We start from the raw sequence: 115,343 nt of genomic DNA, 5'->3' as shown, positions 1-115,343 counted from the left end.
TGCATCAAGATTCTTTACAGGATTCTTATCAAACACTGCAATATCTCCGTCTTTGCCCGGTTCAATGGATCCTATTCTGTCCTCCAGGCCAATAGCCTGTGCTGCGTGAAGGGTAACTGCTCTTAAAGCCCCTTCCTCACTCATGCCTTTTCTGTGGCAGATTCCTGCACATACGATCAGATTCTCCTCATGCATTCCCGGAAGATCTGTCATAATAGCAACCTTTACTCCTGCCCGCTCCAGGATTCCTGCTGAAGCTTCATCCTGATGGATCGTTTCGTTTTTGTGCGGAAATCCGGTAAATGGTCCAAGAATAGCAATTCTGTTTTTGGCTGCAAACTCTTCTGGGATCAAATGCCCCTCTGAACAGTGCTCAATGGTCATCTTAAGGTCAAACTCTTCTGCAATACGAATAGCAGTCATGATATCATCTGCCCTGTGTGCATGAGCCTTTACCAGAAGTTCTCCCTTTATCACAGGAACAAGGGCTTCCAGCTTCATATTGAAAGCTGGCATCTTATCCGGATCCCCTGCTGCCCGTTCCTTTTTGTCTGCATATTCCTTTGCCTTAAAAAGTGCTTCCCGGATCAGTGCGGCCACACCCATTCTTGTGGATGGAGTACGTTTACTGCCATATATATTTTTTGGATTTTCCCCAAAAGCCATTTTCATGGCAAGAGGCTCTTTGATCACCATCTGCTCCATAGTACGTCCCTTGGTTTTCATTGCAAGGAACTGTCCACCAATTGGATTGGCACTGCCAGGGCCTGTAGCTACACAGGTAACTCCTGCTTCATAAGCTTTTTTAAACTCCGGATCCAGCGGATAAATCCCATCCAATCCTCGCATTTCAGGAGTGATTGGATCATTCTCCTCATTTCCATCCACACCTGCATTACCGATCCCGGATCCAAAAACACCGATGTGGCAATGTGCATCAATGATACCAGGCATAACAAAGCCGCCATGTGCATCAATCACTCTGCAGTTTTCTGGCTGGTCAACCGTATGTCCTACCTTTAGGATCTTTCCATTTTCCAGCAGTATACAGCCATTTTCAATGGTTCCTTCTGCAGACATGGTAACAATGGTACCGTTCTTTATAAGAACTGTTTCACTCACCGCTTCCACCTCCCTGTATTCTTGCAGATAACTGCTCCATCTGGGCAATCGCTTTCTCTGAAAGCGTTCGGATCACCCCGTCCTCAAACGGAACCTGCAGACCTGCTTTATGAAGAGTATCTGTAAAACCATACTTTCCACTGTATCTAAGGATATCCATGTAACAGTTCCAGCCCTTTTCCCTGTTTTCTTCACAGAGGAAATGCACCTGCATTGCACAGGTCTGTGCCAGTACATAATCAATATAGTAAAATGGCCATTTATAAATATGAGTCTGTCTCTGCCAGAACCTGCCTTCTGAAAGAAAACTCTGGTTATCGTAATGTCTGAAAGGCATATACTCATGTTCCAGCTTTTTCCATAAATCAAGTCTCTGATTTGGTGTCATCTCCGGATGGTCATATACAGTTTCCTGGAATTCATCAACTGCACAGCCATAAGGTATAAAGGAAAGAGCCCCTTTCAGATGCTGATATTTATATCTGTCGATCTGTGCTTCCGGCATGGTTTCATTCAGGTAAGGCCACACAAGAAATTCCATACTCATGGAATGGATCTCTGCAAGATCACTGCTGCAGTTCTCTGTAAACCTAAATGGCTCTCCACGCTTTAGATAAGAATGGAAACCATGTCCTGTTTCATGGGCAAAGGTTTTTAATGCACCAAACGTGCTGTTATAGGTTTCAAAAATAAATGGCATATTATACCGGCCTACCAAATTAGAATAAGCACCATTGATCTTCCCTGGACGGACTGCAAGATCATAAAACTCCCCTCTTGTCAGATCGTCATAAAATACAGCTGTTTCTTTGGACATAGAACCATAAATCTTCTTAAATGCCCCTACCACATTGTCTGTTATATCGTACTTTTCACCTGGGAAACTGAAATCCTCATCATAATGATAAAGCGTTTCCACACCCAGTCGTTTCCTTTGTTCTTCAAAAAGCTGTGTCACTACCGGAACAAGCTGCTCTTTTACTGCATTTCTAAAGGCCGCAACTTCCTTCTTTCCATAGCTGGTTCTTCCCATGGAACAATAGCCAATTTGAGTATAACTGTCTTTTCCAAGCTTTCCGGCAATCTTTGCACGAATCTTGACAAGACCGTCATAAACCTGATCCAGTTCCTGTGCAATTCCCATCCAGCTTTCTTCCCATATTTTATAAAACCTAGATCTTTCTTCCCTGTTTTCACTTGATCCCATTTTGGCAAGACTTACAAGCGGCACTTCACCTTCTGCTGTTTTTGCCTTAAGTGTAGCTGTAAGCTCTGAATATCTGGCAGACAGTCTGTTTTCTTCTCTTAGATCCTCCAGAATCTCTTCTGAAAAACACTGCTCCTTCAGTCCTGCTTTTTTGAATGCTTCTTCGCCTGTAAAATAAGAAAGCTGTTCTTTAAAAGGAGTCTTTTCCATAGCACTGCTAAGGCGGCTTTCCAATGCTTCATATTCTGGACGGATCTTATCACACCAGGCAGCTTCTTCTTTATAAAAAGCATCTGTTACATCCATAGTATTACGAATCTCAACGATGGTTGCCATTGTCTGGTATTTCACCATCAGTGTATCAAGATCCAGCATTGCATCATAAGCTTCTTCCATAGTTTTTGCATTGGAAAAGCGTTCCAGTTCTTCTTCAAAGTGTCGTTTATAGGACACCATATCCAATCTGTAAAATGGAATATCTTTAAATTTAATCATAATTTTTCTCCATAGCTTTCAGTCATGATCTGAAGGAGTGTTTCCTTCGGTGCAAATGGAAGAACATTAAATACAAAATTTCCTTTCATTTCCTCAAACTGCTCTTTGGTCACTCCCAAATTGGAAAGTGTATTGTAAAGTCCGATTTCTTTCAAAAAGCCTTCAATCTGTGCCGGAAGGTGGGATGCAGCCTCCTCATCAGAAACCTGTGCAAGAGCAGGATCAAAAAGCCTTGCCACATCTGCACATTTTTCCGGTGTTTTTGTGATCTGGAATCTGATAAATGCAGGATACAGACATGCCAGACACTGTCCATGTGCGATTCTTGGTGTTACCCCTCCGATCACCTCACTTAATGGATGCGGAATGGTTGCAGAAGCATTGCTCAGGGAAATCCCGGAAAATGCAGCTGCTCTTGACATAGACTCCCTGTATTCCATATTGGAAGTATCCTTTACCAGCTTGGGCAGCACCTGTATAATAGTTCGCATAGCTTCCTTCCCAAGAAGCATGGTATAAGGAGATGCCAGTTCTCTTACATAGCTTTCAAAAGAATGAGTAAATGCGTCAAATCCTGTAATCGCAGTTGGATAAGGCGGCAATGTACGACAAAGCTCCGGGTCAATGATGGCAACCCGTGGGAAAACTGCCTGATGGTACACACATTCTTTATCATTGTTTTCCTGGTCAGAAATGATCATTGCCTGGGTAAGTTCGCTTCCGGTTCCTGCAGTTGTTGGTACGGCGATCACCGGCAGTACACTTTTTCCCGGAAGTTCATATACAGCAGAAGGGCTGGAATATTTTGAAAATACTTCTTTCCAGTGGATTTCTCCTGCATCATGGAACAATGCCACAGATTTAGCTGTATCCATGGAACTGCCTCCTCCTACAGCCAGTATTACCTGCAATTTTTCTTTATTTACAATCTCAATTGCCTTTGCAATTCCCCGAATATCCGGATTTGGAACAACTTCATCAAAATGTACGTAACGGATTCCTGCTTTCTCCAGGATCTTTTTTACCCTGTCATATAAAGGTCTCAATACATCTTCCTTATTTGTGGTAGTGACAAGCAGACAACTGTCGCCGTAGGATGCAACGATCTCTCCTGCCTTTTCAAGCTTTCCTGCACCAAAATCAATTCTGGTGGGCTGGTAAAACATAAAATCTGCCATTTAAGTGTTCCTCCTTTAATATGATTTTCAATACCATTACAGTTATGATTTAATCCAGATTCACTTTCTTTCCATCCATATAAAGAGCTGTCAATTCATCTACATAATCGATCTTTTCCAGTGGATTACCTTTCAGGCACACAAAGCTTACTTTTTTTCCTGCTTCCAGAGATCCAAGTTCTGGAAGATCCAGAAGCTCTGCCCCGCCTCTGGTTGCAGCATCCAAAGCAGCCTTCGGAGTAAGGCCTGCCATAACCATCAGCACCATTTCATGGGCTGCTGCTTCATATGGATTAAAGGGACAGCCTGCATCTGTTCCCATTGCGATCTTAACTCCTTTTTCCCAGCATCTTTTCAGAACATCTCTGTGACGCTGCAGAACTTCTTTGCTCTTCTTGTGGTCAGGATTATCCGGTTCAAGGCGGATTCCCTCATTTACTGCATAATATGGAGCGCATAAGGTGGGGACAAGGAAGGTTCCCTGTGCACTCATCTTATCCATAATATCCTCAGTCATAAATACGCCATGCTCAATAGAGTCTACGCCTGCGTCTACGCATCTGCGAATAGCTGTATTTCCATGGGCATGTACTCCCACTTTTCTACCCCAGTTATGAGCAGTTTCAATTCCTGTTTGAATCTCTTCCCAGGTAAGCTCACATGGTCCCGGCTCAGGTCCTGGTGAATTAACGCCTCCAGATACCATCAGTTTCACCACATCAGCACCATCCTTGACCACCTGCCGGACTGCTCCACGCATCTGATCCGGATCATCTACTTCATAACTGATCTCATAACCGTGTCCGCCTCTTGCACACACTGCATAACCACAGGCAAGTATCTTAGGCCCAACGATCAGTCCACGATTGATAGCATCACGAATGCCCAACGCATAACCTTTATATGAACCCAGATCTCTGCAGGCAACCACACCTGCTTTCAGCAGCTGTTTCGCATGGGCTGCTCCCTCACATACTACATTGGCGATCTCACGGTTTTCATTTGCATAATCTCCGCCTCCGTGGCTGGTGCTTCCAAGAAAATGCACATGACAGTCAATAAATCCTGGAACAACATATGCATCCTTCAGATCGATCACCTGATCTGCCTCTGTCTGGTCTGTTTCCTCTCTTTTTTTCACCCAGAGGATCTGCTCCCCTTCGGTCAGCATTGCAAAATCTTCAATCACTGTTCCTGCTGCATCTGCTGTGTACAGCCATTTTCCTAAGTATAATGTTCTCATTTTTCACCGCCTCCAAATCCGGTATTTAATCCATCTGTTCCAGGCAGTACAAATCTGCCTTTTTCAATAAAAGCAACTTTGCTGCCGTCCTTTTTTATGCCTCTTAAATACTCCACCTGATGATAGGGAAGTGTTATATCTACATGGTTTTCAAAATACACATCTTCTTTTTTCTCCCGGTCCTTTGTCACTTCATTTTCCCTGCACACCATTTCTTTATGGTCATACATATTGTAAATCGGTGCATCCTCAGATCTTGCAAAGCACGGATCTCCGATTGCAATGTGAGGTCCCATTTTCTCGTAGATCAGGATCGGCATTCTGCCTCCCAGCTGATATCTATGGGCAATAGAATACGCCTTTGTGTTGCTTCCGATTGCAAATTCACCCATAGTTACCTGCTGATAAGGATACAAAAGCCGGTTCATCACATACTCTTTTCCTTCTTTACAGGTAGCATCCACAACCCATCCATCCTTAAAGGTAAGCCGAAGATCATGATAAAAGATACCTTTCAGACAGATTTCTTCCACATGATAAAGTCCCGTTGTCCCAGTCAGCCTAGGAGTTGTAAAAACCTCTCCATAAGGAATATTCAGATCTCCGCCGCAATTCAGAAATTTTGTCTCTTTTTCCGGATCCTTCACAGGCCAAAGGCTGATCTTAATGTCTGTTTCATTTCCATTACAGCCTTTGATCTCCACAGTCTCACAGGTATCAAGCCCATCGATCAGTACCTGCTGAAGAAGTTCAAAAGGCTCAGATACTTCTGCATTCATCCGGAAAAAGTCATCAAAAATCTGTTCAAACCGTTCTCCCACCAGCATATTTGGAAAAGCCACCTTGCAGAAAGAAATCTCAGAGGGGCGGATCCACTGTGCTTCAAAATCACGTTTTTTCTGTGAAAGTTTTGTAAGCCACTCTTTATTTTCTTCTGAAAGAAAAGCATTTTCATTACCTGTATCTACTACTGGCTCCATACCAAACTGATCAATGCCGATCATTCCGCAGGTATCCTTAAGTTCTTTCTCATATAAATACATAGCAGCTTTATAAGCTTCCCACTCAGCATGAAATAGTTCTTCGTCCATTACATCCCCATGCTCAAGCAAAAGATCTTTCTGCCCCTGGCTTGCATACAATATATGAGGTTCTGTGATCACAGGAGTAAGGCCTTTTTCCTTTAATGCTTTTACCACTTCCTTTGCCAGAGCTTCCTGACCGATCTGATAAAAGAACCTTACTCTTTTTCTGTCTTTTCGATCCCTGCTCTGACTGATAAAGCCATGAAGGAATGCATTTGCAACGGTATTTCCCATTGCCTGCAGTTTTTCTTTTTCAAGGCCAAACCAGAACTTCATCATTTGCCGGTCAGTATCTGTAACCGGCAGTCCGTATTCTTCCATCCAGTCTGTACTTTCAGGCGTTGCTTTTTCCAGAATCATTTCGTAAGGATTTTCTTCTCCGATACGTATCAGGCTTTTTACAAAATCCTGTGCACGGCTTACAGCAGTTTCCAGAAGTTTACGTTTCCACTGCTCTTTTTCTGCAACCTGTGCTTTACCTTGTTCCTTCATCATGCCCTCCTTGGTTACATTCCCTGTTTTTTCAATTTCTCTTTGTAATATTTACTGTGAAGAAACAGCCATGTAAGGATCACAGAAGCCACCCATCCGCTGGGCACTGCCAGCCATACGCCCATTTCTCCCCAGAAGCTTTTCAGAATATATGCAAGAGGAAGCCTTGCTCCCCAATTTCCAACAAGAGTGATAGCCATTGGTACTGCCGTATTTCCTGTTCCCTGGATAAAACCATGAAGAACTACCCAATAGGAAGCCATGAAATATGCAATACTTAAAACCCGGATATAGCTTTCTGACATTTTTGCCACTGCAAGATCACTACAGAAAAGTGATGGTATTGCTTTTCCTGTTCCCCAGAATAAAAGCACCAGGAACAGACTGTAACCATAAGCCCACATCAAACTGAAGCGTTTGCCCTTTCTCACACGATCCGGTTTATCTGCTCCCAGATTCTGACTTGTAAAAATACATAAGGACTGTCCGATGCCTGAGATAGGTATATTTGCAAATGAATCAATCTTTGACCCTACCGTATAAGCTGTAACCACCTGCGTTCCCAGTGAATTTACTGCTATCTGCAGCACGATCATACCGATGCTGTTGGCGCATTGCTGCACAGAGCAGGGAATTCCGTATATAAAGCCCTGCTTGATAGCAGTAAGGCTTATTTTCAAATGAAATGGATTATACCTGATCATTCCTTTTTTCGTATTTGTATAAATAAGACAGCAGATAAAGGCTATGGTCTGAGACAAAACTGTGGCAATCGCTGCGCCTTTCACGCCCATACCCAGTCCCCCTACAAAAGTCAGATCCAGTCCAATATTCAGTACTGCTGAAATCAGTAAAAGAACCAGTGGAACAATTGCATTTCCACTACTGCGGATCAGTCCGCTTAATGTATTGTAGCCTGCAACACCCACAAGCCCAAGAAAATAATATTTCAGATAGAGAACTGCTTCATCCAATATCTCTGCCGGTGTACCGATCAAAGAAAGTAAAAATCTGGAACCCCAAAAACCGATCAACATTGTTATAACTGCAATCACCAAAATCGTTGTAAGCATGGAATCCAGAGTGATCTTCTGTCCCTTTGCATCCTTCTCACCAATCTTTCTGGCCAGGATGATCTCGGTTCCTGCCCCAAGGCCGATCATCAGTGCAACTAAAAGGGTAATGATTGGTGTACTGGCACCTACTGCTGCCAAAGAGTTCCCGCCTGCTACACGCCCTACGATCACTGCATCTGCAGCACTATACAGCTGCTGCAGAATGTTACTTACAAGAATGGGAAGGGTAAATAATGCCAGTCTTCTTTTAACCGGCCCTTCCGTCAGCAAACCAGTCATTCTTTTTCATCCTTTCCCTTATAAAAACTTACGGGAGGGATTGCAAAATCAGCAATCCCTCCCGCGGGACTAACTTACTTTATGGAATCCTCCATATATGCAGACCCTGCAATCTTTATTTTGTGATTGAAACATATTTGAAATCAAATTCATAACCATAAGTAAAGATTTCAAGACCCTGTACATTGCCTTTAATTGCCCAGTGGTTCAGAGCGTATACCTGAGGAATGTAGATAAAGTTATCAAGTACCATTTTCTCAATATCCATCCAAGTCTGGATTCTTTCATCACCAACCTGTGTATGAGCCTTCTCAACTAATGCCTTGAACTCATCATTGTCCCACTTACCTTCATCATAGATAAACTGCATGAAGCCCTGAGGATCACGATAGTCAGAATCCTGGCCGCCGCCGATTACACAGTCAAATGTTCCCTCTGTAAGCATTGGAAGGATTACGTTGAAATCAAGAACGCTTACAGGCATCTCGATACCAAGGTTTGTTTTCCACATATTCTGGATAGCCTGAGCCTGAACTTTGCCGCTTTCCAGACACTGAATGGAGAATCCATCCTGCATATCTTCTTTGGTCTTGCCGATTTCTTCAAGACCCTGATCCAGAAGCTGCTGTGCTCTTTCGATCTCGGACTGATCAGATGCATCTTTTACGATTGGGCCGGCCTGCTCACGGAAATCTCCGCCATCAAGTCCCTTTACTCCATAAGGAACAAGACCATAAGCTGCCAGATCTGCATTGTGCATTACCTGCTGTGCAAATACTTTACGATTGAAGGCGATGGATAATGCTTCACGGATATTCTTATTTGCAAGATATTCATTTGTGTTCGGATTGAACTCAATGAATGTATTTCTCAGAAGCTTGTTGTCAACGATATTCTCGTCTGCATACTGATCAAGAAGCTCGTCACTGACTTTCAGAACACTCAGCTCATCATTCTGATACATACCCTGAAGAGTATTGGCATCAGAAGTAATTGTGATCTCGATCTTATCAAGCTTCACATTGTCTGCATCCCAGTAATTCTCGTTCTTTTCCAGTGTCATGGAATTCTCATGTGTCCAGTCTGTTACAACAAACGGTCCGTCTGCAACGATCTTGTCCACATCTGTTCCATAGGTATCTTTATACTCTTCTGCTGCTGCCTTCTGAACAGGCGCAAAGCTTGCAGATGTTAAAAGGTCGATAAAGTAATCACATGGTTCACCTGTTGTGATCTCCAGTGTGCTGTCATCTACCGCTTTTACTCCAAGATCATCTTCTGTTGCTTCCCCATTGTAATACTTCTCAGCATCTTTGATGATGAAGTATTTGTAAGCAATAGCTGATTTCAGTTCTGGATCAAGCTCACGCAGGAAGCTGGCAACAACATCGTCCATTGTTACATCTGTACCGTCAGCCCATTTTACACCATCACGAAGTGTAAGGGTATGTACGGTATAGTCATCATTGTGCTGATAATCCGTCATCAGGGCTGGTTCCCATCCCTGCTCATCATTTGTCTTTCTCAGCATTGGCTCATGAACAGCTGCCACTAAATTACCAGCTGCACCAGAGTTATTTACCCACGGATCAAGTGTTGCAGGCTCATTGTTAAGGGAAAAATAAAACACCTGCTCATCTGCCAGTTCAGCATCTTCTGCATACACTGCTGTAGATGCTCCGATCGTTCCTACACCAAGCATTGCAGCCAACATAAGACTCATACCTTTTGATACACGTTTGTTCATTTCTTTACCTCCTTTTATTAAAACTTACCCGTTTATTAAGTGACAGGCCACTTTATGACCTGGACCACACTCTTTAAGTACCGGTGGCTGCTCAAAGCATACCGGTTTTGCATATGCACATCTTGTACAGAATTTACATCCCTTAGGTGAATTGATGGGGCTTGGAATCTCCCCTTCCAGCTTGATCCTGCTTCTCCCTTTTTCAATCTTGGGATTGGCCACCGGGATTGCGGAAAACAGTGCCTTTGTATAAGGATGCTGCGGATTCTCATACAGTTCCTTATTGGTTGCATACTCCATAATGCTTCCCAGATACATAACTGCTACAGTATCAGAAATATAACGTACCATAGACAGGTCATGGGCAATAAAAATATAGGATAATCCTTTATCCTGCTGCAGCTTCAGAAGAAGATTCATAACCTGGGCCTGAATGGAAACATCTAAAGCACTGATAGGCTCATCACAAATGATCAGTTCCGGTGACATAGACAAGGCCCTGGCAATTCCGATACGCTGTCTCTGCCCTCCTGAGAATTCATGAGGAAAACGGTTTGCATGTTCTTCATTTAGTCCTACCGTTTCCAGAAGCTCGATCACTCGGTCTCTTTTCTCCTCTGCACTCATATGAATGGCATGATTCAGACCCCAGCCCTCAGAAATCAGCTGAGAAACTGTCATACGTGGACTTAAGCAGGCATATGGGTCCTGGAAGATCATCTGAATGCTTCTTGCCAGATCCTGCCGGAACCTTTTAGTGCTTTTTCCACTGATATCCTTTCCATTCAAAGTGATTTTTCCTTCTGTAGGCTCATAAATACGGATCAATGTCCGTCCAAGAGTGGATTTACCACATCCGGACTCCCCTACAAGTCCTAATGTTTTTCCCCTCTCAACTTCAATGCTGACGCCATCTACGGCCTTTACCACTTTACGTCCTTTTATTTTGAAATATTTTTTCAGATCTTCTGCTTTTAAGATTACATCACTCATGCTTCGCTACCTCCCGTTCTGTAATGGGATTGACTGTCCTAACTGCTTTCTTATGGTACAGCCAGCAGGAAGCATAATGATTTTCACCCTGCTGTGAATATGCCGGAGGATACATGGTTGAACATACCTTCATAGCATACGGACATCTGGCTGCAAAAGGACATCCAGCCGGAGGATTAAACAGATCCGGCGGTGTACCAAGGATCGGATGCAGCGGTTCCCTGTTGCTGGTATCTTCCGGAGGAATAGACTGAAGGACACCCCAGGTATACGGATGTGCAGGATGCTCGAAAATATCTTCTGCATGTCCGTATTCCACGATCTTTCCTGCATACATAACTGCAATATCGTCTGCAATATTAGCAACAACTCCCAGGTCATGAGTGATCATGATCACGGAAGTATCGTACTGTTTCTGGATATCCTTGATCAGATCCAAAATCTGCGCCTGTATGGTAACATCCAATGCAGTGGTAGGCTCATCCGCAATCAGAAGCTTAGGATTCACTGCCATTGCCAATGCGATCATAGCACGCTGTCTCATACCACCTGAAAACTCATGGGGATACTGCTTGAATCTCTGCTCCGGACTTGGGATCCCGGCCATTGCCAGAGTATCCAGTGCGATCTTCTTTGCTTCTTCTTTTGTTTTATTTCCGTATTTCAGAATACCTTCCACGATCTGTTTTCCAATAGTCATGGTAGGATTCAGACTTGTCATAGGATCCTGAAAAATCATGCGGATCTCCTGAGCTCTGATTTTCTGCATTTCTTTTTCTTTTAATTTTGCCAGATCTTTACCATCAAACCAAATCTCTCCCTTTTTCAGAAGTCCCTTTGGCTTTGACGGATTCAGACCGATAATGGATTTAGCAGTTACAGATTTACCGCAACCGGACTCTCCCACTATACCAAGACTTTTGCCTTTCTCCAGTGAAAAGCTAACGCCTCTTACAGCCTGTACTTCTCCTGCATAAGTTTTGAAAGAGAAAGTAAGGTCTGTTACATCCAACAAGGTTTTTTCATTTCGGTTCCCCATGTTTGTTTCCTCCTTACTGTCTCATTCTCGGGTCAAGGGCATCTCGTAAGCCGTCACCCATCAGGTTAAAGCAAAGCATTGTAATACAGATCAAAAGTGACGGGAATAAAAGCTGGTATGGATAGCTAAGCAGCTTATTGGCTCCGTCGCTTGCAAGTACACCCCAGCTGGCTGTTGGAAGCGGAACTCCCAGTCCGATATAGCTGAGGAATGCCTCTGAAAAGATAGCACTTGGAATAACATTGGCCATACTGATAATGATTGGACTCATAGCATTAGGAAGAAGATGCTTCAAAATAATATGAAGGCTTCCTGCACCCATAGTCCTGCTGGCCATAACAAACTCTGATTCTTTTAATGAAAAAACCTGACCTCTGAAAAGCCTGGCCATGCCGATCCATCCGGTAACTGCAATAGCCAGAATAATAGGAAATACCCCTGGCTTCATGATCAGGATCAGAAGAACTACCCACAACATCTGCGGAATCGATGCGATCAATTCACAGAAACGCATCATAAGATTATCTGCCACACCGCCAAAATACCCTGCAATACCTCCGTAAAGGATACCAATGGTTCCATTAAGAACCGCAACGATAAAGGCGATCATAAGGCTGACTCTTGCGCCTTCCCAGCAACGTACAAAAATATCTCTGCCCAGCTCATCTGTGCCGAACCAATGCTCTGCTGACGGCCCCTGATTGATAGCAAACCAATCCTGCTGGTCATAGGTATATTTGCTGACCATAGGCTGAACAATCGCCATTCCAATGATCAGTATCAGAACCACAGCAGATACCATAGCAACTTTATTTCCTTTGAATCTTCTCCATGCATCACTCCAGTATGTAAGGGAAGGTCTGGACATTTTATCCGCATTCACATGAGCGGAGTCATCTTTTTCAAAAAGGCTGTCTTCCAGATTCTGCAGCTCCATTTCTTTTGTTTCCATGTACTCCCCTCCTATCCTGCGATTCTGATACGCGGGTCAACAAGACCATACACAATATCTACTATGAAATAACAGACAACAGATATAAAAGAAAAGATGATCGTCAGACCCATGATCATCGTGTAATCTGAGTTCTGGATCGCAGTGATCATTGACTGTCCAATACCTGGTACGTTGAAAATCTTCTCAATTACAAAGTTACCTGTAAGCACACCTGCACACATTGGTCCAAGAGATGTTACAAGCGGCAAGAATGAGTTACGAAGCATATGCTTTCTTACGATCTCATTCTGATTTAAGCCCTTGCTCTTAGCTGTGTAGATGTAATCCTGTCCCATAGTATCCAGCATACTGGTTCTCAGCATTCTGGCATAATAAGCAATGTTGGTAAAAGCTGCTGCCCCAATGGGAAGGACTGCGTATTGCCATCCTTTCCACCCCTGTATAGGGAACATCTTCCATTCTACTGCAAAATATCTCTGGATCAGGGATCCAAAAACAAAGTTGGGAATGGAAACTCCCAGGATTGCAAGTATGATAACAAAATAATCAACAAAACCTTTATTCTTTAATGCAGCCACAGCACCAAGCACGGAACCGATCAGACATCCGATCAGTACACCGCCAAATCCGATGATGGCAGAAACCGGCATACCGGATGTAACATTACCCACAACAGTCTGGCTCTTATATTTCATGGATACACCGAAATCTCCGTGAAGAAGATTCTTCATATAGATCAGATACTGTTCAAACAACGGTTTATTCAATCCATACTGTTCATAAAGAGCTTCCTTTACACTGTCTGGTGTCTCCCTGGTAATCTCAAAGGGCTGTCCAGGTACTGCATGCATCAGAAAGAATGTTACTGTTGCTACCAGAAACAGCGTAATGAGCATTGACACAAAACGCTTTGCCACATATTTTGCCATTTGCATCCCCTCCATTGATAAATGATATGTAATAATATATTCTCAACCGCTCAGGTAGAGTTGAACAATTTGTATACTCTTTTTAGACAATTTAAAATATATTTTGTAGATTATGCATAGAGTATAACCAACTTCTATTCTCTTGTCAATAAAAATTGTTCAAAAATATATTCTTTTATTGTGTTGACATTATTTTCTCATTATGATAATATTTTTTTATCAAATATTTGCAAGATTCTTATTTCTATTGCAAATACCAATGTTTTCCATTATAATTTTACAAGGAGGGTCCTATTTTATGAAGTACATGACCGCAGAACCATTTCGTATTAAAATGGTAGAGCCAATTACCAGATCTACAAAAGCCCAGCGCCAGCAATGGCTTCAGGAAGCCGGATACAATGCATTCCGCCTGAAATCTGAACAGGTTTATATCGACTGTATCACTGACAGCGGTACAAGTGCAATGAGCCAGGCGCAGTGGTCAGCTATGATGATGGGTGACGAAGCCTATGCAGGATGCCGCAGCTTTTACCGTCTGGAAGCTTCCGTACAGGATATCTTTGGCATGCCTTACGTACAGCCTACCCATCAGGGACGTGCAGCCGACTACATCATGACTCAGATCTACTGTCGTCCAGGTGCTTATGCCATTGGCAATATGCACTTTGACACATTCAGAGGCAACGCTGAAATGATGGGATGCCTGCCTGTAGATTATGCTATTGCTGAAGGTATGGACACTGCTTCTGCTCCTCATCCTTTCAAAGGAAATATCGACCTTAACAAGATGCAGAGCCTGATCGATGAGAAGGGTGCAGAGAATATCTGCGTATGTATCATTACTATTACCTGCAATAATAACGGCGGACAACCTGTATCCATGCAGAATATCCGTGAAGTCAGCGCTCTCTGCAAGAAATACAATATCCCGGTTGTTCTCGACAGTGCACGTTTGGCTGAGAATGCTTACTTTATCAAAACAAGAGAGCCAGGCTATGAGAACAAGAGCATCAAAGAGATCACCAATGAAATGTTCAGTTACTGTGAGACAGCCACCATGTCCAGTAAAAAGGATGGTCTTGTAAATATCGGCGGTCTTTTTGTTACAAGAAATAAGAGTGTTTATGAGCAGGCAAACCAGCTTGCAATTGTACACGAAGGTTTCATTACATACGGCGGTATGTCCGGCCGTGATATGGAAGCACTTGCTGTAGGCCTTCAGGAAGCATGCGACTTTGATTACCTTGACTACCGCATCAAACAGGTGGCTTATCTTGGCGAAAAGTTAAAAGAAAGAGGAGTTCCGATCATCGAGCCTACCGGCGGTCACGGTGTATATGTGGATGGTCGCCGCTTCTTCCCACAGATCCCTCAGAGCGAATTCCCAAGCCAGCGTCTTGTATGTGCACTTTACGAAGAAGCAGGTGTACGTGCTGTTGAGATTGGTGCATGTGCTTTCGGTTCCATTGACAAGATCACAGGCGAGCCTGTTTATCCGGCTATCGAGGCTATGCGTATTGCCATCAACCGCCGTGTTTATACCAACAATCATATGGATGTGATTGCCAATGCACTTGGTGACATCTATGAAAACAGAGATCAGTATCGAGGCATGAAGATCGTTCATCAAGGTTCTATCCAGTCCCTGCGCCACTTCACAGCCGGATTTGAACTTTTATAAATACCACTAATAGTAACTGTTCAGCTCCATGACAATTAACTGAATAGTTACCAATAATCTTCCTCAAAGGAGAACCTACTATGCTGAATGTTGATTTTTACAGACCTATTGTTGAATTCCTTGCCCTTTATATGGGTTCCAATACGGAAGTGATTCTTTGTGACACTGAGAATATTCTTCTGATTGAGAATTCCATGGACGAAGAGCGCTTCGAAGGTGCTCCTATCGGAGAAATGCAACAGGCTCTGATTCAAAATCCAGAGTGCAGGAATATTCCCTACAATATCAATTACCGGACTCTGTCCAAAACAGGGGAAAAGGTCCGTTCAGCAACGCTATTCATCCGTGATGCCAATGGTACTCTTGAGGGGTTGCTTACGGTCAACCAGTGTGTTGGTGAGCTTGTACGCCTGCGCAATATGATGGATATGCTGATCAGCGGAGAACAGGATCATAATGTTCTCCGCAAATCCAAGCATGGCAGTTCACCAAAACAATCTTTTGAAGCACTTACCCTGTCTGTGACAGAGATCATAGACAGGGTTCTGGAGGAAGCTACCATCCGTTTCGGAGCTCCTCCTAACAGACTGACTGCCAACGAAAAGATTTCTACTATCCGCGAAATGGACAGCAGAGGTGTTTTCCTGGCAAAAGGCTCCGTCAACGAAGTGGCTGATAAACTTGGCAGTTCCAAAGCCACGATTTATCGATATCTTCATCAGCTGGAGGCAAACAATAAATAAAAAGGACAGATATTTAATATGGCACAGAGTATTGATGTGGAAAAAGCCAGAAAAGCCCTTACAGAATGCGGATATACTGTGGATGCTATCAGCCAGATCAACGAGGGAAGCAACCACTATGTATTTGATGTAACTCTGGCAGGTGGCAAACCAGCTATCTGTAAATTCGCCAGAGTCAGAGAAACAGAAGAAGGGCTTTCACAGGAAAATAAAGACACTTTGTTTGGAGGTACACTTTCCCTTGGAAGGGAAGCATATCTTTTCCGTATGATCCGTCAGCAAGCAAATGTTCCTACACCGGAAGTGTACGGAGTACATGACTCTCCTTACGGGAAGTTTATTCTTCTTGAAAGAATGAGTGGTATCTCCCAGAAAGAGTGTATGGTACAAAGCGGTTACTCCAAAAAGGTATTTCTTGACAGTATGAAATATCTTGGCCGTGATTTTGCACGCATTCAGAATATTACCTTTCCCTCTTTTGGGAATATTATGGAAGACTCTGTGATCGAGCCTTCTGATATGACTAATTTTTCAGACCGTTTTCTTCAGGTTGTGGACATGCGGCTTCTCCGCTGTCATCAAAAAGAAGTCTTTACCCCTTCAGAACAGACAGTTGTAACCAGATTTTTCCATGAAAAGCTGGAAGCCTTACGTCCTTATTTTGATAAAGACAAAATGCCTCCTGTATTAGTTTTTACAGACATGCATGCTGAGAATTTCTTTACAGATACACAGGGCGTTCCTACCGGATATTTTGACCTGGAATCTGCACAGGCAGCACCTGCTGCCCTTGAGTTCTATGGTTTCCGGTTCTTCCTTTACAACTTTTATGACCATACCTGCTTTGAAGAAGCTGAGAAAGCTTTTTTTGATGGTTATCAGGAGGCCGGCGGTAAAAATACTCCGTCTTCTGTTTCTGATTTTGAAGCCATTGATTTTCTTGCAGGATGCCGTCTCCTGGAGCTTGCCCAGTCTTACTGGGGATACATTGATGGGATTCGTGATACCTGGGGTCAGGATATGAAGGATTTGCTGTTCCATTATATGGATACTGGTGTGATTGATTACGATGCGATAGGACGTATCTGGCGTCAGAGAGATAAGCAGCCAGTTATCCCTGCCCGTCCATAGTCACACGCCCTATTGTGTTTTTTATAGAGATATGATACAATCATTCTCGGTTAACGGAATGCAGCGGAAGGGGGAGCGCCCTGCCGCTGCGATCAATATAATCTCCGGCATCTTAACAAGATTGCCGGTGCATTCTTAAAATATGATGACGAAAACCAGATTGCGAGGGAGCCTGTATTTCCAGGCTGAGAGGATCCCGTAAGGATCGACCGAAACCTGTCCGCCTTATATAGGTGGATTGTCAGCATCTGCCTGAAAGTCATTTCTTCAGTACATGCTGCGGTATGTACTTTTTTATTTGGCAGATAATCAAATTTATGGAGGACTTTGTAATGAAGAAAAGAAACACATCAGCACTCTCTCTGGCTCTCTGCCTGGGACTTACCTTAGGAAACACCAGCTTGGCATTTGCTTCTGATGCCAAAACCATTGACTCATTAAAAATCGCATTCTCCCCATATGCAGACTCTGATACTATTACAACTGCTACCGAGCCGCTGGAAAACCTTTTAAAAGAAACCCTTCTGGAAAAAGGCTATGATGTAGAAAATGTAGACATGACTGTGGGCACCAGCTACACAGCAGTAGGACAGGCATTAAGCGCAGGAAGTGCAGATATCGGCTTTATTTCCGGAGGCAATTACGTACTTTTCTCTGATGACTGCGATGTGCTTCTCACTGCACTCCGCTACGGAATCAACAAGGACTCTGATGACCCGAAAGACTGGAATGATGGCACGGTTGAAGAAAATACGGATGACATGTCCACCTATTACCGTTCCATCTTTCTTGCAGGTCCAAGTGAAAAAGGACAGGCACTTCTTGAAAAGGTGAATAATGGTGAAGAGCTTACCTGGGATGATTTAAACGATGCTACCTGGGCTGTTATGGGGCCAACCTCTGCTTCAGGATATATTTACCCCAGCCTGTGGCTCCTTCAACGTTATGGCAAAGGAATCAGCGATCTGGATCATGCTGTAGAATCTGATTCTTATACCACGTCTCTTGCCAGACTTGCATCCGGACAGGCAGATATAATGGTATCCTATGCGCACATCCGCACCAAATATGCACCGGAATGGAAAGAAACCTTTGGCGGTACTGACGATATGATAAACCAGACAGGTGTGATCGGAGTAACAGACAAGATCTACAATGATATGATCGCTTACAGTAAAACTTCTGAGACAATGGCTGACCAGGATTTCCGACAGGCTCTTGGAGATTCTTTCATCGAAATCGCTCAGACGGAAGAAGGAAAGGATATCATCAGCGTCTTCAGCCAGGTTGGCTATGAATGGGGCGACGACTCCAATTATGACGGTGAACGTGAGGCACAGAAACTTCTGAAATCCGAAGAATAAGGAAGGTGATTCCCATAAAGCTCCAGATCCAGCATATTCATAAAGCATTTAAAAATCATGTTACTGCACTGGAAGACATTAGCTTTTCCATTTCCCAGGGAGAATTCGTCTCTGTGATCGGTCCTTCCGGTGCAGGAAAAACAACCCTATTCCGCCTGTTAAATGGAACGGAAGACTGCACAAAAGGCCAGATCCTTATAGATGATCATCCTATGGAGAACATTCGCAGACAACAAAAACGGCAGTTTAAGAAGAACATGTCTACTATTTATCAGGATTTCTGCCTTGTGGAAAACAGTTCCTGTCTAGAGAATGTGCTTACCGCTGCACTTCCTGACATGAGCTTTTTCCCTGCTGTTCTGGGGCTTTATGGTACTGCACGTACAGAAAAGGCCCTTCAGCTGCTTACCCGGGTCGGTCTGGCCGAAAAAGAACAAGAGCCGGTAAAGAACCTGTCCGGCGGACAGAAGCAGCGGACAGCCATTGCCCGGGCCTTAATGCGGCAGCCTTCTCTGCTTCTGGCAGATGAACCTATCGCTTCTCTTGATCCTGTTACAGGCCGTCAAATACTGTCTCTTTTAAAAGATATTCAACAAAAAGATGGAGTAACAGTTCTTATGAACAGCCACAATCTGGAACTTTCCATGGAATTTTCCCACCGTCTCATCGGACTTAACAATGGCAGAATTGTGTTCGATGGTTCTCCTGATGAAATAAATGATTCTGTGATCCGTACCATTTACGGAAATTCCAGTGTCTGTTCTCTGAATAAAAACCGAAAGGATGTGGGACTATGACCAGAAGCAGTAAAAACAGATGGAAAGGACTAGCCTGCTTCCTTCTTTTTTTATGTCTGTTTCTTTTTACAGTAGTCTATACACAATGTGATCCTGTCCTGTTCTGGAAGCGCCGGAGTCATCTTACTGATCTTCTATCCGGCATGTTTCCTATGGATTTTGCTTATATTCCACATATTCTTACCCCACTGTTTTACACCATACAGATGTCTGTTACAGGTACTGTGATCGGCTCAGTACTGGCTTGTATCCTGGCACCTGCATGTGCAGGTTCCATGGATTTTCCAAAATGGATCCGTTATGTTCTCCGTTTTCTCATACAAATCCTGCGGTCTTTCCCAGCACTGATCCTTGCTCTTTGTGCCACCTTTCTCTTCGGTCTTGGAACCTTTGCCGGCACCTTTGCCATCACCTTGTATACCTTTGCCATTATGACCCGGCTTACCTATCAGGATATGGAAGCTGCCTCTCCATTGGCTTATCAGGCACTTCGAACCATGGGAGTGTCTCGTTTCCCAGCATACATCCACGGGCTTTTCCCGGAAATAGCCTCCTCTTTTTTCACCAACGCACTATATATGTTGGAAACCAATGTGCGTCACAGTTCTATTCTTGGTTATGTAGGCGCAGGAGGAATTGGTCTTCTTCTGAACGAAAAAATATCCTGGCTGGAGTATGAAAAAGTAGGAGCCATTTTACTGGTACTTTTCCTGGCTGTTTTCACTATTGAAAACCTTAGCCGCTATCTGGCCGCCCTGATCCGAAAAGAATGCACATTGAAAAAAAAGTACATAAAGCTGCTGCTATTTTTTCTGACAGCCCTGTTTATTGTTTGCACCATCACTCTGTCTCCTCCGGATTTTGGCAGAACAAGCCTTCAGACCATGAAAAATATGTTTTCCGGTTTTCTGTCACCAGACTGGGGCTTCTTCTTTTCCACTAAGAAAGACGGACTTTTTACCCTTATCCTGGAAACTCTTTGCATCGCTTTTGCAGGCACTGTAATTGGTACGGTTTTCTCGATTCCTTTGTCCTTTGTGAATACCAGACGTTTTGTATCTGGATCTGTTGCCTTTATTTTCAATCTGTTGATTATTGCCATCCGATCCATTCCTTTTCTCATCTATGGACTGATTTTTATCCGTGTATCTGGCCCTGGACCCTTTACAGGAGTTCTTACTCTTTCCATGTGCAGTATCGGCCTTCTTACAAAACGCTTTACAGAAGCCTTGGATGCCATAGATTTGAAAGCTTATCGCGCCCTGCTGGCTATGGGAGCTCATCCGGTACCTGCTATATGCCATGGTATTTTGCCACAGCTAAAACCAATCTTCATCTCCATCTTCCTGTATCGGTTTGATGTAAATATCCGTGAAGCCTCTGTGCTTGGTCTTGTAGGTGCTGGCGGCATTGGTGCACCCTTGATCTTTTCCATGAATCAGTATGCCTGGGAAAAGGCCGGTGCTATCCTTTTGGGCCTGATCCTGCTGGTTTGGCTCATTGACATGATTTCAGTCAAGATTAATCATATTTTATAAAGCCCAATATAGTTTACATCAATTATAAATTATGATAAAATTAATCACGAATCATTGATGGGCATTTGTCATCAACTGCAAAGTCTTATGCACTATCATAATAGAAAAGCAAGACTTCAGCTGTGACAGGGAGGAGAAAAGTATGAGAAAGCCAGACAAAGGATTAACGCCCATGGAACAGGAAGTTATGAAGGTTCTGTGGGAAAGTCAGCATGAACTGACAAATAGCGAAATTGCAGAAAGTATGAAGGATCAGAAAGTCAGCGTGGCATCTGTTGCACAGACCATGAAGAGACTCCTTGAAAAAGGGGCTGTCTGTGTAGGAGATCATGGCCTTGTGTCAAATGTATATGCAAGAACATTTCATCCATGCATAACCCGCAAGGAGTTTGTCCGGCAGGAGCTTATCCGGCTATGTGACACTGCATACCGTGACCAGATTGTTGGTATGCAGGAGATTCTGGATATCCTTGAAAAACAGATCAAAGCATAACTACAAAGATACTAATGCCAGGCATTTATGCCTGCTCAAATGAAAAAGAAGCCCTTGGATCAGGCGCACATCTGTAATGTGCCGCCTTTCTAAGGGCTTCTTATACTATCTGATACTTTTGTATGATCTGACACTTTTGTACGTTCTGATACTTTTGTATGATTTGATATCTCTTATATGGTCTGGTATCTCTTGTACGATCAGTGGCTTTATTCCCTGAATGTAAGGGATGTATCGCTCATGGACTCAATGATGGCAAGGGATTCCAGACGAACACCCATATCACGGATCTGCTGTCCACCAGACTGGAAGCCTTTCTCAATCACAATACCGGCTCCCTCAAGGGTAGCTCCGGATTTCTTTACAATATCGATCAGTCCCAAAAGGGCACATCCATTTGCAAGGAAATCATCGATCAGAAGAACATGATCCTGCTCTGTGAGGAACCGTTTTGCAAGGATCACATCATAAACTTTCTTGTGGGTAAAGGATTCTACCTTTGTAGTATACATCTCCCCATCCAGATTAACGCTCTGTGCTTTCTTGGCAAATACTACTGGTACATGGAAATACTGTGCTGCAATACAGGCGATCCCGATGCCTGAAGCCTCAATAGTAAGGATCTTTGTAATCGGGCAGTCAGCAAACCGCGCCTTAAACTCCTTTCCGATCTCATTGATCAGATCAATATCCATTTGATGGTTCAGGAAACTGTCTACCTTAAGAATATTTCCAGGCTTCACAACTCCATCCTTAAGAATACGGTCTTTTAAAAGCTTCATGTTTTTTCTCCTTTTTTCTGGGCGTATTGTAAATTAATATCATGATACGCTATTCTTCAAAGAAGTTCAATCCTTTCCTGAACTTTCTTCCTTTGTTGCTGCAGGTGTTTTGGTTGAGGTCAGTGTTTTGGTTGGCGTGGGATTTTCGGTTGGCGCCGGGCTTTCGGTTGGCGCCGGGCTTTCGGTTGGTGCCGGGCTTTCGGTTGGTGCCGGCGTTGCAGTTGGATCTGGAACGATCTGAGATTTTATATAAAAACCATTATCTACAAGGATCTGATAATTATCCTTGTCAATCACCTGTGCCTCACAAGTATAAGTACCTATGATCTTCTTTCCATTATCATACTGCTCATAGTCATTCACCTCCGGCTTATCTCCCTTAAGATAAGTATCCACCATATCTGCGCAGGCCTTTGCCAGTTCCCTTCCATCCAGGAACAAAGTAAAATCCTGCTGATCCAAGGCAATTTCCTTTACAGAATCAGCTTCCGCACCTACACCGGTGATCATTGGCCAGGCTTCCTGGGAAATTCCTTCTTCCTTCAGTACCTGTATTACCTGACTGGCAAATCCATCATAAGCTGTACAGATGATATCCGGGGTTCCCTCTTCCTGGTAATTCTCTTTTATAATCTCTTCAAATCTGGATCTGGCGCTGTCCTCGCTCCATCTCATTATAGCAGAATCATCAAACGAAGATTTCTGGGAACTGCATACCAGTGTACCATCATCCAGATACTCCTGCAGGCTTTCCATCAGACCATTATAGAAAAACAGTGCTCCTCCATCATCTGGAGAGCCCATAAGAAATTCGATGGTTTTTGATTCCTTATTTTCTCTTGCCTTTTCCAGCTCTGCATTTTTTATAATGGTATCCCCAGCTTCATTCCCTGCTTTTCTTGTATCAAAGGTAACATAATAATTGACTGCATCAGTATCACGGATCAGCTTATCATAGGCAAATACTGGTATCGGATCTGAATCCTGCTTTATCTCTTCCAACACCTCTGTAAGAGAATATTCGTCTACAGGGGAAATCACCAAAGCGGCTGCTTCTTCTTTTGCCTGGCGGATCTGGTTGATCTGGGTATCCGTATCATTCTCTGCATAATAAGCTTTTGGCTCATACCCTGCATTTTCAAGCTGCTGAAGAAGCTCTTCTTCTTCTAATGTATGCCTTTCATCCTTCCGGTCTGTAGAAAAAAGAACCCCTACTATCGTTGCCGGCTCTTCTTCCTCTGACTCTTTTGCATCCGCTTCCTCTTTCTTAGGTACTTCAGTAACCGCCGCCTCGCTGTCACCTTTTCCTTCCTTTTCAGTTTCCACACTTTCATTGGCAGCCTCTGTGGCCTTATTAGAACCGCATCCTGTCATCATAACCGAAAATGCTGCCACACTTAATAACAATGCTTTTCCTGCAGTTTTATTAATCATAACACATTCCTCTTTCTTATATGCCTTTATACTCTCTTGCCAGACTTTTCAAATAGTCCCTGTATGCCTGCCCTGCCTTTTTAGGCTTTGCGATATGTACGCTTTTCCCCATACGTGTCAGCCATCCGTAAAACTCCGGATCCTCTGCAGTCTGTACCACTGCAGTAAAATAACCGAGCTCTTTTTCTTTATACTGAACCTGAGGGCCAAACCAGCGCTGAACTTGAGGACGCGCCGCTTCCTCACATAAAAGCTTGATCTGCTTTTCCTCTTTCTGAGATTGCTTTCTTTCAATAACCCAAACAGGTTCAGCTTCTCTTTGCTCTTTTACTGCGCACTGCCCGTCCACGGTTTCCTGTTCGTTTGCTGATGTCTGCCCGTTTGCTTTTCCTGCCAAATAATAACCGCCTGATTTTCCTCGTTTGTACCGGATATCCATTCCAAACAAACGGAGCACTTCCATATCATCATAAATGCTTTTTCTCTCTGCAGATATACCCTGTTCTGTTAATTCGTCCAAAATCTCCTGCATAGACACTGTATGATTTTCCCCTGTACCTTGCAGGATCCTTTCAAGATATAAGATCTTTCCCTTTTGATTATATGACTTTGCCATGTCTTTTACTCCTCTGCCTGGCCGCTTTTAACAAACCTGTGGTACACATATGCATTTGCCTCTGCCTCCTGACTGTCATCAAGAAGGGACAGTTCTACTGGCTTATGATACTTCTGTTCAAGGGCACGGGCAATCAGCCAGTCTGCAAGCTGGGGATTCTTGGGAAGAAGCGGTCCATGAAGATAAGTACCGATCACGTTCTTGTATACTACTCCTTCATAGCCTGTTTTCCCATCATTTCCAGAGCCGTATAGCACCTTTCCAAGAGGCCTATTTTCCCCTATAAAAGTCCTTCCGCCATGATTCTCAAATCCGACTACAGGCATATCAAATAAATCGCTTTTAAGCACGATATTGCTGATCAGACGGCCCTCTTCCTGCTCTGTATAAAGGTCTACCAGGTCAAGTCCTGTAATGGTTCCCTGGTCTGTTTTGTAATATTTTCCAAGAAGCTGGTATCCACCGCAGATAGCGATCACCACACCGCCCTTTTCCACATACGCTTTAAAATCCGCCTGAATCTCCTTTAATTTTTCACATACAAGCATCTGTTCCCTGTCAGATCCGCCGCCCAGGAGCACAATATCCAGCCTGGAGAAATCAATCTGATCCCCAAGTTCAAAAGGGATGGTCTCTGCCTCAATCCCACGCCACTGACATCGTTTCATCAGGCACTGAATATTCCCTCTGTCACCATACAGATTCAGAAGATCCGGGTATAAATGTCCAATGGTGATTTTCATTCCTTCTCTCCCTCCATCCTTTTCAGAATATTTCTTGTGCCGAATAAGGCTGTGTAATTCACAAGCACATAAAGATTGGATACTCCATCCTCCACCCTTGCACGAATTGCCTTTTCCACATCAGCCTCCAGCATAGAGGGGATATCCACATACTTCAGACGCAGGCGCATATCCTGACACCGGATACCGCTGACTGTGATTGACTTAACCGAAGGATCCATCAGCCGGTCAAAATCCACATCCCACAGCCAGGAAATATCCCTGCCATCCTGTGCATTGTCATTGATGGTAATAATAATATCCTTAGGAGCTGTATCCTGCATCACTGCCGAAATATTCTGATTAAAGCCGGCCGGATTCTTGGCAAGGTTCAATGTAACACTGCAGCCCCTGATCCTGAACTGCTCCATTCTGCCGTTTTCCGGATTAAACTTATTCAGCATATCCTGAAAATGATCGGCACTGTAACCGGCAGTCCGTACTCCCGCATATGCAGCAAGTATATTATATACATTGTAAAATCCACGATAATTAGCCACCAGCCTACGTCCTTCCACTTGGAAAGACAGCTGGTCTGCCACCTTTACATCTGTAGCATCATAGTCCAGGGCAGGTCTGGTAAAACCACATCCGGGACATTTGTAATCACCCAACTGGCTGTAATGATAAAAACTGTACTGAAGACGTTCCCCACATCTTTTGCAGAATCTTCCTTCGCGGATCTCATTGGTATCATTTTTAAGAACCTGTTTGCTGATACCATAGGTAATATATGGATTTCCACAATCCATGGCCAGATATGCAGACAGCGCATCATCACCGTTTACGATCACCTTCATCTTAGGAACCTTACGGATCATCTCCTCCAGAATATTCATGGTAATATCAATCTCTCCATACCGGTCCAGCTGATCCCTGAAAAGATTCGTCATCACCATATAATCAGGCTGAAGATGCGGGAAAACATGTCTGGTAGAAGCTTCATCCACCTCTATACATGCATAGTCTGCATCCAAACGCCCATTTAACCCTGCTGACAGTACAAATGCTGCCACAACACCGTTGAGCATATTGGAACCTGTATGATTACATACAACCTTTTGTCCTTCTGCTTCCAGTGCTGCACAAAGCATATTGTTAGTGGTTGTTTTGCCGTTGGTTCCGCATGTTACAAAAATCTCTTTCCTCACCTGGGAAGAAAGCTCTTTCAGGATATGGGGTGAGATCCGAAGAGCTATTTTTCCAGCCCATGTCACACCCTGTCTGCCAAGTTTTTTACATGCAAATCCGGCAAATTTTGCCGCCCAGATGGCTGCAAGTGTTCTTATATTCATTGGTTTCTCTTGTTTACCCTTTCTCTTTCTATATTCCGTTATAGTATACCCTTTTCCATTTAAAAAGTACAGACCGCAATTTCTTTTTGTGTAATACAACATTACAGTTTTTTTTGAACAACATGAACAATAAATCATTACAGAGTAATATTCTGTTACAAAAAAAAACTGCTGCAGGAACAACAGGCTAAATACCTGCAGTCTTGCAGCAGTTCACAATTCAATATGGTAAATTAAACAAGCTCGAGCAGAACTTCCATAGCGCCATCACCTTTACGCTGGCCGATCTTTACGATTCTTGTGTAACCGCCGTTACGGTTAGCATACTTAGGAGCGATCTCTTCAAACATTTTCTTAACAAGATCAATATCCTTTGTGTTTTTCTTTCTTCCAGCAGCTTTTACCGGAACCTCTTTTACAGGATAGAATACTTTCAGCATCTGGCGACGAGCATGCAGTCTGGAAGGAGAATCTTTCTTGATCTCTTTCTGAACTTCATCGTATACGGTTTTCTTCTTGCCGTCTACAACTTCTTTGACTCTTTTGCCTTCAGCATCTTTTCTTGCAACTTTAGCAGTTACAGTAACTGTCTCGAAATTATCTCTCTCGCGAACAGCCATAGCGATCATGCTCTCAGCGATCTTACGAACCTCTTTAGCTTTTGCTTCAGTGGTAACGATCTTTCCATGGTATAAAAGACTTGTTACCTGGCTTCTGAGGAGTGCTTTTCTCTGATCAGATGTTCTGCTTAATTTTCTATATTTTGCCATGTTATTTTCCTCCATCTGTGGGACAGCGGTACATGCTTGTTCGGTCTTACTGTACCGCTGCTTTGGCATCCCACTGTAATTATCATTGCATGTGTCCTGGCTGCTTATTCCTCAGTAGGCTGAAGCTGCAGACCAAGTTCTTTCAGTTTTGCAAGTACCTCTTCCAGTGACTTACGACCCAGATTACGAACCTTCATCATATCATCGGAAGTTTTGTTGCAAAGTTCTTCAACAGTATTAATACCGGCTCTCTTCAAGCAATTGTAGGAGCGGACAGAAAGTTCAAGCTCATCAATGCTCATCTCAAGAACTTTTTCTTTCTCATTATCTTCTTTCTCGATCATGACTTCTGCGGTTCTTGCATTATCGGAAAGGTCAATGAAAAGGCTTAAATGCTCACTTAACACCTTAGCAGCAAGGCTGACAGCCTCATCCGGATCCAGTGTTCCATTTGTGTATACATCTAATGTAAGTTTATCGAAATCTGTAACCTGACCAACTCGGGTATTCTGAACAGTCATGTTGACTCTGTCTACAGGAGTGTAGATAGCATCTACAGCGATCACACCGATAGGCATGTCATCTGTCTTGCCTTTGTCAGCACTTACATAACCGCGGCCTTTGGTAATGGTAAGCTCCATTGCCAGTCTGCAGTCTTTTCCACCGTTCAGTGTAGCGATAACCTGATCTGGATTCATGATCTCAATGTCCTGATCAGCCTGAATATCAGCAGCAGTTACTACACCCTTGCCCTCACACTCAATGTATGCGGTCTTTGGCTCGTTATCAGTACTGTTATTCTTGATGGCAAGGCTTTTCAGATTCATGATGATCTCAGTAACGTCTTCTTTAACTCCAGGAATGGAGCTGAACTCATGAAGCACGCCTTCGATCTTAACCTGGCTTACTGCGGCTCCCGGCAGGGAGGACAGCATGATTCTCCGAAGTGAATTGCCAAGTGTAGTACCATATCCTCTTTCAAGAGGCTCTACCACGAATCTTCCAAATTTCTCGGATTTTTCGGTGATTTCGATTTTAGGTTTATTGAAATCAAACACTTTAATGTTCCCTCCTTCTGGGTTTAATCAACATTTGAGGGTATTTATGATTCAAAGGGCTTATCTGGAATACAACTCGACGATAAGCATCTCTTCTACAGGAACGTCGATCTCTTCTCTTGTAGGAAGCTCTTTAACAACGCCTTTTAAGTTCTCCTGGTCAACATCCAGCCAGTTCGGAACAAGTCTTCCGCCTGTGATCTCCAGAATACCTTTGTATCTCTCTGAGCCTTTGCAGCTTTCTTTGATTTCAACTGTATCACCAGCTTTGATCAGGTAAGACGGAATGTTTACACATTTGCCATTTACCAGTACATGCTTGTGATCTACGATCTGACGAGCTTCTCTTCTTGTTCTGGCAAAGCCCATACGGAAGATTACATTGTCAAGTCTTGTCTCAAGCATGATCATCAGGTTCTCACCTGTCTGACCTTTCATTCTGTCGGCTTTCTTGTAGTAGTTACGGAAAGGTTTCTCAAGTACGCCGTAAATGAATTTTGCTTTCTGTTTTTCTCTTAACTGCATACCGTACTCAGATAATTTACGGTTAGCACGTTTTAACTGTCTTGTGGATTTCTTATCAATTCCTAAATAAATCGGGTCAAGGCCAAGAGATCTGCATCTCTTCAGGACCGGTGTTCTATCTACTGCCATTGTGGCTTACCTCCTAAATTAAACTCTTCTGCGTTTTGGTGGACGACATCCATTGTGAGGAACCGGTGTTACGTCACGGATGCTTGTTACTTCAAGACCGCATGCCTGAAGGGCACGGATAGCTGCCTCACGGCCTGAACCAGGTCCTTTTACCATAACGTCTACAGTTTTTAATCCATGAATCAAAGCAGCTTTTGTAGCTGTCTCAGCAGCCATCTGTGCTGCATAAGGGGTAGATTTCCTTGAACCTCTAAATCCAAGACCACCAGCACTTGCCCAGGAAAGAGCATTTCCTTCGCTGTCAGTCAGTGTAACGATTGTGTTATTGAAGGATGACTGAATATGTGCCTGTCCATGTTCAACGTTTTTCTTGACACGACGTTTTGTTACCGTTCTTTTCGTTGTTTTTGCCATTTTAAAACTAACCTACGCTTTCCTTTTTCGATTAATTATTTATAAGGTATTATTTCTTCTTATTTGCTACTGTTCTCTTCGGACCTTTACGTGTTCTGGCATTTGTCTTAGTCTTCTGTCCACGAACCGGAAGTCCTTTACGATGACGGATACCTCTGTAGCATCCGATTTCCTGCAGTCTCTTAATGTTGAGGGCGATTTCTCTACGAAGATCTCCTTCTACCATCATTGTTTCATCAATGACAGCACTGATTTTCTTAACATCCTCGTCTGTCAGGTCTCTGACACGTGTGTCAGGATTAACACCTGCCTGTGCAAGGATCTTGTCTGCACTTGCTCTGCCGATACCATAAATATAGGTAAGGCCGATCTCAATTCTTTTCTCTCTTGGTAAGTCTACACCAGCTATACGAGCCATGTACTGTTTCCTCCATTTTCTTTTACTGAAAGCCTTTCGTCCTGTACACCACTTGTATTTCTACAAGGTGAAATGGGGTGCATCTGTACGCTGCCTTCTCCTTCATTCCTAATTGGGGTGCCTCGGTAATACACCCAGCCGCTTTGGCGTGTTGCGGCCTTTCCGATTTGTTGCGGCCAACGGGCCAACGTCGCCTCTCGGTATTAGGCAATACATGAATAGTTCATTATTTCATCAGTCCTGACAACCTGTCCGGGTGTCTCAACTGCAGCCGCATACCACACAATCCAGGCATCAACCCTGACGCTGTTTGTGTTTTGGATTCTCACAGATAATTCTGATAGATCCTTTTCTTTTAATGACCTTGCATTTTTCGCAGATCGGTTTTACAGATGATCTTACTTTCACTTGGAAATCCTCCTTCCGTAAAATATAGCATTAAAATCTGCAGTATGGGCGCACGTATACAAAGACTATACATGCGTACAAAGTGTATTCTAACATTATTATTTCCAAAAAGCAAGTATATTTTTGTTTTTTTTCTTAATAATAATCAGAAATAAATGATGGCCATTCATGTATCTAAAAAACTATTTCCGGAGGAAATCCTGATGAAAGATAAAATATTCGGTGTACTGCAAAGGATTGGGCGAAGCTTCATGCTTCCCATCGCTATGGTTCCTCCTATGTGGCAGGACAGCTGGTTTCCGGTGGACAGAATATTTTCTTTGCCCAGCTGGCGGATGCTGCTAATATCACCCATTTCAGTGCAGATGCTACACGGTATTTTTCAGGTGAATTTATATTCATGATCTTTGGTCTTCCAGGAGCTGCCCTGGCTATGTACCGCTGCGCTAAACCCGGGCGTAAAAAAACTGCTGTAGCACTCCTGTGATAGGAATAAATACAGCAGCCTTTGTTTGCAAGCTTAAAACGGATCTTATTTATCTCTCCAGATGATCCTGCCCTTGGACAAATCATATGGTGAAAGTTCAATCGTTACTTTATCTCCCGGAAGAATACGGATGAAGTTCATGCGCAGCTTTCCGCTGATATGTGCAAGAACCACATGTTTATTCTCCAGTTCAACCTTAAACATTGCATTTGGAAGTTTTTCCAGAACAGTTCCTTCCACTTCAATAACATCTGCTTTTGACATTGATTAACCTCCTGTGTCTGTCATCTGAAAACGAGTATTTGTACCTGTAGAATACCCTCACAGTTACGAATATTTCAATTATTTAGTAAGCGTCAGAATCTCCGGTTCACCATCTGTGATCAGGATCGTATTCTCATAATGAGCTGAAAGAGAACCATCCATTGTTACAACAGTCCACTCATCATCCAGCCATACTACATCCGGACGCCCCAGATTGATCATTGGCTCAATAGCAAGTGTCATCCCCGGTATAAGCTTAACGCCTCTGCGTTTCTGCGGGAAATTAGGGATTTGCGGATCTTCGTGAAGATGTGTGCCAATCCCATGGCCAACCAGGTCACGGACAATACCATAATGGTATTTTGCCGCATATGCCCCAATTGCCTTTGATATGTCATTAAGATGATTTCCTGCTTTCGCATACTTAATTCCCTCGAAGAAGGACTGCCTGGTCACATCCATCAGCTGCCTTGCCTCCTGGGATACTTCGCCCACTGCATAGGTACGCGCTGCATCTGAATGGTATCCTTTGTAAATCAATCCGGCATCGATCTTCACCAGATCACCATCCCTTATAACCTTCTCCTCCGAAGGAATCCCATGAACAACCTCGTCATTCAGGCTGATACAGAAAGATCCTGGAAAACCTCCATAATTTAAAAAGTTTGGAATACATCCCAGTGAACGAATCATTTCTTCGCCGATATGATCCAGTTCCTTTGTTGTAATTCCAGGTTTAATATAAGGGATCAGTCCATCATGCACCTTTTCAAGAAGATGTCCGGATTCCCTCATAAGTTGGATTTCATGCTCTGTTTTTATAGTAACTGACATTTGTTTTCCCCGTTTTATTCACCAAGAATAGTCACGATATCCCCAAATACCTCTTCAAGGTCCCTGGTTCCATCTACTGTCTTTAAAACACCCTGGTTTGTATAATAATCAATCAGTGGCTGTGTCTGTTCATGGTACACATTCAGACGCTTCTGCACAGTCTCTGGCTTGTCGTCATCACGAAGAACCAGATCTTCTCCACATGCATCGCATACACCTTCTGTCTTTGGTGATGCATAAACAACATGATAAGTTGCACCGCATTTCAGGCAGGCACGTCTTCCACCCATACGTCTTACAATGTTTTCATCCGGAACATCTACATCAATTGCATAATCGATCTTGCTTCCCAGTTTCTCAAGTGCTTTTGTCAGACACTCTGCCTGTGGAATTGTTCTTGGAAATCCATCAAGAACATAACCATTTTCTGCATCTGACTGCTGGATCCTGTCTACAACAAGGTCGCATGTAAGCTCGTCCGGTACTAAAAGCCCCTGATCCATATATGTTTTTGCTTTTTTGCCAAGTTCCGTCCCGTTTTTGATGTTTGCACGGAAAATATCGCCTGTAGAAATATGGGGAATACCATATTTTGCAGCAATCTTCTTGGCCTGTGTACCCTTGCCGGCTCCCGGCGCTCCTAACATAACGATTCTCATAAAATACCTCCTGCATGGAATTACTATGGGATTATTATAGGTTTCCTTATTTTAAGCAAGGCTGCGATGCAAAATAGCACCGCAACCTTATCATGGCTTTATTCGTTCAGGAAGCCCTTGTAATTGCGGACAAGCATCTGGGACTCGATCTGTTTCACAGTTTCAAGGATAACTCCTACGATAATGATGATAGATGTACCACCAAAAGAAACATTTGCTCCAAATACACCGTTAAAGAAGAACGGAATAACTGCCACAATAATAAGGCCAACTACACCAATAAAGATTATATAATTCAGGATTTTGGTCAGATAATCAGACGTAGGCTTACCAGGTCTGATACCTGGGATAAAACCACCCTGTTTCTTGATATTGTCTGCTACTTCCAGTGGATTAAAGGTAATGGAAGTATAGAAATATGCAAAGAATACACAAAGTAAGATGTACACTACCAGTCCCCAGGTATACTGAAGCTGGCTTGGATTACACCAGTTGTTGGAAGAAAGACCACGAAGGATCTCACCGCCAATACCTGTACTATTTGCCTTTCCTGCCATCTGGGCGATCACACCCGGGAAGGACATAATAGAAGAAGCAAAAATAACAGGGATTACACCTGCTGTATTAACCTTCAAAGGAATATTGGTCGTCTGTCCGCCCATAAGCTTTCTTCCAACCATCTTCCTGGAATACTGTACAGGAATTCTTCTCTCTGCACCGTTCAGGATCAGAACGAAAACAACCATTGCGATAATGATCGCTGCAATGATCAATCCGGCAAGCATTCCTTTTGCGATAGTCTTACCTTTGATAAAGTTCTCATACAGAACTGTCAGATCACTTGGGACACGGGATACGATATTAACAGTAAGCACGATAGAAATACCATTTCCAACGCCCTTCTCAGTAATACGCTCGCCAATCCACATAAGCATTGCTGAACCAGCTGTCAGACACACAACAACTGTAAATCCTTTGAAGAAGGTCATGTTCGGAATAAGACCCTGACGTCCGAATCCGATTGCCATGGCAATTGACTCAAACAGAGCAAGACCAACCGTTACATAACGGGTGATCGCTGTGATCTTTTTCCTTCCTTCTTCACCATCTCTCTGCATCTCTTCCAATGCCGGAATGGCAATGGTAAGCAGCTGCATGATAATGGAAGAAGTAATGTACGGTGTAATGTTCAATGCAAAGATCGACATCTGAGTAAAGGAACCACCGGTAAATGCATCAAAGAAATTGAATGCATCGCCGGTATTCTGTTTAAACCAGTCCTTAAAGAAATCACTGTCAACTCCAGGTACTGGGAGCTGTGATCCAATACGGATCACAAGAATCATCCACAGTACATAGAGAAGTTTACGCCGCATTTCTTTAACTCTGAAAATATTTTTCAGATTTTCTAACATTAGATCACCTCGACGGTACCACCAGCAGCTTCGATTTTTGCTTTTGCAGTCTCGCTGACAGCATTTACTTTGACATTAAGTTTCTTTGTCAACTCGCCATTTCCAAGGATCTTAACTCCATCTCCTGCTTTGGAAATTGCTCTGCTTTCAAGTAAACTCTCAACAGTTACTTCTGCACCATCCTCAAAACGGTTCAGAATGTCAACATTGATTGCAATAATCTCTTTAGAATTTCTGTTTGTGAATCCTCTCTTTGGCAGACGTCTGTATAAAGGCATCTGTCCACCTTCAAATCCCGGTTTCTTATGTCCGGAACGTGCTAACTGTCCTTTATGGCCTTTTCCGGCTGTTTTGCCGTTTCCTGAACCATGTCCACGGCCTCTTCTGAAGTTATCGCTATGCTTAGAACCATCAGCTGGTCTTAAGTTTGATAATTCCATATTGGCACCTCCTTTTAGTATTCAACTCTTTTAACTATTATGCTTCTTCTACTTTAACCAGGTGCTGTACCTGCTGAATCATTCCTCTGGTTGCAGCATTATCCGGCATCTCAACTGTTTTATGCATCTTTGTAAGACCCATAGCCTTAACAGTCAGCTTGTGCTTCGGAACTGCGCCAATAGGAGATTTTACTAATGTAACTTTTAATGTGTTTGCCATTTTCGTATTCCTCCTTAAGCCAGAATCTCATCAACAGATTTACCGCGAAGTTTAGCAACTTCTTCCGGAGTCTTTAACTGTCTTAAGCCTTCGATGGTAGCAAGAACAACATTCTGTTTATTTCTGGATCCCATACATTTTGTACGGATATTTTTAATACCTGCTAACTCGATTACCGCACGTGCAGGACCACCAGCGATAACTCCAGTACCTTCCGGAGCTCTCTTCAGAAGCATCTGTGCGCTTCCGTAGTTTCCTACAAAATCATGGGTAATAGAACCATTCTCATCTCTGGCAACTGTAACTAATTTCTTCATTGCATCCTCTTTTCCTTTGCGGATTGCTTCAGGAATCTCGGCTGCTTTTCCTAAACCTGCGCCAACGTGTCCATTGCCGTCACCGACAACAACTAAAGCTGTGAAACGGAAGTTACGACCACCTTTAACAACCTTTGTAACACGCTTGATTGACACTACTTTATCTTCTAATTCTAACTGACTAGCATCAATAAGATTACGTTTCATGTGTTTTCGCTCCTCCTTTTAGAATTTCAGTCCAGCTTCTCTTGCTGCCTCTGCCAATGCTTTTACTTTACCATGGTAAATGTAACCGCCTCTGTCAAAAACTACGCTTTCGATGCCAGCTTCCAAAGCCTTTTTACCGATCACGGTACCAAGAGCTGCTGCAGCTGCTACATCGTCTGTGTTCTCAAGCTGTGCTTTTACATCTTTCTGAAGAGTAGAAGCAGATACTAAAGTCTTGCCAACAGTGTCATCGATAATCTGTGCATACATATGCTTGTTTGAACGAAATACTGCAAGACGAGGAGTCGTAGCAGTGCCGTTTAAATGATGACGTAATCTTCTATGCTTATTCTGACGAATTTCCGCCCTAGATGCTTTATTAATCATTTTCTCACTCTCCTTAATTATTTCTTACCAGTCTTACCAACTTTACGTCTGATAACTTCATCAGAATACTTAATACCTTTGCCCTTATATGGCTCAGGTCTTCTCTTATCTCTGATTTCAGCCGCAAACTGTCCAACCTTCTCTTTGCTGATACCGGATACGACGATCTTGTTGTCTTCAACTTTTGTCTCAATACCATCCGGATCTTCCATTTCAACCGGGTGAGAATATCCAAGGCTTAATACAAGCTTTTTACCCTGTTTTGCTGCTTTATAACCAACACCGTTTACTTCAAGTGTTTTGGAATAGCCTTCGCTTACTCCGACTACCATGTTGTGGATAAGGCTTCTGGTCAATCCATGAAGGGATTTCATCTTCTTAAGATCATTTGGTCTTGCTACTACTACATGACCATCTTCAACTTTGATTTCCATTTCTGTAGGAAGCGCTCTTTCAAGTGTTCCTTTTGGTCCCTTTACAGTTACTACATTACCCTCAGCAATAGATACCTCAACTCCTGCCGGGATAGCAACTGGAAGTCTACCGATTCGTGACATACTGTGTGTCCTCCTTACTTAGATTATCGGAGGGGAAACTGTATCCCCTCTGTTTTCAGTGCTGCGTCTTTGGTGTGCATCAGTGTAAGCTTACCTGCTTACCAAACGAATGCCAGTACCTCGCCGCCTACCTGCTGTTTACGAGCTTCTTTATCTGTGATAACGCCCTTGTTTGTAGAGATGATCGCTACACCCAGTCCACCAAGAACCTTTGGAAGCTCATCTTTACCAGCATACACGCGAAGACCTGGTTTGGAGATTCTCTTTAAACCAGTAATGATCTTCTCGTTTTTGTCTTCACCGTATTTCAGTGTGATATGGATTGTCTTGCTTGCTCCATCCTCAACTAAATCATACTTTGTGATATATCCCTCATCTAAAAGAATATTTGCGATTGCAATTTTCATTTTAGATGCCGGAACGTCTACTGTGTCATGTTTTGCAGTATTAGCATTACGAATTCTTGTAAGCATATCTGCGATTGGATCGCTCATTGTCATGTAAGTTTCCTCCTCATTCAGACTTTACATGTCTAAGATATATTTTAATAATTTACGTGTTACCTTGTTCAGCAACGGATCTTGCTCATTAAGTGCTTCGATTTACCAGCTAGCTTTCTTAACTCCCGGGATCTGACCCTTGTAAGCTAACTCACGGAAGCAGATTCTGCAGATTCCGTATTTTCTTAAATATGCATGTGGACGTCCACAAATTTTGCAACGGTTGTACTCTCTAGTAGAGAATTTGGATCCACGCTGCTGTTTGATTTTCATTGCTGTTTTAGCCATGAATCTTTCCTCCTATCAATTACTTTGCAAACGGCATATTGAATAATGTCAGTAATTCGCGGGCTTCTTCATCTGTCTTAGCTGTGGTAACGAAGATAATGTCCATACCTCTTACTTTATCAACCTTATCATACTCTACCTCAGGGAAGATCAGCTGCTCTTTAATACCCAGTGCATAGTTTCCTCTGCCGTCGAAAGCATGAGGATTAACACCACGGAAGTCACGTACACGCGGAAGAGCAAGATTGATAAGACGATCAGCGAACTCATACATCTTTTCTCCTCTTAATGTAACCTTACATCCGATAGGCATTCCTTCTCTGATCTTGAAGTTAGCAACGGATTTCTTAGCTTTTGTTGCAATTGCTTTCTGACCTGTGATCAGTTCCATATCAGCGATTGCAGCGTCAAGAAGTTTTGCGTTTTCTTTTGCTTCACCAACACCCATGTTAATGACGATTTTCTCGAGTTTTGGCACTTCCATAACATTTTTGTATCCGAATTTTTTGGTCATGGCATCCATGATCTCATTTTTGTAAAGCTCTTTTAATCTACTCACTTATGTCTGCCTCCTCTCTCAATTAATCATCAATTACTTTACCGGTTGCTTTAGCAACACGAACTTTTTTGTCTCCGTTCATCTGGAAACCTACTCTGGTAGCTTTTCCATCAACAAGTAACATAACATTGGAGATGTGAAGAGGAGCTTCCTTTGTAACGATTCCACCCTGCTGGTTTGCAGCAGACGGTTTGGTATGCTTTGTAACAACATTTACGTTCTCAACAAGAACTGTGCTGTTCTTTGCATTTACTGCAAGAACTTTTCCTTCTTTACCTTTATCTTTTCCAGCGATTACTGTAACAGTATCGCCTTTTTTAATTTTCATAGCTGACATTAGGCACCCTCCTATAATACTTCCGGAGCTAAGGAAACGATCTTCATGAATTTCTTCTCACGAAGTTCTCTGGCAACTGGTCCAAAGATACGTGTTCCTCTCGGAGTTAAGTCGTCTTTAATGATTACGGCAGCATTTTCATCGAAACGGATATAGGATCCATCTTTACGACGAGCGCCCTTCTTTGTTCTAACTACAACTGCCTTTACTACATCACCTTTCTTAACAACGCCGCCTGGTGTTGCATCTTTGACAGTAGCAACGATAGTATCGCCAATATTTGCATATCTTCTTGTAGAGCCACCCATAACACGAATACAAAGGATTTCTTTTGCACCAGTGTTGTCGGCAACTTTCAGTCTTGTTTCCTGCTGAATCATACTGGTCTTCCTCCTTATTTCACTTTCTCTACAATCTCAACCAGTCTCCATCTTTTGTCCTTGGACAACGGTCTGGTCTCCATTACTTTAACGGTATCACCAATATTGCACTCATTATTTTCATCATGAGCCTTTAATTTATATGTTCTCTTCACGATTTTTTTGTAAAGAGGATGTTTTACATGGTCTTCAATAGCAACTACAATGGTCTTGTCCATCTTATTGCTGACAACCTTACCCACACGGGTTTTTCTCAGATTTCTTTCCACGATTGTTTCCTCCTATATTCACTATTTGGAAGCGTTAGCCTGCTCAGTGATTACTGTCTGGATTCTGGCAATATTTCTGCGAACCTCTTTGATTCGTCCGGTATTGTCTAATTGATTTGTTGCATTCTGAAATCTCAGATTGAAAAGTTCTTTCTTAGCAGCTACTAATTCTTCATTTAATTCAGAAGCTGATTTTGTTCTTAAATCTTCTACGAATTTATCAATTTTCACTGTTATCACCGCCTTCTAACTCTGCACGAGAAACTATTTTACATTTGCATGGTAACTTGTGCATTGCAAGACGCAACGCCTCACGAGCGATATCCTCGGATACACCTGCGATCTCGAACATTACACGACCTGGCTTAACAACTGCAACCCAGTACTCCAGAGCACCTTTTCCGGAACCCATACGAGTTTCTGCCGGTTTTGCTGTTACCGGTTTGTCTGGGAAAATCTTGATCCAAACTTTACCACCACGTTTGATATAACGAGTCATAGCAACACGGGCTGCCTCGATCTGATTTGATCTGATCCAGCAAGGCTCTGTAGCAACAAGGCCGAAATCACCGTAATTGATCTGGTTGCCTCTAAGTGCTTTGCCTCTCATGGAGCCACGGAATTGTTTACGACGTTTTACTCTTTTTGGCATTAACATTATTTATCGCTCCCTTCCTTAGTTCCTTTAGTCGGAAGTACCTCACCGTTGTAAACCCAAGCCTTTACGCCCACTTTTCCGTAGGTGGTGTCAGCTTCCGCAAAACCATAATCAATATCTGCACGAAGTGTCTGAAGCGGAATAGTACCTTCGCTGTAGAACTCTGTACGAGCCATATCAGCACCGCCAAGACGTCCGGATACGGATGTTTTGATACCTTTTGCTCCGGCCTTCATAGTTCTCTGCATTGTAGATTTCATTGCACGTCTGAAGGAGATACGGTTCTCAAGCTGTAATGCAATGTTCTCTGCTACTAACTGAGCATCTCTGTCAGGTCTCTTAACCTCTTTGATGTCAACGATTAATTTCTTTGTTGTGTATTTAGCAAGCTCTGCTTTAACTTTCTCGATCTCAGCTCCGCCTTTACCGATAACGATACCAGGTTTTGCTGTATAGATGATGATCTTTACTCTGTCAGATGCTCTCTCGATCTCAATCTTGGAAACACCTGCGCTGTATAATTTCTTTTTCAGGAAAGATCTGATATTGTAATCTTCTACCAGATAGTCTGCGAATTCGCCTTCAGCATACCATCTTGAATCCCAATCTTTGATAACACCGACTCTAAGGCCATGTGGGTTAACTTTCTGTCCCATGTTTTTCCTCCTTATCTTTCATCCAGCACGATGGTGATATGGCTTGTTCTCTTCTCGATTCTGTAAGCCCTACCCTGTGCTCTCGGCTGAATTCTCTTCATTGTAGGTCCTTTGTTTGCAAAGCACGCTGCAACATAGAGGTTGTCTGCGTTCATTCCGTTGTTATTCTCAGCATTTGCAACAGCTGACTCAAGCAGCTTCTTTACAACGCTGGAAGCGTATCTCGGATTATATGTCAGGATTCCAAGTGCTGTCTGCACATCTTTGCCACGGATTGCATCTAATACGTAGCAGGCTTTCTGAACAGAAATTCTTGCATAAGATAATTTTGCAGACGGCCTTGTCTCTCTATTACTCTCATTTCTGGCTCTCTTAATCTGGCTTCTATGTCCCTTTGCCATTTTTAAGTGCCTCCTTTCGTCTTATTCAATATAACATCTTATATCAGAACACCTTGGTCACTTAAATCGCCTTACGGTTCATTAAGTGTCCAGGTGAATAACACATTGTATGTGCTAACTAGCGAACGCCGGATTTCTTTTCGTCTTTACCGTGTCCTCTGTAAGTTCTTGTAACCACGAACTCGCCAAGCTTGTGTCCTACCATGTCCTCTGTAACGTATACCGGAACATGCTTTCTTCCGTCATGGACAGCAATTGTATGTCCAACGAAGGACGGGAAGATTGTGGAACGACGAGACCATGTTTTAATAACGGATTTATCATTTGCAGCATTTAAAGCATCGATCTTTTTCAGTAAGCTCTCATCTGCAAAAGGTCCTTTTTTCAGTGAACGAGACATTCTTAATCCTCCTTATTATTTTGATAAAGCTTTGCCATCGCGTCTTCTTACGATGAGCTTGTTGGACTGTTTGTTTTTCTTTCTGGTCTTCAGGCCGAGAGCCGGTTTACCCCAAGGAGTACACGGACCTGGACGTCCGATACCGGTCTTTCCTTCACCACCACCATGTGGATGGTCGTTAGGGTTCATGACAGAACCACGAACGGTAGGTCTGATACCCATGTTACGTTTACGTCCTGCTTTACCAATATTAATCAGATTGTGGTCTCCGTTTCCGATAACACCTACAGTAGCACGGCATACGATCGGAACCATTCTCATCTCGCCAGATGGAAGACGAAGAGTAGCATATTTTCCTTCTTTTGCCATTAACTGAGCACCGTTACCAGCAGAACGAACCATCTGTCCGCCCTTTCCAGGATGAAGCTCAATGTTATGAATCATAGTACCAACCGGGATCAGCTCTAATGGAAGGCAGTTACCAACACGAACCTCAGCTTCCGGACCATTCATGATCTTCTGACCAACCTTCAGTCCTTCCGGAGCAAGGATGTAAGCTTTCTCACCATCTGCATAGCAGATCAGTGCGATATTTGCTGTTCTGTTCGGATCATACTCGATAGTCTTAACAATTGCCGGAACACCATCTTTTCTTCTCTTGAAATCGATGATTCTATATTTTCTTCTGCTTCTGCCTCCGCGGTGTCTTACAGTAATTTTACCCTGATTGTTACGGCCGGCGCTTTTCTTTAAGGAAACAACCAATGATTTCTCTGGCTTTGCAGCAGTAATCTCAGAGAAGTCAGAACCGGTCATATGTCTTCTGGACGGTGTATATGGGTTATAACTCTTGATTCCCATTTCAGTTCTCCTTTCAAATTTGTTCTCACGCTTTTGAATGCGTATATCCGCGATGAACAGAGCGCCAAGGATTCATAAGAGGGAAGCCGTCATGCTTGCATGCAAGGCTGAGCTCTTATGAAGACTTGCAAGCGTGTAACGCGACTGAGGAAGCATAGCTTCCGAAGTGCGCCCGCACATCGCAACCTGTTAATTAAAGGCCTTCAAAAATCTCGATATCCTTGCTGTCCTCTGTAAGGGCAACGATAGCCTTTTTAGTCTTAGCTGTTTTTCCAACAACCATACCACGACGTCTTTTCTTACCGTCAAGGTTCATTGTATTTACAGCTTTAACCTTTGTTCCTTCAAACATTTTCTCCACAGCTTCTTTAATCTGTGTTTTATTTGCTTCCGGGTGTACTAAGAATGTGTACTTCTTTTCTCCCATAGCATTCATGGACTTTTCAGTAATCACAGGTTTCAGGATTACATCGTAATACTTAATGTCTGCCATTATGCGTACACCTCCTCGATTGTTGCTACAGCGTCTTTGGTAACAACTAATGCGCCGTGTTTCATAACATCGTATACATTGATTGTTCCCGGTGTAGCAGTCTGTACATCAGTGATGTTTCTTGCAGAAAGGATCACATTTTTGTCATCCTGTGCAGTAACAACAAGAGCTTTCTCTGCTTTCAGGTTTGTAAGAACCTTCTGCATTTCTTTTGTCTTGATCTGGTCAAGCTTCAGCTCGTCTACAACGATCAGCTTGTTATCCTGAACTTTGGAAGTAAGAGCGGATTTTAATGCAGCTCTTCTTTCCTTCTTATTGATCTTTACTTCATAATCTCTTGGAGTAGGAGCAAAAATAATTCCGCCGCCTGTCCACTGTGCTGCACGGATGGAACCCTGTCTTGCATGACCAGTTCCTTTCTGTCTCCATGGTTTTCTTCCACCGCCGCTTACTTCAGAACGTGTTTTAGCCTTCTGAGTACCCTGGCGTTTATTTGCAAGCTGGCGAACAACTGCAAGATGAACAAGATGCTCGTTGATCTCAACACCAAACACTGCATCATTCAGCTCCATTGTTCCAACTTCTTTGCCTTCCATATTATAAACAGTTACGTTTGCCATCTGTGTGCTCCTCCTTTCTCATTATAAGGACTTTACTGTCTCTTTGATTGTTACCAAAGATTTCTTAGGTCCTGGAACAGCACCCTTAACTAACAGTAAGTTATTCTCAGCATCTACACGTACGATCTCAAGGTTCTGAACTGTCACCTGCTCATGTCCCATATGTCCGGCCATGTGTTTTCCTTTGAAAACCTTGCTCGGATCAGAACAAGCACCATTTGAACCTGCATGGCGATGATACTTAGAACCATGAGCCATAGGTCCTCTGGACTGTCCGTGTCTCTTGATCGCGCCCTGGAAACCTTTACCTTTAGAAACAGCTGTTGCATCAATATGCTCACCTGCTGTAAAGATATCAGCTTTAATTTCCTGTCCTACTTCATATTCAGCTGCGTTGTCAAAATGGAACTCTTTCAGGAATCTCTTTACGTCAACGCCAGCTTTTGTAAAGTGGCCTTTCTCCGGCTTGTTAACCAGTTTCTCTCTGATCTCGCCAAAGCCAACCTGAACTGCTGCATATCCGTCGTTCTCCTCTGTCTTAACCTGAGTAACGACACATGGACCTGCCTGTAATACGGTTACAGGAATCAGCATTCCTTCATCGTTGAAGATCTGCGTCATTCCAACTTTTGTAGCTAAAATAGCTTTCTTCATTCTTTCTTCCTCCTATAGCGGATTACCCGGATAGGTAATCATATAATAAATAGCTAAATGCTCATGCATTTACATTAGGAAAGCAATGCGTTCAATTATTTTGTTTTCATCTTGATGTCGATGTGAACGCCTGCCGGCATCTCCAGTCTGGACAGTGCGTCTACTGTCTTCTGGGTAGGTGCTACGATATCGATCAGTCTCTTATGTGTTCTCTGCTCAAACTGTTCTCTGGAGTCTTTATATTTGTGAACAGCACGCAGGATTGTAACAACTTCCTTCTTAGTAGGAAGCGGTACCGGTCCGCTTACTGTTGCTCCATTCTTCTTTACAGTGTCGATAATTTTAGCTGCAGATGCATCTACTAACTGATGATCATAAGCTTTTAATGTGATTCTCATTACCTGATTTGCCATAAAAAAAGTCTCCTCCTATTCGTACTCACAATCAGTACGACAAGCGGCGACTGTACACATCTCCGTGTGTGTCCTAAGACATCTTTCCACACGCCCATCCCTAGATGGTCTTCTGAACTTGTACAGTGACTTGTCGTCAGTTTCCTAACTTGACATTCGCTCCACGGAAAACCTACCATGTGGTAGCAACCTCTCGCTTCATAGCTATCATGTCACAGCAAGTAACAGTATACACAATCTTATTTCTAATTGCAAGGCTTTTTCAAAAAAAATTGTATTTTTTCAAAAACAAGCAGTTGGAACATTATGGGATAATTTCCCATTATGTAATAAACGCCTGTGGAAATACTTTTGTACTTCCCAGGCGTTTTACTGTCCTCTTATACCAGGTAAAGGATCATTCTTCTTCGTCTTCATCCTCTTCTTCTGCAAAGATATCAGAATAATCAAGAAGTGTCACCTTTGTAATATCATCTCTTACGATCTCCGGCGAATCTCCTTCAGCCTTTGCTTTGTCAGCAAGCTGTGCAGCTGTCATTCTCGGAATTGCCATTCTTTTTAGCTTGACCGGTTTTTCAGGAATCTCTTCTTTCACCGACTCCTCCAAGGTATCGGGGATTTGGACTTTTTTTTTGTGTGTTACCACTTTCCTTGTCTCGTCCAGCTGCTGTTTTTTTTTGCGTACTGGCTGCTGATAATCATCTTCTGCAGTAGCGGCTGCAATCTCCTTTTTCAGGACTTCATGAGCTTCGCTGGTAGCTGTCTGAACCGCTTTCTCCGGACGTTCATCCTCTTCCTCGTCTGGATCGTCCTCTTCGATCTCATCAACAAAACCACCGGTACGTACTGTACGCTTCGGTTTCTTCTTGTTCTTTTTGCTTTCCGCTTTGATCTCACGCTCTTCTTCTCTCAAGAGGCGTTCTTTTTTCTTTTCTTCCAGCTTCAGTTCCTTTTTGGATTTCACATATCCCGGTTCTGTATCCTCTGGAAGATCTTCTTCCTTTGGATCCTTTTTCCAGAGCTCTGCGATCACGTACAAGATAATCAGGAAAAATACTGCAAGTGCCAGAATGATCAGCCCTTCAATACTCTGTGTGGCTACCATAAGATAACCAATCAGCGGAATTGTCACTACAACTTTCGGCATATATTCGCCAATAGAAAGATTCACAGGGGACTCTTCCAGGGCATCCGGATTCACTGCTGTGCCTGTGCCACTGGCAAGGTCAACGCTGGCAATATCATAACGCCATGCATTATCATCTTTCTGTGCAAGGATTCTGTCTCCCACTGTCATCTCAGATGACTTCACAGGGATCGCATATGTAACTGAACCCATAGGAAGATTGGATTCCTGGTCTGCATGATCGCGAATCTCTGTAGTTACTCCGAAAAACGGAGGTAATGCCAGTGCAAGTATACTTAATATGGTGCAGATCACCACAAAATGTACAATAAACTTCAGTACCTTTGACATTTTAAACATTCCTCTCTTTCATATGGCTTTAACATGCAAAGCACTGTATCTTACTGATTGCTCAGATATTTCTCAATGCTGTCCATCGCAGCTTCTTCATCCTCTCCATTTACATAAAGAGTGATCTCCTCACCTGTGTCCAACCCCAGTGTCATCATACCCATAATACTTTTGGCATTTACTTTTTTCTTGCCAATCTCTACATGAATCTCACTGTTGAACTGACTTGCCACCTGTACAAGCTGAGCAACAGGACGCGCCTCCAGACCAGTAGACAGATTAATGGTGATTGGTTTTTTGATCATAATAATTCCTCCTCGTCCCCCCTCAGTTCCTCCGCAATCATTGAAAGCTTTCTCAATCTGTGGTTTACACCTGACTTTCCCACCTGAGGGTTCAACATCATTCCTAATTCTTTTAATGTAGCCTCCGGATATTGCAGCCGCAGTCTGGCGATCTCCCCCAGGCCTTCACTCAGGCTTTCAAACCCGGCCTTTCTTTCGATCAGTCGTATATCCTCCACCTGCTTCACTGCTGCATTTACCGTTTTGTTAATATTCGCAGTCTCACAATTCACCTTACGGTTGACTGAATTACGCATTTCTTTCAGGATACGGATATTCTCCAGATCCATCAGTGCCACATTCGCCTCCATAACGGCCAGTATATCAACGATCTGCGCACCTTCTTTCACATAGACCACGTATGATTTCTTACGTAAAACGATCTTCGCATCAATATGAAAACTGCGGATGATCTCCTGCAACTGTTGTGCTTTTTCTTCATCAGGACAGACAATCTCGAAATGGTATCCTTTCTGTGGATCGCTGATGGAACCTGATGTAAGAAAAGCTCCCCGTATAAATGCACGCTTACAGCAGTTCCTCTGAAGGATCATTGTATTGCCAAGCTTAAGCGTACCATCGCTGCTTCCCTTCACAACAAGCTTCACAGCCTCAAGGATTTCCAGAGCCTGTTCCGTCTCCCGTGTGGTCACATGATAAACTCTACATCTCTTAAGATGTGCGCTCTCATGAACGGTAATATCTGTTTCTATATTAAATGTTTTTTGCAAAATTGTAAAGCACTTTCTTGCAACCCACTGATTTTCCGTCTGCACCCATAAAACCAGTTCCTGACCCTGGGTACACTTCAGTTTGCCGCATAACAGATACATCGCAGCCAGCTCTGCGATCTGGCAGTGCCTGGATGCTCCTGTACGCTTGGAAAGTTCTTCTTTCACCATCCCTGAAAAAGACATCTTCCCACTCCTTTTTATTTTTTAAGAAGCCGGTCCTTCTCTACATCCCTGTGTTCCAGGCGAAAACCGTACTCATTATTCTTGATCAGCCTGCTGTATAGTTCCCTTGCAATGGTAACAGAACGATGCTTGCCGCCTGTACATCCTATGGCGATTACCAGGCTTGTTTTTCCCTCCTGAACATAATTGGGAATCAGAAAGTTCACCATATCCTCCAGCTTTCCCATAAACCTTTTGGCAGTCTCATTGTCCATTACATAATTGAATACACTGTCATCAAGCCCTGTCATAGGCCGAAGTTCATCCACATAATAAGGGTTTGGAAGGAAGCGGACATCAAATACCAAATCAGCATCTGCCGGGATCCCGTATTTGAATCCAAAGGATAGGACAGAGATCATCATATTCTTGAATTCTTCATTGTCCACAAATATCTTGTCTATTTCCTGACGCAATTCCCTAGTAAGCAGGTGGCTGGTATCGATAATATAATCAGCTTTTCTGCGCAGGAACTCCATTTTCTTCCTTTCCAGACGGATCCCTTCATCGATCCGTCCGGACATTGCCAATGGATGACTCCTTCTTGTTTCTTTATATCGTTTCACAAGAACAGAATCCTCTGCATCCATAAAAAGTATTTCAAACTGATAACCTGCTTCCTGCATCTTATCCAGGATCAGTTCCAATTCTCCCATGGATCCGCTTCTTGCATCAATACCAAGCGCTACATTCTGTACATCCTCTCCGTGGATTTCCGGCATCAGTGATACAAACTTCTCAAGAAGCGGAATGGGCAGATTATCCACGCAGAAATATCTTGCATCCTCCAGCATTTTTAAGGCTGCTGTTTTCCCTGCGCCTGATACTCCTGTCACAATCACAAATCGCATTTTTTATCTCCTGTTAAAAAACTCCCAGAAATTTTACTTCCGGTTCAAGCTTTACATTGTATTTCTCGTAAACTGTTTTCTGCACATGTTCCATCAGCTCACATACATCCCTGGCTGTAGCACCCCCTGTATTGATCACAAAGCCACAGTGCTTTTCTGAAACCTGCGCTCCTCCATGGGTGTACCCCCGAAGGCCGCTGTCCATGATCAGCTTGCCTGCAAAATATCCTTCCGGACGCTTAAAAGTGCTGCCTGCACTTGGATATTCCAGCGGCTGTTTGCTGATCCTTCTCTGTGTCAGATCCTTCATTGTTTCCCGGATCTGATCCGGATCCCCTTTTTTCAGGGAAATCACTGCTTCGAGCACCATATATCCGGCTTCTTTGATCACACTGGTTCTATATCCCATTGCCAGCTTCCCGGCAGGGATACGACGGATCTGCCCTTCACTATCCAGTACAGTAGCTTCTTTTAGCACATCTTTCATTTCGCCTCCATAGGCCCCTGCATTCATCACCACAGCCCCGCCTAATGTACCAGGAATGCCTGCAGCAAATTCAAAGCCTGTAAGAGAAGCTGCTTTGGCTGCCTGGGCGATCCCTGAAAGGAGTGCTCCTGCCTGTGCACGGATGCAATCTTCCTCCACCTGGATCTGCGCCAGATTTCTGTATGTCTGAATGATCACGCCACGAAAACCACTGTCGCTTACCAGCAGATTACTTCCATTGCCCAGGATAAAATATGATTCTTGCTCCTGGATGCATATCTCACGGATCTTCTTTATTTCTTCTACTGTATTAGGAAGGAGAAAAAGATCTGCCGGCCCTCCGATCCGGAATGTTGTATGGCGGCTCATAGGCTCGTTTGTAAGCACCCTGTCATTTCCCAGCAGTTCTGTTAATTCTTCTATTAATCTCTGTTTCACAAAAAAATCCTCTATCTTTCTATTCAAGTACGCTGTCTATTTTACCATCTGATGAAAAAAAAGTACAGGATAACACATATTTTTTTCTTTTTTCCAAATACTATGATTACAGTGTTAAAAGGTCCGATCCACTTATGCTTATGCGAAAGCAGGTAAATGACCTTAAAACATGCTCAAGGAAGGAGCTTATATGTGGAATCAGTTATTGCTTATTATGATTGGTTTTTCCGCAGGCATTATAATTGCAGGCGGAGAAGTCGGCCTTCTCATCGGCCTTTCCATTATTCCCAGATATGCAGGGATCACCCATACCGGAAAACATATCTTATTATATGAAGATTCCATTCTTCTTGGAACTGTTCTGGGAAATCTTTTTTTCCTTTGGAAATGGCAGATTCCTGGCGGATTGCTCTTTCTCATTCTCTATGGTCTTTTCTCAGGACTTTTCCTCGGCGGCTGGATCATGGCATTAGCAGAAGTAGCAGACATTTTCCCTATCTTTGCAAGACGAGCCAGATTTTCAGAAGGTCTGCCCAAAGTGATCCTGTCCATTGCCCTGGGAAAAACCTTAGGATCTTTATTCTACTATTATAAAGAATGGTTCCCCTAATCTTAAGATCTGTAGGTCCTTACATTATAAATCATCTGCAGCAGGAGGTTGTTATGGATAATATGAACAAGCAGACTGAGCAAAAAGAATATGAGAAGTACGTAAAAGAAATCACTCCATCCCATAATCTTGGTATAAACATGGCAAAAGCCTTTCTTACCGGAGGGCTGATCTGTACGGCCGGGCAGGGGATTACAAATCTGTTCCTCTGGATGGGCAGTGATCTGGATGAGGCCCGGATCTGGTGTTCTGTTACCCTGGTTTTCATCAGTGTATTGCTTACCGGGTTAAATATTTACCCTAAGATTGGGAAATTTGGAGGCGCAGGAAGCCTGGTTCCTATCACCGGATTTGCAAATTCCGTGGCAGCACCTGCTATTGAATATAAAGCAGAAGGCCAGGTTTTTGGTATTGGCTGCAAAATCTTCACCATTGCAGGACCTGTGATCCTTTATGGCATTTTAAGTTCCTGGTGTCTTGGCATTATCTATTACATTTTAAAAATGATAGGAGTAGCATCATGAATATAACAGAAAATCAACAGACAGGCAAAGCAAGCATATCCTTCCACAGGCCTGTATTTATCCAGAGCTGTGCATCTGTTGCAGGAAAAAAAGAAGGAGAAGGTCCACTTGGTTCCTGCTTTGATCAGGTATGGGAAGACCCAATGTTTGGAATGGATACCTGGGAAGCCGCAGAAAGTACCATGCAGAAACAGGCCGCCTTTCTTGCTATCCAAAAGGCTGGTCTTAGTCCGCAAGATCTGCGGATGGTTTTTGCAGGTGATCTTCTTGCCCAGACTACTGCCTCCTCCTTCGGAATTGCCGATATGGGCATTCCCTTTTACGGACTTTTCGGTGCCTGTTCTACCATGGGTGAATCACTTTCCCTTGGCTCCATGGCTGTAGCAGCCGGTTATGGAGATCATGTTCTCTGTGCCACCTCCAGCCATTTTGCCAGTGCAGAAAAGGAATTTCGTTTTCCTTTAGGCTATGGCAATCAAAGACCTTTATCTGCCACCTGGACAGTTACAGGAAGCGGTGCCTGCATTCTTTCTTCTGCTCCACCAGCTGAAAAAAGCACTGTCATGCCTTCTCCTCTTCGTACCGGAAAAAGCTGTATACAAATCACCGGAATCACCACAGGAACCCTGGTGGATTATGGTTTTAAAGATTCCATGAATATGGGGGCCTGTATGGCACCTGCCGCCTGTCACACCATCTGCCAGAATTTGCTGGACTTTCATAGAAAGCCATCCGATTATGACCAGATCATCACCGGGGATCTGGGAGATGTAGGACAACATATTTTGCTGGATCTTCTCTTAAAAGAAAACATTGATATCCAAAGCCGTCATCAGGACTGCGGCCTTCTGATCTTTGATAATCCGTCCCAGGATACACATTCCGGTGGCAGCGGCTGTGGCTGTGCTGCAACTGTTCTTGCTGCCTATATCCTGCCAAAGCTTCTTTCCGGCGCATGGAAAAAAGTTCTTTTTGTTCCTACCGGAGCTCTTCTTTCCAAAACCACTTTTAATGAAGGCGATTCCATTCCAGGTATTGCCCATGGAGTTGTATTGGAGCATGTTTTTTTATAAAGCAAAAATCCCAAAGGAAAAAATAGATGGAGGTTATTATGGATTACCTGAATGCATTCTGGGTGGGTGGCCTAATCTGTGCCCTGGTCCAGATCCTACTGGATAAAACAAAACTGATGCCAGGAAGAGTAATGGTGCTTCTTGTATGTACTGGTACACTTCTGGGTGCACTTGGGCTTTATCAGCCCCTGCTGGATTATGCCGGGGCCGGAGCCGGAGTCCCCCTTCTTGGATTTGGAAACACATTATGGATAGGAATGAAAGAAGCTATTAATGAAAACGGCGTGCTTGGACTTTTCACGGGAGGCTTTACAGCCTGTGCTGCCGGCATTTCAGCAGCCCTGATTTTTTCCTATATTGCCAGTCTGATCTTTAAACCTAAAATGAAAGAGTAATTCAAGTCGAGCAACCAAAACAATGGAGGAAGAAATATGAGCGACACCCTTTATATCCAGACAGACGAAAACATGGAGGTGCATCACCCCCATGTTTATCTGCAAGATATCGTTAAGCTGTCTTGCAGCAATTCTAAAATTTTAAACAGACTTCGCGTACTGCCTGTGGCCAGCCTGGATCCCAAACGCCCTGGGCGATATGTTCTGTCAGCCATGGATCTGATCCGCGAAATCCAGAAAAAGGAACCAGATCTGGAGATTACTCTCATTGGAGAACCTTCCTTTATCATTACTTACCAAACGAAGTCCAACACCTCTCCTGCATGGTGCTGGTGTAAAGTGATCTTTGTCTGCCTGGCTTCCTTTTTCGGTGCCGCCTTCTCCATTATGACCTTTAACAATGATGTGGATGTACCTGCCCTTTTCCAGCAGATCACTGCACAGGTCACAGGCCAGGATGGCAGTTCCTTTCCTGCACTTGCTATCTCTTATTCCGTAGGCATAGGTCTTGGTGTATTATTTTTCTTCAATCACTTCGGTCATATCAAGCTGACAGATGATCCTACTCCCATGCAGGTGCAGATGCGGCTTTATGAAAATGATGTAAATACAACAATTATAGAGGATCAGGAACGGTGCTTTGACGCCTTTACAGCAGAAAATAAATGAAAATGCTGGCAGAACAGTGCTCCGGATTGAAGCTGCCCCATACTCATCCATTCTCCATTGATAGAAGTAGGCCTTCTGCCTCCTACTGCGGAATCTAAAATCAGATACTTCCCATCAGAGCTTCTGTACTTTGCAATTGCCAGATAATGCCCCGGTACAAGTGCAACAGCTGTACCGCCTTTTCTTAAATGTTTCTGTAATTCTGCAAAGGATCCTGTCAGGCCATCATACTTAAAGCGATATTTCTTTCCCCATTTCTCAGCCACATCTGGATACAGGGTATCAGCTGTGCCCGCATTGTAAAAATAGTGTCCTCTGGCAGCAGAAAAACGTGCCAGCCTCTCAGGAGGAATATAAGAACCATTTAATGCATAAATAGCATTCACAAGAGCCATCACACCGCATCCGGAAGTAGATATGGTTCTTGGGCCTATATTCCCATCTTTATAAACGGTTTTTCCATATTCCGGATCATATTGGGAATATACGACCGTAACTGTGCGAGTGGATTTTTTCTGAAAATTCCATGCCTGAGTCTGATCCAGTGCAGCCTCTGTAGTTTCTCCCTTCGCATTCAATGCCAGCTTACGGCTGTCAGTCAGCAGATAATAGAAATCGCCTTTTTTCTGGATGCACACTTGTCTGCTGTTATCCACCTGAAGGTATCCTTTTTTCACATTCTTAAGGGTATAAAGACCAGTTCCAATATACTTCACATCATAGGTGGTTTTCTTCAGTGTATCTGTGCCTACCAAAGCAGGACATAACGTATATCTGCCGTCTGCCAGAATCTGCCCTGTCCGCACTGCAAAATGGAACATGCTGCTTTTAAATCTGGATGTAGGGATCCATCCCAGATAATACTGTCTTTTTTTCTGGATCATTACCTGGGTCCATTGCCCCTTTTCCCCAACCTTAAGGCCACAGTCAGCCTGAGCTGCATGAATAAACCGCTGGGAGCTGCTGTTCTTTGGAACCTTATAAATATCTATACCGCCGGAAGGCCCTACGTACATGCCTTCTCTTTTACCGGATGGCTGCTGCAGAAAACAGCTGGCAGATGCATATCCCTTTTTTCTGGTTCCATCTTCTGCCTTATAAACCAGCTGCATGGTATTTCCAAAAAACTTGACAATCTTGTATTCTTTATAAGTACCCTTTCCTGCCACGCTTGTCATTTCATGGTCACTGTAAATGGGAAAAGCTTTCTTTGACAGCGGATAGGCATGAAGACAGGCGGAATCTGTAATCTCCGTAAAAGAAGCAGCCCTGACCTTCGCTGTTCCTAAAAGCATTAGAATCGTCAGGCCAATAATAAAAGCTGCCTGATACAGGGTGCTGATCTTTCTTTTCTTATTCATTACTCTTTCCCCTCTTAACCGGCTCAGAAGCCAATGATTCTTTTGCAAAGAACCATATAGCGTTGTCCATACTGTACTCTCTTAATACATACACCGCCTGTAGGATATACATATCCATAATGGCCGGAAGCATTCAGCATCATACCCTTTCCAATGTAGATTCCCACATGGCCAATGGCACCGCTTGTATCCTTATCCAGATAAAAAAGAAGATCGCCTACTTTCATCTTATTTAATTCTTCCTTAGTAAGAGGTGTATTCGTATTATGCCAGAAAATCTGTCTGGATACCCCCTCCAGCGTAATGGTATGATACCAGCTTGCAAGATTCCTTCCTGCCATCTGGAAGCATTTTCCCACAAAGCCAGAGCAGTCAATACCATCTGTCATGGACAGTCCTCCAAGTATAAAAGGTGTACCGAGATATTTCATACCTGTTTTGATAGCTTTATCAATAATACGGTTATTTGAGTACTTCTTTGCATTCAGGGACAGAAGCTTAAGCTGTCCCATTCGCACATATGCTGTTGCCTTCCTGCCTTTAGCATCCTTAAGATTATCCATATATACAGGAAGCCATGCATATTTCTTGTTCATTTTCAGTTTTTTTGTATTTACAACTACAGCATCTCCGAATCCCAGTACCCCATACTGCTGGGACTTTGGAGATGTACGTGCATATACCGGAACTCCTGTCTGTGACGGATTATATGCCAGTACGATCCTGCCCTTCTTTCCCTTTACAATGTAGGAATTCATGGTTCTTGAATAGGTTGTGGCTGCTGATACCTTTACTGGAACAAAGGTTCCTGCCAACATCGCCAGGATACAGATCAGAATGAAATTCCTGATCCCCCGCTTTGTTACTCTTTCTGTCATGTTGCAATATCCTCTCTTTCCTTTTCTATTTCTATGGTAAGTGAAATCCATTGTGTAAATTTCAGCTTATACCCCTTTTCTGTATTTCAGATGCCGTACAGATACGTTTATTATATCGAATCCCACGTTTAAACACAAGAATGATCCTACAAAATACACCCTTATTTTCCAAAAGGTTGCTATGCACTCCGTTCACAACAGCATTGCTGTCATAAGTGCTAGTGGCAGATGAAAAAAAATATGGCATAATGAAAGCGGAATAACCGTACAGACTCATAACTGGTCTGGATATCAAAGGAAGGAAGGTTGATCAAATGTTAAAAAAAATATTAGGGATCGTTCTCATCATTGCAGGATTGTTTTTTTTCGTAACAGCTATCAAAACAATTTTTGTGGATATTCCAAAGGCAAAATCCGCTCTGAAAGAAGTTGTTTATGTAGGAGACGAAGCTCTTCATGCCGAGAACGAAGGAAAAACGGTAATCGTATGTGGTGCGCTTGAATTGACGGAGCCCTCCTATGACGATGAACTGGGACTTGCGTTTGACAGCATTCGTATTTCACGTTCAAAACAGACTATGCGGCGAGACAAAAGCACCTCCAATTCAAAACAAACCTTAAAAAATTTAACTGACGAGGAAAAACGATATGGCGTTCTGAAATGGGGCACAACAACTTCGGAAAAGACTTATTCCGGTGAAGGTAAGATTGGCGATTATACACTTTCACAGGATTTTATTGATGCAATAAGATTGAATACAACCTGGGACCATTATGATGAAGCAGAGCTGAAAGCCGCCGGTTATGCTTATGTGCCAGACAGCAGCTTTACACAAAAAGATTTCATAGAGCCTCTGGCTCAGACACAGCGGGATGATGTCGAAAATGATGTTCGTTATTTTTATAGTGCTTCCGATTTCAAAACAGGAGACACTGTGACAGCACTTGGTATACAGGACGGTCAAACACTCAGAAGAGCGCCGGAGGTTACAGATAATCTGCAAAAAGGTGCACTGGATCGAGAAACAGCCATTAAACAGGGAGGTGCACCTGGGATTGGAGCATCTATTTTTTCAATTGTTTTTTCGCTTCTGCTTCTGGCAGGCGGTGCAATTATGTTTACAAAAAGCAAATAGTTTTCCCTTGCATTCCTCTCCTAAATATGCTATACTCATGCCCGTTGAAAAGCCCATAAAAATAAGGTCTTAAGCGGCTTTTCCGCCGATTCCCGGCGCTAAATGAATCGAGTGTTCGTGACCTTCCACTCGTAAAACAAAACTAAAGGAGACAAAAGAATATGAAAAACAAAAGTACCCTGTTTCTGGTACAGGCGGCACTGATCGGTGCCATCTATGTAGTACTTACCCTTGTGTTTGCACCCTTCAGCTATGGAGAAGTCCAGGTACGTATCTCAGAAGCACTGACCATCCTTCCTTATTTTACACCGGCGGCAATCCCCGGATTATTTGTAGGATGTATCATTGCCAATATCCTGGGCGGCTGTATCCCGGTAGACATCATCTTCGGAAGCATTGCCACACTGCTGGGCGCAGTTTTTACTTACAAGCTGCGTAATTCCAGTCGGTTCCTTGCCCCGCTTCCACCTATCATCTCCAATACAGTGATCGTGCCTTTCGTACTTCACTATGGATACGGCATTAATCTTCCTATCCCATTGATGATGCTGACTGTAGGTGCTGGCGAGATCGTTTCCTGCGGTATCTTTGGGCTGATCCTTCATAGTGCTCTTTCCAAATTCCGCGGTTCCATCTTCTCAGGTTCCAAAACAGCAGCCAGATAAGCAAGTTTACGCTTATGTTATATTAGACGGACTTACCTCTTGTTCAGAGATAAGCCCGTCTTTTTCAAATTAACTCCTTAAGCCGGTTCAGAATCCGCTTTTCCAGTCTGGAGACCTGCACCTGGGAAATCCCCAGTTCTGCTGCCACTTCCATCTGTGTCATATCCCTAAAATACCGCATACAGATCAGCTGCCTTTCTCTCTTATCCAGATGTGCCAGAAGTTCTTCCAGTAAAATCCGATTCAACAGCTTTTCCTGCGGGTTTTCCTTATGCGCCAGCTTTTCTGACAGTGAAATTTCACTGTTTTCTCCCTGATAAACAGACTTTTGAAGGGACTCCACCTCTGCCGCAGCCTCCATAGTCATCACAAGATCTTCCACAGGCATTTCCAAAGCCTTCGACAGTTCCGTGATCATAGGCTCCCTGCCCAGGGAATATTCCAATTCTTCTCTCTTTTTATATATACGATAATAATTTTCTTTCAAAGAACGGCTCACCTTCAAAAGACCATCATCCCTCAGATATCGTTTGATTTCACCTGCGATCATAGGTACTGCGTAAGTGGAAAACCGCACATCAAAAGAAAGATCAAATTTGTCCACTGCCTTTATAAGCCCGATACTGCCAATCTGGATCAGATCCTCCATGTCCACGCCCCGCCCCACAAAACGCTTTGCCACACTATAAACAAGTCCTGCATTTTCCTCAACTAATGTATCTCTTGCCGCTTTATCACCCTGGTGCGCACGCCCGATCAGGGCAAGAGTATGGTCCATGTTACCTCCCTATGATTTTTTTCATGTGCACGATTGTGCCTTTTCCAACCTCTGATTCCACAGTCACCTGATCCATAAAGGCTTCCATGAATGTAAATCCCATACCGGATCTGTCCTTGTCCGGCCGTGTAGTGTACAAAGGCTCCATGGCCTTTTCAATATTTTCGATCCCTGCTCCTTCATCTGCAATATCAATCTGGATCTCCTGTCCCTGCCTTCTACAGGTCATATGGATCTTATGTATTTCTCCTTCATAACCATGTATGATACAGTTAGTAACAGCTTCTGAAACTGCAGTTTTCAGATCTGACACCTCTTCCAGCGTAGGATTCAACTGTGTGCAAAATGCTGCTGCAGCTATCCTTGCCAACCCTTCATTTACAGGACGGCTTTCAAAGATCATTGTCATTTCATTGGTATCCTCCATAATATGCTCCCTTCCCTTAACAGATAAATTTATGGACTCCAGACAGATGAAGCAGTTTTTCCACATAACTGCTTACATTCACTGCCTTTATACACCCTTTTCCCATTCCAAGCGCCCGATATCGTCCCATGATCAGTCCGATTCCGGAACTATCCATAAATGTGGTCTCTTCAAAATCAAAGATAATGGTCTTAATATATGTCTGTCCCATAATCCGGTCTGTTTCTTTCCGGATCAGATCCGATGCAGGATGATCCAGTTCTTCTGGCAGTCTCACTGTCAGACTGGTACCCTGAATATAAATTGCAGCTCCCATCACCACTCCCCCTTATATTCAATATTCCCCCTCAATGTTACAAAAAAAGAGGGGCTGCTGTCATAGACAACAACTCCCCCTGCTTCGAGGTTTCTCTGTTAAAAAGTCCCATCTTCACTACTGCCGGATCCGTTTTCGTCACTGCTTGCAGATCCGCTTTCGCTATTGCCATCCTCTTGACTTTCGGAAGTAACTCCGGTCACACCAAGGCTTCCACACATAGCACTGTAAACATTCTTCATGTCATCTGTCAGATACTCCTCATTCACATTCTGAAGATCCTCTGCAGCTACATCATAGCTCTCCTGCACATATGCAGTATATGCTTTGAAAAGAGCTTCATAGGTCTGGCTCTTTTTCTTTTCTTCCTCCATCTGCTGAGTGATCTGCAGAGCTGTGTCGTCAGATTCCTTTGCTTCACCCTGGGCTTTAGAAAGCTCGGCCCCTTGACTGGATAAAGATTCGCTGTAATTGATCAGCTGCTGGTTGGCTTCCCGATATATTCCCTGTTTGATAGCAGGTACGGCCAAAAGCCAGAATGCCAGTGCACCGGCCCCAATACCAAGCATCAAAGTAAAAAACAGGGAAATCCTTGAGTTTTCACGATATGCAGGCGGCTGTACCACCATGCCTTCTATACCGTTATCTTCACCCTGTTCAGATTTAGTTCTGCCAAACAGTCCCTTTTTCTGCTTTTCCAGCCTGGTAGTAACGCCAGTCTGCTCATCCACTTCCCTCAGAAAACGGAGTGTGGTAGTATTGGTTTTATCGATCCTGGCTGCCTTTCGCAAGATCCGTCTTGCCTTTCCCCATTCATGATTCTTCATCTGGATCAGTGCAAGCAAATGATACCCCTTGATCAGCTTGGAATTCTGTGCAAGGATCTTTCGAAGCTGTATTGCAGCCATATCTTCATGCCCTTCCCTGCAAAGTGCTAGGGCATTGTTGTATTTACGGATCGTTTCATTAATGGCATCCAGCTTATTGGAATTGGCCTGAAGACGGTTAATGTACTCATTAGCCAGATTCTTGGTAGGCTTCAGATTCTTGCTGATCACCCATTCACTTAATGCAGCAACAACCTCGCCGGTTTCAAAATAAACAAGTCCAAGAAGATTTCTTGCCTGAATATTTCTTTTGTCATAAGTAAGACTTTGTTTCAAACAATTAATGGCTCCTGACAGATCCCGGATACTGGCTTTTTCAAGTCCCTGATTATAGTAGAATTTTGACAGATAGTCCACCTTCTTCTGTATCAGAACATTGCATCCACAATTAGGACAGTAATCCAGATCCTTGTCTGCCAGAAATGCGCCGCAATTCATGCAGTTCATCAGTATCTCCTTACGGTTATTTCATGCGGCGGCCGCTTTTTGCTTCCCGCAGCATCTCCTGTAAAATGTCCAGGATATCAGTGAGTTCTCTGTCATATATGGCACTTTCTGCATCTGTTACATCCAGACACGGTTCAAACTTCTTCAGTTCTTCTTCGTAATCGATCATGCTTTTCTCCTTGCGATTGCTGCTTTAATCTTTCCTACAAGATATAAAGATCCTACACAGAACAGCATTCCGTCTTCTCCCTTTGCCTTTAAGGCAAGTTCCAGAGCCTTTGCCACTTCTGGATCAGCCTCTACAGAGGCACAGCCCTCCCGTGTGAAGATCTCTTTTAATTCCTCTTCCGGAACTTCCCGATAACCACCTACCTGGGTAACAACCACATGTCTGAAACGGATCTGACTGCAAATGGTATGGATCATATCTTTGTAATCTTTATCATTTACTGCTGAAAACAGAAGTGTAAGCGGATATTCCTGCTGAAAATGCGCTGCAGTCTCCACAAACTTGGCTACTCCGTCTTCATTATGTGCTCCATCAACGATCACTCCTGGCAAGATCGTCTCCATCCTGCCCTGCCATCTGGTGGCGCTCATTCCTTTTCGCACATGCTCAATAGCTACCGGAATCTGATCCTGTAAAACCTCCATAGTTTTTAATGCCAGCATGGCATTCATAACCTGATACTTTGCAATAAAAGGAATATGAAATTCCTGATGATCCTTACCATAATACTGATTTTTCAAAGAAAAATCAATCCCTGAAGCTGTATTGGAAAGAATCTGCGCATCCTCCTTTTTTACTTCGTAAAAGGGACTGTGAAGCTCTCTGGCATGTGCACGGATCACCTCTGCAGCTGATGGGTCATTGCCATCAAAGATCACCGGCACTCCCGGGACAATGATCCCAGCCTTTTCCCCTGCGATCTTAGCTACTGTATCCCCAAGGTACTGCATATGATCCAGACTGATGGATGTGATCACACATGCTGCCGGATCTTCAATGGCTGTGGTAGCATCCAGCCTGCCTCCAAGGCCAGTCTCCAAAGTCACATAATCTACTCCAGCCTGTGCAAAGATCACCATGCCCATAAGGAATAGCATCTCAAAGTAAGTAGGATGATAGCTGCCCTCTGCCACCAGTTCATCTGCCAGTGCTTTCACCTTCTGGAAAGCAGCCAGAAACGTATCGTTATCAATATTTACTTCATTAATCTGAAACCGTTCATTAATCTCTACCAAATGAGGAGAAGTAAATAATCCACAGGAATATCCGGATTCCCGGAGAATGGATGTAAGAAATGCACAGGTACTGCCCTTTCCATTGGTACCTGCAACATGAATCACTTTAAAATGATTCTGTGGATTTCCCAGCCTTGCAAGGCATTCCTTGGTATGATCCAGACTGTTCTTTTTTGTAAACTTAGGTGTTTCTTCAATATAGGCCACTGCTTGTTCGTAATTCATAAAAAAATTCACCACTTTTATCTAATGTATTCGCAACCCTTTTGGTTACTCTACCATTATATAATAGTGGTGAAAGATGTCCATACCCAATCGTAACAATTTATCCGACAAGATGTTACGATTGGATAAAACACTATTCGTAGCTGTTCAGTACCCTTGCGAGATATTGCCTTCTGAACAGTTAACATTATTCCTCTTTTTCAAGTTTCCACGGATTCTTGTCATACAATGCATAAACCGCACGGTCATAACTCTTGCTTAATGCCTTTCTTGTGGAACTGTTGCTTCGCTGTACAACAGAAAGCCGGTCAAAGTCCTTCAGCTCCGTACCTGTGATCACCAGAGTAGTAGGACTTACATAAACCGTATCATACCATTCTCCATTTAGTTTTACCTGGCTGGAAGGTGTGAAATTGGTTCCCTGGATATAATAGGTATAATCCGAATCTGATACAAGACGGATGGAATCCAGTGTTGCATCATAGAGTCCCATACGCATCTTTGTTCTCTGGAAAGGATTCTCTCCCTGGTATGCGTAACGATCTCCATAAAGCAGATCATATTGTAGGGTTTCCAAATCTACCTGATAATTCTTTGTATTTCTTCTTGCCTGATGATAACGGAAAATCGTTCCATCATGGATACCTACCCGATCCATCACCTCTGCTGCGATCTGATAAGATGCCAGGTTTTCATTCTTTTTCTGAAGCCCCATATTATCCCAGATCACATATTCTGTCTGAAACAGATATTTGTTTTTCAAATCTTCCACTGTCAGTCCCATGGTTGGAAGATGATCCCCATACATTACAAGTACCACATCCTCCGGATAGTCAGCCAGTGTGTCCACCAGATTTTTTACAAAATTATCCATCTCATGGATCTCGTTTACATAGTATTCCCACTTATAATTCAATTCTTCTGTAGGTGCACCGGAAACTGTAATCTGTGGATCCTCCAATATCGGTTCATCTGGATAATCTCCATGTCCCTGCACCGAAATGGTATATACATAATCCGGTTCTTCTGTAGAATCCAGACATTTCACGATTTCATCGGTCAGAACACTGTCCTTTACCCATCCCAGAGGATTTTTCAGATTCTCACCAGCCATATATTCTTCTGAGGTAAACGTATCGAACCCAAGGTTGGGGAAAATAGTCCTTCTTCCATAAAAATTGGATTCATTGTTATGGACAGCATGGGTGGAATATCCAAGATTTTTCAGCACATAGGGCGCACTCTCGCAAGTGGTTTCCTTCAGGATACTTTTATATGGATACTCCCCTGGACCGAAATAATGAAGGCTCATCCCTGTAATTGTCTCAAACTCTGTATTGGCAGTACCTGCCCCAACAGACGGAACCTTGTAATACCCGGAAGAATAGTTTTTCATCAGCTTTCGGAACGTAGGAATAGGATCCTCAGAAATATCCAGATAATTTACAAGTGTAGGATCAAAAAATGATTCCAGTTGCAAAAAAAGGATATTCGGTTTTTTATCTTCCTTAGTTACCGGAAGGTTCTCCTCTGTCTTTTCGATCCTTTCGATCTCAGACTCAGAATAATCTCGCGGACTTTTAATACCTGTATTAAAGATTGTAGTCGCAAGACAATATGGATATCCATAATCCTCATATGCAAATGCTATATTTCCAAAATAATTGGAAAGTATCCTTTTCTCAAGGGCAAGCTGTGTAATACCTCCAAAAGCAGCAATTCCTGCCAGGATCAGCGGGATCACGTATCTGTACCGGATCTTCTTTTTGTATTTCGGTCCCTTGATAAGCAATATCAGAAGCCCGATCAGCACAAGTCCGATCAGGATGCAGCCCAGAACCACCCCATAAGCAGGCAGATACTTCTGCATAATGGATAATCCATCGGTAAGCATATGCAGATCCGGCCCTGTAAATGGCGTAACCCTGTTCATCAGCAGAATCCCATTTACAAGTCCAAGAAACAGCCAGAATGCCGATACCAATACACGCCAGAAAAATCTTCTGTGAAACAGATAAACGATAAGCATTGTTGTGAAAATAAAAGCTGTATTGTATACAAAAACCAGTGGCTTGCCTGTCATATACTGCCATGCTTCTGCAATAGAATGACGGCTGATGGCTTCAATAATAAAATAAAGCACCGCACACCACAATGCCTGTAAAACAGGCGATATCTTATTACACACATCACTTATTTTCATCTTTGTGCAAAATTTGCCCGTTTTCATGAAAACGCTCCTTTTTATTTCTTTAACTGTTCAAGCTGTGTGATTACTTTTTCTTTCATTTCTTTATATTTTGCCAGTTTTGCTTTTTCAGCATCAACCTTGTCAGCTGGTGCTTTATTTACAAAATTAGGATTGCTGAGCATTCCATCACAGCGGGCGATCTCTTTGGTAAGACGATCCTGCTCTTTTGTAAGGCGTTCAATTTCTTTTTCCCTGTCGATCAGATCTTCCAGTGGCAGATATACAACTGCATTGGATACGACTACCGAAACTGCATCCTCACCAATACCATCTTTATTGTCCTGTACATGGATCTGACTTGCATAGGCAAGATTAATAAAGGATCTGTTGCTCTTTTCATACATCTGGCAGATCTTCTCATCCTTACCCACGATGTACAAATGCGTCTTACGGTTCTGAGGAACATTCATGCTGTTTCTGGTATTACGGATACCTTTCACTACTTCTTTGAAGCTTTCCACAGCGAGCTCTGCTTCCGGGAAATTCCATTCGTCTTTATATACCGGCCAGTCTGAGATCATGATGGATTCTTCTTCTGGAAGAAGTGTACAGTAAATCTCTTCAGTAATAAATGGCATAAACGGATGAAGCAGCTTCAAGCCCTGGGTCAATGCGGTACGCAGGGTCCACAATGCTTCACCTGCTGCCTTGGGATCTTCCTGGGCTTTCCAGAGGCGTACCTTTGCAATTTCAATATACCAGTCACAAAGTTCATCCCACAGGAAATCATAAACTTTCTGTACTGCAATTCCCAGTTCATACTTATCCATATTCTCTGTTACATCTTTGATCACTGTATTCAGCTTGGAGAGGATCCACTTGTCTTCTGCACAAAGACCATTCAAATCTTCTGGCTCAGTAACAGTCTTGCCTTCCAGGTTCATCATAATGAAACGGGAAGCATTCCAAATCTTATTGGCAAAATTACGGCTGGATTCTACACGTTCCCAGTAGAAACGCATATCATTTCCAGGTGCATTTCCTGTGATCAGAGTAAGACGCAGGGCGTCTGCACCGTATTTGTCGATCACTTCCAGAGGATCGATACCATTGCCAAGAGATTTACTCATCTTACGTCCCTGGGAATCCCTTACCAGCCCATGGATCAGCACATGATGGAAAGGTGCCTTTCCTGTCTGCTCAAGAGCAGAAAATACCATACGGATCACCCAGAAGAAAATAATATCATAACCTGTTACAAGTACATCTGTAGGATAGAAATATTCCAGTTCCGGTGTTTTTTCCGGCCATCCAAGTGTAGAGAAAGGCCACAGTGCAGAACTGAACCATGTATCCAGTGTATCCTCATCCTGATGGAAATGAGTACCGCCACATTTAGGGCAGATTTTTGGCATTTCCCTTGCTACAACCGTTTCCTTACAGTCATCACAGTAATAAGCAGGAATCCTGTGTCCCCACCAGAGCTGTCTGGAAATACACCAGTCTCGGATATTCTCCAGCCAATGGAGGTAAGTTTTGTCAAAACGTGCAGGTACAAATTCCAGATCTCCGTCATCCAGGGCTTTGATCGCAGCCTTTGCCATCTCATCCATCTTAACAAACCACTGGGGTTTGATCATAGGCTCTACAGTAGTGCCGCACCGGTCATGGGTACCAACACTGTGATTATGAGGAACCACCTTCACCAGAAGACCCAGCTTATCCAGATCTTCAACCATAGCCTTTCTCGCCTCATAACGATCCATGCCGGCATATTTGCCTCCAAGCTCATTGATGGTAGCGTCATCATTCAGGATATTGATCTCCTGAAGATTGTGGCGGCGCCCCACCTCAAAATCGTTAGGGTCATGAGCCGGTGTGATCTTCACACATCCTGTACCAAATTCTTTATCTACGTATTCATCTGCGATCACCGGGATCTGTCTGCCTGTAAGGGGAAGCTCCAGCATTTTCCCAACCAGGTCCTTATATCTTTCGTCTTCCGGATTCACTGCCACTGCTGTATCTCCCAGAAGTGTTTCCGGACGGGTAGTTGCGATCTCTACAAATCTTCCTTCTTCTCCAACGATAGGATAATTGATATGCCAGAAAAATCCATCCTGATCCTCATGCTCTACCTCTGCGTCTGAAATAGAAGTCTGGCAGACAGGACACCAGTTGATGATCCTGGAGCCTTTGTAAATATACCCTTTCTCATACAGTTTGATAAAGACTTCCTGTACTGCTCTGGAGCAGCCTTCATCCATGGTAAAGCGCTCACGCTCCCAATCAGCTGAAGCGCCAAGCTTCTTTAACTGATTAATGATCTTTCCACCGTACTCTTCTTTCCATTCCCATGCATATTTCAGGAATTCTTCACGGCCGATAGCATTTTTGTCAATGCCTTCTTTTTTCAGCTTTTCTGTTACCTTAACCTCTGTAGCAATAGCCGCATGATCAGTACCTGGCTGCCATAATGCTTCGTAACCTTCCATCCTCTTGAAACGGATCAGGATATCCTGCATGGTTTCATCCAGGGCATGTCCCATGTGCAGCTGTCCGGTTACATTTGGCGGCGGCATCACAATAGTAAACGGCTTCTTGTCCGGATTTACTTTTGCGTGGAAATATCCGTTATCCATCCATTTCTTATACAGACGATCCTCAATACCTTTTGGATCATATGTTTTTGCAAGCTCTTTGCTCATTTCATTTTCCTCCAAAATTTACGCCCCCCACACAGATGTGTGAAGGGCGATGTCATGCAGTACCACCTTTTATCAGTTGATACGGCCCTTTTCTTTGCCTTTACTATGAAAACTACTATAATTGTAAATCCATTTCTTGTCAAGATTTTTATGGGATATTACCTGTTACGATTCACAGGCAGCTGCAAGCAGGGTAAACAGTGATCTGCGTCCTTTTAAGCAGCAACCCACCTTTATATTCCTTTTTATTCCACACTTTTCAAAGATTCCACCATATTGATCTTCTTCAGCTTGAAATGCATGGTAAAGTTTACAAACAGGGAAAATCCACAGGTGATAAGCCCGCTGTAAAGGAAGCTTATCGGATTGATATTCCTGCCAAACATAACTGCGTCTACTTCCACAGTAGTAATCACATACCTGTGCAGGAAAATCCCGAAAAGCACTCCCGCCAGCACTCCTGCCACTGTCAGCAGGATATTCTCTCTGAATACATATTGAGACACCTCCTGATCATAAAAGCCCAACACCTTTAAGGTAGCAAGTTCCCTTTGCCGCTCCGTAATATTAATATTATTCAGATTGTAAAGAACAACAAAGGCAAGCATACCGGCTGAAATGATCAACACAAGGATCACTGCATCCAGGGACGTAAGCATTCTTTCCAGCTGTCCTGCCAGACTGCTTGTATAACTGATACTTAAAACACCAGGCAGTGTAAGCAGCTGCTGGCCTATAGCTTCCAGATCATCCTTATATTCTTCTTTCATAGTAAAAAACAAATTTTTGTAATCCGGTTTCTGTTGAAATACTGACTCATATAAAGAGGGGGAAATATATACATAATGAGCCATATAATTCTCTGTGATGATTTCCACCGGAACCTGATACTCCTGCCCGGACATTTTCAAAGTGATGGCATCTCCTGCCTTCAGGCCTAGCAGATCCGCTGTTTTCTCACAGATCGCTGCACCTTTATCAGAAAGCAGATACTTCTCCTTTGTGATCCGGTTCTGCAAGGTCACATCCTTCTTAAAGCTCTCCATATCCTCAGGTACAACAACGTAAACACTCAGATTAGAAGAGCCTCTTGGTGCATTCATTTTGGTAAACTGAACAGACGTACAATGATCCACCTTTTGATTATCCTTAAGGAACTGTACCACTTCTTTTCTCTGTTCCTCGTCTGCATCCTCATCCTCAATCACATTACCCTCATAGTGCTGCAGATCCCGGTACTGGATCACTGCAATATTCATAATGGAATCCCGTAATCCAAATCCTACCAGCATCAGCCCCATACTTCCTGCAATTCCAAAAACCGTCATAAAAAGGCGTTTCTTATATCGGAATAGATTCCGGAGTGTGGATTTCCAGGTAAAGTTTAAATGCTTCCACAAAAATGTGATCCGCTCTGCCAGAATGCGTTTGCCTTCCTTTGGTGCAGGAGGACGCATCAATGAGGCCGGTGTTTCCCGCAGTTCCCGCACACAGGCAAACATTGTGGCTCCTACTGTACATATAATAGAAGCCCCTGATGCGATCAAGGTATATTTCATTTCATAATTAATACACAGAGTATCAGAAACATTGTGATACATAATCCCATAAGAGGTGATCACAACATATGGAATGATTTTTTCTCCTACCAGAAATCCCAGGATACTTCCTCCGATCGTGGCCAAAAGTGCATAACAGATGTATTTGGCTGCAACGGCTGCTTTTCCGTATCCTAAAGCCTTCATGGTCCCGATCTGGGTCCTTTGCTCCTCTACCATCCTGGTCATAGTAGTAAGGCTGATCAAAGCTGCTACCAGGAAAAAGATCACAGGGAACACCTTGCCGATATTCCGGATACGATCTGCATTATCTCCGTAATCTGAATACTCTGGCAAATCATTTCTGTCTGTAACCGTCCATGTAGGAACCTTCAGATCTGCCAACTCTTTTTTGGCATCTTCCAGCTTCTGCTGGTTGTCGGCCAGTTCCTTTCTTACTTTTTCCTCAGACTCCTGATACTCCTTTTCACCGTCTGCCAGGTCTTTTTCTCCATCCTCCAGCTCCTGTTTGGAATCTTTCAGCTTCTGCTCATTTTCCTGGAGTTCTTTTTGTCCATCTATCAGCTTCTGACGATTTTCTTCTAATTCCTGTTCTCCACTTTGCAGCTTTTCTGTATTTTGGGAAATCTGGCTCCTGGCCTGGGCAAGCTTTCCTGCATTTGCATCTATCTCCTGCTGCCCCTTTTGCGCCTGCTCCTGTCCTTTTTGAATCTGTTCTTTTCCTTTATCCAGTTCTTTCTGGGCTTTATCCAGTTGTTTTTTTGCATCTGCCAGCTTTTTTTCCTGCTGCTTTAGTTCTTCTCTGCCCTGATCGATCTGCTCCTGTCCTTTTTGGATCTGTTCCTGGGCATCATTTAACTGGCCTTCTTTTTCGTCCAGCTGCGCAAGACCTCCGTTTATCTGTCCCACAGAGCTTTCCAGCTGTGTCCTGGTTGCAGCCAGCTGCTGTCCTTGTCCTGTCAATTCTGTTTCTGACTGTTGGATCTGTGCAGTAAGGCCCTGGATCTGTGCAGTAAAACCTGCGATCTGTGCCTGCAGCCCAGCCAGTTCCTCCTGGGATACCTCTCCTGAAGCAGTGCCTGCATCATAGCTTGCTTGAAGGGAATCTCTTTCCGTGATCAGTGCTGTCAGCTGCCCCTTTGCCAGATCCAGTGCAGCCTTTCCCTGGGCAAGCTGCTGCTCTCCTGTTTCTACTTGAGAAAGCCCTTCCTGGCACTGCAAAAGTTGTTCCTGCAGCTGCTGTCTTTGCTGTTGGATCTGTTCTTTTCCCTGGCTTACCTGTCCTGCCCTTGCGTCCAGATCACTTTGGCTTTGTTCCAATTTCTGTCTGGCTTCTGTAAGTTTTAACACACCGGCTTCATATTCCTGTCTGGAAGCCTGTAGTTTTTCCAGTCCATCCTCCAGTTTCTGCTGGTTCTTTTCAATCTCTTTATTGCCATTATCCAGCTGCTGCTGTGCCTGGGAAAGCTGCTGCTCGCCCTGTTGTACCTGCTGGGTTGCCTGGGAAAGCTGTTGTCTGGCATCTTCCAGCTTTTCTGTTCCTTCTTCCAGCTGCTTCTGTCCATCCTTTAACTGTCCCTTTGCATCTTCAATAGCTTTTACACCATCTTCATATTCTTTCTGTCCATCTGTTAGCTTTTTCCTGCCATCGATCAGCTGCTGCCTGGCATCTGCCAGTTTTTCTTCTGCTTCTCGCCTGCCATCTGCCAGTTCCTGCTCGCCGTCAGTGATTTCTTTTTGTGCATCTGCAGTTACCTGCTGATAACGTGCTTCACATCTTACATCCTGTATCCCTTCCACCTTGCTTTTGATCTTACGGATCAGGATATCATAAGCATCTGTATAGCTGACCACATCTTTGGCACCGTGTACCAGAAGATAGATCTGCGTATATACTTCCTGGTCAAAATCCTCAGGCAATATAAATGCAAATCCGTTCACCTCTCCTGTACCAAGAGTTGTATTACCACGGTTAAAAGAAATATAAAGGGGACTTTTCCCTATAGCTGTCACAGTATAGCTGTGCCTTCCAAGAAACGAACTGTCTTCCTGCTCCCGAAGAACGATCTGATCTCCTGGCTTATACCCATGAGCATTGGCATAAGTATCATCAAGAAACAGTTCTCCAGATTTCTGCGGCAATCTTCCCTCTGTAACTGTCAGCTGGTTCACCCGTTTGGTCAATGACTCAATATGTAATACCGTCTGTTTTTCATTCTCGCCACAGGTAACATCTGTAAAATAAGCACCTTCCGCATCCTCAATGCCATCGATCTCCCTTAATGCATCTTCATCCTCACTGGTAAGCCCAAGTGTGCTTACTACCTTCAGGTCCATCAGGCTGTTTCCATCATAATATGCATCTCCTGAATATCGCATGTCCGGTGAGGAAGCCTGTATCCCGGAAAAGAAAGCCACCCCAAGGGCTACAATGAAAAAGATGGAAAGAAACCTGGCTTTGCTTCTGCGGATCTCCATCCAGAACTCTTTATGTATTGCTTTCATCTTTTTCACCTACCACTCAATTTCTTCCACTGGCGTGGGGTGTGCATTCTGTGTCATTTTGGATACTTTTCCATTCTTAATCCTGATCACCCGGTCTGCCATGGGAGTAAGTGCAGAGTTATGCGTGATCACGATCACCGTCATATTTTTTTCCCTGCACATGTCCTGAAGCAGTTTCAGGATCGCCTTACCGGTCTGATAATCCAAAGCACCGGTGGGCTCATCACACAGCATCATCTTTGGATTCTTTGCCATGGCTCTTGCAATGGAAACACGTTGCTGCTCTCCTCCTGAAAGCTGGGCCGGAAAATTGCCAAGCCTGTCCCCAAGTCCTACTTCTTCCAATACCTGAGCCGCATCCAGCGGATCCTTACAAATCTGCGCTGCCAGCTCCACATTCTCCAGCGCTGTAAGGTTCGGCACCAGATTGTAAAACTGAAATACAAAGCCAATATCATCCCTTCTGTAGGCGGTCAGCTGGCGGCTGTTATATCCTGCAATATTCCTGCCATCCACCCATACTTCCCCATCTGTTGCATGATCCATGCCCCCAAGTATGTTCAGCACTGTAGTTTTCCCCGCACCGCTAGGGCCAACGATCACTACAAATTCTCCTTTTTCAATCTGAAAGCTGATCTCGTCTACAGCCTTTATTGGTACCTCTTTTGTTCCGTAAATCCTGGATACCTTATCTAACTTAATATAGTTTTCTGTGTTTTTCTGCAATCCATCACTCCCAAGCTGTCTTATTTAACATTTCCATTTTCGCAACAATTCAGTATACCTGCAGAATACTGCCTGTGGAAGTGTTACCTCTTCTCTATATCCGCAGATGTAAAACCAAGGGGCAAAAGCTGTCCCAGCGTATAGCTTTTGTAATCCTCCTCTGACCTTGGCAGAATCACAAGAAATGTATCAGGATCACAAAATTCACTCATTACCTGCCGGCAGATCCCACAGGGTGCACAGTATTCCAGGCTTTGTGACTCCCTTCTCCCACCTGCAATGGCAATGGCTGTAAATTCCCGGTATCCTTCAGAAACAGCTTTGAAAAAAGCAGTCCGTTCTGCACAATTGGTAGCACCATAGGAAGCATTTTCAATGTTGCAGCCAGTAAATATCCTGCCGTCTTTGCACAAAAGTGCTGCCCCCACCATAAAACCTGAATAAGGTGCATAGGCCTTCTGCCTTGCTTCCAACGCCTTACAAATCAGTTCCTGGAACTCCATAGGCTCCTCCTGTATCCCATCAGTCTACATAATATATCCAGTTTTCTTTTCTTGGATGGGTTCCCTGTACTTCTTCCTTTGGATAACCCAGGATACAATGGCCGATGCCTTCATAATCCCCCTGGATCCCAAGCGATTTCAGAAGTTCCTTTCCTTCCTGGCTTTCAAATTCCTCTTTTGCCCTGTGGATCCAGCAACTGCCAATTCCCAGTGCATGAGCTGCGTTCATAAGATTTCCCATAACAAGACTTCCGTCATATACGTATGTACCTACGGATTTGTCTGCAAGGACCACCAGCACTACAGGTGCTCCATAAAATGGATCTCCCTTTGCGCCCATGATCTGTGCATTCATCCTGGACAGCTGATCTCTTACTTTCTTATCTGTGATGGCAAGAATAATGGGAGACTGTCTGTTCATACCAGTTGGCACCCATGTACCAGCCTCCACGATTTCCTGGATCACTTCTTTAGGAAGCATATCCGGCTTATAGCTTTTCACACTTCTTCTTGACTTTAAGCATTCAATCGTACTGTTTGTTCCACTCATGGTTAATTGCCTCCTTTTATCTTTTATCTTTTATCTTTCATCTTTCATCTTTCATCTTTCATCTTTCATTTGTTTTTATTTTCAGATATGTTTATGATACCATCCTGTTTTTACAAAAACAAGTGGCTGTCCCCTCATAATAAAAGCGAAGATACAGAAAAATAATCATTGGCAAATTTGTAATAATTTTCGTTGCGTTGTAGAAAAGATTTTGGTTATATATCATGCGAGGCTTTCGTAGATTTCGACTGCGCTAGCTTCTCTGTTATTTGCCGTGTCTGAACGCCGTAGGCGTGAGTTTGGCAAATGACAGAGATAATAAGCGCGCGGAAGAAATCCGAAAACGAAGCCCTGATATATAAACATATCTTTTCTACAACGCAACATGAACAAAATAATTATAAATTTTGCCAAATGATATTTTACTGTAACTAAAAGCAAAACAGCCAATATCTATTTTCATTTCTTTTTCCTGGCCATCAGCCCTCCGATCCTGCCAGTTTCTTTTGCAGTCAGTGTTTTCCAGCCGCCCCCCAGAACCTTGTCAAGCAGTCCCAGTTCTTGGGCGATCTCATACTTTGCCTTTTCCTCTTCTGGCAGTTCTCCTTTTAAATAGGCTTCTATTTCTTTTTCTCTATTCAAGACCCTATACTCCTTTTTCGTAAAAGTATGGACCCAAAATCTGGAATTTATACACCTTCCGCCAAACCTTTCGCCTGTTTATTTCTCCATCCTATTCCCAAAATTAAACAGATTGGTTATAATAGTGCACATAATTGTATCTCAGTCGAGAAGACTCCCACCTCTTTCAGGTGGTGAGTAACAACAAGTTCGTCTCAGTGGGAGTCCAATCTCCGACTGAGATAAACGCTCCGCGAGGATGCGCAGTGATTCTGTAAAGAATATGTCAGCTTACGCTGACCAGAATCACGCGCCAAGTCTCGCAGCTGCTCGACTTGAATTTTGATATCTGGAGGATATGTGTTTTATGAATGATGATCCAAAATATCTGCCTGAAGAGTTTTTAGACCGCATGAAAACCATGCTTGGAGATGATTTCCAGGCTTTTCTTAATAGCTATCAGCAGCCTCGCACATTTGGCCTTCGAGTCAATACTGCCAAGATTTCCTGTGAAGAATTTGAAAAAATCGTCCCATTTCCCATAAGTCCCATCCCCTGGATCCCAGACGGATATTTTTATCCTGAAGATGTCCGTCCTTCCAAATGTGCTTTCTATCAGGCCGGGCTTTATTATCTTCAGGAGCCGAGTGCCATGACTCCTGTTTCCAGACTTCTGCCAAAGCCTGGCGAATACATACTGGATATGTGTGCTGCCCCTGGCGGAAAGGCTACAGCACTTGGTGCTGCCCTTAAAGGACATGGGCTTCTTGTAGCCAATGACATCAGTACTTCCAGAGCACGGGCACTGCTCCGTAATATTGAACTTTTCGGCATCCCAAACAGCTTTGTTACCAGCACAGCGCCTAAAGATCTGGTTCCCTGCTTTCCTGAATTTTTCCATAAGATCATTCTGGATGCCCCATGCTCCGGGGAAGGTATGTTCCGAAAGGATGAAGCTCTTGCCAAAGACTGGAGTCCTGCCAAATCCCAAGAGCTTTCCCTCATCCAGCGTGAACTGATCCTTCAGGCGGCAGATATGCTTCGTCCAGGAGGATATCTGCTTTACTCCACCTGCACCTTTGCACCTCAAGAGGATGAGGGCACAGTTTCTTATCTTCTTGAAAACCGCCCGGATATGGAACTGGTGGAAATGCCCGGATATGAAGGCTTTTCAGATGGTGTTCCTGCCTGGGGAAAGGGACAGCCCCAGCTTACACGCTGTGTCCGTATTTTTCCTCATAAAATGAACGGGGAAGGCCATTTTATGGCTCTGCTTCATAAGCCTGGCCAGACCATTTCAGAGATCTCCCCTGTATTTACAAAGCCAAACCGTACTGCCTTTGAATATATCGACGCTTTTTTCCGTGAAATCGGACTGAAATCCTTAGGTGGACAGCCCTTTGACTGGAACAGAGTAGAGATAAAAGGAGATAAGGTTTATTATCTTCCTCCTGTTTCCTGCAGTATCCGTAGGATCAATTTTTTAAGGAATGGCCTTTACATGGGTGATCTGAAAAAGAACCGTTTTGAGCCTTCACAACCACTGGCTCTTGCCCTTCACAAAGGCGAGGTTTCTTCAGTGATCACCTTGCCTGTTCAGGATCAGAGGCTGGAACGCTACCTAAAAGGAGAAACTCTTCTCATAAACCCAGAAGAAGCCGCCTCGCCCAAAGGCTGGCAGCTTCTCTGTGTAGAAGGTTATCCTCTTGGTTTTGGAAAACTGGTGGGACAGACCCTGAAAAACAAATATCCTTCCGGCTGGCGGCTTTGACCGCCGGCCTTTTTACATGTCTTCTATCTGTTCATTAACATCTTTCAGACCAGGATTTCTTTATGGACAGCAAAAGAATAAATGATCTTTTCTTTTACTTTTTTCCCTGTCATCCGTTCCAGGGCATCTGCATAATCTTCCAGCTGTACCTTATACAGATCTACAAGACGTGATTCTTCTCCAAAACGTATATGGTCTGTTTTATAATCTACAAGCACCAGGTCCTTTTCCTCTTCAAAATATGCATCAATGATTCCCTGGATCAAAACAGGTTCCCTTTTCCCTGCCCATGTCTTATCCAGTTCTTCTGCAGACCTTGCGATCACAAATGGCTGCTCTCTGTAAAGCCTTTTCTCCAACCAGGCTGCCTTCATCCTCACACCTAATGGTGAGTTTAAGAAAGCAAGCACCTCCTGTATTTTGATACAATCAGCCTCTTCCTGGCTCATTTTCTCCTGCTGCACTAGCATCTGAAGCTGTTTTAGCAACTCTTCTTTACTGTCCGTTTTATCATACATTATGCATTCCATAAACCGATGATAAGCAGTACCTCTGGCTGCTCCTGTGTATTCTTCCTCTGTCACCATGCAAAACTTTGGAATCAAGGGAACAATATCCGGTTCAAAAAAGACTGCCTCTTCTTTTTCATATTCATCAGGATAATTTCTTTTTTTCAGTTCTGACACGCTGACTTTCACCGGCAGTTCCTTCAGATATTCAAAAGGATACCGATAATCAAATCTTTCCTTCAGTTCTTCCCGGAGTTTCTCATCAAAAACCCGATTCTTATCCCAGCTGCGAAGAATCTCTTCCTCCATCTGTCCCTGTGCCTGATGGATCACTTCCTCCCCGGTAAGATCCTTTACCGTTATCTTTTTTATAAGGAAGGGCGTCTTAGTACGGTAAAGTAAAGTATTACACCCGGCAGGCATTCCATATTCTTCAAATAAAGGATCCATCGCAGGATGTTGGGCCAATGCAGGCAGTATATAAGACCAACAGGTTTTCCCCTTCATTCTTACATCCACTGGAAGAAATGGAGTCCCACTGTCCCGAAACCTGTACAGTACATGCATCAGCTTTTCCATTTTCCCTACACAGCCTGTAATAAACAGCTTTTCCTTAGCTCTTGTAAGAGCAACATACAGAATACGTAATTCTTCTCCCAGGCTTTCCTTCTGAAGCTCTCTGCGGATAATCTGCTTATGCAGTGTGGAAGCAATGATCCTTTTTTCCGGAATAATTGCATCTGCCCCAAGTCCAAGCTCCGGATGGATCAAAAGTCTTGCATTCAGATCCTGAAAATTAAATGCTTTTCCCATACCTGATGCAAATACTATCGGAAACTCCAGACCCTTGCTTTTATGGATGGTCATGATTTGTACAGCACCCTCTCCTGCATCTGCCAGGTTCACCTCTCCATAGTCTACCTCATATTTCTGAAGATGCTCAATATAACGAATAAAATTAAACAAACCTCTGTAGCTTGTCTTTTCGTAATCCATAGCCTTTTCAACCAACATTGCAAGATTGGCATTTCTCTGTGCCCCATCCGGCAGCGCCCTGGCATAATCCCCATACCCGGTTTTCTTTAGTGCAGCACTGATCAGTTTATGAACCGGTGTATAAACTGCCATATCACGAAGATCTTCCAACAGCTTATAGAAATCCTGAAGTTTTTCCTGAAACTGTTTGTCTATTTTCTTTTCTTCCAAACTTTTTTCACTATCCATTATACAGGACAGTACGCTTTCAAAAAGTTTTCCTTTTGGATAACCACATCGAAGAGATGCCAGTTCCTGTGAGGAGCATCCTATGATAGGTGAATGAAGAACCCCACATAAAGGTATATCCTGATAAGGATTATCGCACACCTTCAGTAAATTCAATACAGTAACAACTTCTGTAGCTGAAAAATAACCGGTTTTGGATGCAGCATACGAAGGGATCCCCTGTGCAGAAAACACCTGGGAAAAGGATTCTGCCCAGCCGGATGCAGATCTTAAAAGCACTACAATGTCATTATATCCAGCAGGCCTGTACTCTTCCTTTTTCCGGTCATATATCTGTTCTTTTCCCACGATCTGCCGGATCCTATGTGCCACTGCCAGTGCTTCCAGTTCTCTTACCTTCTGGGAGCTGCCTTCCATCAAGTCCTCTACTTCTTCTCCGTCCTTTTCAACAAGCAATACCTCTGTGGTATAAAACTCTTTGTTCCCGCCTTTCGGAAACTCTGCTCCTGGATAAAGGGCGGCACGATCATCATACCCTACGCCTCCCAGATCCGGCTTCATGATCTGATGGAACAGATAATTCACACTGTCCAGTACCTGATGCCTGCTTCGGAAATTCTTATGAAGATCGATCCTTTGCTCTTTACTCTCTTCCAGCGTATAGGTTTCCATCTTATCCATAAAAAGATCCGGTCTTGCAAGACGGAACCTGTAAATACTCTGTTTTACATCCCCTACCATAAAGATATTTTTCCGTCCTGACACTTCGCCGGAAACACAATAGGTGATCATCTCCTGTACAAGGTTGCTGTCCTGATACTCATCTACCAGCACCTCCTCATACTTCTCACTTAATTCTCTTGCCACGTCAGAAGGCTTCCCGTCCTTTACAAGGATAGCCAGCGCCAGATGCTCCATATCTGTAAAATCCAGAATATTTTTTTCTCTTTTTTTCACAGTAAACTGCTTCTTAAATTCCAGGGTCAACTTTACAAGTGTTTCCATAGGTTCTTTTCCGTATTGAAGGGCTTCCAGGATTTCAGCTGTGCTGTTCTGAAAATATCTGCTTCCCAGATCCTTCAGACTTGTCTTCATATCATCCCGCAGACTTTTTACCTGTTCTTTTTTTTCTTCATCAACAGGTACTTCCGGCTTTTTCCCGGACAGACGCTGATATGAAAAATCCATAAGAAGACTGCGAACCTGCTCATAATCCTGCTTACCCAGGGCTTTTCGCACAGCTTCTATACCAGCCTGGTCTGAGATCAGCGCCTCCTCATAAAGATAAGGTCCTCCCGGAATCCTGCTGATCTGTCTTGCCTGACGGATCAGTTCTTCTGCCCCTGTCAATTCCTCATCTGCTGTCTGCCACAATTTCTGCAGCCATCTGGAGTCATACAGTTCTTCTTCTGTTGTAATATGGTAGATCTTAAGACAATGCTCCAGCCATTCCTCCGGATCCGGATGGCTCATAGCCGCCTGATAAAGTCCAATAATCAAATCTTTCAGATTGTCATCTGTTTTCCCTGGAGCATAACATTCCACAAATTTTACAAAGGCAGGGTCCTTTTCCCTGTAGCACTCCTCTGTAAGCTCTTTCAACACATCTTCCCTGAGAAGCTTTAACTCACCTTCATCAGCTACCCTGTATCCTGGATCCAAATTGATCGTATGGAAATAATTTCGGATCACATAGGCACAAAAGCCATCAATGGTGGTGATCTGCGCAGTATGGATCCGTGTCATCTGTTTCTGCAGATGCTCATTTTCCGGATTCTCACACAGTGCATTCTCCAAAGCTCTGGAAATCCTTTCCTTCATTTCTCCGGCTGCTGCCCTTGTAAATGTCATGATCAGGAGTCTGTCAATATCAATCGGATGATCCGGATCCATGATCTTATTCAAGATCCTCTCCACAAGTACTGCTGTTTTTCCGGATCCTGCCGCTGCACTGACCAGAAGATTTCTATTACGCAGACGAATCACTTCCTGCTGTTCCTTTGTCCAGCTCATTCCCATTTTACCGTTCCTCCTCTCCTGTCAGGATCTGGTCATCCATACTCTCTCCCAGGCTTTTCCACAATTCTTCATCCGAAAAGCTTTTCAGTCTGCGGAAACCATATCCTGGAATTTTCCGGTCAAAGCCACACACAGAAATATAAGGACAATAAGTGCAGGCATTTTTTGCTCCCAGCTCATATGGAGAAATCTGCGCATCCCCTTTCAGGATATCCTTCCGGATCTGTTTGATTTTCTTTTTCACATACTGATCAAGAATCCAAAACTGCTGGTTGTCAGCCACTGAAGAACCTTTTTTAATTCCGCCATCCTTTTTGTAGGACACAGGAATAGACACCAGACTTTTATCGATCTTCTGGGCGATCTCAGGGTCTTTCTGAACCAATCCGTTCATTTTCAGGCTTTTCAGTATTTCCTCATTAACTGATTCCATATCTGTTTCTATTTTCTCCTGGATCATAGGATCTTTCACATTGTAATAAAAGATCCCTGCTGGAACGATCTCCCTGTCCGGATACTTCCGTCTTTCTACTGATAAGGCTGCATCCATATATACAAGCAGCTGAAGCTGCAGACCATGGTACAAAGCCACCAGGTCAAAGGTAGTATTTCCTGTCTTATAGTCAATCACCTTCACATATACCTTGTCCTGCTCTTCCAAAATATCTACTCTATCAATCCTGCCGCCCTGAAAAACAACCTCAAACCCCTCCGGAACAAATTCTCCGTTCTTCAGCTGGTTCTGCAGTGCCCATAATGTTCTGTGTAAAAGCCTTCTGGTACGCTGGATCATATACTCATTTCTTGCACTGCTTTTTAAAATAGTATTTCCATAATCTGCTGTTACTTTTTCCAGGCATTGATCTGCAATCTGCCTTTGCTGTTCCTGGCTAAGATCAGCCCACAAAAGCCCCTGTCTTCTTAACTCTTTTGAAAATTCCTCCAAAGCTTTATGTATCACATTCCCCATATCCATAGCCTTAAATTCGTACTCTGCCCGCTCTGAAAGACGCAGCCCATACTGAAGAAAATGTGCAAAAGCACAGGCGGCAAACCGTTCCAACCGTGTTGCACTGTAAGGAGACACCTCTCCATACAGCACTTTCGCCACACTTGCGCCGATCATATCCTTAGGACAGATACTTAAAAAGGCTTCCACAAGCTTCTGTGTCATCGCCTTATATCCGGGGCTTCTTAAAAGCCAGCCAAACACTTCACCAAAAAGGGGATCTTCTGCCGTATATGCACCTTCCGAAAGACCTTTCAAAAAAGCATCCACACCATCTCCCGGGATCTCCAGATCCTCAAGAGTATAATTACCGTCCTCTATACGGCTGATCTTTAACGCCGGAAACAATCCTGTCACTGTATGGATCAGGTAAGCAGGGCTAATAGCCTCACCTTTGCTGTTAGAACTGCTAAAGGAAAGACACAGCAGCTTTTCTGGCTTTGTAAGATTCAGGTACAAATAGAATCTTTGCATGTTCATAAGCTCTTTTGGACCTGGTGCCAGTTCCACCCCTTCCTCTGCAAAAAAATCCCGGTCCATTTCATTCAGGATTCCTCCGGTATCTGCTGCTTTAGGAATATTTCCCTCATTCACTCCCACGAAAAACAATGCCTTGATCTTTTTCAATCTGGTTCTTTCCATATCTCCTACAAGAACCTGATCCATACTTGGCGGAATCAAGGCCACCTTTGCCTTAGACAGACCGGTTTCCAGAAGCTGACGAAATTCCTGGACTGTAACCAGTTCATCCCCAAGGATCTCAACCATACGATCCAAAAGATCCATAACAATACCGTAAATCTGTCCGTATTCTTTTTCCATGGCAGCATCTCCCACAGACTTAAAATACAATTCCTGCTTTTTAAGTTTTTCCTGGATCTGACCTTTTACAATAAAATCATACAAACCGCGGCAATACTGCTCTATCTTTTTTCTGCCCTTTCCAAAGATTTCTGCAAAGTCATATACTTCCTCCACAAATCTGGCACGGCTTTCATTAATCTTCAGAATATCTTCAGCATCCATTCCCCTGTAAATCCTGGTCCAGTGCTCCTGCCATCTGTTTAATCCACGTATCCCCAGGGCGATCACATAATTCTCCAAATAATCTGTCTCTTCTCTTGTAAGTCTGGACATACCGCATCTTAAATATCGAAAGACTCCTTCGTAAGAAAATCCAGTAAACACCATCTCCACTGCTGCCCGGATATATTCAACAAAAGGATTCATCAGCACTGTATGTTTTTCATCTACAAAATATGGGATTCCAGCCCGCTCAAACACCTGAGATGCAATATTACCGTATTCTTCCAGATTTCCTGTAATTACTGCAATCTCTCCATATTTCATCCCCTGTGTACGCACAAGTCTGCGGATCCTTCTGGCTGCCTCTTCCAGTTCTTTTTCCGGAGTACCTGCCGTATAGATCTGTATTTCTTCCTGTGGATCCTCATATTTCTTTCTGCTGTAACGGAATATATGTTTTTCCAGGAATTTGAGGGCCGGTGCCTGTGAAAAACGGGATTTTTCATCAGTAGTAAGACATACCGGCTCCTCCAGATCCCTGGTAAGTGCTGACAAGATATGGATCATCTGACGGCTCATATAAAAAAGCTGGTGAGGTTTTCCCTTGGCAAATACATCCCCGCTTCCATCCATAGTCACTGTAACCATCACTTTTTGACACACTGCAAGCAGTTCCCGGATCACCTTGACCTGAATCGGAGTAAAACCTGTAAATCCATCCAGGACTATCACACTGTCTTTCAGCTTTTCAGACAGTGGAACTGCAGGCAGTAATGCATCCAGGATCTCTTCCCCTGTAATATAATGTCCTTCCAGATATTCCTTAAAGCCTTTATAAAGTACCTGTATATCCTGAAGTTTCATATGAAGAAGGGGCTGTTGCTCCGCTCTATTCACCATATCCTCCAGATCACTGTCCCCAATATCGTACAGTAAAAATTCAGAGATCAAGGACTTCACCTCATCAAGACATCCTGGTCTTTTCATCTGACCGCCCAAATAAGGAAGCTGTCCTTTATGCATTTGTACTACCTTTTGCAGAACCATGCTTTTCCCGGTATCCTCCAAAAGCTTTCCCATATTTCCACCGGTTTCCTGAATGATCCTGTATGCAAGTCTCTGAAAGCTAAGTACATCTATATTTAAGATTCCCCGTCCCGGATGCATTTCCACCAGTGTTTTCTGGGTCTGCATGGTAAACTGCTCCGGCACGATCACATAGTATTGCCGTTTTGGATATTTCATAGATTCCTGAATCACATGACCATATGCATAACAGGATTTTCCGGCTCCTGAACTGCCGATTACAAATTGAAGGGACATATGGACTCCTTTCCTATAAACAATCTTAAGATCGTACCCCGCACTGGGACAGGCACGGTAAAGAACTGATTTTTAAACACCGTATCATTATTGAGGACTTTTTCCCCAACATCATTTCATAATCATATCATAAATCCAAAGGTTTGATAATAGGATATAGAAAAACAGACCGGGAGGCGCATGCCATGAGTTCCAAAACAAAGATCATTGTTTTACATATGAAAGAAGTGGTTTATACCATTCTTTTTCTGATCCTTGCCATTCTTTTCGGTGTTCTGCTCTTCTTTATGTTTGGCTCCGGAAAAAACCAGGCTCAATCCGGAAAAGCTTCCAAATATACTCCTGGAATCTATCGCTCTTCCATTTCACTCAACGGAAATACCTTTGACATGGAAGTAAGCCTGGACGCTGACAGGATTGCTTCCATTGATCTGGTAAACTTAAGCGAAAGCACAAAAGCCGCATTTCCTCTGATGAAACCTGCCCTGGAATCCCTGGCCGCGCAGATCTATCAGTCTCAATCCCTGGAGAATATTACCTATCCGGATGATCAGAAATATACCAGTCAGTTGCTCCTATCATCCATAAAAAGTGCCATAGAAAAAGGGACTGTGTACTAAGCAGTCCCTGATCCAGTATTCTATTCTTCCAGCTCTGCCATCCATATGGCAGCACTTGCATCACTTGGCATACGCAGATCCCCTCTTGGAGACAAGGCAACGCTTCCCACCTTTGGTCCATCCGGCAGGCAGGAACGTTTAAACTGCTGTGCAAAAAATCTCCGATAAAAAATCTTCAGCCACTTCATAATGGTTTCCTTGTCATAAATGCCATCAAAGGTTCTGCATGCGATCCGGTAGATCTTATCCGGCTGATATCCGGCACGCAGCATATAATATAAGAAAAAGTCATGAAGCTCATAAGGTCCTACCAGGTCTTCTGTCTTTTGTGCGATCTTCCCGTCTTTTGGAGGCAAAAGCTCCGGGCTTACCGGTGTATCCAATATATCCAGAAGTACTTTGGAAAGCTCTTCATCCTCACATGTATCTGCATAATATCTTACCAGATGACGTACAAGGGTCTTTGGTACAGAGGTATTCACCCCATACATGGACATATGATCTCCATTATAGGTGGCCCACCCTAGGGCCAGCTCTGAAAGGTCACCTGTACCAACCAGAATCGCGCCCTCCTGATTGGCCATATCCATCAGAATCTGTGTACGCTCCCTTGCCTGAGAGTTCTCATAAGTTACATCATGTACCTCAGGATCGTGTCCAATATCCCTGAAATGAATATTTACCGCATCCCGTATATTAATCTCCGTCAGCGAAGCACCTATACGCTTGCTGAGTGTACATGCATTCTGGTATGTCCTGTCTGTAGTCCCAAAACATGGCATAGTCACACAATGTATCTGCTCTCTTGGTGCCTTCATCCTGTCAAATGCCCTGGCCATTACCAAAAGGGCAAGTGTGGAATCCAGTCCTCCGGACAGCCCAACCATTGCACGCTGGCTGTGTACATGATCCAGTCTTTTTTTCAATCCCATGGCCTGTATATTCAGAATTTCTTCACACCGCAAATCCCTTTCTTCTTTTTTTCCAGGAACAAAGGGAGTTGCCGGGAATACACGGGTCAGCTTTGTCTTTTCTTTCTTAACATGGAAAGGAATCCTCTCATAACCACTGCCATCTGTTCCCGGGAAGGTAGACATCCTTCTTCTCTCGTCTGCCAGACGGTACACATCAATCTCTCCGAAAACCACAGAATTATGGAATCTTCTGCCCTCTGCCAGCAGTACTCCGTTCTCAGCGATCATATTCTGTCCACCGAAAACCAGATCCTGAGAGGATTCCCCCTCACCTGCAGTAGCATAAACGTATCCACAAATCAGCCTTGCAGACTGTCCGGTTACAAGGGATCTTCTGTAAGCATCCTTCCCTACCATCTCATCACTGGCAGAAAGGTTCACGATCACATGAGCACCTGCCTGTGCATGAGATACACTTGGTGGCTGTGGAACCCAAAGATCCTCACAAATCTCTGCTGCTACTGTCAGTTCTTCACACTCATCACACACAAACAGCAGGTCTGTACCAAATGGAATCTCAACGCCGTCTACCTCATGAGTGTCCATACAGTCACTGCCTGAAGTGAAATGGCGCTGCTCGTAGAATTCATTATAATTAGGTATACAGGTTTTTGGGATAAAGCCCAGGATCTCACCATGATTCAGCACAGCTGCCACATTATACAGCTTGCCTGCATGACGCATAGGCAGCCCGAGAAAAATAAGCGCATCCACTTGCTGAGTAGCCACTGCCAGCTTTTTCAAAGTATGCCATGCACTGTCCAAAAGCTGACGCTGTAAAAACAGATCCTGACAGGTGTAGCCTGTAATACAAAGTTCCGGAAGCACCATGATCTTTGCATGTTCTTTCTCCATCTTGTGGATTACTTTCAGGATGGCCTTTCTGTTGGCTTCGCAGTCAGCCACTGTGATCTCTGGTGTACCGGCTGCTGCTTTTATAAATCCATGCTTCACTTCTTACACCTCCGAAGGATCTCCTTTAATTCTTCCACATGAAACACATAGTTGGTATTACAGAAATGGCAGTTCAGTTCTACATCCTTTCCTTCCTGGATCATTTCATTTAATTCTTTTCTGCCAATACTGATCAACGCCTTCTCCACCCTGCTTTTACTGCAGTTACAATAAAATCTGGTTGGAAGGGTATCGTTGATCTCAATATCAAATCCATCAAGAACCACATTCAACAAACTTTCCGGTGTATGCCCTTCCTCCAGAAGGCTTGTGACAGATGAGATCTTGCTGATGTTCTCTTCCAGCTTTGCAATAACGCTTTCCTCTGCAAAAGGCATTAGCTGTACAATAAATCCGCCTGCCTGGCGGACAGTATTGTTCTTATTCATCAGAACACCCAGTCCTACTGCTGATGGCACCTGTTCGCTGGTTGCAAAATAATAGGTCAGGTCTTCTGCAATCTCACCTGTCTGTAGAGTAACCTGTCCCACATACGGCTCTTTCAGGCCCATATCCTTGATCACGCTGATATATCCTGCTCCTACGGCACCAGATACATCCAGCTTGCCTTTACTGTTAGCCGGAATGATCACATCCGGATTGCCCACATAGCCTTTTACATTGCCCTGGGAATCAGCAGTGACTGTAATTCCCTGGATCGGACCGTCTCCCTTCACCTGAAGAGTCAGGATATCCTTTTCCCCTTTCATCATGGCTCCCATCATAGCTCCGCCTGTAAGAAGCCTTCCCAGTGCAGCGGTTGCCACCGGACTGGTATTATGGTCTTTTCTTGCTGTTTCCACAGTATCTGTTGTAACTGCTGCAAAGGCACGGATCTGTCTGTTCGCTGCAACAGCTCTGATAATATAATCGCTCATTCTTCTCTCCTGTTTATCCGTTTAATCATAAAATAAGTGTTTTCACCACATTATTTTATTTCCCATATTCTTTTGCAATAAAGGTAAGACGTCCGCTGTCAGCCCTGGGTGCTTCTCTGGTATAAGCATCATAAACTGCCAGCAGTTTAAGACCAGAGCTTTGCAGAAGAGTCTTGATCTGTTCCAGCGGATAGGCTCTCTGATAATGAACCTCCTCCACTTTCTCATACCTGCCATCTGTATCCGGCAGGAAAAGTGTGAGTGCATACTCATTGATCCCGCTTTCCTCATCGTAAGTATTCTCCCATATGAAACTGCCTTCCTCACGATTCTCCGCAATGGTGGAATCCCCGATCATCTCCTGATACTTATACACTGTATTCATATCAAAAATAAAAAGTCCGCCCGGATCCAGATAATTATTTACCAGTTCAAAAACATGCTCCAGATCCTGCTCCTCAGTAAGATAATTCAGACTGTCACATACGCTGATCACAGCCCGCACTGTACCATAAAGTTCAAACTCTTGCATGTCCTGCAAAAGATACAGAATATCATGGCCTGAAGTCTCTCTTTTCTGCATGGCCTCTGCCAGCATCTCCTCTGAATTATCCACACCGATCATATCATAACCGGAGTCAGCTAACAGTTCTGTCATAGTACCTGTACCACAGCCCAGTTCCAGTATCAAGCCGTCACTGATCCCATATTCTCTAAGTGTGTCCTTAAGATAACCGGCCCAGCTATCATAATCCACATTATCCTGAAAAATATCATATACCCTGGCAAACTCACCATATGCTTCCATTGTATCCATTCTTTTCCCCACGTATAACAAACAGCAGACAACCGGTTGTAAGTCGGCTGTCTGCCTTTGGTTTCTTCCTGAAGTATTACCGGGAATCCTTTATTCTACCGGCATATAATATACATCTGCACCTTCGCCGTGCCAGTAATAATCCACATCATTCTGATCATAAACATCCTCATTATTGGCAAAACGGTAAGTATTGCCCTGGGAATCTACCCAGTTACCGCTGCCGTCCGGGGTGATCACAAGCGGATGTCCATCAGAGTTACGGTAGATGGTTCTTGTCTGATTGGTATCGGTGAGCTGCTCCTGTGTAAATCCTCCGGAATTACCGGTAGTGGAGCTGGCCTGTCCGTCTGTACCTGTAGCAGAATCACCGGATGCTGTACCATCTGTTGTCTGTGTACCGTCTGCAGTGCCGTCAGCAGTAGTATCTGCAACAGCAAGTGTACTGGATGCGCCAATGATCTGGAAAGAATCAACAGCCGTCTGGATCCCTGTCAGGGACGCATCATTCACTACCGAGCCTGTAATGCTGTAGTACTCGCTCTCATTGGCATATACCTTCTTCACAGCATAAGCATATCCGCCGCTCTTCTCTGTATTCAGATACTTCACAGTGTAAGAATAAATGCCTACTCCATTCACATTTGTGCTGTTGTAATTCTGGATCTCAAAATCTGTACCCTGCTCAAGGTCAGAAGCCTGCTCAAGTGCAGCTGCCAGATCCTGGGTATTGGGGATCATAGCTGAAGACATATCCTCTTCCCCTGCTCCATGAAGAACAAGGATCTTACCCTGCTCAGGTGACTCAAAGCTGATCATATCCTCTGCATCTGACTTATTCGCCCAGGTAGCGTCCGGAAGCTTGATCGTCACTGCTCCATCACTGGAAGTATAAGTAGTATCCTGTACATCCGGTGCAATCGTAGGCTCTGGTGTAGGCTCCTGGGTGGGCTCCGGTGTAGGAGTCTCATCCACGATCACCTGCTCTGCCGGATCATCTCCGCCAAAGCATCCTGTGGCCAGTCCTGAAAGTGCTGCTGTTATAGTTAAGAGAACTAAAAATCTTTTATTCTTCATAATTGCCTCCTTATTTATCTTACAAAAATCCCTCATTCGATATTTTACAATTGTATTACAAATATGTCAATATTTTTCACAGTGCAGATTCTTAAATTCCTGTAAACTTTTGAAAAACACAGTGTAACTATTCAGTGCCCTCACAGTCAGAAATCAAAATGCTTTCCAGAAACATTTAAAACACTGTACATATATAACTCATGAAGAGCCCTTGTAGCTGCAATATATCTCCCCTGTTTTGCAAGCGCACTTTGGTCTTTTTCAGGAAATATTACAAATACCTGGTCGAATTCCAGTCCCTTTGCCAGATAAAAGGTAGTAACTGTAATTCCCTTTTTAAATCTGGAACTGTTCCTGTGCAGATAATTGAACCGATCCTTTGTATCAAAACCTGTTTCTTCCAACATCTCTTTAAGCAAAGCTGCTCCCAGGTCTGCTTCCTTCTCTGTGCGGAAGATCACCGCTGCTGTCTCAAACTCATCCTCGCCCAGCTTGATATAGTCCAGTATTTCTTTCACTGCTGCCTGTATATCCTCAAACTGCTGTTCCTGTACAGGCTTTCCATGACGCTGAAGTAGTTCCATATCCGAAATCCCTGCCAGCTTATTAGCATAAGCCGCAATCTCCACTGTATTTCGATAGCTTTTATTCATCTGGATCCTGCGGATGTCCCTTCCAAAGATCCCAGGCAGGAAAGTAAACACATCCTGTTGTTTTTCTTCCATTGTTTGTGCCTTGTCTCCAAGAATGGTCATCCTGCAGGAAAACATATTTTTTAGGATCAGATACTGCATTCTTGAATAATCCTGCATCTCATCTACCACCAGATGCTTGATCGTACTATTTTCCTGCTGCCCCCATAAACGGTATTTCAGATAAAGCACAGGATATACATCTTCATATAGAAGCTTTCTCTTTTCAAGAGGAACCCTGGTAAGAGCCGGATATCCGCTGCTTTCCAGAAAACGACTGTACAATACATACAGATCCCTTGTTTCATACAGGGAATAAAAATCCTCCCTGATCAGCTCCCTCTCTTCATCTGGCAGATCCCTGTCCCTTAATGTTTCCACTTCATCAATAAAATAATCACACACTGCATCCATTCTGGCAAGCAATGGAATATCCATAAATTTGAAGTAAAACAGATCAATGATCTCTGCTTCTGTCTTTGTATAGCCTTTATAACGGATATCCCTGAAATCCATCAGCTCATCTTCCAGTTCTGTAATAAACCGTTCCAGCTGGTTCAGAAATCCTTCAGACTGCTTCTCCTGGTAAAATGTAACAGCCTTTGGATGGTTCAGGCTTCTCTCGATCTGGTCATAACGGTCTTCACAGTCAGCTGCTGTATCCTGAAGCTGCCGATAAGCAAACAGGTCAAAACTCATTTCTTTTATATTTTCTTCCCCTAGTTCCGGCAGAATATGGGAAATATAATCTGAGAAAACCCCATTGGGAGACAATACCAGGATATTGGATGATTTCAGATTCTGCCTGTCATGATAAAGAAGATAAGCAATCCTGTGAAGCGCAATGGATGTTTTACCTGATCCTGCTGCCCCCTGGATCACCATGATCCGGTCTTTCGTGTTACGGATAATCGCATTCTGCTCCTTCTGAATCGTGCTTACAATATTCTTCAGTGCTACAGAGCCATTACTTCCTAGCTCTGCCATCAGAATCTCATCATCCACCTTGATGTCACTTTCAAACTGATAGACCATCTTCCCCCTGCGGATCTTGTACTGCCATTTGGAAAGGATCTCACCCTGGATCCTGCCAAGCGGTGCTTCATAAAAAGCCGGTCCTTTATCATAATCATAAAAAAGTCCGCATACAGGTGCACGCCAGTCATAGACCAGGGGCACACCTCCAGCCTTTTCTGCAAAATTGCCAATACCAACATAAAAGCTTTCCGGCTCATCTTCTCCCTCAAAAATGAAATCTACTCTTCCAAAAAAGGGAGAATCCAGCATTTTCCGAAACCGGCTTTTTAGATGGAGTTGCTGCTCATTGGCACTGATTTGATGAAACAACGCCTGCTGATTGTCAAAATTTTCATATCCATACTGGTCCATTTCTGTGTAATTTTCCCAGTAATATTCATGCATACCGTCTATTTCTTTCTGGCCTTCTGCAATGCTTTGGGATATCTCTGCAATCCTCTGACGCAGCTTATCCAATACATAGGCCAGATATTGGATCCCATCTTTATTGTCTGTCATTCTAAAAGCTCCCTTTTTGTCATCCCCTTCCAGAGAGGTTCTTATTATTATACCCTATAGCCTTTAAAAAGTACACAAAAAGAAGCAGTACACCCCAAACAAACTGAGATGAAAACTGCTTCTTAAAAATGCTTATCTGTAACTGTACCCTGATTATTTATGCTGTCTGCGTTTTTTCAAACTGGCTGTTATAAAGCTGTGCGTAAAATCCTCCCTTTGCCAGCAGTTCCTCATGAGATCCCTGTTCAATAATATCTCCATCCTTCATAACAAGGATCATATCTGCATCCTTGATCGTAGAAAGACGATGGGCGATCACAAAGCTTGTTCTTCCCTTCATCAGATTGTCCATTGCCTTCTGAATCTGCATCTCTGTTCTGGTATCAACAGACGAGGTAGCCTCGTCCAGGATCAGGATCTTGTTGTCTGCCAAAATAGCTCTGGCAATAGTCAAAAGCTGCTTCTGGCCCTGGGAAATATTACTTGTCTCCTCGTCCAGCACCATATTATAGCCGCCAGGCTGCTGCATAATAAAGTGATGGATATGAGCTGCCTTTGCTGCTGCGATCACCTCTTCGTCTGTAGCATCCAGTCGTCCGTACCGGATATTCTCCATGATCGTTCCGGAGAACAGCCAGGTATCCTGCAGAACCATACCAAACATTTCTCTTAACTGACTTCTGTTAAAATCCCGGATATCATGTCCATCTACACAGATGGAGCCTTTATTTACATCATAGAACCGCATCAGCAGCTTCACCATAGTGGTCTTACCTGCACCTGTAGGTCCTACAATTGCGATCTTCTGCCCATTTTTCACATCTGCTGAAAAATCATGGACAATGATCTTATCCGGATTGTAGCCAAACTCAACATGCTGGAACTGCACATTGCCAGAAAGTCCTGTAATATCCACAGCATTCTCTTTGCCCTGCTCTTCCTCAGGCTCATCCAGAAATTCAAAAACTCTTTCAGACGCAGCAGCAGAAGACTGAAGCAGATTTGTTACCTGTGCGATCTGCTGGATAGGCTGTGTAAAATTACGGATATACTGGAAGAAGGACTGGATATCTCCAACCTCAATACTTCCTTTGATCACAAACACACCGCCTAACAAAGCAACCATTACATATCCCAAATTTCCGATAAACTGCATAATAGGCATCATCATGCCTGAGAAAAACTGAGATTTCCATGCAGACTCGTAAAGCTTCTGGTTATCTTTTTCAAAAACATTCAGTACATCCTGTTCCTTATTAAACACCTTCACCACATTGTGTCCACCGTAGTTTTCCTCAATCTGGCCATTTACTTCACCCAGATATTTCTGCTGATCACGGAAATATTTCTGCGACCGCTTCATTACCCCATTAATGATCAGCATGGACACTGGCAGGATTAAAAGGGCTGTCAGCGTCATCGGCACATTAATAGAAAGCATCATTATAAATACTCCGATCAATGTGGTAATAGAGGTGATCAGCTGGGTAATACTTTGGTTCAGACTCATCTGCAGGGTATCCACATCATTTGTTACCCTGGAAAGAATCTCTCCGTTTGTCCGGCTTTCAAAATAATTTAAAGGCAGACGATTGATCTTTTTGGAAATGTCCTTACGCAGACTATACGTAACATCATTGGAAATCCCTGTCATTACAAACCCCTGAATAAGGGAAAAGCATGCACTTGCCACATATAAGGCCAGCGTGAATAAAAGAATCTGACCAATTTTTGAAAAATCAATGCCGCCAGATCCGTTTACCTTTCTTACCAGTCCGTTAAAAAGCTCTGTGGTCGCTTTTCCAAGGATCTTTGGCCCAACAATATTAAATATAGTTCCTGCAATAGCAAACAGAAACATCAGTCCAAAACGGAATTTATATTTACCCATGTACTGGAACAAACGACTCATGGCTCCTTTAAAGTCCTTAGCCTTCTCAACAGAACGCATACCATGCCCGCCTCCCATAGGTCTTCTGCTTCTCTCACTCATGCTAATTCCTCCTCTGACAACTGAGACATTGCGATCTGACGGTAAACCTCACAGTTCTTCATCAGTTCCTTATGTGTTCCGATACCGGCCATATGTCCTTCATCCAGTACAATGATCTGATCCGCATTTAAGATCGTACTGATACGCTGTGCAACAATAATAGTTGTTGCATCTTTGGTACTCTCCTTTAAGGCTTTCCTCAGATTACTATCCGTTTTAAAGTCCAGTGCAGAAAAGCTGTCATCAAAAATAAAAATCTCCGGCTTCTTGGCAATCGCTCTTGCAATGGACAAACGCTGTTTCTGGCCTCCGGATACGTTGGTACCGCCCTGTGCGATCGGTGAGTTGTACTTTTCGGGTTTTGTATCAATAAACTCTGTGGCCTGGGCGATCTGTGCTGCCTGCTGTACTTCTTCAGAAGAAATGTCTTCTTTTCCGTAGCGGATATTGGAATCAATAGTTCCTGAGAACAGGACTCCTTTCTGAGGTACGTATCCAAGGCATTCCCTTAACTGGTGCTGTGTCATTTTACGCACATCCACACCATCCACCTTTACAGTTCCCTGCGTTGCATCATAAAATCTTGGAATCAGATTGACCAGTGTACTCTTGCCGCTTCCTGTACTTCCGATCACAGCCACTGTCTGGCCTTTCTTAGCAGTAAAGCTGATATCATTCAACACATTTTCTCCTGCTTCCGGATACGCAAAGCTTACATGGTCAAATTCAACTGTTCCACGTAAACTATCCTGTGGGGCTTCCGGAGATACCGGATCTTCAATACTTCCTTCTGTTTCCAGAACCTGATTGATCCTGACAGCAGCCACATTGGCACGGGGAATCATAATGGACATGGCAGTGATCAACAGGAAGGACATAATGATCTGCATAGCATACTGGATAAATGCCATTACATTTCCTACCTGCATACTTCCGTTATCTACAGCATGTGCTCCGAAATAAATGATCATAACGGATACACCGTTCATGATCAGCATCATTACAGGCATCATAAAAGTCATACACCTGTTGACAAACAGGTTTGTTTTCGTCAGTTCTTCATTGGCAGTCTCAAAACGGTCTTCCTCGAATTTTTCCCTGCTAAATGCCCGGATCACAGGAATACCGGTAAGGATCTCCCTTGTAACCAGATTCAAACGGTCGATCAGAGTCTGCAGCTTTGTAAATTTTGGCATTGCGATCTTAAACAGAACCAGGATCACAAGAAGGATCAGTGCAACAGCAACACCCAGGATCCAGGTCATGGATGCATCAGTATTCAGTACCTTGATCACACCTCCGATCCCCAGTATAGGGGCATACAGAAGAATACGGAAGGTCATAGTCATAACCTGCTGTACCTGCTGCACATCATTGGTACTCCTGGTGATCAAGGATGCAGTTGAAAACTTATGATATTCGTTGCTGGAAAATCCTATAACCTTACTGTAAATATCTCCCCGCAGATCATGGCCCATCCTTGCTGCTACTTTTGAAGAAAGAAATGTCACTGTCACTGCTGCTAGCATGATCACCAGAGCCATTAACACCATCTGTGCTCCTGAACGGATGATATAATCCATCTGAAGCTTATCCAGATCTTCTCCTAACTCTGTGTATTCTTTCTTAACTGCAAGTACAGCACTTTGGCTTACAATAGACTCCGGCATATTCTCCAGTTTTTCATTCATCTCCTGAAGAATCTGAGTTTTCATCTCCTCTGGCATAGCTCCCAGCGCCTGCACCGGATCTGTCCCTTCCTGAAGCCCCATGTTCTCTGCCATCGCTTTGCTTTCATCACTGCCGGAACACATTCCATAATACAGCATCATCGGCTTTTCCAGAAGATGATCCAGATTTTCTCTTTCATCTTTGGAAATGCCATCCTTCAACACATAAATGTCTTTGTCTTCTTCATAATACTTTTCCACCTGTTTCATATCATCATCATCCATAAACTCAGATAGTGCCTTCATGGTAGATGTGCGCATCTTCCGTGGAACATTGTCTTCAATGCCTCCCTGCTGGATCCCTACATTAATGATCCTGGATGTGTAATCCGGAAGTGATAAATCACAGTATGCCTGCAGAAACAAAAGTCCCATGATCAGGACTATATACCCTGCTGACTTTTTCAGATATCTCATCAGTTTAACCATTGCGTGTCTCCTTTATATCTTTATTTGTAACTGTTCTGTAACCTCACAAGACTACCTGTTGAATAGTTACCTTTACTTTACAACTACATGCTTCTCCGACAAAGGACATCCTTCTTCAACTATTCCCGGCATTGTATTAATATTTTCCAGCAGCTGATTAAAAAAACGCCTCATCAGGCACAACTCTGTCTCAGAAAAATTTCTGAACAGATATTTCTCTGTCTCATGCATGGTGGCAAGTCCTTTCTGGATCACTTCATTGCCCTTGTCTGTCAGACGGATCCTGGTAATACGCTTGTCATGTTCATCCTGCTTCCTGCATACCATTCCCATCTTTTCCAGCCTTTGAATGCTGACCGTCACTGTAGGCGGCTTCACGCCCAAAATCTGAGCAATCTCTTTCTGGCTATATTCTTCATTTTTCCCCAGAATGGCAAGAATGGGGATCTGACTTGGATGAATCTCCAGTTCCTTCATCTTGCTGAAACACTTTCCCATATATCTCCTGTTTATTTCCAAAAACAAAGCCTGCATACTTTTTTGCCGGTCCTGTTTTTCTTCTCCCTCCAACACCTATTCACCTCCTGTTTCGTTTCATAAAATCAACCTCTCAAAAGTACCTCCTGCTGTTTTGCTTTATTTTCCAGCCATCACCATTATTATTCATTTAGTCGGCTAAGTATATAAAATATACTTATGTTTGCGAGAATGCAAGTATTTTTTTCAGTTTTATAAAAATTTAACATTTGTTCGACTAACTATTTTCTCATGAATTATAGAAATACTACAACGTAATTTTCTGTTGCATATACATAAAAAAAGAGGATGCCTGATCAGAGCGTATCAAATACTACCTCTGAAGCATCCTCTTTCTTATGCCTGATAATGATCAGATAAACTGATTGGTGTCTGAATCATAATGATAATCAATCTGATCCAGCTGGCTGATCAGATCCTTTTTCTTGATCCCCCTGCAGGTGCACAATGCCTCCAGGGACTCATAATAATCCCGCAACTGGGTATTCACATAACTTAGCAATATTACCGGATCCTTTGGTATCATGCATGGAATCTCCTTTTCTGCCTGTTACAGCATCATTTTCTGTCATCAGGAGCGCCCTGCACTCTGACAACAAACTCTCCATTCTCCACATCCAGCACAAGGGTATCACCTGTATGCACATCTCCGGAAAGGATTTTCTTTGCAGCCAGCGTCTCCACATAATTCTGCAGATAACGCTTCAGCGGTCTTGCACCGTATACAGGATCATAACCATTTTCGATCACATTTTCCTTTGCTGCCTCAGTCAGAGTCAGGGAAAGTTCCTGGTCAGAAAGACGTTTATCAAGGTCTTTTACCATCAGGTCTACTATGTTACCAATGTTTGCTTTTGTCAAGGGCTTAAACATAATTATTTCATCCAGACGGTTCAGAAACTCCGGACGGAAATGTGCCCGCAGGTCATCCATAACCTGTTTCTGAGCCTCTGGTCTGATCTGACCATTCTCATCAATACCATCCAGCAGATAAGGAGAACCGATATTCGATGTCATGATCAGGATCGTATTCTTAAAGTCCACTGTTCTTCCTTGAGAATCTGTGATACGCCCATCATCCAGCACCTGGAGCAATACATTAAATACATCCGGATGTGCTTTTTCTATCTCATCAAACAGTACAACACTATATGGTTTTCTTCTCACAGCCTCTGTAAGCTGGCCGCCCTCTTCATAACCAACATATCCCGGAGGCGCTCCGATCAGTCTGGATACAGAATACTTCTCCATATATTCACTCATATCAATACGAACCATATTCTGCTCATCATCAAACAGCGTCTGAGCAAGTGTTTTGGCAAGTTCTGTTTTACCTACACCGGTAGGTCCGAGGAAAAGGAAGGAACCAATAGGCTTTGTAGGATCCTTGATCCCTGCCTTAGACCTGAGAATGGCATCGGTTACTCGGCGCACTCCTTCGTCCTGGCCCACCACACGTTTGTGCAGTTCATCTTCCAGGGTAAGAAGCTTAGCACGCTCTCCTTCTGTCAATCTTGCAACCGGTATCCCTGTCCATCTGGAAATAATCCTTGCAATCTCATCATCTGTAACAGCTTCATGAACAAGACGTCTGTCTCCTTCTTTAACGTCACGTTCCTCGATTTCCAGCTGCTGCTGAAGTCTTGGAAGCTCTCCATACTGAAGCTGTGCAGCCTTTTCCAAGTCATAACTCTGTTTTGCTTTCTGGATCTGTTTATTCACATCTTCAATCTGCTCACGCAGCTTCTGAAGCTTTTCCACAGACTTTTTCTCATTATCCCACTGAGCTTTCTGGGTATTAAATACATCCCTCAGATCTGCAAGCTCTTTCTGCAGGTCAGCAAGACGCTCCTGACTTAAGTTATCCGTCTCTTTTTTCAGGGCTGACTCCTCAATCTCCAATTGCATAATCTTTCTGCGCTGCTCATCCAGCTCAGTAGGCATAGAATCCAATTCCGTCTTAATAAGTGCACAGGCTTCATCTACCAGGTCGATAGCCTTATCTGGAAGAAAACGATCCGTAATATATCTATGTGAAAGAGTTGCCGCTGCTACCAGGGCGCTATCTGTAATCTTAACTCCATGGAAAACCTCATACCGTTCCTTCAGTCCACGAAGAATAGAAATGGTATCTTCTACTGTAGGTTCATCTACCATAACTGGCTGGAAACGACGTTCCAGTGCAGCATCCTTCTCAATATACTGGCGATATTCATCCAAAGTGGTAGCGCCGATGCAATGAAGTTCTCCTCTTGCCAGCATAGGCTTTAACATATTACTGGCATCCATGGCTCCATCTGTCTTACCTGCTCCAACGATCAGGTGCAATTCATCAATAAACAGGATGATCCTGCCTTCGCTTTTCCTTACTTCTTCAAGAACAGCTTTCAGTCTTTCCTCAAATTCGCCTCTGTACTTGGCTCCTGCTACCAAAGCACCCATATCCAGGGAAAAAATCTTCTTTTCCTTCAGACCTTCCGGTACATCCCCTGCAACGATCCTCTGTGCAAGTCCCTCTACAACTGCAGTTTTACCTACACCAGGCTCACCAATAAGAACCGGGTTGTTCTTAGTCTTACGGGACAGGATCCGTACCACATTACGGATCTCTCCATCACGGCCGATCACCGGATCCAGTTTTTGATTTCTGGCCTTTTCCACCAGATCCTCGCCATATTTGGCAAGTGTATCATAAGTAGCCTCCGGATTGTCGCTGACCACTCTTTGATTTCCTCTTACAGTAGACAAAGCCTGCAAAAACCTTTCTCGTGTAATTCCAAATTCCTTCCAGATCTTTGTCATGCTTGGACTTGGATACTTTAACAGGGATAAAAACAGATGTTCCACGGATACATATTCATCCCCCATGGACTTGGCTTCATCCTCTGCATTTACCAGTGCTTTGTTCAGATACTGTCCAAAACGCAGTTCGCCGCCGGATACTTTTACTTTCTCGTCCAGTGCTTTTTCAACTGTATTAATAAAATAATCTTTATTGATATCCATCTTCTCGATCAGCTTCAGAATCAGGCTGTCTTCCTGCTTCAGAAGGGAATACAGCAGATGCTCCTGTTCAATCTCCTGATTGCCGTAAGAATAGGCAACCTTTTCCAGATTCTGCACTGCCTCAATGGACTTCTGTGTGAATTTACTGATGTTCATATACGTTCCTCCTCTCCGAATCCTTTTATATGGAAAAACTGCCGGCAGACAGCCTCCTTCTAGAAGCTGTCCATCGGCATTTCATAATACGATCATCCTTCAATGGAAATATAACGTTTCTCTTCCACTTCCGGCTTAGCCTGTTTCTTTGGAAGTGTAAGCTTTAAGATCCCATGCTTGAATTCAGCTTTGATCTGCTCATTCTCAATATCCTCACCAATATAGAAGCTTCTCTGGCAAGCACCAGTATAACGTTCTCTGTGGATATAACGCCCGCTTTCTTTCTCCTTGGAATCCTGCTCCAGAGCCTTTGAAGCACTGACTGTCAGATATCCGTTTTTCTCTTCTACTTTGATCTCATCCTTTGTAAATCCTGGAAGATCGATCTCTAATTCAAAACTGTCATTTTTCTCTTTAATATCTGTCTTCATCAGATTAGCTGCGTGATGTCCATACAGCTTTCTCTCTGCCCTGTGGTCTGCCTTATCATCATAAAATGGAAATCCAAAAACATCATCCAGTAAACTGTCTGTAAAAATACTTGGTCTTAACATAAGTCATATCTCCTCTCAACGCGTTCTTTGCTTTATCTATTGAAATTCATGTTATCTTTATAAGCCATTTCCTTTGTTCTGTATGTAATATAACACGCGTTGTTAGCACTGTCAAGAGATGAGTGCTAATTTTTTGTGAAGATTGTGTGAACGCTACGAGCTGTGCATGGCGTATGACCCTTGTGAACCCGTGCTAATTTCCAGCTCACCGCCTGCTGCCTTGCATCCACAAATCTCTTATAAATACCATCCTGCTTCATTAGCTGCTCATGTGTTCCCTGCTGCACAATTCTCCCTTTGTCAACAACCACAATCTGGTCTGCATGTCTGACTGTTTTTAATCTGTGGGCAATCATAATAATCGTTTTTTCCTTTGTAAGAGCATCTACTGCATCCATCAGCTCCTTTTCATTCTCCGGATCAACATTAGCTGTTGCCTCATCTAATATAACGATTGGTGCGTCCTTCATGATTGCTCTGGCTATCGAAATACGCTGCTTCTCACCACCGGAAAGTGTAGCTCCTCCCTCTCCGATCACTGTATCGTATCCATCAGGAAGTTTGCTTATAAAATCATGACAGCACGCTTTTTTTGCCACTTCCACCACTTCCTCATGGCTTGCGTCCTGACGTCCGAATTTAATATTATTTTCAATGGTATCTGCAAACAAATACACAGACTGAAATACAAATGAAAAATTACGCATCAGACTGTTCATGCTGTAGTCTTTTACATTCACGCCTCCAAGTGTCACTTCCCCGGAATCCACATCCCAAAATCTGGCAATCAAATTGCAAAGGGTTGATTTTCCTCCACCAGATGGTCCAACGATCGCTGTCGTCATTTTCTGTGGGATAGAAAGCGATATATCATCAATAATCTTCCGTTTATCATAAGAAAATGAAATGTTAGAAAGTCTGATATCGTAATTTTCCGGCTGGATTTCTTTACCATCGATATCCATGGTGTCCAGCTCCAGTATTGCATTTGCTTTATCTACGCATACACTTACCACATGTAAAAGGGATGAATAATTTCCTGCGCATTCCAGGCTGGAATAAAGCATAAATGCTGAAATTGTCATACCAATCGCATAGACTGCACTCATAGTTTCATTGATATAAAAATATGCACTGCATGTCACGACCACAGCACCCGTGATTTTTGTTATCACGCTTTGCAGAAAATGATAGGGAACAAACAACATCTCCATCTTTGTATTAATTTTTTCGCATGCTTCATTTGCATCATTTAATCTTTTCGCTTGTTTTCCAAGCAGATTGTATGATTTTACTTCTGATATTCCCTGCAGATACTCCATAATCTGATTTACAAGCTCTGTATCACATACTACTTTTTGCTCTGAATCTTTTTTCCCTGCATTTTGCATTGCAGAATTGACACCAAAGAAAATAAGCACTCCTGCTGCAGCGATCAGTCCGATCCTCCAGTCAAAAACAAACAGCATAAAAATGATCATCGATGTTTCCAGGATTCCCTGCATGGTCAGCATGACCACTCTCGCAGCCACATCGCCAAGTATTTCCATTGTATTGGTTGTAATGGAAGAAATTTCCCCGATACTATTGGAATTATAATATCCCATCGGCAGATAGCGCAGGTGCTCTGCAATCTTGATTCTCATAAAAGCACTTGCATTATATCCACCTTCTGTCTGAAGTACTGTAGAATATCTCTTACAGATTACATCGACTACGATTGCAATGACCATAATCGCAACGGAGCCTCCAATATATTTCCCTGTCGGTTTTCCACTCAGCAAACCCATCAGTATGTACATAATAGCCGGAATCTTCATGGCTGAGGCAAGAGCCTCTATAAGTCCGATCACCATCGACAGTTTGAATTTATTGCTATTTTCCCTGCCTGAAAAACGAAAGAATTTTTTCAGAATTCCAAACATATCATTCTCCCTCCTTCACAGTATCTTTTACAGAAATATGGGCATTCCACATTTCCTTATAAAGTGGGCATGACACCAGAAGTTCCTCATGTGTGCCATGTGCTGTTACATTTCCATCATTTACAACAAAGATCTGGTCGCTGTCCTTAATGGTAGAAAGCCTGTGCGCTATTACGATCAATGTCTTCCCTGCTACCAGTTTTGCAATAGAATTCTGCAGGATCGCCTCATTTTCAGGATCTGTGTAAGCAGTTGCCTCATCAAGGATCACAATCGGAGCATCTTTTAACATCGCTCTTGCGATCGAGATGCGCTGTCTCTCGCCTCCTGACAGATGCCCTCCTGCACCTCCAACAACCGTATCAAATCCATTCTCCAGCTGCATGATAAATTCATAACATCCGCTTTTCTTTGTCACCTCAACGACCTGTTCATCAGTAGCATCTGGATTTCCCTGCCGGATATTTTCACGGACCGTTTCATTAAACAGATAATTATCCTGTGCAACATATGCAATTTTCCGGTTAAAATCTGAAAGTGCCATTTCTTTTACATCAACTCCGCCGATTTTAATGCTTCCAGAATCCACATCCCACAAGGATGCAATCAGCTTTGCAATGGTTGACTTTCCGCTTCCGGATGGTCCTACGATCGCATTTACCGTTCCTGCCTTTAATTCCATATTTATTCCGTGCAGGATTTCTTTGTCGTGATAACCAAAACTGACATCTTCTAGCGTAACGGAATTATCTTTTGGAACTCTTTCACTTTTCTCCGGACGTTCCAGTTCCGGCTGTTCCAGAATTCCTGCCACTTCACCAACGATCACCCCGATCTTGCCAAGATCATCTGTATAGGAACCCACTGTGATCAACGGTCCAACGATTCCAAGTGATAAAATAATACAGATGACAAAATCAGAAACCGCAAGTGTTCCATTCACTACATAATGTGCTCCAAACGGCAATACCGTAAGAAGCGTATAGGGTGTGACCACCATCATCAGTGCATGAAAGATTGAGCACCGCTTCATCCAGGAAATAAAAGAATCCGCATATGCCATAGCTGCCTTTGTAAATTTGGCATAAGAACTTTCTGTCTTTCCAAATGCCTTTATTACTTCGATTCCGTCAATATATTCCACTGCCGCATCATTCAGATCTTTTGTTGTCTGAACCGTTCTCTCGAAACTTGGCTTATAATCCAGCATCATTCCAAAATAAGAGAACAGTCCAACAATAACCGGCACCAATGACCAGAGTGCCAGCCTCCAGTCTGTCAGAAAGAAATAGATCAAAATCACAACCGGTGCCAGCAGATTGGATGTGAATTCCGGGACAATATGCGCCAGTGTCGTCTCGATACTGTCGATTCTCTCCACCATGATATTCTTAAATGTACCGGATGGTGTATCCTTCACATAACCCAGCGGCACCCGTGTCAATTTATCACAGCAGATTTTTCTTATATTTGCCAGTACCACAAACGTTGCTTTATGTGACAATGCTGTCGAGAGCGAATGAAACAGTTCTGCAATGATAAACGACAGTACAATGAAAACTGCTTTTGCAAAATATGGTTCAAACTCCTTTTCACCACTTAAAAACAGCTTTACTATATCTGCAATGATAAAATACGGGAAAATCTTAAAAATCACATTTCCTATTGCAAGTAACACACTCCATACATAGGCAATTCTTTTTTGTCCGGCCCATGTCAAGATCCAGCTGACTGCCGACTTCTTTTTTTCTTTCATATCTGTTTCTCCTTACTTTTGTTTTATTATTATTACTTTTATTTTATTATTATTTCTTTCGTTAGCATTTCCTAACTCATATATAATAAAATAGGTGGCTTACTGGCATTAGCCACCTGCATCAGTTATACCGGAAATTCAATATTCCACAATCGTTCCCAGCCGCCTGTATTAAATTCTTTCAGCTGATGCACATTTTTCTTTGCAGTCTCCCTGTCTATATCATGCTCAATGATCTGAAATATTGACGAAAAGAATCCCGTATAGATCATATGCATAAGGCTTTCCTCTACAACCGGTATTTTTACACCGGTCTCTTTCATTTTTTCCATATATTTCAGACTGGACTTCTTTTCCCGCTCCACCATATTATGTATGAATAATTCAAATTTTCCACTGTCTCCGCATTTCAACAATAATCTGAAATTATCATAATGATCATAGATATAATCAATCATCTGCTCCATCCCATCACTGGATGTATCCGACATATTCCTTGTCTGATCACTGGCTGAAAGCTTTTCAAACGCCTCAACGATCTGGTCATAAATCTGATAAATATGTTCCATATATGGATCCGTCAGTGCATCAAAAAGTGCTTCTTTCGTCGGATAATATTTGTAAAATGCGCCAGTAGTAAGCCCTGCATCTTTTACAATGTTTCTTAAAGACGCTCCCGTCAAACCATCTTTCAGGAAATGTTTTCTGGCTGTATCTAATATGTTTTTTTGTGTATCTTCTGCTTTCGTCGACATTCTTTTCGTATCCTCTAAACTTCTCCCCAAAATATAACAGTGCTATATAGCACTGTTATATTTTAACTCGTTACAGGATTTTGTCAAGTCTACTGTTTAGATTTTTTTATTTTTCCTGTGTATTCAGTTTCCACCCCGCAGATGCATTCTGCAGTTTTACAAGTCTGTTCTATTCAAACAGATTTTCTTTATCTATCTACTTTCTTCCATTTTGTAACAGCGTTTCTTACCCGCTGGTCAATATCCAGACGTGCTCTGCGGCATTCTTTCGGATATTTTCTTGCTGCCTGAAATGCCAGTTTCACAAAGAGTCCGGATCCAACTGGGAGCATTGTCTTTAGCATGCCCTCCGGAAAAACGAAATGAGTTCCATGCTCATAGATTACAAACTCTAATCTACAAGTATGCGGACGTTCTTTTATACGCTGCTTCATTCGGCGGATGTATTTTGCAGTATCCCACAACACATCATCTTCCGCACCAATCAGCAATAATGTTCCATTGATCTTTTCAATCTTGATCATCTCGTCTTCTTGGATTGGATGAGCCTTTTCCGAATCATCAAACAGTTTTCTTGAATTGATCATATCACCGGTTCGCTTTGTTTCTTTCTCAATCACATGCCAGTAATCCGGATGTTTATAACAAAACGGCATATACGGAAGTGATTCTCCTTTATATGAAAAAAGAGATTCTCCCTCAATCGGCCATTCCTTACAACCATCTTTTTTTCCCTGCATAAATCCCTGCCAGATAAAATCACTGGGTGTCAGACCAATCGTTAATGTGATATCTTCAAAATAAGAAGCGGCAGTTAAGGCAAGTGTTCCTGTAGTAGATGCCCCGACAATTCCTATCTTCTGATTACCATGCACTTTTAACCAATCGATTGCTTTCTCTATACGTTCCAGCGGATAATTATGATGTCCATAATCCTTTTTTCCAGGTGACATTGTCATCACATTCACACCCAGTTTATGTAACCATTTCACAGATGTACGCGCCAGATAATCCTCCGAGTCATCTCCGATCATGGCAATCATTGCACAGTCTGATCCTGTTTTGCATTTCCAATATGCACCATAAAATCCATCTGATTCCACATCAAAATGCCTTTTCTTCATCTTTATCATCTCCTCGTAAAATAATATCAGCTCCTTTCCATTCTTAACTCCCCATGTGAATTTTGCATTGCTTCCCTCTATGGATTTCTCTTTCATTGTCTATTGCCTTCTCCCATAGGTTTTCTTACAACACAATGCATCCTCATACCTTTACGGATTTCAAATTTTTCTACTTTTAGTCCTGCTTTTCTTTTTGTAAACTCGTTGATTGATAATTTTATGTATTCTTCGTTTTTCATGTCTTTACCTCCAATCATACCAGGCTCCATAAATCAATACTCTCATAGAAATCCGTCTTCTTTTTCATTTTCAAGTAAACTGACGGTGCCGACGTTAGTATTGCCTAACCTGTATTTTTCAAAAAACCGTGTGAAAACAAAACTGTAATTCCACACGGTTTCTTTTCTTATGCATTCAGTATATCACTTTTACCTGATTTATCAACCAGATTTCGTCTTCAAAAGATAAATTCTAAGCAGCTTGGTTTTCCGTCAAGAATATAGGTCTGTGCTGATTGGCAGCCCCTACCCATGCGATTCTGCGGAAGTATCACCTGATATACTGAATTTCCATGGTTTTTCAAATAATCTTTGCGAAGAAAACCATACTTGCTGCTCATTAACTGTAATTAATTCTTCTGTTTTTTATTTTGTTACAGTTACCGTTACCGTAAATTTCTTTTTACCGGATTTCACTGTGATCTTAGCTTTTCCAGCCTTCTTTGCTGTGATCACGCCTTTGCCGCTTACTGCTACGATCTTCTTGTTGGAAGTGCTGTAAGTAAACTTCTGTTTGGATGTGATCGGTGTGCGTACCGGCTTTAATGTAAGCTTTTTGCCCTTCTTAAGAGTTACCTTGGACTTTAAGCCGCTGATCTTGCTGGTGGTTACTGTGCTCTTCTGCACCTTAACGGTGATATTCTTTTTCAGGCCGCTGGCAAGTGTAATAGTCAATGTTGCCTTTCCAGTCTTCTTTCCTGCTGTAATAACACCCTTACTGGATACAGTGAAGATCTTTGTGTTACCTGACTTCCAGGATTTTACAGAATCTCCCTTTGCCAGTCCGCTGACCTTCAGGGCACTTGTCTTCTGTTTTACCTTCAGTGGAAGTGTAGTTGCATTTACTTTGATGGTTGCCTTCAGCTTCGCGCCGTTGTCTCTCGTTTCTTCCTGCTTGCAAACGCTGCAGGTACGTGCTTCTTTCTCCGGGGCAAATACAGTTGCATCAGATACTTTCTCCCAATTTCCAAACTGATGACCTGTTGCAGGAATGGTTTCTGTTTTTGTCTCTCCGCATTCACATGTAAATATGCGGACACCAGCAATTGTACAGGTTGCATCTTTTATCACTGTGCCACTTCCCCAGCTGTGCTGATGATCTGCTGACGTGTTTTCCTTTGTATAATTATCAGTATAATGGAAAATAATTTCATCCCCATCTGATAATTTGTAATCACATGCTCCTACATCTGCATCTTTTCCATTTACACTGTATAGCCAGCCAGACTTTTTACCATTGGTAAATTCGCCAAGCTTTACACCATTACTGTTTGTTACGGATGAAATATAAGTGCCTTCATATCTCTTTTCGCAGGTCATTCCTGCTGCTGCCAGCGCTGCGTCAATGGCTTCCATAGCTGTAGAAGCTTTTGCCACACGGTATTCAGCCTGTGCAGCCCAGACAGTCAGATTATTTCTGGACAATACATGGATCTGTCCATCTTCATCACTGTTATGTACTTCATCACCCAGAACAGATACCATAACGCTTACATATTCACCTTTTACTGCCCAATAAGTTGTCTTTCCACTGCGATATGCATCAAGAGCCTGTAATACCTGCACAGTAGACATTTCCTGTGATTTTCCAACATTCATATTATGAGAAAATCCACCATCTGCCTGCTGATATTTCATCAGGTTAGTGATCAGGTTAAAATCAGGTGTACCAAATCCGCCTTCTACAGAAGTTGGATCAATGCCAAGACAGGTAAGGGCAAGCAGTACCTGTGCTGTAGATTCTGCAGTGCCATATCCAAAGTCATCTCTCTGCTGATCCTGGAGATATACCAGAGCCTTATCAACCGCTTCTTTTACACCTACACGGTTCTGATATGGTGCCAGGGCCTGTAATACCATAGCCGTCATATCTACGCTGGCTGATTCATTTTCTGTTAATCCAAATCCGCCATTTGCATTCTGGAATTTCAGCAACTCTGCGATCATGGCTGACCTTGACCATTTTGCAGCAGATGGAATGGTGATATTTGCAGCATCCAGTGCAAGCAGCGCATATGCAAGCTCGTTGGATCCGTCTGTCAGATTCCCAGAATTGTAAATCATGGCAGCCAGATTAACGCCATCTACATCTGTAATGTCTTTTCCAAGTCTGGCAAGTGCCAGGGCAGTACGCTCAATATCCGTTGGTTTCTTTGTTTCGTCCCAGTTCGTTACTTCTGTAGCAACAGACGTATAATATGCATTTTTTACTTCTTCGCTCAGTTCCTTATTGCCCTGAAGCATAGCATAGATCAGCCATTCATTACCATACGCGTAGCCCTTGTCATTATGGCTGCTCTCAATGTAATCCAGTGCATTGTCTGCACCTTCATTTGCTTTTGCAATTACATCAACTCCGGTTCCGCTTCCTTTTGTTACTGTAATGGTGATGGTAACTGGCTCCACATTGTTTTTGTTGTCAATCGGTGTTCCGGTTGCCGTTACAGTACCTTCTGACAGGCCCATTACCTGATATTCTGCAACAGGAAGGTAAGAACCGTAATCCGGATCACTTACATTGTAATTTCCATTCTTCTTCCAGTATCCGCTTCCGGTTCTGACTACCTGAGCAATACCTTTCTTGCTGTAAGTCCATTTCAGTGCAGGCTCTGTAACATCATATCCCTGCTCATCCAGTTCTCCTGTCACTACCGGTTTGAATGTGTCACTGTTCTTTCCTGCTTCTACAGTGATCTCTTTGTCTGCCTCTGCAAGCTCCACAGATTTTACATTATTCTTATATACAAATGTTACAGTACTGTCACCGGAAACCGTCTTTGTTTCTCCGGTCAGGGGATTTGTATCCTCAATCGTTGCGGTAAAGGTTACGGTTCCTGCCTGCTTTGGCACATATCCCTTTTCCCCGCTGGTGTAGTACGCAATAGTTCCTTCCGGATCGTCACTGGTAATGGTTACTTTATCTGCATTTGTAGCATTCGCAGGTGTGACGATCGCTGATCCAAGGATCGGGTTAAATGCCACTCTTCCGTCCGTCTCCTGTCCGTCACTGTTGGCATTTCTGGTATGGATTTCTTTTGTTCCTGAAATTGCAGGTGTAACTGACTCTACCGGAACATAGGCAGATGTTACAATTATAGTCTTCTTCATTTCAGGCTGATTTTTGGCTGTTACTGTAAAGGTTGCTGTTCCAGGATTTTTAAAAGCAAATCCGCTGGAGCTGTTCACACGGTTACTGAGTAATTTTGTGCCCTCTTCATCAGCTGTATAGGTAAAAGATGCATAAGATACATCCTGATAAGCACCATTTTCCTGATACTGTGCTTTTACAACAATTCTCTTATACTCTGACCCCTGTACGGTAAATGATCCGTCTGTTACATCTTCGCCGTCAATATACAGCTTGATATCTGTCAGCTTCTGTCTGGAAGAACGGACTGCTACAGAAGCCAGAAGCTCACTGCTTCCGTCACTGTTATTCTGAGTGGCGGTCACAACTGCTACTCCTGTTCCGCTGACACAGAATAATCCCTCATCATAAACAGCAAAAGCACTTTCCGGTTTTCTCTGGGAGAATCCCCATGACACACTGCTTCCCTTGGGTGCTGTATAGTCCTGTAAAGAAAAGGTTCCTGCCACATTCGCCATACCCACTGCATCTGGTGATACTTCCAGGCGTCCATCCTCTAATGTAACGGCCTCTGTTCCGTTATAAGCCTGAAATGCGATAGGATACTTGTTTTCTCCTGTTTCCGGCCATTTAAAGCTTCCTGGTGTGTAAGACTGGTTCTCTCCAAAATATGGATATCCATCACTTCCCTGACCCCAGGAAGTTCCGTTGTCACCTTTATTGGCATTTAATTTTTCAACCAGATCCAGAGTTTTCATGTCCTCCTCAGACATGGCACCTGAACCGCTGCCTAAAGTATCTACCCAGTAGCAGTTCTTAATCACTGCCGCCCCGGTCTGGTTGCTGCTGCTGTTGCAAAGTGCACCCTTTCCGTTATCACCGATTGCAATACAGTTTGCGATCACGCCTGCACAGTCCTGTGAAGCAGTGGCTCCCATATAAGCTCCGGTTTTTCCAATAAAGCCAGCCACATTGCTTCCACTGATGTCACTTCGGCAGTTCAGGATTGAAGCCCCGTAAGCAGTCTTACCAAAGGGTCCTGTAACCTCAGTGCCGGTCATTGTTCCTGTTACGTTCACATTCTGCACGATTGCACCTGCCGTCAGGGAAGCAAAGACAGCTCCGGCCTGTTCAAATGTAATGGTATGGCCCTTACCATCCAGTACACCTGCAAAAGCCTCATAATTCATGTAATCAGAAACAGCCATATAACCGCTGTCAATGGTAATGTCCTGTGTTAAAACAAAATATTTTCCTTTTGCATTGGCCATCTTTGCAAAATCTGCCTGAGATGCAATCGGTGTTGCATTTTCCGGAATGGATACCGGCTTTACAATTGTCTCTTTTTTCAGCCCTGCGATAGCCTTTGTAATCTTATCTGCAGCACTGTTGATCTCTTCCTGAGAGGCTTCTGTCTGTTCTTTTAATGCATTCCCTTCTGCCACCGCATCTTCCAGTGCCTTCCAGGTATCTGCTTTATACTCTTCTTTATTTAAGACTCCTGCCTGTTCCAGTGCACTGTCAAGGGCTGCCCAGCTTACCTCTGCCACTCCCTCTTTCAGAACCGGATAGCTGCCCTCTGCATATGCAAACACATAACCGGTTCCTGCAATTGCTGTATTAAGAAGAGCAACAATCCCTTCACTCTTCATTTCTGCATCCGTCTTGCTGGCACAATTTGTCTGCTGTAATTCTGGTTTATTTATTCCAAACGCATCCAAAGAATTTATAAAATAACAGTTGCTGACCTTGGATTCTGCTGAATTGTTATAGGATGCAATACCATGCACCATCATATAAGAATCTCCACTGCCTGCAAAGTAACAGTTCTGTATGGTTCCTCCGGTCATTTTTCCTACCAGTCCGCCTACCTCAGACATGAAACCATCATCCTTAATACCTACAACAGAATAGCTGTTACGTAATGTTCCGGTAAGAGTATCTGCGATTACTCCTTTATGATCCTCAGATACAGTAACACTTCCCTTTACTCCCAGGTTCTGGATCGTTCCGGATACATTCACTGCCAGTGCACTGCCTGACAGTGTGATGGTATGCCCCTGTCCATCCAGGGTTCCTGCCAGATTCTTGATCTGCTGGCCATTTGATAAAGTAATATCCTTCTCCAGTTTATATGTATCGCCTGCCAGGATCTCTGTTGGGAATTCAGAAGCATCTGCATCCTGTACCATGGTTTCCCCATCATACAGATCTGTCTGGGCATCCTCTGTTCCGTCCTGGAACAGTTCCTCATCCTCTGATCCTGCTACTTCCTGTGGCTCATCCACAAACTCATCTGCAGTAACTTCTTCATAGTCTGTTGCTTCCCCTGCAGTATCATCCGCATCTATCACATCCACTACCTGTGCCGGCAGTTCCGATGTGAGAAGCGCTTCTGACTCTGCCAGGGCGATCATCGGCTCGTTAAGGGATAACAAACCGATCATCACAATACTGAGTAACTGCTTTACATACTTTTTGTTCCTCATTCCATTCCTCTCCTTGTTTTTATTCGTTTTTTATTCAGACAAAATCAGATTTCGGTTCCTTATCCACATGGCCTTTGGCTCATTATCCGCAAAAATAAAAACAGGTAACAAGCCTCCCCTTATTTATAGAGGAAACTTCGTTACCTGATAGTCATTCGTCATGCAGAATTGATTTACCTTATTTTACAGATATCCGACCGCCGACTTTACGGCAATGCACCTTCCTGTATCAGAATTTCACTGATTCTCAAAATATCTGTACTTCTCTATTCTATTTTGTCCCACTGGTTTGTGATTATATGGTACATTTTCCAGTCTGTCAAGCCTTTAACATTTTTTTTAATAACCTTTCACAAATTTTTCTATTTTCCTTGCCTTTTCTTCATTTATCCCTTATATTAAAAGTAATTGAATAACTTAAACTAATTACCGGTTTTAAGTTCTGTATACCATGGTATGTCTGATAGCAGGTATACAGCCAAGAGGGAATCAGGTGAGAATCCTGGACAGTCGTGCTGCTGTATACGTGCAGTTACTGCTCATATCCATTGCAGATTTTCTGTGAGAAGGCGAGCCGTGACGTTACTGCGTAAGTCAGAATACCTGCTTAAAGCTCCTGCCATTACCTACACGCAATGGGGATATGGAGAGGTGGTTTTATTTGTGTACCATTCTCTCTAACCTTTCTTCTGCGGCGGTAATCCAGGCATGCCCTATATATCCGGTAAATGTCTATTGATCTATTATGACTTCGTTGCGGAAGAAGCCTTTTTTCATCTTGCAAAGGAGTTTTTTTATGTATTACAGTACAACATCTGCCAATTATCATATCATTACAAGAAACAATGTCTGTCGTTATCTTTCTCAAAACACACGCATTCCGGATCATATTTACGGGATTGCGACAGAAGCTTTTCAAAAAAAAGCCATCATCCGTACTATTCAATTTCCAAAATCACTCCACAGGATCGGTGCCAGAGCCTTTCTTGGATGTAATTCCCTTCAGGAAATCACCTTGCCTGACCAGGTCACACAAATCGGACCAGGTGCATTTTCCAAATGTGATTCTCTTTTGCAGGCCAATATACCAGGATCCCTGGATGATCTTCCACAAGGGCTTTTCCTGGAAAGCCGTAAACTGCACACTGTATATTTTCATCCCGACAGCCAGATCCGGACAATCCGCAAAAACACCTTTTGGGAATGCAAATCATTGTCATCCCTGGTATTACCGGACAGTGTAACCAATATTGATGACCGTGCCTTCTACCGGTGCCGCTCCCTGAAATCCGTATCTTTTCCGGAAAATCTGAAACGGATCGGTGAACAGGCTTTCTATTTCTGCAATTTTACTTCCCTGGAGTTTCCGGATTCCCTGGAAATCCTGGATAACAGTGCTTTTTTCAAATGCAATAACCTGGAATATGTACGTCTTCCCCAGAATGTACGCCACATTGGAAAATGGGTATTCCATGGCTGCAACCGGCTGAAATACCTGGAAATCCGGCATGATCCTGAATTTATAGGAGAATGGATCATAAACCGTTCTTCCACCATCCGATGTTACCGCAATTCCAAAGCAGACCAGTATTGCCGGGAATCCGGCTTCAAAGTAGAATATTTGGATTGATTTTTCTCATATTTATCCACTGATGCAACCCTGAGTGCTTGTGCAAAATCTTCTTGATGAAGTCTGCACGGAACCGGCAAGCCATTAATTACTTTATTACTTGATATTTCCTACAATTTCTCCAACAAATTCATTTTCGCCTTTGATTTCAATTTCAAGTCGAGCTGTTACTCACCACCTGAAAGAGGTGGGAGTCTTCTCGACTGAGATAAACTGCTAATGTTCTCATCATTTTATCCTCGTCGCTCTACTAATAAGTCCAATCCTAAAATATTAATTAGCCGGATTGTTTTTTCAATTTCAGCTGTAGGTTTTCCGCGTTCCAAATCAGAAATAAAAGTAACAGAAAGACCTGTGAAATCAGATAAATATGATTGTGTATAATTTAATTCTTTTCTTCTTTCACGAATCGCTTGACCTAATGACTTTGAGTCTGTAATTTTCATAGTCCATCTCCTTACTATGCCGTACGGCAAAAATACTTGTTTTAAGTATATTATTAGCCGTACGGCTGTGTCAATAAAATTTCTTTAACTTTCTGAAATCAGGATATTTTGAAACTGTACATGAAGTTTCAATATACGACTATTTTTCTCCAATACAAAATCAGGTTTCTTCCTGTTTCCTCTGCTATTACTTCCGTTCTGGCTGCCTTACATACTTCCAGAAGGTGTTCTCCAATGGTGTCCTGTATGATTACCTCCGCATATTGATACACATTTAATTCAACCCATAAAAAAGTACTTCCGATTCCGCAGGAAGTACTTTTTTTATATCATTTTCAGTTCATGTTCTTCATTCATAAGTGCAAACCTGGTTCCCAAAAGTTCTGCCAGCTGCCGGTTATGTGTAATTGTGATCAATGTCTTTCCAGCCTTATGAAAGCTCTGTAAAAACTCTATCAACATGTCCTGGGTCTTTTCATCCAATCCTGCCAAAGGTTCATCCAGAATCAGCACCTCAGGATTCAAAGAAATAATACATGCAAGAGAGACTTTACGTTTTTCTCCCCCACTCAAATGATAAGGCGGTCTTTCTCTTAATTTCTCTATTCCAAATAACTTCAGACAATCTTCTGTGCGCTCATGAACTTCTGCATCTGACAGTCCCATCTGGACTGGTCCAAATGCAATCTCTTCTTCTACACTTCCACAAAATAATTGGGTATCCGCATTTTGAAACACATATCCCATCTGCTGATGAAACCATTTTGCAAACTTTCTGTCCTTCAGTGCTTTCTCTGTAATTGCATGTCCCTTATAAAGATACTCTCCCTCCGAAGGAAAAATGATCCCATTCAACAGCTTGATAAGAGTCGATTTTCCACATCCGTTTGGTCCCTGAACAATTACAGAATCTCCTTTTTCAATATGAAGGTCAATATATCTAAGGGCTTTTTCACTCTCATATGCAAAACACACCTTTTCCAGATCGATCATTTCAATCTCCTCTCAATTTATCCCTGAAATACTCTCGCAGATAATTTCTACTATTCTCTCCACTCACAGTAAATGCCGATCTGCCAGATTCACTTTAAAGTTCTTATCAGCTAAGGTATATATACAAAGCTGCACATCCCACCATTACCAGAATATACATCAGATCGATCAGACTATATTTCTGCTTATGTCTTATTTCATACTCGCCTGTAAATCCCCGACAGCACATAGCTGCATACATTTCTTCTGCCATTTCACTTGATTTAAGAAATGTAACTCCAAGCACACCCGAAAAAGTTCTTGCCTTATCCGGATTTTTGCCGACAGATCTCAAGCAGACTGACCGCAGAATATCCATACATATTTCTCCCAGAACAGAAATATATTTCAATGTTATATCCAAGGTAAAAATGAATATCGTCGGTATTCTAAAGCTTCTCATGCTGCCTGTCAGTTTATTCCACGATGTGCCTGATGACAATATCCCCACCAATGTTACAGATACATATACTCTCGCTGTTATATTGGCCAGAGCTTGTGGATTTCCCATAAATACAGCCGGCAAAAGAAAAAGTATCGAAATCAGAACTGCTCCTACTGTTCCATTTAAGATCTGTCTGATGGCTGCAGCTGAAAAAAAAGCCAGACGAACAGTCACTGCAGCACACATGATCAATACAAACAAATAATTTCGTGCCGAAGCTGTCAGAATTATAAAGAATATCGTATAAAACAATTTAAGAGAAGGAGCAGCAGAAAATCTGCTGTCCTTCCCTTCATTAAATCTTAATTTTGCAAGTACAGACAATACAGATTTCGTGCTTTTGGTAAGAAAGGATTCCCTGCCATTTGCAGGAATGTACTCTTCCTGCCCACACATCCAAGCCGGAATCTTTGTTATCTCTGTTCTCTCATTATCCATTCTTATGCCGCTTTCTTTTTGAAATCAACCTTGTCCTTCATAAGAGAAGAAACGATCTTAAAAAAGATCACCAGAATTGCCGCACCTACAACAGCAGAAAGTATATATCCTGTCCATTCCGGCATACCGGCCATCGAATAATCCGGAAACAAGGCTGAAAGCTCAAATCCACTTTTCATTCCTGATGGTGTATACCCAAGCTTTACACCTCCACTGACAAGCGTTGCCATTTCATCAACACCCCATTCACCCCAGGCGGTACCTGTGGCAAGAAGACCAATCGGTGTCAGTACGATAAGCACTGCGGTCAATACGTACAACGGTTTAAATGAAGTCTTATCCGGAACTGCATCCAATGCGGAAGGAGATACTTTTTCTACAAATGTCAGCACTACTACTGTCAGCACAATCTCTGCCAGTCCAAATAAAGTGATATGTCCGATCATCATCGCCGGTATAGACACACTTAGAGGATATGGACAATAAAGTGCCTGTCCCGCCGCATCTTTAAATAACAAAGGCTGTATTCCAAATTCAACAGCTGCGCAAAAAGCTGCTGCGTTGATCCCCACATAAGACCCGATCGCAGCACTAAGTTTACGCTTTCCTGTCTTTTTCAGAAGCAGTTTATACAAGAAATATCCCAGATAGGGCAGCACAAAAGCCATATTAAAACAATTCGCTCCAAATGCGAGAATCCCTCCATCACCAAAAAGCAGTGCCTGTATCAACAACGCAATAGATACTGATATACATCCTGCTGACGGACTTCCTGTGAGAATTGCAATAAGCGTTCCTCCTACTGCATGCCCTGTAGTACCTCCCGGAAGTGGTACATTAAACATCATTCCAAGGAATGAAAAAGCAGCGCCAATACCAAGAAGCGGCATTTTTGCCTTTGGTATTTCCTTTCTTACTTTGTTAATTGAATACCCCCATGCAGGAACCATGGCTGCTGTCATAACTGCACAGGTTGATGGGCTTAAATAGTTCTCAGGTATATGCATAATATACTTCCTTTCCCTGCTCGACTTGAATTTATTTGGTGCGCGCCTCTTAATCGGCTATATTGTAGCACCACGTTAAAGTGCCAACAACCCACCCCAGGGGATAAGAAAGCATTCCAATCTGTTATATATGCCTGTTATTTTTTCATAGGTGGCAGCTGCTGTCCTTCTCCCCTTCTGTATGAAGGAAGCTCTTAACATCTGTTTCTCCCGGAATCAGGAATATGTCTTCGATTTCCAGTGGATTCAAAGGTTCTGTCCATACTTTCATTCCTTTTTTCCCGTGAGCAGGCCGCCGACTTTACGGAGGGGCTTTTCTGGAAAACCGTAAGCTGCATACTGTATTTTCATCCGGACAGCCACATACAAACCATCCGCAAAACCACATTTTGGGAATGTAAATCCCTAGCATTCCTGATATTACTGTTCTGTGTGTCTACGATTGATGATCATGCCTTCTACCGATGTCGTTCCCTGCAGTTCGTTTCTTTTCCCCAAAATCTTAAACGAATTGGTAGACAGGCCTTCAATTTTTGCGATTTTCCTTCTCCGGATTTGCCGGATTCTCTGGAAATTCAGGAAAGCCGTGCCTTCTTCAAATGTAATAACCTGGAATATGTGCGTCTTCAACAAAAGGCATGGATTTTTCATTTCATCCATGCCTTTTGAATCTTTAATCATCCCAATTATCATTATTAATATACAAAATAATTTACTTTTCCCCAGGACAGTGCAGATTTAATTTCTATTTTTTCAGCAAATACAATCTAGGATTTTTTATAATCGCAGAACCATCTTTTACATAAAAAGAAATATTCTTTCCTTTGGGCGCATACGCACGTACATTCAATGCAGTATTATTTAGATAAAGTGTAACAACTGTTCCGTCTACAACAACTTGTAATAAATATTCTCTATCTGCTTCCAAGAATAATGGTCTGTCAGATCCCTGAGCCATATATCTAAACCATGGTAAATTAGGTGTGCAATTGAAATCCACTTTTCTATTTTTAATTTCAATATTAAATCTATATGCATCTCCAGTTTCTTTTTCTTCAAAAAGATTCACACCAAAAGCATGTGTACCCGCTTTAAAAGAAACTACTGTTTCAAACAAAAATGTTTCTTCATCACATTCTTCAATGATAACTTCATTAATTCCGCTATCTATTTCAATTACTTTTTCTCCAAAATGATTCTTAGATGGCTGCTCTACAAATGCATTATGTACACTATCTGGCATCTTTACTTTCAAGTCACCATTTTCCTCTTGTACAAGCTCATGTACTACTAGTGTTCCTCCCCAAATCCAATTGTTAATATCCATATCTTGATCTTTTGAAGCTACCCAGCCAAACAAATAACGATGTTCACTATCACCACAAGATCTAGCTGCATAATATGCTCTACCATCAAAAGCATCATCATCAGGCATCTGCCATGGTCCGAAAATCGAACGACTTTTCCTGTATATTGTTTTATTATTTTCACTATACTCGGTTGTAAGTAAATACCACCAATCTCCTATACGAAACAAATCTGGCATTTCGTGCATACTAAACATATTTGGTGCCCAAAAATCCCCTTTGAACTCCCAATGTTCTAAATCTTTTGATGTAAAATATACTGTACAGCCTGTTTTAATTTGTTTATGCTTCTGCTTATGTGCTCCTAAAATTAAAATATATTCTTTTGAATCCTCATCCCATGTAACATATGGATCTCTCCAATCATTAGGATCATATCCAATTTGAGGAGGAAGTTTTAATTTATCGGCTGATTTTGTCCAATGCAGCAAATCATCACTAGTTGCATGCATTAATACCTGTGCAGCCTTACCTTCAGCTGCAAAGTCTCGATTATACCCGGTATAAAAAGCATGATATTGTCCTTCGCCTTCAAATACACTTCCTGCAAAAATGAATTGATCTTGTTCTGTATCTTTACCTCGTAGAAGCACCTCACCCTTATCTTCATAATGTACAAAGTCCTCCGTTATCGCCAGCGCCCATCCAAATGGTTCCCCAAATGGCCCTGGATTTCTTGTATCCCGCTGATGATATAAATAGAATTTTCCATCTTTGTAAAATGGCATGCAATCTCCAAATGCATATCCCTCTGGCTGATAATAAATATTCTGCATAATTCTTCTCTCCTTAATTATAATAATTTATCCTTTAACTGCTCCCATAGTCATTCCTTTAACAATTCTTTTTTGAATGAAAAAGGATATTATAATGATTGGCAGACTAAACAAGACTGCCCCAGCTGCCATTGGCCCTAATTGAATATTATATTCTGTTAAAAATTCAGACAATCCAACTGGAACTGTTTTTGTACCAGACATTGTTATTAACAAAGCAAATAAAAAGTCATTCAACCCTGTCAAGAATGTAAAAATAGCAGTTGTTGCCATTCCATTCATAGCTACTGGTACTATTACTCGAAAAAAAGCACTAAGGTTACTACAACCATCTACTAATGCAGCTTCATCCAATTCTCTTGGTATGCCATTAAAAAATCCCATCATCATCCAAATTACAAATGGTACTCCTATACATGCATAAACCAATATTAATGCAATATGTGTATCTCTAAGGCCAATTTTATTAATTACCGAATAAATGGGTACACTAATACAAACAAGTGGTATCATACGTATCATAAGAGTAAGATACATAAAAAAAGATGATAAGCGAGAGCGAAACCTAGAAAGCCCATATGCTGCAAGAGATCCCACAGTTAGACTTATCACCGTGCTGACAAGTGCTGCAATTAAACTGTTTGCTAAATATTTCCCAAACGTCAAATACTCAAACATATCTTTATAATTCTGTATGGAAATAGGATTTGGAAAAAATCGAGGTTGTGTAGATATTACATCCGATGGTTGTTTCAATGAGGTTGATACAGTAAATAAAAAAGGAAATAAAAACATAAACACAAATATCAAACAAATTAAAAACGGAACCAGTCTTTTCAAGCTTTTTTTCGAGACTGTAATTAATTCTGTGTAAATTCTAAAAGAGCTATATATCCTCTTGGAT

111 protein-coding genes, 1 pseudogene and 1 riboswitch (1 of these 113 running past the window's edge) are annotated in these 115,343 nt (G+C 43.0%); of the genes and pseudogenes, 19 read left to right on the top strand and 93 right to left on the bottom strand.

Features of this window, described 5'->3' with window-relative positions; translation table 11 throughout:
• The 11 genes from G5B11_RS04380 to G5B11_RS04330 all read right to left on the bottom strand — a co-directional run.
• Positions 1-1,122: the 5' portion of an amidohydrolase gene (locus G5B11_RS04380; protein ID WP_330603068.1), read on the bottom strand. Its footprint begins 48 nt before the window's first position; only the first 1,122 of its 1,170 coding nucleotides appear in the window; the start codon lies at positions 1,120-1,122; the stop codon falls past the left edge of the window.
• Entirely contained in the window at positions 1,115-2,824 is a 1,710-nt protein-coding gene (locus G5B11_RS04375) for a M3 family oligoendopeptidase (RefSeq protein WP_173727006.1), read from the bottom strand. The genes G5B11_RS04380 and G5B11_RS04375 overlap by 8 nt, the downstream gene beginning before the upstream one ends.
• Positions 2,821-4,002 (bottom strand): iron-containing alcohol dehydrogenase, encoded by a 1,182-nt coding sequence (locus G5B11_RS04370; protein WP_173727005.1) that lies wholly within the window; start codon positions 4,000-4,002, stop codon positions 2,821-2,823. Before G5B11_RS04370 ends, G5B11_RS04375 begins: the two co-directional genes overlap by 4 nt.
• A gap of 49 nt (positions 4,003-4,051) precedes the next feature.
• The gene (locus G5B11_RS04365; protein ID WP_173727004.1) at positions 4,052-5,245 is read right to left on the bottom strand and encodes a metal-dependent hydrolase family protein; all 1,194 of its coding nucleotides are present in this window, start codon (positions 5,243-5,245) and stop codon (positions 4,052-4,054) included.
• Positions 5,242-6,825 (bottom strand): aminopeptidase, encoded by a 1,584-nt coding sequence (locus G5B11_RS04360; protein ID WP_173727003.1) that lies wholly within the window; start codon positions 6,823-6,825, stop codon positions 5,242-5,244. The genes G5B11_RS04365 and G5B11_RS04360 overlap by 4 nt, the downstream gene beginning before the upstream one ends.
• An 11-nt stretch (positions 6,826-6,836) precedes the next feature.
• Positions 6,837-8,177 (bottom strand): MATE family efflux transporter, encoded by a 1,341-nt coding sequence (locus G5B11_RS04355; protein ID WP_173727002.1) that lies wholly within the window; start codon positions 8,175-8,177, stop codon positions 6,837-6,839.
• Between the two features lie 115 nt (positions 8,178-8,292).
• On the bottom strand, positions 8,293-9,924 hold the full coding sequence (locus G5B11_RS04350) for a peptide ABC transporter substrate-binding protein (RefSeq protein ID WP_158421067.1): 1,632 nt from the start codon (positions 9,922-9,924) through the stop codon (positions 8,293-8,295).
• A gap of 24 nt (positions 9,925-9,948) precedes the next feature.
• Entirely contained in the window at positions 9,949-10,917 is a 969-nt protein-coding gene (locus G5B11_RS04345; protein ID WP_158421066.1) for an ABC transporter ATP-binding protein, read from the bottom strand.
• Positions 10,910-11,956: an ABC transporter ATP-binding protein gene (locus G5B11_RS04340; RefSeq protein ID WP_173727001.1), complete on the bottom strand. Its 1,047-nt coding sequence runs from the start codon at positions 11,954-11,956 to the stop codon at positions 10,910-10,912. Before G5B11_RS04340 ends, G5B11_RS04345 begins: the two co-directional genes overlap by 8 nt.
• Positions 11,957-11,969: 13 nt before the next feature.
• Positions 11,970-12,908: an ABC transporter permease gene (locus tag G5B11_RS04335; RefSeq protein WP_274603231.1), complete on the bottom strand. Its 939-nt coding sequence runs from the start codon at positions 12,906-12,908 to the stop codon at positions 11,970-11,972.
• A gap of 11 nt (positions 12,909-12,919) precedes the next feature.
• Positions 12,920-13,840, bottom strand: coding sequence for an ABC transporter permease (locus G5B11_RS04330; protein ID WP_158421064.1), 921 nt, complete (start codon positions 13,838-13,840; stop codon positions 12,920-12,922).
• Between the two features lie 298 nt (positions 13,841-14,138).
• Here G5B11_RS04330 and G5B11_RS04325 point away from each other — a divergent pair, with 298 nt between their 5' ends.
• The 7 genes from G5B11_RS04325 (at position 14,139) to G5B11_RS04295 (ending at position 21,590) form a co-directional block, all read left to right on the top strand.
• Positions 14,139-15,524: a tryptophanase gene (locus tag G5B11_RS04325; protein WP_158421063.1), complete on the top strand. Its 1,386-nt coding sequence runs from the start codon at positions 14,139-14,141 to the stop codon at positions 15,522-15,524.
• A gap of 80 nt (positions 15,525-15,604) precedes the next feature.
• The gene (locus tag G5B11_RS04320; RefSeq protein ID WP_173727000.1) at positions 15,605-16,267 is read left to right on the top strand and encodes a helix-turn-helix transcriptional regulator; all 663 of its coding nucleotides are present in this window, start codon (positions 15,605-15,607) and stop codon (positions 16,265-16,267) included.
• 18 nt (positions 16,268-16,285) lie between these two features.
• The gene (locus G5B11_RS04315; protein ID WP_173726999.1) at positions 16,286-17,398 is read left to right on the top strand and encodes a phosphotransferase; all 1,113 of its coding nucleotides are present in this window, start codon (positions 16,286-16,288) and stop codon (positions 17,396-17,398) included.
• 332 nt (positions 17,399-17,730) lie between these two features.
• Positions 17,731-18,762 (top strand): phosphate/phosphite/phosphonate ABC transporter substrate-binding protein, encoded by a 1,032-nt coding sequence (locus G5B11_RS04310; protein ID WP_158421058.1) that lies wholly within the window; start codon positions 17,731-17,733, stop codon positions 18,760-18,762.
• A gap of 5 nt (positions 18,763-18,767) precedes the next feature.
• Positions 18,768-19,559, top strand: coding sequence for a phosphonate ABC transporter ATP-binding protein (gene phnC / locus G5B11_RS04305; RefSeq protein WP_173726998.1), 792 nt, complete (start codon positions 18,768-18,770; stop codon positions 19,557-19,559).
• A complete protein-coding gene (gene phnE, locus G5B11_RS04300) occupies positions 19,556-21,097 on the top strand; it encodes a phosphonate ABC transporter, permease protein PhnE (protein ID WP_173726997.1) in 1,542 nt (513 codons plus the stop codon). The genes phnC and phnE overlap by 4 nt, the downstream gene beginning before the upstream one ends.
• Positions 21,098-21,239: 142 nt before the next feature.
• Complete coding sequence (locus G5B11_RS04295; RefSeq protein ID WP_173726996.1) at positions 21,240-21,590, top strand: BlaI/MecI/CopY family transcriptional regulator; 351 nt, start codon at positions 21,240-21,242, stop codon at positions 21,588-21,590.
• Positions 21,591-21,799: 209 nt separating this feature from the next.
• Here G5B11_RS04295 and G5B11_RS04290 read toward each other — a convergent pair whose 3' ends face one another.
• The 11 genes from G5B11_RS04290 to rpmJ all read right to left on the bottom strand — a co-directional run bounded on the left by G5B11_RS04290 (position 21,800) and on the right by rpmJ (position 30,221).
• Entirely contained in the window at positions 21,800-22,372 is a 573-nt protein-coding gene (locus G5B11_RS04290) for a xanthine phosphoribosyltransferase (protein WP_173726995.1), read from the bottom strand.
• A 66-nt stretch (positions 22,373-22,438) separates the two neighbouring features.
• The gene (locus G5B11_RS04285) at positions 22,439-23,806 is read right to left on the bottom strand and encodes a substrate-binding domain-containing protein (RefSeq protein WP_191868060.1); all 1,368 of its coding nucleotides are present in this window, start codon (positions 23,804-23,806) and stop codon (positions 22,439-22,441) included.
• A gap of 16 nt (positions 23,807-23,822) precedes the next feature.
• On the bottom strand, positions 23,823-24,422 hold the full coding sequence (locus tag G5B11_RS04280; protein WP_173726994.1) for a WYL domain-containing protein: 600 nt from the start codon (positions 24,420-24,422) through the stop codon (positions 23,823-23,825).
• Positions 24,423-24,427: 5 nt separating this feature from the next.
• Complete coding sequence (locus G5B11_RS04275; RefSeq protein ID WP_173726993.1) at positions 24,428-25,165, bottom strand: type 1 glutamine amidotransferase; 738 nt, start codon at positions 25,163-25,165, stop codon at positions 24,428-24,430.
• Positions 25,162-26,499: a Mur ligase family protein gene (locus tag G5B11_RS04270; protein WP_158421050.1), complete on the bottom strand. Its 1,338-nt coding sequence runs from the start codon at positions 26,497-26,499 to the stop codon at positions 25,162-25,164. The genes G5B11_RS04275 and G5B11_RS04270 overlap by 4 nt, the downstream gene beginning before the upstream one ends.
• Positions 26,500-26,732: 233 nt before the next feature.
• Complete coding sequence (locus G5B11_RS04265; protein ID WP_158421049.1) at positions 26,733-27,269, bottom strand: bL17 family ribosomal protein; 537 nt, start codon at positions 27,267-27,269, stop codon at positions 26,733-26,735.
• A 104-nt stretch (positions 27,270-27,373) separates the two neighbouring features.
• A complete protein-coding gene (locus G5B11_RS04260) occupies positions 27,374-28,327 on the bottom strand; it encodes a DNA-directed RNA polymerase subunit alpha (protein WP_173726992.1) in 954 nt (317 codons plus the stop codon).
• Positions 28,328-28,387: 60 nt separating this feature from the next.
• Positions 28,388-28,981, bottom strand: a complete 594-nt coding sequence (rpsD, locus tag G5B11_RS04255; protein ID WP_158421047.1) for a 30S ribosomal protein S4 — start codon at positions 28,979-28,981, stop codon at positions 28,388-28,390.
• Between the two features lie 18 nt (positions 28,982-28,999).
• Positions 29,000-29,395, bottom strand: coding sequence for a 30S ribosomal protein S11 (gene rpsK / locus G5B11_RS04250; RefSeq protein ID WP_158421046.1), 396 nt, complete (start codon positions 29,393-29,395; stop codon positions 29,000-29,002).
• Positions 29,396-29,444: 49 nt separating this feature from the next.
• The gene (rpsM, locus tag G5B11_RS04245; protein ID WP_158421045.1) at positions 29,445-29,813 is read right to left on the bottom strand and encodes a 30S ribosomal protein S13; all 369 of its coding nucleotides are present in this window, start codon (positions 29,811-29,813) and stop codon (positions 29,445-29,447) included.
• A gap of 294 nt (positions 29,814-30,107) precedes the next feature.
• On the bottom strand, positions 30,108-30,221 hold the full coding sequence (gene rpmJ / locus G5B11_RS04240; protein ID WP_003022746.1) for a 50S ribosomal protein L36: 114 nt from the start codon (positions 30,219-30,221) through the stop codon (positions 30,108-30,110).
• A 268-nt stretch (positions 30,222-30,489) separates the two neighbouring features.
• On the opposite strand from rpmJ, the pseudogene G5B11_RS04235 reads away from it, so the two are divergent.
• Positions 30,490-30,705, top strand: a pseudogene (locus G5B11_RS04235) (hypothetical protein); the annotation flags it as partial.
• Positions 30,706-30,753: 48 nt separating this feature from the next.
• Here the strand turns inward: G5B11_RS04235 and infA are convergent.
• The 30 genes from infA to murB all read right to left on the bottom strand — a co-directional run bounded on the left by infA (position 30,754) and on the right by murB (position 48,050).
• Complete coding sequence (gene infA / locus G5B11_RS04230) at positions 30,754-30,972, bottom strand: translation initiation factor IF-1 (RefSeq protein ID WP_005428560.1); 219 nt, start codon at positions 30,970-30,972, stop codon at positions 30,754-30,756.
• Between the two features lie 78 nt (positions 30,973-31,050).
• A complete protein-coding gene (gene map, locus G5B11_RS04225) occupies positions 31,051-31,806 on the bottom strand; it encodes a type I methionyl aminopeptidase (RefSeq protein ID WP_158421044.1) in 756 nt (251 codons plus the stop codon).
• A gap of 14 nt (positions 31,807-31,820) precedes the next feature.
• On the bottom strand, positions 31,821-32,465 hold the full coding sequence (locus tag G5B11_RS04220; RefSeq protein WP_173726991.1) for an adenylate kinase: 645 nt from the start codon (positions 32,463-32,465) through the stop codon (positions 31,821-31,823).
• Between the two features lie 98 nt (positions 32,466-32,563).
• Positions 32,564-33,880: a preprotein translocase subunit SecY gene (gene secY / locus G5B11_RS04215; protein WP_158421042.1), complete on the bottom strand. Its 1,317-nt coding sequence runs from the start codon at positions 33,878-33,880 to the stop codon at positions 32,564-32,566.
• Positions 33,880-34,320 (bottom strand): 50S ribosomal protein L15, encoded by a 441-nt coding sequence (gene rplO, locus G5B11_RS04210; protein WP_158421041.1) that lies wholly within the window; start codon positions 34,318-34,320, stop codon positions 33,880-33,882. Before rplO ends, secY begins: the two co-directional genes overlap by 1 nt.
• Positions 34,321-34,357: 37 nt before the next feature.
• A complete protein-coding gene (rpmD, locus tag G5B11_RS04205) occupies positions 34,358-34,540 on the bottom strand; it encodes a 50S ribosomal protein L30 (RefSeq protein ID WP_117852555.1) in 183 nt (60 codons plus the stop codon).
• Positions 34,541-34,554: 14 nt separating this feature from the next.
• Positions 34,555-35,064, bottom strand: coding sequence for a 30S ribosomal protein S5 (rpsE, locus tag G5B11_RS04200; RefSeq protein WP_158421040.1), 510 nt, complete (start codon positions 35,062-35,064; stop codon positions 34,555-34,557).
• A gap of 18 nt (positions 35,065-35,082) precedes the next feature.
• The gene (rplR, locus tag G5B11_RS04195; protein ID WP_158421039.1) at positions 35,083-35,451 is read right to left on the bottom strand and encodes a 50S ribosomal protein L18; all 369 of its coding nucleotides are present in this window, start codon (positions 35,449-35,451) and stop codon (positions 35,083-35,085) included.
• Positions 35,452-35,468: 17 nt separating this feature from the next.
• Complete coding sequence (gene rplF / locus G5B11_RS04190; RefSeq protein ID WP_158421038.1) at positions 35,469-36,008, bottom strand: 50S ribosomal protein L6; 540 nt, start codon at positions 36,006-36,008, stop codon at positions 35,469-35,471.
• A gap of 98 nt (positions 36,009-36,106) precedes the next feature.
• On the bottom strand, positions 36,107-36,508 hold the full coding sequence (gene rpsH, locus G5B11_RS04185) for a 30S ribosomal protein S8 (protein ID WP_158421037.1): 402 nt from the start codon (positions 36,506-36,508) through the stop codon (positions 36,107-36,109).
• 102 nt (positions 36,509-36,610) lie between these two features.
• A complete protein-coding gene (locus G5B11_RS04180) occupies positions 36,611-36,796 on the bottom strand; it encodes a type Z 30S ribosomal protein S14 (protein WP_158421036.1) in 186 nt (61 codons plus the stop codon).
• Between the two features lie 19 nt (positions 36,797-36,815).
• Positions 36,816-37,355 carry a 50S ribosomal protein L5 gene (gene rplE / locus G5B11_RS04175; RefSeq protein ID WP_173726990.1) on the bottom strand — a complete coding sequence of 180 codons (540 nt, stop codon included), beginning with the start codon at positions 37,353-37,355 and terminating at the stop codon, positions 36,816-36,818.
• A gap of 22 nt (positions 37,356-37,377) precedes the next feature.
• Positions 37,378-37,692 carry a 50S ribosomal protein L24 gene (rplX, locus tag G5B11_RS04170; protein WP_158421034.1) on the bottom strand — a complete coding sequence of 105 codons (315 nt, stop codon included), beginning with the start codon at positions 37,690-37,692 and terminating at the stop codon, positions 37,378-37,380.
• Positions 37,693-37,703: 11 nt separating this feature from the next.
• Positions 37,704-38,072 (bottom strand): 50S ribosomal protein L14, encoded by a 369-nt coding sequence (gene rplN / locus G5B11_RS04165; RefSeq protein WP_019162495.1) that lies wholly within the window; start codon positions 38,070-38,072, stop codon positions 37,704-37,706.
• 14 nt (positions 38,073-38,086) lie between these two features.
• Positions 38,087-38,341, bottom strand: a complete 255-nt coding sequence (gene rpsQ, locus G5B11_RS04160) for a 30S ribosomal protein S17 (RefSeq protein WP_008707264.1) — start codon at positions 38,339-38,341, stop codon at positions 38,087-38,089.
• Between the two features lie 21 nt (positions 38,342-38,362).
• On the bottom strand, positions 38,363-38,572 hold the full coding sequence (gene rpmC / locus G5B11_RS04155; protein WP_158421033.1) for a 50S ribosomal protein L29: 210 nt from the start codon (positions 38,570-38,572) through the stop codon (positions 38,363-38,365).
• Positions 38,562-38,999, bottom strand: coding sequence for a 50S ribosomal protein L16 (gene rplP / locus G5B11_RS04150; protein WP_158421032.1), 438 nt, complete (start codon positions 38,997-38,999; stop codon positions 38,562-38,564). Before rplP ends, rpmC begins: the two co-directional genes overlap by 11 nt.
• Entirely contained in the window at positions 38,999-39,655 is a 657-nt protein-coding gene (gene rpsC, locus G5B11_RS04145; RefSeq protein WP_173726989.1) for a 30S ribosomal protein S3, read from the bottom strand. Before rpsC ends, rplP begins: the two co-directional genes overlap by 1 nt.
• Before the next feature lie 11 nt (positions 39,656-39,666).
• Complete coding sequence (rplV, locus tag G5B11_RS04140; protein WP_158421030.1) at positions 39,667-40,056, bottom strand: 50S ribosomal protein L22; 390 nt, start codon at positions 40,054-40,056, stop codon at positions 39,667-39,669.
• 118 nt (positions 40,057-40,174) lie between these two features.
• Positions 40,175-40,456 carry a 30S ribosomal protein S19 gene (gene rpsS / locus G5B11_RS04135; RefSeq protein WP_173726988.1) on the bottom strand — a complete coding sequence of 94 codons (282 nt, stop codon included), beginning with the start codon at positions 40,454-40,456 and terminating at the stop codon, positions 40,175-40,177.
• 15 nt (positions 40,457-40,471) lie between these two features.
• A complete protein-coding gene (rplB, locus tag G5B11_RS04130) occupies positions 40,472-41,317 on the bottom strand; it encodes a 50S ribosomal protein L2 (RefSeq protein ID WP_173726987.1) in 846 nt (281 codons plus the stop codon).
• A 193-nt stretch (positions 41,318-41,510) separates the two neighbouring features.
• Positions 41,511-41,810: a 50S ribosomal protein L23 gene (gene rplW, locus G5B11_RS04125; protein WP_158421027.1), complete on the bottom strand. Its 300-nt coding sequence runs from the start codon at positions 41,808-41,810 to the stop codon at positions 41,511-41,513.
• Positions 41,810-42,430 (bottom strand): 50S ribosomal protein L4, encoded by a 621-nt coding sequence (gene rplD / locus G5B11_RS04120; protein WP_158421026.1) that lies wholly within the window; start codon positions 42,428-42,430, stop codon positions 41,810-41,812. Before rplD ends, rplW begins: the two co-directional genes overlap by 1 nt.
• 21 nt (positions 42,431-42,451) lie before the next feature.
• Complete coding sequence (gene rplC / locus G5B11_RS04115) at positions 42,452-43,084, bottom strand: 50S ribosomal protein L3 (protein ID WP_158421025.1); 633 nt, start codon at positions 43,082-43,084, stop codon at positions 42,452-42,454.
• Positions 43,085-43,179: 95 nt separating this feature from the next.
• Entirely contained in the window at positions 43,180-43,497 is a 318-nt protein-coding gene (gene rpsJ / locus G5B11_RS04110) for a 30S ribosomal protein S10 (protein ID WP_158421024.1), read from the bottom strand.
• 397 nt (positions 43,498-43,894) lie between these two features.
• Positions 43,895-44,974 (bottom strand): hypothetical protein, encoded by a 1,080-nt coding sequence (locus G5B11_RS04105; RefSeq protein ID WP_173726986.1) that lies wholly within the window; start codon positions 44,972-44,974, stop codon positions 43,895-43,897.
• A gap of 50 nt (positions 44,975-45,024) precedes the next feature.
• Positions 45,025-45,279 carry an HPr family phosphocarrier protein gene (locus G5B11_RS04100; protein ID WP_173726985.1) on the bottom strand — a complete coding sequence of 85 codons (255 nt, stop codon included), beginning with the start codon at positions 45,277-45,279 and terminating at the stop codon, positions 45,025-45,027.
• Positions 45,276-46,235 carry a DNA-binding protein WhiA gene (gene whiA, locus G5B11_RS04095; protein WP_158421021.1) on the bottom strand — a complete coding sequence of 320 codons (960 nt, stop codon included), beginning with the start codon at positions 46,233-46,235 and terminating at the stop codon, positions 45,276-45,278. The genes G5B11_RS04100 and whiA overlap by 4 nt, the downstream gene beginning before the upstream one ends.
• A gap of 14 nt (positions 46,236-46,249) precedes the next feature.
• Positions 46,250-47,125 (bottom strand): RNase adapter RapZ, encoded by an 876-nt coding sequence (gene rapZ, locus G5B11_RS04090; protein WP_158421020.1) that lies wholly within the window; start codon positions 47,123-47,125, stop codon positions 46,250-46,252.
• A gap of 13 nt (positions 47,126-47,138) precedes the next feature.
• Complete coding sequence (gene murB, locus G5B11_RS04085; RefSeq protein WP_173726984.1) at positions 47,139-48,050, bottom strand: UDP-N-acetylmuramate dehydrogenase; 912 nt, start codon at positions 48,048-48,050, stop codon at positions 47,139-47,141.
• A 190-nt stretch (positions 48,051-48,240) separates the two neighbouring features.
• Between murB and G5B11_RS04080 the strand changes: the two genes are divergently transcribed.
• The 5 genes from G5B11_RS04080 to G5B11_RS04060 all read left to right on the top strand — a co-directional run bounded on the left by G5B11_RS04080 (position 48,241) and on the right by G5B11_RS04060 (position 51,321).
• Positions 48,241-48,660 carry a stage V sporulation protein AB gene (locus G5B11_RS04080; protein WP_158421018.1) on the top strand — a complete coding sequence of 140 codons (420 nt, stop codon included), beginning with the start codon at positions 48,241-48,243 and terminating at the stop codon, positions 48,658-48,660.
• A 62-nt stretch (positions 48,661-48,722) separates the two neighbouring features.
• Positions 48,723-49,184, top strand: a complete 462-nt coding sequence (locus G5B11_RS04075; RefSeq protein WP_173727024.1) for a SpoVA/SpoVAEb family sporulation membrane protein — start codon at positions 48,723-48,725, stop codon at positions 49,182-49,184.
• Complete coding sequence (locus G5B11_RS04070; RefSeq protein ID WP_173726983.1) at positions 49,181-50,257, top strand: stage V sporulation protein AD; 1,077 nt, start codon at positions 49,181-49,183, stop codon at positions 50,255-50,257. Before G5B11_RS04075 ends, G5B11_RS04070 begins: the two co-directional genes overlap by 4 nt.
• Before the next feature lie 38 nt (positions 50,258-50,295).
• Complete coding sequence (locus tag G5B11_RS04065) at positions 50,296-50,652, top strand: SpoVA/SpoVAEb family sporulation membrane protein (RefSeq protein ID WP_158421120.1); 357 nt, start codon at positions 50,296-50,298, stop codon at positions 50,650-50,652.
• A 36-nt stretch (positions 50,653-50,688) separates the two neighbouring features.
• A complete protein-coding gene (locus tag G5B11_RS04060) occupies positions 50,689-51,321 on the top strand; it encodes a stage V sporulation protein AA (RefSeq protein WP_173726982.1) in 633 nt (210 codons plus the stop codon).
• Here the strand turns inward: G5B11_RS04060 and G5B11_RS04055 are convergent.
• Both G5B11_RS04055 and G5B11_RS04050 read right to left on the bottom strand, forming a co-directional pair.
• Complete coding sequence (locus G5B11_RS04055) at positions 51,279-52,682, bottom strand: hypothetical protein (RefSeq protein ID WP_173726981.1); 1,404 nt, start codon at positions 52,680-52,682, stop codon at positions 51,279-51,281. The two genes, G5B11_RS04060 and G5B11_RS04055, sit on opposite strands and share 43 nt — an antisense overlap.
• 23 nt (positions 52,683-52,705) lie before the next feature.
• Positions 52,706-53,560 (bottom strand): C40 family peptidase, encoded by an 855-nt coding sequence (locus G5B11_RS04050; protein WP_173726980.1) that lies wholly within the window; start codon positions 53,558-53,560, stop codon positions 52,706-52,708.
• Positions 53,561-53,874: 314 nt separating this feature from the next.
• On the opposite strand from G5B11_RS04050, the gene G5B11_RS04045 reads away from it, so the two are divergent.
• Complete coding sequence (locus tag G5B11_RS04045; RefSeq protein WP_244092910.1) at positions 53,875-54,696, top strand: hypothetical protein; 822 nt, start codon at positions 53,875-53,877, stop codon at positions 54,694-54,696.
• 161 nt (positions 54,697-54,857) lie between these two features.
• Positions 54,858-55,361, top strand: a complete 504-nt coding sequence (locus G5B11_RS04040) for a QueT transporter family protein (protein WP_158421013.1) — start codon at positions 54,858-54,860, stop codon at positions 55,359-55,361.
• A gap of 64 nt (positions 55,362-55,425) precedes the next feature.
• On the opposite strand, the gene G5B11_RS04035 is transcribed toward G5B11_RS04040, so the two are convergent.
• From G5B11_RS04035 to G5B11_RS03975, 13 genes are all read right to left on the bottom strand, one after another.
• The gene (locus G5B11_RS04035; RefSeq protein WP_173726979.1) at positions 55,426-56,139 is read right to left on the bottom strand and encodes a SigB/SigF/SigG family RNA polymerase sigma factor; all 714 of its coding nucleotides are present in this window, start codon (positions 56,137-56,139) and stop codon (positions 55,426-55,428) included.
• A 1-nt stretch (position 56,140) separates the two neighbouring features.
• On the bottom strand, positions 56,141-56,566 hold the full coding sequence (gene spoIIAB / locus G5B11_RS04030) for an anti-sigma F factor (protein ID WP_158420707.1): 426 nt from the start codon (positions 56,564-56,566) through the stop codon (positions 56,141-56,143).
• Positions 56,567-56,582: 16 nt separating this feature from the next.
• Positions 56,583-56,882 (bottom strand): anti-sigma factor antagonist, encoded by a 300-nt coding sequence (locus G5B11_RS04025; protein WP_158420708.1) that lies wholly within the window; start codon positions 56,880-56,882, stop codon positions 56,583-56,585.
• Positions 56,883-56,980: 98 nt separating this feature from the next.
• Positions 56,981-58,216 carry a tetratricopeptide repeat protein gene (locus G5B11_RS04020; protein ID WP_173726978.1) on the bottom strand — a complete coding sequence of 412 codons (1,236 nt, stop codon included), beginning with the start codon at positions 58,214-58,216 and terminating at the stop codon, positions 56,981-56,983.
• Positions 58,217-58,232: 16 nt separating this feature from the next.
• Entirely contained in the window at positions 58,233-58,385 is a 153-nt protein-coding gene (locus tag G5B11_RS04015; protein WP_173726977.1) for a hypothetical protein, read from the bottom strand.
• Positions 58,382-59,686, bottom strand: a complete 1,305-nt coding sequence (locus tag G5B11_RS04010) for a bifunctional folylpolyglutamate synthase/dihydrofolate synthase (RefSeq protein WP_173726976.1) — start codon at positions 59,684-59,686, stop codon at positions 58,382-58,384. The genes G5B11_RS04015 and G5B11_RS04010 overlap by 4 nt, the downstream gene beginning before the upstream one ends.
• Positions 59,687-59,873: 187 nt before the next feature.
• Positions 59,874-61,889 carry an LTA synthase family protein gene (locus tag G5B11_RS04005; protein WP_173727022.1) on the bottom strand — a complete coding sequence of 672 codons (2,016 nt, stop codon included), beginning with the start codon at positions 61,887-61,889 and terminating at the stop codon, positions 59,874-59,876.
• A 41-nt stretch (positions 61,890-61,930) separates the two neighbouring features.
• Positions 61,931-64,585 carry a valine--tRNA ligase gene (locus tag G5B11_RS04000; protein ID WP_173727021.1) on the bottom strand — a complete coding sequence of 885 codons (2,655 nt, stop codon included), beginning with the start codon at positions 64,583-64,585 and terminating at the stop codon, positions 61,931-61,933.
• 245 nt (positions 64,586-64,830) lie between these two features.
• Complete coding sequence (locus tag G5B11_RS03995; protein WP_173726975.1) at positions 64,831-68,649, bottom strand: FtsX-like permease family protein; 3,819 nt, start codon at positions 68,647-68,649, stop codon at positions 64,831-64,833.
• Between the two features lie 9 nt (positions 68,650-68,658).
• Positions 68,659-69,375: an ABC transporter ATP-binding protein gene (locus tag G5B11_RS03990; RefSeq protein ID WP_173726974.1), complete on the bottom strand. Its 717-nt coding sequence runs from the start codon at positions 69,373-69,375 to the stop codon at positions 68,659-68,661.
• An 83-nt stretch (positions 69,376-69,458) separates the two neighbouring features.
• On the bottom strand, positions 69,459-69,878 hold the full coding sequence (locus G5B11_RS03985; RefSeq protein WP_173726973.1) for a cytidine deaminase: 420 nt from the start codon (positions 69,876-69,878) through the stop codon (positions 69,459-69,461).
• 19 nt (positions 69,879-69,897) lie between these two features.
• On the bottom strand, positions 69,898-70,428 hold the full coding sequence (locus G5B11_RS03980; protein WP_173726972.1) for a nitroreductase: 531 nt from the start codon (positions 70,426-70,428) through the stop codon (positions 69,898-69,900).
• Positions 70,429-70,887: 459 nt separating this feature from the next.
• Positions 70,888-71,070, bottom strand: coding sequence for a small, acid-soluble spore protein, alpha/beta type (locus tag G5B11_RS03975; protein ID WP_173726971.1), 183 nt, complete (start codon positions 71,068-71,070; stop codon positions 70,888-70,890).
• A gap of 346 nt (positions 71,071-71,416) precedes the next feature.
• Here G5B11_RS03975 and G5B11_RS03970 point away from each other — a divergent pair, with 346 nt between their 5' ends.
• Positions 71,417-72,820 (top strand): RsmF rRNA methyltransferase first C-terminal domain-containing protein, encoded by a 1,404-nt coding sequence (locus tag G5B11_RS03970; protein WP_173726970.1) that lies wholly within the window; start codon positions 71,417-71,419, stop codon positions 72,818-72,820.
• A 44-nt stretch (positions 72,821-72,864) separates the two neighbouring features.
• Here G5B11_RS03970 and addA read toward each other — a convergent pair whose 3' ends face one another.
• Positions 72,865-76,572, bottom strand: a complete 3,708-nt coding sequence (gene addA / locus G5B11_RS03965) for a helicase-exonuclease AddAB subunit AddA (protein WP_173726969.1) — start codon at positions 76,570-76,572, stop codon at positions 72,865-72,867.
• 1 nt (position 76,573) lies between these two features.
• Positions 76,574-79,930 (bottom strand): PD-(D/E)XK nuclease family protein, encoded by a 3,357-nt coding sequence (locus G5B11_RS03960; RefSeq protein WP_173726968.1) that lies wholly within the window; start codon positions 79,928-79,930, stop codon positions 76,574-76,576.
• A gap of 185 nt (positions 79,931-80,115) precedes the next feature.
• Between G5B11_RS03960 and G5B11_RS03955 the strand changes: the two genes are divergently transcribed.
• Entirely contained in the window at positions 80,116-80,550 is a 435-nt protein-coding gene (locus G5B11_RS03955; protein WP_158420720.1) for a hypothetical protein, read from the top strand.
• A 20-nt stretch (positions 80,551-80,570) separates the two neighbouring features.
• Here G5B11_RS03955 and G5B11_RS03950 read toward each other — a convergent pair whose 3' ends face one another.
• From G5B11_RS03950 to G5B11_RS03870, 17 genes are all read right to left on the bottom strand, one after another.
• On the bottom strand, positions 80,571-82,478 hold the full coding sequence (locus tag G5B11_RS03950; RefSeq protein WP_173726967.1) for an NAD(+) synthase: 1,908 nt from the start codon (positions 82,476-82,478) through the stop codon (positions 80,571-80,573).
• Entirely contained in the window at positions 82,475-83,356 is an 882-nt protein-coding gene (gene hslO, locus G5B11_RS03945) for an Hsp33 family molecular chaperone HslO (RefSeq protein ID WP_173726966.1), read from the bottom strand. The genes G5B11_RS03950 and hslO overlap by 4 nt, the downstream gene beginning before the upstream one ends.
• A 55-nt stretch (positions 83,357-83,411) precedes the next feature.
• Positions 83,412-84,164 (bottom strand): class I SAM-dependent DNA methyltransferase, encoded by a 753-nt coding sequence (locus G5B11_RS03940; protein ID WP_173727020.1) that lies wholly within the window; start codon positions 84,162-84,164, stop codon positions 83,412-83,414.
• 99 nt (positions 84,165-84,263) lie between these two features.
• Positions 84,264-85,250, bottom strand: coding sequence for a hypothetical protein (locus tag G5B11_RS03935; RefSeq protein WP_173726965.1), 987 nt, complete (start codon positions 85,248-85,250; stop codon positions 84,264-84,266).
• 146 nt (positions 85,251-85,396) lie between these two features.
• Positions 85,397-87,478 (bottom strand): HelD family protein, encoded by a 2,082-nt coding sequence (locus G5B11_RS03930; RefSeq protein ID WP_173726964.1) that lies wholly within the window; start codon positions 87,476-87,478, stop codon positions 85,397-85,399.
• A 157-nt stretch (positions 87,479-87,635) separates the two neighbouring features.
• Positions 87,636-89,471, bottom strand: a complete 1,836-nt coding sequence (locus G5B11_RS03925) for an ABC transporter ATP-binding protein (protein ID WP_158420725.1) — start codon at positions 89,469-89,471, stop codon at positions 87,636-87,638.
• Positions 89,468-91,630 (bottom strand): ABC transporter ATP-binding protein, encoded by a 2,163-nt coding sequence (locus G5B11_RS03920; protein ID WP_173726963.1) that lies wholly within the window; start codon positions 91,628-91,630, stop codon positions 89,468-89,470. The genes G5B11_RS03925 and G5B11_RS03920 overlap by 4 nt, the downstream gene beginning before the upstream one ends.
• Positions 91,631-91,702: 72 nt before the next feature.
• A complete protein-coding gene (locus tag G5B11_RS03915) occupies positions 91,703-92,203 on the bottom strand; it encodes a MarR family winged helix-turn-helix transcriptional regulator (protein ID WP_158420727.1) in 501 nt (166 codons plus the stop codon).
• Between the two features lie 316 nt (positions 92,204-92,519).
• Positions 92,520-92,693, bottom strand: coding sequence for a DUF4250 domain-containing protein (locus G5B11_RS03910; protein ID WP_158420728.1), 174 nt, complete (start codon positions 92,691-92,693; stop codon positions 92,520-92,522).
• A 32-nt stretch (positions 92,694-92,725) separates the two neighbouring features.
• Positions 92,726-95,329, bottom strand: coding sequence for an ATP-dependent chaperone ClpB (clpB, locus tag G5B11_RS03905; protein WP_173726962.1), 2,604 nt, complete (start codon positions 95,327-95,329; stop codon positions 92,726-92,728).
• 92 nt (positions 95,330-95,421) lie between these two features.
• Positions 95,422-95,883 carry an Hsp20/alpha crystallin family protein gene (locus G5B11_RS03900; RefSeq protein ID WP_173726961.1) on the bottom strand — a complete coding sequence of 154 codons (462 nt, stop codon included), beginning with the start codon at positions 95,881-95,883 and terminating at the stop codon, positions 95,422-95,424.
• 125 nt (positions 95,884-96,008) lie between these two features.
• A complete protein-coding gene (locus tag G5B11_RS03895) occupies positions 96,009-97,808 on the bottom strand; it encodes an ABC transporter ATP-binding protein (protein WP_244092909.1) in 1,800 nt (599 codons plus the stop codon).
• Between the two features lies 1 nt (position 97,809).
• A complete protein-coding gene (locus G5B11_RS03890; RefSeq protein ID WP_158420732.1) occupies positions 97,810-99,564 on the bottom strand; it encodes an ABC transporter ATP-binding protein in 1,755 nt (584 codons plus the stop codon).
• Positions 99,565-99,689: 125 nt separating this feature from the next.
• On the bottom strand, positions 99,690-100,319 hold the full coding sequence (locus tag G5B11_RS03885; RefSeq protein WP_173726960.1) for a TetR/AcrR family transcriptional regulator: 630 nt from the start codon (positions 100,317-100,319) through the stop codon (positions 99,690-99,692).
• A gap of 188 nt (positions 100,320-100,507) precedes the next feature.
• Positions 100,508-101,539, bottom strand: a complete 1,032-nt coding sequence (locus G5B11_RS03880; protein WP_330603055.1) for an acyl-CoA thioester hydrolase/BAAT C-terminal domain-containing protein — start codon at positions 101,537-101,539, stop codon at positions 100,508-100,510.
• Positions 101,536-101,682 (bottom strand): hypothetical protein, encoded by a 147-nt coding sequence (locus G5B11_RS03875; RefSeq protein ID WP_173726951.1) that lies wholly within the window; start codon positions 101,680-101,682, stop codon positions 101,536-101,538. The genes G5B11_RS03880 and G5B11_RS03875 overlap by 4 nt, the downstream gene beginning before the upstream one ends.
• 405 nt (positions 101,683-102,087) lie before the next feature.
• Positions 102,088-107,298: a DUF4430 domain-containing protein gene (locus G5B11_RS03870; protein ID WP_173726959.1), complete on the bottom strand. Its 5,211-nt coding sequence runs from the start codon at positions 107,296-107,298 to the stop codon at positions 102,088-102,090.
• Positions 107,299-107,718: 420 nt separating this feature from the next.
• Positions 107,719-107,923: riboswitch (cobalamin riboswitch) on the top strand.
• Positions 107,924-108,094: 171 nt separating this feature from the next.
• Between G5B11_RS03870 and G5B11_RS03865 the strand changes: the two genes are divergently transcribed.
• The gene (locus G5B11_RS03865) at positions 108,095-108,928 is read left to right on the top strand and encodes a leucine-rich repeat domain-containing protein (protein WP_173726958.1); all 834 of its coding nucleotides are present in this window, start codon (positions 108,095-108,097) and stop codon (positions 108,926-108,928) included.
• Positions 108,929-109,161: 233 nt separating this feature from the next.
• Here G5B11_RS03865 and G5B11_RS03860 read toward each other — a convergent pair whose 3' ends face one another.
• The 5 genes from G5B11_RS03860 to G5B11_RS19295 all read right to left on the bottom strand — a co-directional run bounded on the left by G5B11_RS03860 (position 109,162) and on the right by G5B11_RS19295 (position 112,567).
• Positions 109,162-109,374 (bottom strand): helix-turn-helix domain-containing protein, encoded by a 213-nt coding sequence (locus G5B11_RS03860; RefSeq protein WP_173726957.1) that lies wholly within the window; start codon positions 109,372-109,374, stop codon positions 109,162-109,164.
• A gap of 324 nt (positions 109,375-109,698) precedes the next feature.
• Positions 109,699-110,367: an energy-coupling factor ABC transporter ATP-binding protein gene (locus G5B11_RS03855; RefSeq protein ID WP_173726956.1), complete on the bottom strand. Its 669-nt coding sequence runs from the start codon at positions 110,365-110,367 to the stop codon at positions 109,699-109,701.
• Positions 110,368-110,473: 106 nt separating this feature from the next.
• The gene (locus G5B11_RS03850; protein WP_173726955.1) at positions 110,474-111,289 is read right to left on the bottom strand and encodes an energy-coupling factor transporter transmembrane component T family protein; all 816 of its coding nucleotides are present in this window, start codon (positions 111,287-111,289) and stop codon (positions 110,474-110,476) included.
• 2 nt (positions 111,290-111,291) lie between these two features.
• Complete coding sequence (cbiM, locus tag G5B11_RS03845) at positions 111,292-112,296, bottom strand: cobalt transporter CbiM (RefSeq protein WP_173726954.1); 1,005 nt, start codon at positions 112,294-112,296, stop codon at positions 111,292-111,294.
• Between the two features lie 145 nt (positions 112,297-112,441).
• Positions 112,442-112,567 carry a hypothetical protein gene (locus G5B11_RS19295; RefSeq protein WP_274603230.1) on the bottom strand — a complete coding sequence of 42 codons (126 nt, stop codon included), beginning with the start codon at positions 112,565-112,567 and terminating at the stop codon, positions 112,442-112,444.
• Between G5B11_RS19295 and G5B11_RS19715 the strand changes: the two genes are divergently transcribed.
• Positions 112,537-112,965 (top strand): leucine-rich repeat domain-containing protein, encoded by a 429-nt coding sequence (locus tag G5B11_RS19715; protein ID WP_173726953.1) that lies wholly within the window; start codon positions 112,537-112,539, stop codon positions 112,963-112,965. The two genes, G5B11_RS19295 and G5B11_RS19715, sit on opposite strands and share 31 nt — an antisense overlap.
• Before the next feature lie 76 nt (positions 112,966-113,041).
• On the opposite strand, the gene G5B11_RS03835 is transcribed toward G5B11_RS19715, so the two are convergent.
• Complete coding sequence (locus G5B11_RS03835; RefSeq protein WP_173726952.1) at positions 113,042-114,439, bottom strand: glycosyl hydrolase family 32; 1,398 nt, start codon at positions 114,437-114,439, stop codon at positions 113,042-113,044.
• 27 nt (positions 114,440-114,466) lie between these two features.
• The coding region (locus tag G5B11_RS03830; RefSeq protein ID WP_207719312.1) for a carbohydrate ABC transporter permease at positions 114,467-115,343 on the bottom strand (877 nt) is incomplete at its 5' end.

The sequence above is a fragment of the Blautia glucerasea genome (assembly GCF_013304385.1).
Taxonomy (GTDB): domain Bacteria; phylum Bacillota; class Clostridia; order Lachnospirales; family Lachnospiraceae; genus Blautia_A; species Blautia_A ammoniilytica.
This window is presented reverse-complemented; position numbering and strand designations above follow the sequence as displayed.

What these genes read in the sequence shown, in the direction of transcription:
- G5B11_RS04375 (WP_173727006.1), bottom strand. Translation starts at nt 2,824, where the DNA reads ATGATTAAATTTAAAGATATTCCATTTTACAGATTGGATATGGTGTCC.
- G5B11_RS04370 (WP_173727005.1), bottom strand. Translation starts at nt 4,002, where the DNA reads ATGGCAGATTTTATGTTTTACCAGCCCACCAGAATTGATTTTGGTGCA.
- G5B11_RS04365 (WP_173727004.1), bottom strand. Translation starts at nt 5,245, where the DNA reads ATGAGAACATTATACTTAGGAAAATGGCTGTACACAGCAGATGCAGCA.
- G5B11_RS04360 (WP_173727003.1), bottom strand. Translation starts at nt 6,825, where the DNA reads ATGATGAAGGAACAAGGTAAAGCACAGGTTGCAGAAAAAGAGCAGTGG.
- G5B11_RS04355 (WP_173727002.1), bottom strand. Translation starts at nt 8,177, where the DNA reads ATGACTGGTTTGCTGACGGAAGGGCCGGTTAAAAGAAGACTGGCATTA.
- G5B11_RS04350 (WP_158421067.1), bottom strand. Translation starts at nt 9,924, where the DNA reads ATGAACAAACGTGTATCAAAAGGTATGAGTCTTATGTTGGCTGCAATG.
- G5B11_RS04345 (WP_158421066.1), bottom strand. Translation starts at nt 10,917, where the DNA reads ATGAGTGATGTAATCTTAAAAGCAGAAGATCTGAAAAAATATTTCAAA.
- G5B11_RS04340 (WP_173727001.1), bottom strand. Translation starts at nt 11,956, where the DNA reads ATGGGGAACCGAAATGAAAAAACCTTGTTGGATGTAACAGACCTTACT.
- G5B11_RS04335 (WP_274603231.1), bottom strand. Translation starts at nt 12,908, where the DNA reads ATGGAAACAAAAGAAATGGAGCTGCAGAATCTGGAAGACAGCCTTTTT.
- G5B11_RS04330 (WP_158421064.1), bottom strand. Translation starts at nt 13,840, where the DNA reads ATGGCAAAATATGTGGCAAAGCGTTTTGTGTCAATGCTCATTACGCTG.
- G5B11_RS04325 (WP_158421063.1), top strand. Translation starts at nt 14,139, where the DNA reads ATGAAGTACATGACCGCAGAACCATTTCGTATTAAAATGGTAGAGCCA.
- G5B11_RS04320 (WP_173727000.1), top strand. Translation starts at nt 15,605, where the DNA reads ATGCTGAATGTTGATTTTTACAGACCTATTGTTGAATTCCTTGCCCTT.
- G5B11_RS04315 (WP_173726999.1), top strand. Translation starts at nt 16,286, where the DNA reads ATGGCACAGAGTATTGATGTGGAAAAAGCCAGAAAAGCCCTTACAGAA.
- G5B11_RS04310 (WP_158421058.1), top strand. Translation starts at nt 17,731, where the DNA reads ATGAAGAAAAGAAACACATCAGCACTCTCTCTGGCTCTCTGCCTGGGA.
- phnE (WP_173726997.1), top strand. Translation starts at nt 19,556, where the DNA reads ATGACCAGAAGCAGTAAAAACAGATGGAAAGGACTAGCCTGCTTCCTT.
- G5B11_RS04295 (WP_173726996.1), top strand. Translation starts at nt 21,240, where the DNA reads ATGAGAAAGCCAGACAAAGGATTAACGCCCATGGAACAGGAAGTTATG.
- G5B11_RS04290 (WP_173726995.1), bottom strand. Translation starts at nt 22,372, where the DNA reads ATGAAGCTTTTAAAAGACCGTATTCTTAAGGATGGAGTTGTGAAGCCT.
- G5B11_RS04285 (WP_191868060.1), bottom strand. Translation starts at nt 23,806, where the DNA reads ATGATTAATAAAACTGCAGGAAAAGCATTGTTATTAAGTGTGGCAGCA.
- G5B11_RS04280 (WP_173726994.1), bottom strand. Translation starts at nt 24,422, where the DNA reads ATGGCAAAGTCATATAATCAAAAGGGAAAGATCTTATATCTTGAAAGG.
- G5B11_RS04275 (WP_173726993.1), bottom strand. Translation starts at nt 25,165, where the DNA reads ATGAAAATCACCATTGGACATTTATACCCGGATCTTCTGAATCTGTAT.
- G5B11_RS04270 (WP_158421050.1), bottom strand. Translation starts at nt 26,499, where the DNA reads ATGAATATAAGAACACTTGCAGCCATCTGGGCGGCAAAATTTGCCGGA.
- G5B11_RS04265 (WP_158421049.1), bottom strand. Translation starts at nt 27,269, where the DNA reads ATGGCAAAATATAGAAAATTAAGCAGAACATCTGATCAGAGAAAAGCA.
- rpsD (WP_158421047.1), bottom strand. Translation starts at nt 28,981, where the DNA reads ATGGCAGTAGATAGAACACCGGTCCTGAAGAGATGCAGATCTCTTGGC.
- rpsK (WP_158421046.1), bottom strand. Translation starts at nt 29,395, where the DNA reads ATGGCAAAAACAACGAAAAGAACGGTAACAAAACGTCGTGTCAAGAAA.
- rpsM (WP_158421045.1), bottom strand. Translation starts at nt 29,813, where the DNA reads ATGGCTCGTATAGCTGGTGTAGACTTACCAAGAGAGAAAAGAATTGAG.
- infA (WP_005428560.1), bottom strand. Translation starts at nt 30,972, where the DNA reads ATGTCAAAAGCAGATGTTATTGAAGTGGAAGGAACTGTTCTGGAAAAA.
- map (WP_158421044.1), bottom strand. Translation starts at nt 31,806, where the DNA reads ATGTCAGTTACTATAAAAACAGAGCATGAAATCCAACTTATGAGGGAA.
- G5B11_RS04220 (WP_173726991.1), bottom strand. Translation starts at nt 32,465, where the DNA reads ATGAGAATCGTTATGTTAGGAGCGCCGGGAGCCGGCAAGGGTACACAG.
- secY (WP_158421042.1), bottom strand. Translation starts at nt 33,880, where the DNA reads ATGTTAGAAAATCTGAAAAATATTTTCAGAGTTAAAGAAATGCGGCGT.
- rplO (WP_158421041.1), bottom strand. Translation starts at nt 34,320, where the DNA reads ATGGAATTATCAAACTTAAGACCAGCTGATGGTTCTAAGCATAGCGAT.
- rpmD (WP_117852555.1), bottom strand. Translation starts at nt 34,540, where the DNA reads ATGGCAAACACATTAAAAGTTACATTAGTAAAATCTCCTATTGGCGCA.
- rpsE (WP_158421040.1), bottom strand. Translation starts at nt 35,064, where the DNA reads ATGAAACGTAATCTTATTGATGCTAGTCAGTTAGAATTAGAAGATAAA.
- rplR (WP_158421039.1), bottom strand. Translation starts at nt 35,451, where the DNA reads ATGATTAATAAAGCATCTAGGGCGGAAATTCGTCAGAATAAGCATAGA.
- rplF (WP_158421038.1), bottom strand. Translation starts at nt 36,008, where the DNA reads ATGTCACGAATCGGTAGACTTCCAGTTGCTATCCCGGCAGGAGTTGAG.
- rpsH (WP_158421037.1), bottom strand. Translation starts at nt 36,508, where the DNA reads ATGACAATGAGCGATCCAATCGCAGATATGCTTACAAGAATTCGTAAT.
- G5B11_RS04180 (WP_158421036.1), bottom strand. Translation starts at nt 36,796, where the DNA reads ATGGCTAAAACAGCAATGAAAATCAAACAGCAGCGTGGATCCAAATTC.
- rplX (WP_158421034.1), bottom strand. Translation starts at nt 37,692, where the DNA reads ATGTCAGCTATGAAAATTAAAAAAGGCGATACTGTTACAGTAATCGCT.
- rplN (WP_019162495.1), bottom strand. Translation starts at nt 38,072, where the DNA reads ATGATTCAGCAGGAAACAAGACTGAAAGTTGCCGACAACACTGGTGCA.
- rplP (WP_158421032.1), bottom strand. Translation starts at nt 38,999, where the DNA reads ATGTTAATGCCAAAAAGAGTAAAACGTCGTAAACAATTCCGTGGCTCC.
- rpsC (WP_173726989.1), bottom strand. Translation starts at nt 39,655, where the DNA reads ATGGGACAGAAAGTTAACCCACATGGCCTTAGAGTCGGTGTTATCAAA.
- rplV (WP_158421030.1), bottom strand. Translation starts at nt 40,056, where the DNA reads ATGGCAAAGGGACATAGAAGCCAGATTAAGAGAGCCAGAAATGAGAGT.
- rpsS (WP_173726988.1), bottom strand. Translation starts at nt 40,456, where the DNA reads ATGTCTCGTTCACTGAAAAAAGGACCTTTTGCAGATGAGAGCTTACTG.
- rplB (WP_173726987.1), bottom strand. Translation starts at nt 41,317, where the DNA reads ATGGGAATCAAGAGTTATAACCCATATACACCGTCCAGAAGACATATG.
- rplW (WP_158421027.1), bottom strand. Translation starts at nt 41,810, where the DNA reads ATGGCAGACATTAAGTATTACGATGTAATCCTGAAACCTGTGATTACT.
- rplD (WP_158421026.1), bottom strand. Translation starts at nt 42,430, where the DNA reads ATGGCAAACGTAACTGTTTATAATATGGAAGGCAAAGAAGTTGGAACA.
- rplC (WP_158421025.1), bottom strand. Translation starts at nt 43,084, where the DNA reads ATGAAGAAAGCTATTTTAGCTACAAAAGTTGGAATGACGCAGATCTTC.
- rpsJ (WP_158421024.1), bottom strand. Translation starts at nt 43,497, where the DNA reads ATGGCAAATCAGGTAATGAGAATCACATTAAAAGCTTATGATCATCAG.
- G5B11_RS04105 (WP_173726986.1), bottom strand. Translation starts at nt 44,974, where the DNA reads ATGTCAAAGGTACTGAAGTTTATTGTACATTTTGTGGTGATCTGCACC.
- G5B11_RS04100 (WP_173726985.1), bottom strand. Translation starts at nt 45,279, where the DNA reads ATGATCAAAAAACCAATCACCATTAATCTGTCTACTGGTCTGGAGGCG.
- whiA (WP_158421021.1), bottom strand. Translation starts at nt 46,235, where the DNA reads ATGTCTTTTTCAGGGATGGTGAAAGAAGAACTTTCCAAGCGTACAGGA.
- rapZ (WP_158421020.1), bottom strand. Translation starts at nt 47,125, where the DNA reads ATGCGATTTGTGATTGTGACAGGAGTATCAGGCGCAGGGAAAACAGCA.
- G5B11_RS04080 (WP_158421018.1), top strand. Translation starts at nt 48,241, where the DNA reads ATGTGGAATCAGTTATTGCTTATTATGATTGGTTTTTCCGCAGGCATT.
- G5B11_RS04075 (WP_173727024.1), top strand. Translation starts at nt 48,723, where the DNA reads ATGAACAAGCAGACTGAGCAAAAAGAATATGAGAAGTACGTAAAAGAA.
- G5B11_RS04070 (WP_173726983.1), top strand. Translation starts at nt 49,181, where the DNA reads ATGAATATAACAGAAAATCAACAGACAGGCAAAGCAAGCATATCCTTC.
- G5B11_RS04065 (WP_158421120.1), top strand. Translation starts at nt 50,296, where the DNA reads ATGGATTACCTGAATGCATTCTGGGTGGGTGGCCTAATCTGTGCCCTG.
- G5B11_RS04060 (WP_173726982.1), top strand. Translation starts at nt 50,689, where the DNA reads ATGAGCGACACCCTTTATATCCAGACAGACGAAAACATGGAGGTGCAT.
- G5B11_RS04055 (WP_173726981.1), bottom strand. Translation starts at nt 52,682, where the DNA reads ATGAATAAGAAAAGAAAGATCAGCACCCTGTATCAGGCAGCTTTTATT.
- G5B11_RS04050 (WP_173726980.1), bottom strand. Translation starts at nt 53,560, where the DNA reads ATGACAGAAAGAGTAACAAAGCGGGGGATCAGGAATTTCATTCTGATC.
- G5B11_RS04045 (WP_244092910.1), top strand. Translation starts at nt 53,875, where the DNA reads ATGTTAAAAAAAATATTAGGGATCGTTCTCATCATTGCAGGATTGTTT.
- G5B11_RS04040 (WP_158421013.1), top strand. Translation starts at nt 54,858, where the DNA reads ATGAAAAACAAAAGTACCCTGTTTCTGGTACAGGCGGCACTGATCGGT.
- G5B11_RS04035 (WP_173726979.1), bottom strand. Translation starts at nt 56,139, where the DNA reads ATGGACCATACTCTTGCCCTGATCGGGCGTGCGCACCAGGGTGATAAA.
- spoIIAB (WP_158420707.1), bottom strand. Translation starts at nt 56,566, where the DNA reads ATGGAGGATACCAATGAAATGACAATGATCTTTGAAAGCCGTCCTGTA.
- G5B11_RS04025 (WP_158420708.1), bottom strand. Translation starts at nt 56,882, where the DNA reads ATGGGAGCTGCAATTTATATTCAGGGTACCAGTCTGACAGTGAGACTG.
- G5B11_RS04020 (WP_173726978.1), bottom strand. Translation starts at nt 58,216, where the DNA reads ATGAACTGCATGAATTGCGGCGCATTTCTGGCAGACAAGGATCTGGAT.
- G5B11_RS04015 (WP_173726977.1), bottom strand. Translation starts at nt 58,385, where the DNA reads ATGATCGATTACGAAGAAGAACTGAAGAAGTTTGAACCGTGTCTGGAT.
- G5B11_RS04010 (WP_173726976.1), bottom strand. Translation starts at nt 59,686, where the DNA reads ATGAATTACGAACAAGCAGTGGCCTATATTGAAGAAACACCTAAGTTT.
- G5B11_RS04005 (WP_173727022.1), bottom strand. Translation starts at nt 61,889, where the DNA reads ATGAAAATAAGTGATGTGTGTAATAAGATATCGCCTGTTTTACAGGCA.
- G5B11_RS04000 (WP_173727021.1), bottom strand. Translation starts at nt 64,585, where the DNA reads ATGAGCAAAGAGCTTGCAAAAACATATGATCCAAAAGGTATTGAGGAT.
- G5B11_RS03995 (WP_173726975.1), bottom strand. Translation starts at nt 68,649, where the DNA reads ATGAAAGCAATACATAAAGAGTTCTGGATGGAGATCCGCAGAAGCAAA.
- G5B11_RS03985 (WP_173726973.1), bottom strand. Translation starts at nt 69,878, where the DNA reads ATGGAGTTCCAGGAACTGATTTGTAAGGCGTTGGAAGCAAGGCAGAAG.
- G5B11_RS03980 (WP_173726972.1), bottom strand. Translation starts at nt 70,428, where the DNA reads ATGAGTGGAACAAACAGTACGATTGAATGCTTAAAGTCAAGAAGAAGT.
- G5B11_RS03970 (WP_173726970.1), top strand. Translation starts at nt 71,417, where the DNA reads ATGAATGATGATCCAAAATATCTGCCTGAAGAGTTTTTAGACCGCATG.
- addA (WP_173726969.1), bottom strand. Translation starts at nt 76,572, where the DNA reads ATGGGAATGAGCTGGACAAAGGAACAGCAGGAAGTGATTCGTCTGCGT.
- G5B11_RS03960 (WP_173726968.1), bottom strand. Translation starts at nt 79,930, where the DNA reads ATGTCCCTTCAATTTGTAATCGGCAGTTCAGGAGCCGGAAAATCCTGT.
- G5B11_RS03955 (WP_158420720.1), top strand. Translation starts at nt 80,116, where the DNA reads ATGAGTTCCAAAACAAAGATCATTGTTTTACATATGAAAGAAGTGGTT.
- hslO (WP_173726966.1), bottom strand. Translation starts at nt 83,356, where the DNA reads ATGAGCGATTATATTATCAGAGCTGTTGCAGCGAACAGACAGATCCGT.
- G5B11_RS03940 (WP_173727020.1), bottom strand. Translation starts at nt 84,164, where the DNA reads ATGGAAGCATATGGTGAGTTTGCCAGGGTATATGATATTTTTCAGGAT.
- G5B11_RS03935 (WP_173726965.1), bottom strand. Translation starts at nt 85,250, where the DNA reads ATGAAGAATAAAAGATTTTTAGTTCTCTTAACTATAACAGCAGCACTT.
- G5B11_RS03930 (WP_173726964.1), bottom strand. Translation starts at nt 87,478, where the DNA reads ATGACAGACAATAAAGATGGGATCCAATATCTGGCCTATGTATTGGAT.
- G5B11_RS03925 (WP_158420725.1), bottom strand. Translation starts at nt 89,471, where the DNA reads ATGAGTGAGAGAAGCAGAAGACCTATGGGAGGCGGGCATGGTATGCGT.
- G5B11_RS03920 (WP_173726963.1), bottom strand. Translation starts at nt 91,630, where the DNA reads ATGGTTAAACTGATGAGATATCTGAAAAAGTCAGCAGGGTATATAGTC.
- G5B11_RS03910 (WP_158420728.1), bottom strand. Translation starts at nt 92,693, where the DNA reads ATGATACCAAAGGATCCGGTAATATTGCTAAGTTATGTGAATACCCAG.
- clpB (WP_173726962.1), bottom strand. Translation starts at nt 95,329, where the DNA reads ATGAACATCAGTAAATTCACACAGAAGTCCATTGAGGCAGTGCAGAAT.
- G5B11_RS03900 (WP_173726961.1), bottom strand. Translation starts at nt 95,883, where the DNA reads ATGTTAAGACCAAGTATTTTTACAGACAGTTTACTGGATGATGTTTTT.
- G5B11_RS03895 (WP_244092909.1), bottom strand. Translation starts at nt 97,808, where the DNA reads ATGTTTGGAATTCTGAAAAAATTCTTTCGTTTTTCAGGCAGGGAAAAT.
- G5B11_RS03890 (WP_158420732.1), bottom strand. Translation starts at nt 99,564, where the DNA reads ATGAAAGAAAAAAAGAAGTCGGCAGTCAGCTGGATCTTGACATGGGCC.
- G5B11_RS03885 (WP_173726960.1), bottom strand. Translation starts at nt 100,319, where the DNA reads ATGTCGACGAAAGCAGAAGATACACAAAAAAACATATTAGATACAGCC.
- G5B11_RS03880 (WP_330603055.1), bottom strand. Translation starts at nt 101,539, where the DNA reads ATGAAAGAGAAATCCATAGAGGGAAGCAATGCAAAATTCACATGGGGA.
- G5B11_RS03875 (WP_173726951.1), bottom strand. Translation starts at nt 101,682, where the DNA reads ATGAAAAACGAAGAATACATAAAATTATCAATCAACGAGTTTACAAAA.
- G5B11_RS03870 (WP_173726959.1), bottom strand. Translation starts at nt 107,298, where the DNA reads ATGAGGAACAAAAAGTATGTAAAGCAGTTACTCAGTATTGTGATGATC.
- G5B11_RS03865 (WP_173726958.1), top strand. Translation starts at nt 108,095, where the DNA reads ATGTATTACAGTACAACATCTGCCAATTATCATATCATTACAAGAAAC.
- G5B11_RS03860 (WP_173726957.1), bottom strand. Translation starts at nt 109,374, where the DNA reads ATGAAAATTACAGACTCAAAGTCATTAGGTCAAGCGATTCGTGAAAGA.
- G5B11_RS03855 (WP_173726956.1), bottom strand. Translation starts at nt 110,367, where the DNA reads ATGATCGATCTGGAAAAGGTGTGTTTTGCATATGAGAGTGAAAAAGCC.
- G5B11_RS03850 (WP_173726955.1), bottom strand. Translation starts at nt 111,289, where the DNA reads ATGGATAATGAGAGAACAGAGATAACAAAGATTCCGGCTTGGATGTGT.
- cbiM (WP_173726954.1), bottom strand. Translation starts at nt 112,296, where the DNA reads ATGCATATACCTGAGAACTATTTAAGCCCATCAACCTGTGCAGTTATG.
- G5B11_RS19295 (WP_274603230.1), bottom strand. Translation starts at nt 112,567, where the DNA reads ATGAAAGTATGGACAGAACCTTTGAATCCACTGGAAATCGAAGACATA.
- G5B11_RS03835 (WP_173726952.1), bottom strand. Translation starts at nt 114,439, where the DNA reads ATGCAGAATATTTATTATCAGCCAGAGGGATATGCATTTGGAGATTGC.